Genomic DNA, 115343 nt, shown 5'->3' on the forward strand with positions numbered 1-115343 from the left:
GATTGCGCACAAGGGCGCTACACGAGTTGGAGAGGGCAGACTGAACTGATGCAACAAGCCGGTTGAAACCGCCGGAGCAGGAGAACCCGTCCGACCCCAGCACTTCGAGTGCGTGCAATTGGGAGGGACCTGACCCGCGCGAATGGCATCAGGGCCCGCGGCCATGCAAAGCCGCGCTGAAAGGCCGGACACATGGGCGCCACGACCAGCAAGCGCAGTGCAGAAATACCCTTGCCAACGGAGAGCCGTCCACACAGGGGTCGGAACCTAAAAGGCGGTTTTTTCCAGATCGCCAACATTTTCCGCCATTCAGCAACCGACGCCGTTGCTGACTGTCCGCAATCCATTAGGTTGGCGTCATGGGCTATGGTTATCGCACCACCACAACAATTGTTCTGCTCGCGACTTGCGTCGGCTGCAGGTCGCCAAGTACGAGCATATGTGACATGCCCCAAAATCGACATTTTTGGCAAGGCATGGAAGTTTCGTGGTGTGGCGAGATTATCGATGTAATGGCTCCACCGCATGGAGGCGGCATCTACTTCACCGATTACAGATGCGGTGAAGCTATCGAACTCGATCCTGACGTGGTTCCATTCCTTTATTCGTCAACGGATGAGCTGTCGGTCCACACCGCTGTTGCAGAATTTCATATCAGCGGTCGCTTGTCTTACCGAGACGGTCACGTGGTGCTTCGCCCTAAAGTCGCTTGAGCAAGCATCACCTTGGGCGGTCGACGAAGCCTTCGCTGCATATATGAAGAAGCGGCAGTTTACCCTGATCGAAAAGGGCATCATCCGAACCCCATCTGAATGACTGGAAGCCACCCCGTTGCGGGCGAATTCTTCAATCTTCATGGCCGCTAAAAGCGGCCATCGGACGTTGACCGACGGCCGCATCAGGAGTCAAATTTCCGTGCGCTCGGCGAGGATGAGCGCATCCTCAACGTCAACGCCCAGGTAACGTACAGTATTCTCAATCTTGGTGTGTCCCAACAAAATCTGCACTGCGCGCAAGTTGCCAGTCGCTCTGTAGATCATGGCAGCCTTTGTCCGCCGCATCGAATGTGTGCCATAATCCTCACGGCGTAAGCCGACCGCAGTCACCCATTCGTCGACAAGCCGTGCATATTGCCGAGTGCTCATCGGTCGACCATGATCGAACCTGCTTGGAAATACATAGTCGGCCAACGTCCCGCCACGGCGCTGGAGCCATGCCGCAAGGCTACTGCGAGCGTCAGCCGTGATCTCGAATTGCACTGGCAGGCCAGTCTTTTGCTGGATCACCATCGCGCGGTTTCGGATATCCGAGCCAGCAAGAAGATCGCCTGTCTTCAACTTCACGAGATCACAGCCGCGGAGCTTGCTGTCTATTGCAAGGTCGAACACGCCCGATCTCGCAATCGCTCTTCGCGATCAAGGAAGAATCGGATCGCCCAAATTTGCTTCTGGGTCAGGGGGCGCTTGGTGCCGACCGTCTTACCGGCATTCCATGCCGCACGGTTCTGCATGGATGGGTCAAGGTGTGAATAGGTCATGATGCTTCTCCATGGCCGAGAGTGGCCACGAAGTAGAACGGGTGGGACCTGCCATGCGTCGCGCGAAACCGGACCTTGCTATCGTCCTTCCAATGACTGCTTTTGGGAATGCCGTGCAAGGCGCTGGATGACCGGGATGGGGCGCGTTGCTGACATTCCGCTTTCCACCCAGCGAGTCACGCTTCGCAACCCGCGCATATCGTCGCGGTGGGTTCGGTAGCCGCCGCTCTCCCTTTGGTTTCGGAGCGGCGTCATTGGTGAGGAAATCGCGCCAGCATGCCTCGTGGTAGAGACCCGGCACGCCGCTTGGCGAGTGCGCATTCAGCGCTGTCCTACATGGCAGTGGGATGGCAACGTCGTCAGGTGTTCTCCATTATTCAGTCCTCGGCCGCAACAAGCGTTCCGCCCCCGCCCGAGTTCACATATGCGAACAAACCATGAACTTTGAGTCTGGAACTGACCCAGAATTGACGCTGATGGCCCCGCCCCGGATTTCCCTAGACCGTGTAAACCTCGTAAACCCCTCTTCGCATACATGAAGCAGCGCACCTCAACCAATGGGCAGTCTGCAACCTCTTGCCCCCCGCGCTGCATTCGCTAAGGACGACTCAACAAGCCGCGATGCACGCAATACAGGACAGAACGATGGCGACCTTCTCGCTCCCGAAGAACTCCACGATCACCGGCAAGGCCCGTCACCACGCGGCGGCCACCAACGGCAAGATCCGCAAGTTCAAGGTCTATCGTTACGATCCCGACAGCGGCGAGAACCCCCGCTATGACACGTTCGAGATCGATCTCGACCAGTGCGGCCCGATGGTGCTCGATGCGCTGATCAAGATGAAGGGTGAGCAGGATCCCACGCTCACCTTCCGCCGCTCCTGCCGCGAAGGCATCTGTGGCTCGTGCGCGATGAACATGAACGGCCGCAATGGCCTCGCCTGCACCACCGCGATCGAGGACCTTTCGGGCGAAATCCGCATCACTCCGCTGCCGCACATGGAAGTGATCAAGGATCTTGTCCCCGATTTCACCCACTTCTACGCGCAGTACGCCTCGATCCGTCCCTGGCTGCAAACCGTGTCGCCCACGCCCTCGGGCAAGGAGCGCCTGCAGAGCCCCGAACAGCGCGAGAAGCTCGACGGTCTATACGAATGCATCCTGTGCGCCTGCTGCAGCACCTCGTGCCCCAGCTACTGGTGGAATTCCGACAAGTTTCTTGGCCCGGCGATCCTTCTCCAGGCCTACCGCTGGCTCGCCGACAGCCGTGATGAAATGACCGGTGAGCGGCTCGACGAGCTGGAAGATCCCTTCCGCCTCTATCGCTGCCACACCATCATGAATTGCGCCAACGTGTGCCCGAAGGGTCTTTCGCCCGCGCGCGCAATCGCAGAGATCAAGAAGATGCAGGCCGAGCGCCTCGTCTGATCCGGTGACCGCGAAAGCCTTCCGTTACGAACCGGCCGAGGACCATCCCGGCTGGTTCACCTGGAACCTCACCGACGAGACCCGCTTCAACGCCCAGACCATGGGCCGCATGTTGACGCGGATTGAAGAGGGCGCAGACGGTGTCCGCCGCTGCCGCCTGCGGATGTTCCCCGAACGCCGTCATTCCAACCTGCTCGATGCGGTACACGGGGGCGTGACGCTCGCTCTGGTGGACATCGCCCTGTTCGCCGCGATGCGCACGTTGCTCGACGGTGATGCCGCCGGCTCCGTCACGCTCGACCTCTCCAGCCAGTTCATCGGTGCCGGACGGGTCGGCGAACCACTCGACGCAGTGACCGAGGTCCTGCGCGAAACCGGCCGCCTCGTCTTCCTGCGCGGTCTCGTCGTCCAGGGTGCCGACACGGTCGTTGCCTTCAACGGCACGATCCGCAAGCCGACCAGGCGATGACGTCAGTCCTCGCGCGCTACCGCGCCCTTGTCGCAGCAGGCGAACTGCGCCCCGATGCCGAACAGGCCGCCGCAGCCGCAAGGCTCGACGCACTTCAGCAGGAACTTGAAGCGCCCCCACGGTCGTCAGGCTTCTTCGGCAAGCTCTTTGGTGCAAGTCCCGCCCCAAGTCCGCGCGGGATCTACATGTGGGGTGGCGTCGGTCGCGGGAAATCGATGCTCATGGACCTGTTCCACGATAACCTTGCCATTGCCGCAAAGCGGCGCGCGCACTTTCATGAGTTCATGCTCGACGTTCACGCGCGGTTGCGCGAGGAGCGAAAGAAAGAAAGTGGCGACCCGATCCCCCCGGTGGCGGCTGCGATCGCCGAAGAGACCCGAGTGCTGTGCTTCGACGAAATGGTCGTGAACAACAGCGCCGATGCGATGATCATGAGCCGGCTATTCACGGCCCTGATCGCCGACCGCGGGGTCACTGTCGTCACCACATCGAACCGTGTGCCGAAGGACCTGTACAAGAACGGGCTAAATCGCGAGCACTTCCTCCCCTTCATCGCACTGATCGAAGCCCGGCTGGACGTGCAGACTCTGAACGGCCCTACAGACTACCGGCTCGAGCGCATGCAGGGCGTGGGCACATGGCATGTACCGGTAGGTCCGGAGTCGACGGCCAAGGTCCGGGAGGCCTTCTTCCGCCTGACCGATTACCCGCCCGAAGATAGCGAGCACGTCCCGTCCTGCGAACTTGATGTTGGCGGCGGGCGGACGATGCATGTGCCCAAGAACCTCAAGGGTGTTGGCGTGTTCAGCTTCAAGCGCCTGTGCGCGGAAGCGCGCGGAGCATCGGACTATCTTGCGATTGCCCGCAATTTCCACACGGTCATCATAGTCGCCATTCCGAGACTGGGAGCAGATCTGCGAAACGAGACATCGCGGTTCATCACGCTTATCGACGCACTCTACGAGCACAAGGTCAAGCTCATCGCGACAGCCGACGCGCAACCTGCCGACCTTTATGAGGGCAGCGGAAAGGGCGACGAAGATGGGCGGTTCATGTTCGATCGGACGGTCAGCCGCCTGATGGAAATGCAAAGCGAAGAGTACCTCGCTCTTGGCCATGGCCAAGACTGACCGAAAGCCTGGGCCCCGCACCATCATACAGGGTACGTTTTGCGTTGGGCCGCCGCTGACGAGACCTGTCAGAGCATAAAAACCGAATCGGCCCGGTCGAAACTATGCCTTCGCAGCCATAAGAAAAGGGCGATCGTGTTAACCACGAATCGCCCTTTCAAATTCTCGCTGGCGGTTTTGGAAGATCACGATGCCTTAGTCCGACATCGCTACTTCCTGCCAGAGAAAGCCCGGATTTCCTAAGATTTCCGGGCCCCGGGACTTAGCGGAAAATCCAGTCCCAAACGCTTCCGAGAAGATTCAGTGCCGATGCCATTAGTGCCTCCATTCACTTTTGGAGCCACTTGGTTAACATCGTTGTCAGTGGTTAACAACTTCTAAACGATACCAGTTTGAACATGTCCCATTTTGAGAAGTGTCTGACATAGGTCGGAAAACGGCTGGGGTCTGCCAAGGTGGTAACCTTGGCCGACGTCGCAACCCATCGAGGAAAGAAGCCGGAATGTGGCCTCATCCTCGATACCTTCGGCCACGACACTCTGGCCGAGAGCATGGGCCATCGTGATCGTGTTGCTGACAATCTTGTGGTCGCGATCATGGGAGAGGATGCGGGAAACGAACCGCCGGTCGAGCTTCAATTCGTCGCTTGGCAGGTCTGCAAGGTAGGCCAGACTGGCTTCGCCCGTGCCGAAATCATCGATCGAGAGCTTGAAGCCTCGGTCGCGCAAGCGCGAAAGATTGCTGACCGCGGCAGGCCGATTGCGAACGCTCGAGGTTTCGGTGACCTCGATGGTCATCTGGCGCGGATCGAAACCGCGACGCTGGACGATATCGAGGATGCTTGGCACGAGTTCGGCCTTGTCCACCATCTGCGCAGAGAGATTGATGCTCATCTGCAGCGGGAAACCCATCGTGTTGAGGGCAAGGCCTGCGGTGATCGCCTCGTTCAGAACCCAGTAGGTCAGTGCATCGATACGACCTGCGCGCTCGGCCTGAAGAATGAAAGCATCCGGCGCGATCGGTCCACGAGTCGGATGGCTCCAGCGAATCAGGGCTTCCACACCTGAGGGCCGGCGTGTCTTCATGTCCCACTGCGTCTGGTAGGCCAGCCAGATTTCGCCGTTGCGCAGACCTTCGTCAATGCGCGCATGCAACGACAGCTCCCACGATGCTTCGGCGAGCCGGTCGGCTTCGAAAAGTTCGACTGCGCGACCGCTAGCCATGGCATCGTTGGCGCTGGCGACGGCCGAATTGACGCGCGTCAGGGCATCGAGACCCTCGTTCCGGTCAAGCCCGAAATGAATGTTCGTATCGAACTTGTGCGAGCCGATCTCGAGCGGTGCCGAAAACAGTGCCCGCAGCCCCTCGAGATGGTCGAGCTGCATTTCGAGCGGCCGCGCTTCCTCGGTCCAGGCGAAGTGGCCGCCCTCGCCGTTGAAGACGGTCTCGATGCCTGAACCGACCGAGAGACGCCGGGCAATCTGCCTTGCGCATTCGCCGTGCAGATCCTTGGGCAGCGTCGCAAGTATCTCCTCGTAGCGGGCGATCACTGCGACGACGACATCGCAGCCAATATTGAGTTGTGACGCGCCGAGCGCCATCAGGTTCGGCAAACCCGAGGCATTTGTCAGTTGCTCACGCCTGATCCTGTGCTGCCACAGGCGCGAAAAGCCATAGATCATTGCGCAAAACAGTGCGGCGCTGGGTTGCAACGTGATTCCCACCGGTTCGGCGAGGAGCGGAAGCCCAGGGATCACAGCGAGCGAGAGGGCGTAGATTGCCGCCTTCCGGCGTTTGCGGCGCGCTCTGGAACCCGCCAGTATCAGCAGCCACGAAGCAACCAGGACCGGGATGCCGCCCAGATAGACGGCCATAGGCTTGCGCAGCGCTACGGCTCCTGCAATGTCGACCGCAATCGGCTCACGACGGCCACTGCCATAGTAGCCAATTGGCGGGACGGTCCCTTCCAGCGAAACGATTACCGTACGGCCCGTCAGGAGACCCGGGGTAAAGTTGCCCATCAGGATCGCGGAAGCCGGAACAGTCCTGATCGTGTCCGGGTCTACACGATTGTCAGGTACAAACTTGGCGAAAAGGCCATGCGGCACGCCCGCCAGGGTGCTCGCCAAGGTTGGATAGCGCTTGCCCGCCAGAGTTACCTCGTATGGCGAGGAAATCGCGTAATCGAAAAAATTGGTGTACCAGGAAGACACGACTATCGGCACGGACCCGGCGATTGCGGGAACGGGCATGTTGAAATCAGTCGATCGAAAGTCGGAGTCTTCGATGATAAAGCGCTTGTTGCGAACAACAAGCGCGGCATCACGGCCGAAATTGCCAATAGCTTCTAAAAGCTGGCGGTCTCCGTCGACATCCAGACCGAATTCTACCGGCGCATCAATAAAGACGCGGTACGGCATTTGTCGGCTGATCCCCGTCAGCACATCCGACAGCTTGCGACTTGAGACAACTGTTGTGTCGCGGGAACTGTCTGCGTGCCCGACTGAAACCACGACAATGTCGGCCGGCGCATCATACCGGTCCAACTTTGACCGCATGTTCCGAAAGCTGTGGTCCATCGGCGCAAACCAGTCGCCGACGCAGACGAGCAACGCCGGGATCAGCAGCGCTAGATACAGCGGTGAGCGCAGTTTCTTAAGCATAGACCCATTGGCGTTGTTCAACACCGAATTAGTCCGTAATGGTGAAGATCACCCTAACGCATCATCACGCCTAACGCGCAATCAACCAAGACGATCGAGCGATTTCTGCAACATGAGCAGTTGCCAGATGAGTCGGCTGTGATCGGCCCGGCCAGTCACATGTGCCTTGGCGAGCTTGTCAATGCGGGCAGCATCGAACCAGCCGGTCCGAGCCAATGTGCCGCTGGCCGAAAGAGCAAGCGTTTCGCCTGACAGCGGCCCGCGCAACCACTGGGCGATCGGAGTGACGAAACCCATCTTCGGGCGGAACAGCACGTCCTGCGGCAGATAGCGGCGCATGGTCTGCTTGATCAGCCATTTGCCCGTCGATCCCCTCACCCGCATCCGTTCCGGCAGACGCGCGCCGAATTCCACCAGGCGGTGGTCCAGCAGCGGTTCGCGCGCCTCGAGGCTGACCGCCATGCTCGCACGATCGACCTTGGTGAGGATATCGCCGGGCATGTAGAACTTCAGATCCGCGTATTGCGCACGGTCGAGCCCGGATCGCGCGGGCGCCTTGCGCATCACATCGTACAGGGGCTGTTCTGCCCGGTATTCTCCGCGCAATCGCAGAAAATCGTCGCTGTAGAGCGTTTCCCGCAGTTCCGGTGCCGTCACCGCGAGCGCCCGGGCATAACCTTCCTCTCCAGACCCCGCGAGGCTGAGCAGCGTGGTCTTCGCCCGCAGCGGACGCGGCGCCCAATCGGCTTTCGGCCAGATACGGCCAAGGCCACCCAGCAACTGGCCGCGCAGGGCAGGAGGAAGCAAGCCGCGCACCTGTTCCTCGCGATGCTGGAAGACCTGGCGGCGATAGCCGGCGAAGGCCTCGTCCGCCCCGTCACCCGACAGGGCGACAGTAACGTGTTCACGGGCCAGTTCACACACGCGATAGGTCGGCAAGGCCGACGCATCGGCAAATGGCTCGTCGAACATGCCGGCAAGCCGATCGGCCAGCGCGAAATCATCGGGCGAGACGGTGCGCTTCGAATGGTCGGTACCGAATTGCGCAGCGATGCGATCGGCATAGGCCGTCTCATCGAGTGCGGCGACATCAAAGCCGATGGAACAGGTCTTGACCGGGTTGCTGCTCGCCTCGGCCATGAGCGCCACCACGCTGGAACTATCCACACCACCCGAAAGAAACGCACCGAGCGGCACGTCTGATACCATGCGCGAGGTGACAGCCTCGCGCATGTGGTGAAGCAAGTGCGCGCCAAGGTCGTCGGCATTGCCGTTCTCGCGTTCGGCAAAGCTGATGTCCCACCATTGCACCGGCGCCGGCGCAGGCGCATCGGCCCTCAGCAACTGGTAATGACCGGCAGGCAGCTTTTCGACACCGCGCAGGATGGAGCGGTGGTCAGGGACATAGCCCCAGGCGAGATAGTCTTCCACCGCCAGCGGATCGATTTCCCGGCGCAGAGAGGGGTGGGTCAGCAGGGCCTTGAGTTCAGAGCCGAAGATCACCGCTCCATCGGCAAGACGAGCGGTGAACAGCGGCTTCACGCCAAAACGGTCCCTCGCCAGCAGCGTGGTGCGCTGGCGCAGGTCGTGCAGCGCGAAGGCGAACATGCCGTGGAGGCGCGGCAGGCAGGCGGTGCCCCAATGACGCCAGGCCTGAAGAATGACCTCGGTGTCGCCATCGGTGCGAAACTGTGCGCCCAGATCCTGAAGTTCGCGGCGCAATGCCTTGTAATTGTAGATTTCGCCATTGAAGACGATCACTGCATCGCCCTCGCCCGCCATCATCGGCTGGGGCGATCCGGCAAGGTCGATGATCGACAGGCGGCGATGGCCAAGGCCTACACCCGGCGCTGTCCAGACACCCTCGCCATCAGGCCCGCGGTGGGCGATCGCATCGCACATCCGACGGATCCGGTCGGGATCGACGGGTTTGAAACCCTCGGTATGGACGATTCCGGCTATCCCGCACATGGCCTTGCCCTAGCGGCCCGAACCCGCGCGGTCCATCCACGCATCGAGCGGCCCGGCAGCGGCAGCGAAGGCGCGCAGGGATTGTTCGGCAGAGGGCTGGCCTGCGATTTCGTCCTCGGACGAAAGGATCAGCGCAGCCGTGGTCCGCTCACGCAGCAGCAGTCGATCCAGAATATTCTGCAATTTCAGATGACTGTTGCTGCCCGTGAAGAGATTGCCCGAACGGTAGAATGTCTCCGATTGGCGATGGACCGGTCCTGCCGTCTGGATCCGATCGGCGTGACCCCCCGCAATCGGCGCTGGCGATCGCTCCCACGCCCAGCCGGAATTGACCGGCAGCGCGCCTTGCCCGAAGCCGCCGGCTTCATGGCCCTCGGATTGCGCGGAATAGAGCGCGTAGGAGACATCGACGGTATGGCCAGAGGCATCGCGAAAGCGGCCGAGCAGGACGTGCGAGGCTCCGTCATGCAACGGCCGCCACGGCGCAAGGGGGCGGTAGTCGACCTGTTGCCAGCCGCGCACTTGCGGAAAGGCAATCCGTGCCGGGACACTTGCCTCAAGCCGGTTGGCCCACGCGCCCCAGCCAAGAAACAGCGCAGCTAGCATGGCCATCGCCAGAAGCGCGGATGCGGGCCGGATCGCGCCGCGCGACAAGCGTTGCAGCCACGGGCTTGCAGCGATGGCAGCAACGTCGATCATGCGATCATCGATGGCGCGATCGAACCAGCGCCACGCCACGCCCATTACCAGCGCCATGACCACGGCAAAGAATATCCAGCCATAGAAGATGTGGTCGAAGCCCGATGCAAATTCGATGCCGTGAAACTCGGCAATGAAGATCGTGCCCCAGGCGCGCACGCCGTTGGCCAGAATGGGCGTGATGACGCTGAGCGCCATGAAAAGGGCGCGGCGCGGCCAGGACCGAAAGCACACATTGGCGACGAGCGCTCCATAGGCGATCATCGCGATCAGGAACTTTACCCCCGAGCAGGCCTCGGCCACCTCGAAATAGCCCCCCGGCGTGGTGATGAAGACACCTTCGATATGGGCGGGCACGCCTGACAGGTCGAGCAGCACCATCGTGATCTTTGCGGTGACCGTCTGCAACGACGGGATCAATTCGTCACCCGCCGGAACCAGAAACAGCATGTAGGCCAGCGGAAAGAGCAGTGCAGCGCTGGCTCGCGGCCCGAGCAGGGTCAGCGCGCTCGCCTGTGCCATGAGAACCACCCCAAGCTGCGTGGCGAGAGACAAACCCGCGAAATCGCCAAGCAGCCACAGGAAGGCCGCGCCAGCGAACAGCACCAGGCCAGGCCACCAGCCATGGGGGTCGATCTTCATCACCTCGCGCCAGCGCAGCGAGATCAGCCAGCCTAGTATGAAGGGGATGAGCAACACGTGATTGTAGGTCGAACTGTCCCACCACTGGCCGAACATCGCTTGCCAGTCCGATGCAAACAGCACGATGTTGCCGACCCAGGCTATCGCCAGCAGCGCAACTGTCCTGCGCCAGGCATCCGGCAGGGCGTGCCATGCCGCACCGAGCGGCGCCTTGAGGGCAAAATCACGCGGCGACACGAGGAGCCTCGGGTCCGTTCAGGCCAAGCAGCGCGGCAAGCGGCGCAAGTACCCCCTGCCAGCCGCAGCTGCGGACGACGAATGCGCGCGCGGAATGGCCGATCGTTGCAGCGCGAACCTTGTCGTGCAGCAGGCTCAACGCCGTCCTGGCGAGAGCCTCGGCGCCATCGGCCACCACAAGGTCCTGCCCGTCGCGCGCCGCGATGCCCGTTGCCGCCTGCGGCGTTGCGAGAACCGGGCGCGCCATCGCCATGGCTTCGAGAACCTTGTTCTGCACGCCGCGCGCGATGGTCAGGGGCGCAACGACAAGGTCCGCTCCGGCAAGCCACGGACGCACGTCGATGACAGCCCCGGTGACGCGGGTACCGTGCAGGCCTTCGAGAGCCTTGACCGCAAGGGTCGGCGCACGGCCCACGATGTTGAAGCGGGCGTGCGGAAAGGTAGCGCGGACGTGCGGCATCACCTGGCGGGCAAACATGTCGACAGCGGCGATATTGGGAGGATAGTCCATTTGCCCGGTGAAGGTCAGCTGCGGCCCCTCGCCCTCCATTTCCTGAGCCGGTGGCAGGCCTTCAGGATCGTAGAACTCCGTGTCGATACCGTTGCACAAGGCCAGAATGCGCGGGACAGGCCCACGTGACAGACGCTCGCGGAACAGCGCGGCTTCCTCGGGCGTGACGAGCAGGCTGGCAGTGGACGCCCGCGCGACGGTGCCCTCGAACTGGGAAAGCAGGCGCGCCTCGCGCACGTAGAGCCGGTTCAGCGGGAAGCGGGCTTGTGCGGCATAGGCTTCGAACTTGGCCGAATCGACATCGACGAAATCCATCACGACCCGGCCCGTGAAGTCTTGCGGCACATACTGCGCCATCTGACCCGAGAAGACGTAGATCGCGCTGACCGGTCGCTCCGCAAGCGTCCGGGCGACCCAGCCGGCAATGGCATTGTCGCGAAAGGCGGTGAGGCTGACGGGCTTGCCGCTCGCCAGAGCTTCAAGCCCTGCAACCTTCAACGACTTGTCCCGCCGCACCAGACAATGCGAGGCAGCCACGGCGGCAAGGTCCGGCTCATGGCCGAGGTCGCCCTCGTCATCGGCAAAGCAGGCAACGTGAACCGGGGCGAGCGTCGCGATGTGGCGCAGCACGTGGCACGAGCGGATCTTGTCGCCGCGATCAGGCGGGAAAGGGATGCGATGCGCGAGGAACAGGACTTCGCTCATGCCAGCCCTTGCGCGATCAAGGGGCCGATGCGGTTGGTGATCCCGAGTGGCAGCTTTTGCCAAAGCGCGATCTTGGCCTTGTAGCGCGGGCTCAGCGGATTGACGTCACGCGGGGCCTGTCCGTCCGCGGTCCAGTGCGCGTAGGACAGCGGCTCCGGTTCGAAGCCCCAGTTGCGCTTGAAGTGGTAAGCGCCGGTATCGACCTTGGACCGGCCGAAATCGAAGCGGTCACAACCGCGCTTCCGGGCATGGTTCATCAGCGCGTAGTACATCACATCGTTGGCGCGCATCGCCCGCGCCGCGAACACCCCGCCGCCCCAGTACGGCATGACAGCACCGCGATGGTAAAGGCTGAGCACCGATGCCAGCGGCCTGCCGTCGTCGCATACAGTCAGGATATCGGCATCATCGCCGAACGCTTCCAGCACGGCGTCGAACAGACCCTGCGGGAATACCGGTGTCCCGAGATTGCGCACGGACTCGGCATAGACGGCGTAGTGCATGGCACGGTCTTCGGCGGACCGGCCCGTGCACACCTTCATCCCGTGCCCCAGTCCCCGCCTCACTTCGGCGCGTTGCTTGCGCGGGATGGCGAGCAACTGTGCCTCGTCGTCGGCGGCAAGCTTGGTGACGAATCCAGCGTGGCTGTCTGTCTTCACATGCCAGCCATCACCTGCCGGCAGATGACCGCCGCGCAGCTCGACGGACGGACAGTTCAACCTTTTCGCCAGCTCCTGCGCGGCTGCAAAGAGCTGGGCATCGGCTGTCCCGACGGTGCCGCCACCCACCCCGAACCCTGTCGAGACCAGCGCACGACCGAAAAGCGGCGAATGGACTTCATGCAAAGGCAGGACTGCGCCGATATGGCCGTCGCGCTCGGACAGCAGCACATGCGCCTTGTGCCCGGTCGATGCTTCGACCGCGCCCAGCCATTCCAGCCGATGAAAGGCGGTGCTTTCGGGATGGGCATTCAGGAACTGCGCTATTGCCGGGCGGTCTCCCGGATCGGCAAGGCGCGTCACGGCCCGCGCCGGCACGAACGGGGCGTTCATGCCGCCCGCGCCGACGGCGTTCGAGCCGCCTCGATCGCTGCCACCTCGTCCATCCGGCCCCAGCGGAACTCGCGCACCAGACGTCCCAGCTTTGCCGCCATGACATCGAGATTGGTATAGTGACGCAGCCGCGACTTGAGCGGTGCGACAGGCGGGCGCGGCTGGTCGGGATCGATTTCCCATGGGTGGAAATAGAACGCGGCGGGACGGCCCTCGCGCTCGTTCACCTGGCGGATCGCCCAGCGCGAGACGGCATAGGGCAGAAGGCGGAAGAACCCGCCGCCGCCTGCCGCCATGCGCCGCCCGGCAACCTCGGCAGTGGTAACCGGTATCTCGAGCAGTTCTGCCCCCGTCACCGGACGGAAGGCAAAGCGCGGGGCCTCGCGCCAGCCGTAGTGGTCGTGCACGATCGGCGCGACCGAGGAGGAATAAGCATAACCGTGCTCGGCCAGCACTTCGTGCGCCCAAGGCGTGCGCGCATCGATGGAGAAGCTCGGCGCGCGGTAGCCGATGACGCGGGCCCCGGTCACGTCTTCCAGCACCCGGCGTGCGCGCTCGATGTCGGCTGCGAAGGCTTCTCGCCCAAGCGTGAAGACGCGGGCATGATCCCAGCCGTGGCTGGCGATTTCGTGGCCTTCAGCTGCAATGCGGCGCATCATCGCGGGATAGCGCTCTGCCACCCAGCCGAGCGTGAAGAACGTCGCCTTGACCCCGGCCTCGTCGAACAGCGCCAGGATCTCGGCGCAATTGCGCTCGACCCGGCAGGTCAGGCCGTCCCAGTCCTTGCGGTCGATCACGGTCTCGAACGCGCCGACCTGGAACCAGTCCTCCACGTCGACCGAAAGGCCGTTCAGCACCCCAGACGGCGCGGCCATGCTATCTTCCCTTCTTGCGGCGCTCAGGCAGCGGCGCGGTGAAAGTCTTCGGTCTCGATCCACTCGATCAGCATGGTCAGCGTGTGGCGGATCGCCTGCTCCTGCTCGGCCGTGCGCGATTCGAGCGCGGCTATGCGGCGCTGCGCTTCGGCAAAGGCGGCCTGCAGGGCCGATGCATCGTCGCACCCTTCGAGCGCGGCGATGCGGCTGTGGGCATCCTCGAGCTGCGACGACAGATCGACCTGCGGCACTGCGGCGCCTTCGCGCTCTTCAAGCGCTGCGATGCGCCGGCCGGCTTCTTCGAGTTGTGCGGCCAGATCGAAGTCGGGCACCGGAGCGACCGGCGCGGCGCGCATGTCGGCCAATTCGATGATCGCCTGCTGCAGTTCCGCAATCTGTTCGTCACGCGCGGCAAGCTCGGCACGCCAGGCCGAATCGTCGGCGGGCACGGGCGCTGCGACGAAGGCCTGCACCGGCGCTTCGGCCTGGGGCAGTTCCACCTGCGGCGCCTCTGCTGCCGGCACCGGCGTGACCGCAGGCGCGGCGTTCATGGCTCCATCGCCGGCAAGGTCGTTCAGCACGGCCTGCAGCATCTGCGCATCGAGATGGTCGCGCTGCTCGACCGCGCCCATCAGCATGAGGCGGTTGACGATCTGGTTCACGCGGCGCGGCACGCCGCCAGTGGCCTTGGCAAGGTCGGCATAGACCCGCGCATCGAACTGCGGACGGCCCTGACAGCCGACCAGCGCCAGGCGATGCTCGATATAGGCACCCACCTCGGCCGGCTCCATCGCCTCGAGATGATGCGAGGCAATGACCCGCTGACGCAGCTGCTCAAGCTCGCTCGACGTCTGCAGAAGGGTGCGAAACTCGGGCTGTCCCAGCAAGAGAATCTGCAGCAGCGGATGGGCTCCCAACTGGAAGTTGGAGAGCATGCGCAATTCCTCGAGCGCCTCGACCGAAAGGTTCTGCGCCTCGTCGACCACCAGCAGGCAGCGCCGCCCCTCACGCGCTTCGTGGTGAAGGAAGGCCTCGATCTGAGCGAGTGCCGTGGCCTTGTCGTGCCCGGCAACTTCGAGCCCGAAAGTGCGCGCGGCTACGTGGATCAGTTCCTCGCCATCGAGCGCGGATGTTACGATCTGCGCCGCAGTCAGCCGCTGACGATCGACCTTTGCCATGAGATGGGCAGCCAGCGTCGACTTGCCTGCGCCGACCTCGCCGGTGATGACGATGAAGCCCTCGCCCTGTGCCAGCCCGTAGCCGAGGTAGGAGAGCGCCTTGCGGTGAGTCGCGCTCTCGAAATAGAAGCGCGCATCGGGCGTCAGCTGGAACGGGCGGCCCTTGAGGCCATAGAATTCATCGTACATCGCAGCCGTCTCCGGGCATCAGAAGGAATAGCGCAGGCCAACCAGGCCAGATGCAACTATCTCATCTTCAATCACTTTACGGTTAACACTATCCAAACCGACCGCTGCGGTTGCCACGAGGCGATCAGTCAGGTTACGGAACAGCGCAGCGTTGGCGCCAATCGTTGTCACGTCGTTGAGGTCGCTCGCGCCCGACTGGAACCAGGCCGCATAGGTGGAAATGGTGAAGCTGGAACGACGATCGATCGGGCCGCTCAGCCCTGCATCGACGTAATAGCTTTCATCCACCAGTCCGTTGGCAAGGCCCAGCACCGAATCTTGGCGGGCGATGAACTTGCGGCGCATGTAGCCTGCGCCGATTCCTGCCTGCAGCCGTCCGATCTGACGAGCGTACGTGGCGTTGACGCCGCGCGCGCGGAACACCGAAGACGAAACCGATGACAGCGCATTGTTTACGCACCCGCCGCTTTGCGATCCGATGGCACAACCGCTGATCTGGCCGTTAAATGGATCGCGGGTAACTTGGAAGTCGGTCGGCAGATCGCGCAGCGCACGCGTCACCTGACCGCCGAAACCCGAGACATTGTCGAATGCGGCAATGCTCAGCGAACTGCGCGGATCGGGATTGTACGAGAAGCTGCCGTAATAGGTCGTGCTGTCATAACGGCGCCCGACGAAGGCCGACAACGCGGTGCGGCGGCTGGGGCGCCACATCACGCCTGCGTCCCAGGTCAGGCCATCGGTCTCATAGGCGAGTCGGCGCGGTTGCGACTTGTCGGTAACGAAGCGGCCATCGCTGCCGATGATCGGTACGCCATTGGCATCACGGGCCGCATCGCGCGAGGAAACCTCGACGTCCTCGTAGCCGACTGCGCCGACCAATGCGACGCTTGAACTGACCGGCAGCGTCACCTGCACCCCGCCGCGCGCATCACGCACGCGCTGGTCGAGGTTGGAGATGTCTTCCTGCAGGAACGAGCCCGAAGCGGTGATGCCGACTGGAAGCACGGTTCCCGGCGCGATGCCGGCCGAAACCTGCGCCGATTGCGCGATAGAATCGTCGAACACGTCAGCCAGGGGCCGCGTCGCCGTGACCGGGGTGCCGCCCTTCTGGTCGACGCGCGTATAGCCCAGCAGATAGGATCCGGAGAGGGCGACATCGCCGACGTGAGTAGAGACCGCCGGCCCTGCATAGACCGAGTAGACCTGGCTGACCGCATCGTCGGTGGCGATGGCATTGAGTGCCGATGCGCCCCCATTCTCGATGCGGGTGCGCGCGGCCAGCGCACCGGCTTCGACCGAGAGCGTGCGCGGTATCAGGTCATGCTTGACCCGTGCGAGGCCCGAAAGCGTATCGCCATCGGCTACGCGGTTGGATTGCGATATGCGCCGCTCGTAGCGCACGGAAACCGCGCCTTGCGTATGGCGGCCGTTGAGCGTGGCATCGACGCCGGCGGCAAGCGAGGAATACGTCAGCACGTCGTCGCCGGGGGACAGTTCCCACAGCACGTTCTGCACGGCCTCGATATAGGGCCGGACCGTCACACGCGGACCGCCACCGGCCCCGCGCGTGGACAAGCCGCGTGAGGCCGCTGGCTTTTCCGCCGGCGCGTCGGCGCCCACGTCCTCGTAGGAAAGCGATTGCGCGTGAACCGGGCCAACGGCAAGCATTGCGCTCGCCAACACCAGAGTGCGCAGAGGAAGAGCCGTTCTGGTCATTCCTTGTATCCGTAATAGGTGCCGAAGCGGCGGCCCGTGGTGGAAAAGCGGGTACCGTTGAGCAGGAGCTTGATGTCCGCGCAGGCGCCCAGAAGCCCGACGGCGTCGCGCAGCGCAGCCTCGCCGGTCATGTCGGCGCGCACGACGACAACGGTCTGGCCCACGTGGTTGGCAAGAACGATGGCCGGCGATGCTGCCAGCACCGGCGGGGAGTCGAAGATGACGATGCGGTTCGGGGCATTGGCGGTGAGCCGCGCAAGCACGTCTTCCGTTCGCGCAGACGCGAGATATTCGGTATCGGAACCGGTCGCGTTGCCCGCTGGCAGGACATAAAGCCCGGCAACATCGGTGCCGATCACGCAATCCTCGACGTTTAGCGCAGGATCGGCCAGCGCGTCCATCAGGCCCTTGCCGCCAGGCAGTCCCAGCGTCGATAGCACCGAGGGCTTGGCGAAATCGGCATCGACGAGCAGGACTTCGTTGTCCTTCTCAGCCGCGATCGACAGGGCCAGGTTCACCGCGCAAAAGGTCTTGCCCTCGCCCGGATGCGCCGAGGCTATCAGGATGCGCTTGGCCACAGCATCGGCCGATTCCGCTGCCGTGCGGAGCAACTGCCGCTTGACGATGCGGAACTCCTCAAGCGTGCCGGTGACGGCGCTCTCAGGCTCGATCAGGCATTGCTCGCGCAGATGGGCGCGGTCGATCTTGTGACGCGGTCCGGCAAAAGGCCTTGCCGCAGGCGCAGGCGATGGTTCTTCCCGCGGAGACTCGACTACCGCGGCGGCGACTGGCCTTGGCGCTGCCACCGGGGCAATCGTGGGCTGCGGCGCAGGCGGCAGGTCAGGCAAGACCGGTCGCGTCAGGGTACGAAAATCGAAGCTGCCCGAGGCGCGCTCGATCAGCGAGGGTCCGGTGGACTTCCCGAATTCGGGCGGAAGGGGGATCTTGCTCTGATCGGTCATGCCAAGTCTCCCTCAGGCCACCATGCCGCGCTTCAGCATCTCGACGCCGAGCAGGACGAACAGCACCACGAACAGACCGGCCACGCCGCCTGCGAACCACTTGAGGCGGCGCATCCGCTCTGCGCGGGCGGCGCGCGTGATGGCCTCGGATATGCCGCCCAGCACCGGCAGCCCGGTCGACCGCTCAAGCTGGCCGGTGGTCGAATAGGCGGACTTGAGCTGCGCCAGGGCGAAGGCTCCGGCCGCACCCGCGCCCATCCCGACAACGAGCACCAGCAACAGCAACAGCGGGCGATTGGGGGCAGCAGGCCCACGCGGGGTTGTCGGCGGGTCGATCACCTCGAACTTCACCGCGTCGCGTTCGGTCTCCACCTGCCCGCGCAGCCGCAGCTGTTCGCGATCGCGCAGGAGCTTGTCGTACTGTTCCTTGAGCACATCGTAATCGCGGTTGATGCGCGCAGCCTCGGCGGCCACGGTCGGCTCGCTGTATTGCTGTGCCGAAAGCTGGGCGATCTCGGCCTGGAGCGAACCCTTGCGCGATTGCAGCGCCACAAGGCTCGCCTCGCGATCGGCCTTGATCGAGATGAGCGAGCTGTAGGCCGGGTTCGGCGCGCCGCCGCCACCGCCCTCGCCCGCCGCCGACTTCTGCAGCGCAGCGATCTGCGCCTTGGCAGAGATCACGTCGGGATGGCTGTCCGTCAGGCCGCGAGCCCGCATGCCGGAAAGGTCCGACTGCGCCTGGGCAAGCGCGCCCTTGGCACCGCCGGCAACGCCCGGGATGGCGATCGTCTGCGGGGTTCCGGCAAGCTGGCCATTGATCGAGGCCAGAGCCGATTGCGCCGCCAGCAGGTTCGATTCGACATCGCGCATCTGCGTGCGTGCCGCTTCCAGCTTGGTGGTGAGCGAGCCAGCACCGGGGATGAAGCCGGCATTCTTGGCCTCGAATTCGGTGCGCTTGAGTTCGGCCGCTTCGAGCGCCTTTTTCCGGTCGCCGAGCTGCTGGTCCATGAAGGCCAGCGTATCGGTCATCTCGCCGCGTCCACCGGCAAGGTTTTCCTCGCGGAAGATGTCGATCATCTTCTGCACGATGTCCTGCGCCAGCTTGGCGTTCTCGGCATCGTTGCGACCACCGCCGCCGGCAGTGCCGGAGATCTCGAAAAGGTTGTCCTGCTGGCTGACGACCGCGACGTTCTTGCCCAGCGCAGCAACCGCGCCCTGCATGTCCTTGTCGGACGTCACCTTGTCGCCAAGGCGCGTGGCGCGAATCACCTTCTCGAGGTTGACCGCGCTGGTCAGCGTCTGGCGCACGCGTTCGATGTCACGCTTGCGATCGCCGCCGATGCCGATCTGGTCGGCCAGCACGTCATCGATCTGCACGAAGATGCGGGCCTTCGATTCGTAGCTGTTGGGCACCATCGCCACCACCAGCCACCCGGCAAGACACACCGCCCAGGCAATGCCCAGGGCAATCCAGCGCCGGTGCCACACACCGTGCAGCGCGATGCGGATTTCCTCGTAAAGGCTGGTCATGGCCGTCGTGTCCCCCGCCCGCTGCTCAGAACGTGCTCTCGGGGATGATGATCACATCACCCGGCATCAGCAGGACGTTGGCCTTGGTGTCGCCCTTGCGCAGCAGATCGCCGATGCGCACCGCATACTCCTTCTGCGCGCCCGACTGCTTGTCGAACCGGACGAGACGGGCCTTGTTGCCGGCCGCATATTCGGAAAGCCCGCCCACCGCGATCATCGCGTCAAGCAAGGTCATGTTGGCGCGGAACGGGATCGATGCCGGCTTTTCGGTCGCGCCGACGATGCGCACCTGCTGGCTGAAGGTCCCGGCAAACTTGTTGACGATGACCGAGACGATCGGCTCCTGGATGTATTGCGACAGCTGGAGCTTGATGTCCTCGGCCAGCATCGAAGGCGTCTTGCCCACGGCTGGCATGTCGGTGATCAGCGGGGTGGTGATGCGGCCGTCGGGCCGCACCTGCACGCTCGCGCCCAGTTCCGGATTGCGCCAGACGAACACGGTCAGCTCGTCGAGCGGGCCGATCACGTATTCCTCGCCCGGTCCTTCCTGCAGCGCCACGAACGAGGCGGGCGGCAGTTGCTGCCCGCCGCCGACACCGCCACATCCCGACAGTGCCAGGCTCAGTATCGCCGTGCCGGCAAGCATACGGGTAAGGCGCGATTTGAACGGCATGAACGGTCCTTCCTGTGCGGCCATGCTTCCGTCCCGCCCGAGGGCTGTGGCGCGCAAGGTCCCGCAATTCACCGCTGGCTATCGCCAAAAAGGGTGAAGATTGCGTTAGCCTTGATTGCTTGGGGGCATGACGCCAAGCGGCCATTCGCCACCGTCCCGATTCGGGACTGGCGTGGCGGCACCGGTTAACGACAAGAACTCTATCCCGTTGTCAGATCAGCATTTCCGCTGCCGGTCCCTGACCGAGAAACATCGCCGGGCTGGCAGTTGCGCCATATGCCCCGGCGCAGAAGATCGCCACGATATCGCCGACGTCGGCGCGCGGAAATCCGCCCTTGTCGGCGAGGCGATCGAGCGGCGTGCACAGGCAGCCGACCACGCTGGCCTCTTCCTCGACCGCCGCACCGAAGCGGGTGGCGATGGCGCTGGGATAGTTGCGCCGAACGACGGTGCCGAAGTTGCCCGAGGCCGCAAGCTGGTGATGCAGCCCGCCATCGGTCACAAGATAAACCTCGCCGTGGCTCTCCTTGCGATCGACCACGCGCGTCAGATAAACGCCAGCTTCGCCAACGAGATAGCGGCCAAGTTCAATGCAAAATGCGGTGTCGCGCAGGACGTCGGGCAAGGTTTCGAACCGCTCGCCCAGTGCCTCACCCACTGCATTGACATCAACCGGCTCGTCGCCCGGAAAATAGGGAATGCCAATGCCGCCACCGAGATTGCACCTGGGCAATGCGGCACCCGATTCCTCCGCAAGCCGCGCGGCAAGTTCAAGCGTCTGCCGCTGTGTCTCGATGATGGCATCTGCAGAAAGCGCCTGGCTGCCGGCGAAGATATGAAAGCCGCGCCATTGTGCCCCGGCAGCGATCAGACGTTGCGCCAGCGCCGGCACCCGCTCGGCGTCGATGCCGAAGGGCTTCGCCCCGCCGCCCATCTTCATGCCCGATCCCTTGAGGTCGAAATCGGGATTCACGCGGATTGCGAGGCGCGGGGTAATGCCGAGACGTGCGGCAATGGCCAGGGCCCTTGCCGCCTCCCCCTCTGACTCAAGGTTCAGCGTCACGCCTGCGGCGATGGCCGCTTCCAGTTCGCTGTCGCGCTTGCCGGGACCGGCGAAGCTGACCCGCGAGGGATCGATGCCCGAACCCTTCACGATGGCCAGTTCTCCGCCCGAAGCGATGTCGAACCCGTCGACCAGGCTGAGCATGTGCTTCAACAATGGCGGATAAGGGTTTGCCTTTACGGCATAATGAATAGCGAGGCGCGAAGGCATGGCCGCCCGCAACGCTTGGGCACGCGCCGTCAAGCGTGACGCTGAATAGACGAACAGGGGCGTCGAGCCCGCGTGTTCGACCAGATCAGTCACCGTTCGCCCGTCGATCGACAGTACGCCATCAATGCCGGAAAATCCGGGCGGTATTGGTCCAAGCGGCTTCATGAGGCGGCCCCTTCAGCCAGCTCGGCGGCAAGCGCAACCCGGTCCAGCTTGCCATTGGGGCTGACGGGCATGACCGCGCGCCAGTGAACATGGCGCGGCACCATGAAGTTCGGCAAGGCACGGGTCAGCGCCGGGATCAGGTCTTCCTGCGCAGCGCCTGCAAGGCTCCGCGCGACGAGGTGGATCGCCTGTCCAAGTTGGGGATCAGGCAGGCCGAGCGCCACCGCCTCGGCCACCAGCCCGGTCGCAACGGCGGCCTCCTCGATCTCCTGTGGGCTGACACGGTTGCCGCTGGTCTTGATCATGGCATCGCGCCGTCCCACGAAATGAAGCAGCCCCTGTGCATCACGCCTGACTCGGTCGCCCGACCATACTGCCATGCCGCCAAGGCGCGAAAAGGCCGGCGCCGGCTTGAACCGCTCGGCCGTCCGGACAGTGTCCTCCCAATAGCCTTGCGCAACAAGCGGGCCGGTGTGCACGAGTTCACCTTCCTCTTCTGCCTGAGCTTTGTTCCCCAAATCATTGACGACAAGGATTTCTGCAAAAGGAATTGCCTTGCCGATCGACGTCGGGTGAGCATCGACCAGAGCAGGATCGAGGAACGTGGAACGGAACGCTTCGGTCAGGCCATACATCGGGTAGAGGTCAGCCTGCGGAAACTTCGTCCGCAGCGCCCTTACCAGTGCCGGCGTCAAGGCGCCGCCGCTATTGGTCAGGCGGCGCAGCGATGCGGCCACATCCTGCGGCCAGTCGAGTTCGGCCAATTGCAGCCACAGCGGCGGCACCGCCGCTATCGTCGTGATGCCATGGCGCGCTACCGCCTTCACCACATCGCGCGGCGTAAGGTAATCGAGCGGCACCACGCTGCCCCCTGCATACCAGGTCGACAGCAACTGGTTCTGCCCATAATCAAAGGCCAGCGGCAACACTGCGAGAACACGGTCCTGCGGCAGGATCCTGAGGTAATGCGCCACGCTGACCGCGCCGAGCCAGAGATTGGCCTGGCTCAGCATCACGCCCTTGGGTCGCCCGGTCGAGCCGCTGGTATAAAGGATGGCGGCAAGACTGTCGGGCGCAGCGCTGGAGGGCGGCAGAACGTCTGCCTCCTGCTCTGCCTCACCCCACGCCTGCGCTTCCTCGATCACGGCGCAATCCGTGTCGCCTTGCTCCAGGGTATCTAGCCGCGCCTTGTTGGAAACAAGCAGCACCGCCCCGCTGTCGGCAAGGATGTGCGCCACTTGCGCGCGCTTGAGCAGCGGATTTATCGGCACATGGACTAGCCCGGCGCGAACCGCAGCCAACGGCATCAGACAGGCCAGCTCCGTCTTCGGCAGCCAGGTTGCCACGCGGGCGCCATCTCTGCCGGCTCGCGATTGCAACCACTTCGCAAGGCTTCCTACACGTGCGTTTAACGCTTCGAAGCTAAGGGTCGAGTTCTTGAGCACCAGCGCCGGCGCGTCGCGCTCGCCCCGCAAGGCCAGGTGATCGAGCGGATACACGGTGGGATCGGGACTTTCGGGCACTCGTCTCTCTTCAGGGAATGGCACAAGCGTTGGACGTCTATCACGCCAGTCTTAAGGAAGCGCAAGCAGACCCGCGTGCCATTGCAGCGCAAGGTGCCTCGCCGTTCGAGCGCCTGGACTGGCTGGCGCTGCTTGCCGAGCATTGCCTCGATCCTGACAAGGCACGTGTGAGCCTGGCTGTTTCCGAGGATTCTGCTGCACTCCTGCCTTGGCACGAAGGTCATCATTCGGCAGAGGCCTTGGCCAACTACTACAATTTTTTCGTGAAACCGCTGGGAGATATTGGCGGGCTTTCACAACTGGCAGAAAGTCTCCCGCCGGGGCGTGCAAGCTTCGCGCCCATGCCGCAGGATGAAGCCGAAGCGCTCGGTGCGGCGTTTCGCGAAAGTGGCTGGGTGGCGCTGGTCGAACCGTGCGACTGCAACCACATCCTTCCGGTAAAGGGGCGCAGCTTCGCGCAGTATTGGGCAGATCGCCCCGGCGCGCTGCGCGAAACCGTGAGGCGCAAGAGCCGCAAGGGCGAGGTCAACCTGCGCCTGATCACCGAATTTTCTTCAATGGATTGGGATGCTTACGAGACGGTCTACAAGTTGAGCTGGAAGCCGGAGGAAGGCTCCCCGACGTTTCTACGCGCATGGGCCGAGATGGACGGCAAGGCCGGACGCCTGCGCTTGGGGCTTGCCGAAATCGCTGGCCAGCCTGTGGCTGCGCAGTTCTGGACCGTCGAAGGCAGCACCGCCTACATCCACAAGCTTGCCCACGACGAACGTTTTCGTAAACAGTCTCCAGGTACTCTGCTGACCGCAGCGATGTTTGAACACGTGATCGACCGCGACGGCGTGGAACTTATCGATTTCGGCACCGGCGATGATCCGTACAAGCGCGACTGGATGGAGCAAGTGCGCACCCGCTGGCGCGTGCGCGCGTGGCGCAAGTCGGCGGTGCGGCACTGGCCTTCACTGTTCCGCGCGCTTGCCCGACACAAGCTGCAACCCCTTGTTTCCAAGAACCGCGATGGTTAAGGGCGCGATGAACCATACAACGGCAGCCGGAACACCATGAGCGATACCGACAGCACCCTGCGCGCGATCCTGAAGGACGTTCTTGGCCTTTCGGCCGATCGCGTGGCCGCATTCGATGCTGCCACGGGCCTGTTCGGCGATCTGCCCGAACTCGATTCGATGGCAGTCGCAGGGCTGCTCACCGAGATCGAAGACCGGCTCGACATCGTCATCGAGGACGACGAGGTGGATGGCGAACTCCTCGAGACTTACGGCAATCTGCTTGCCTTCCTGGAAGACAAAGTCGCCGCGTGAGCGCACCGCAACCCGTCTTCTGGCATTGCCCCGGCCCCGACGGGCAAAGCCCTGAATATGCGATTGCGCATGATCGCGGACGCAAGCACCGCCTGCTGATCGTCCCTGCCCTTTTCGATGAAGCCAACCGCATGCGGCGCATGCTGGTTGACGCCATGGACCGGCTGGATCAGGCAGGGATCGACAGTTTCCTGCCAGACCTGCCCGGCTGCAACGAAAGCCTCCAGAACTTCACCGCCCAGAGCCTGCATGGCTGGCGCAGCGCCATGCAGATCGCCGCGAGGCACTTCGGCGCGACCGATGTGCTCGCCGTGCGCGGTGGAGCACTGGTCTTTCCCGCCAGCTTGCCCGGCTGGGCCCTGGAACCAACCAAGGGCGCAACGATCCTGCGCCAGCTTGTCCGCGCACGTACAATCGCCGCGCGCGAAGCAGGGCAGCACGAGGACAGCGCCGCCTTGCTGGAGCAGGGAAGAACCGAAGGACTGGAACTGGCAGGCTGGCGTTGCGGCGCTTCGCTGATCGCAGGCCTTGAACATGCCCTGCCGCAGATCGAGGGGCAAAGCCTGATCGCGCAAGGCCAGCTTGGTGGCGGCGGCCTGTGGCTGCGCGCCGAGCCGGCGGCGGCGCCGGAACAATCCGCCGCGCTTGCTGCAATCATCGCCGCCGAGGTCAAGGCATGACCCGGCAGCATGTTACCTTTCCGTGCGAGGGCGAGACGCTGGTCGGCACGATCGACCGCGAGACCGCAACCCACGCCACCGGACTGCTGATCGTCTCGGGCGGCAACGAATTGCGCTCAGGTGCGTGGAGCGGGCAGGCACAGCTGGCCGCGCGGCTCGCTGCCGAGGGCAATCCGGTGTTCCGCTATGACCGGCGCGGCGTGGGCGACAGTGGCGGCAAGAACCAGACCTTCCGCCGTTCCGGGCCAGACATTGCCGCAGCTCTTGCCGCTTTCCGCAATGCTGCTCCGCAGCTTTCGCGCATCGTCGCGTTCGGCAATTGCGACGCGGCTGCATCACTCATGCTCAATGCCCCTGGCCTTGCAGTCGACGCGCTGGTCCTCGCCAATCCGTGGACCATCGATGGCGAGGAAGCGCCGCAGGCCATGCCGGCCTCAGCTATCCGCAATCGCTATATCGAGAAGCTCAAGAACCCCCGCGAGGTCTGGCGCCTGCTGAGCGGCGGGGTAAATCTTGCCAAGCTGGCCAAGGGCTTGCGTTCGGCCACCACGGCTTCACCATCGCCTGCGGGGCTGGTCGAGGAGATGAAGACCGGGCTTGCCGGCTTCGCCGGCAACGCCACGATCCTGCTGGCCACGCGCGATCGCACCGCGCAGATGTTCGCCGAGCAATGGGATGCTGCCGACCCGCGCATCAAGCGGATCGACAGCGGATCGCACAGCTTTTCCGATGACGCTGCGCGTGCGTGGCTTCACGCGCGGCTGATCGAGGTGCTCAGGCCGTAACGGCCTGAGCGGCCTTGAAATCCAGTTCGGCGAGGAAGCGTTCGGAATCGAGCGCAGCCATGCAGCCGGTTCCCGCAGCGGTCACGGCCTGGCGGTAGGTGTGGTCCATCACGTCACCGCAGGCAAAAACGCCCGGGATTGCCGTCTTCGGGGTGCCCGGCTCGACCACGATGTAGCCGCTTTCGTCGAGTTCAAGCTTCCCCTTGAACAGTTCGGTCGCCGGAGCGTGGCCGATGGCGACGAACGCGCCGTCGGTATCGAGAACGCTTTGCGCACCAGTAACGGTATCGACCAGCTTGACACCGGTAAGGCCCTTGCCCGCCTCGCCCACGAAGCTGTCGACCTTCTGGTTCCACAGTACCTTGACGTTGGGGTGCGCGAACAGACGATCCTGCAGGATGCGCTCTGCACGCAGGGAATTGCGACGATGGATCAGCGTCACGTCGGGCGAATGGTTGGTAAGGTACAGCGCTTCCTCGACAGCGGTATTGCCGCCGCCGATCACCACCACCTTCTTGCCGCGGTAGAAGAAGCCGTCACACGTGGCGCACGCCGAAACGCCCTTGCCCGAAAACTCCTGCTCGCCCGGAACGCCCAGCCACTTGGCCTGCGCGCCCGTCGCGATGACCAGCACGTCGCCTTCGTAGATGTCGCCGCTGTCACCTATGGCGCGGAACGGGCTGCCGTCCATGCTGACTTCAAGGATCGTGTCCCACATCATGCGTGTGCCGACATGCTCGGCCTGGGCCTGCATTTCCTGCATCAGCCACGGCCCTTGGATCACGTCGCGGAAGCCGGGATAGTTCTCGACGTCGGTCGTGATCGTAAGCTGGCCGCCGGGCTGCAACCCTTGCACCACGATCGGCTCCATGCCCGCCCGCGCGCCATAGATCGCGGCGGAAAGGCCGGCCGGGCCGGAACCGATGATGAGCATGCGGGTCTTGTGCGTCGTCGCCATGGAATACTCCTCCAGTCGGATGGCGAGATAAGCAGCGCAGAGGCCAAAAGCGAGTCCGCGCGCCCCGCTTTATCCGCAGCAATCGGACAGAAAATCTTTAGTCGACGTGATTGCGCTCGATAGCGGCCAGCACCTGCGGAGTGACACCGAGAACTTCGCGCGCGTAGGCCGCCACGGTGCCGTGCTGCTCGCCGATCGCGGCAAAGGCGGCGTCGAGGAATGACGCTTCGACGCCCATCAGCACGCGTACCGCCTCATCGCTCATCGCCATGCCGAAGCCTTCGCGCACGTGGCGCGCACCTGCCTCGATCCGTGCCTCGGCATTGCCGGCGGTATTGGTCAGCAGGTAGTCCGCCATCATGTCATCGCGATGGACGCCGAGCAGGTCGTGCACCAGCGCGGCGGCAACGCCGGTACGGTCCTTGCCGGCCAGGCAATGGAGCAGACTCGGCGCGGGCTTGCGCGCAAGCGCGTCCATATAGAGCCGCATCGTCCCGACGAGCACCGGTCGAAAGGGCAATGTCCGGTACAGGGCCAGCATGGCCTTGCGGGCATCGTCTGCCGTTCGCACGTCGCGCGCGGCTTCCTCGTGGGCCGCGCGACCTGCAGCGCTGGCAGTCTCGCCCGGATGGAACAGGACTTCTGCACCGAAATCGGGATGACGCAGGCAGGCGTTGGCCGCCCGTTCGCTGTCGCCGCGCAGATCGATGACCGTGGCGATGCCAAGGGAATGGACCACGTCGAGATCGTCGCATGCTGCATCGCTATGCTGGCCGGATCTCCAGAGCAGCCCGGTGCGCAGTCTTCCCGCGCGAGCCGCATAGCCGCCATAATCGCGAAAGTTGTGGATCCCGACAAGGTCGAGAACGCGCGGGTCTGGAGCTGAAACCATGCGGCAATACGTCCAATGCTGCGGCCAATGGCATGGTCGATGGACGTGCTGGCGCCTTGGCGCAAGCTATCAAATGCAGGCCAGCCGGAATGGCGGGCGGTCAGGCCTGTCGTTCGGCCAGCGGTTCGAGCGCCCGGGCCACGACAACCGATGCCGGGGTAGGTTTGGGCACAAGAGTGCCGCCAAGGTTGCGCACTGCCTCGTCCATCCGATCAAGATCGCCGGTGTGGAGCACGTAAGGCACGCCCATCGCCGCGAGCGTGCGCGCGACCTGCTCGCAAGTCTGCCCTTGGCCGAGCGAGACATCGAGGATGGCCGCGGAAATGGCGTTGTTCTGGACGATCTGCAGTGCCTCGACGAGATCGAGCGCGGTCAGCGGCTTGCACCCTGCATCCTCGACGGCGAATTCCAGATCCAGCAGGATCAGCGGTTCGTCATCGAGAACCAGCACCCGGCGCGGCTCGGATGCAGGATTGACCATACCGCTCATTCGACGTTCTCCCGCAGCGGAATGTTCAGTTTTGCCCGCAAGCCTTCCTGGGTCCACTCTCGCACAATTCCTCCGCGTGCCATGTCGAGCATGCGGTCCACAATCCCATCGCCCGGTCCGGGCTTGGTACGCAAACTCGATTGCAGCCCATCGAGTCCCCGGCCATGTTCGATCCAGTCGATGCGGATCGCCGGCTCGGACGCCGAACCGTTCTTCTTCCACGAAACAGTGATCGTGCCATCTTCCTGGCTGAGCGCGCCATGCTTGATCGCGCTCACGGCAAGTTCGTGGAGGGAAAGGCCGAGAACCGACACGGACGCGAAGTCCGAGCGCAAGCCATTGCCCTCGAACAGTATCCGCGTGCCATCCGGATCATAGGGCGCAAGGACCGCGCGAATGGCCTGCCCCACTTCCACCGTGCCACGATGGGAATCGTCGAGCGTGGTCTCATAGGCCCGGCCCAGGGCCTGGATGCGGTCGTTTATTTCGCGCGCCTCGACTTCGATCCCGCGCACCCTACCGGTAAAGTTCACGATCCCGCCGATGACCGCAAACATGTTCTTCATGCGGTGCGACAGTTCGCGCGCCAGTTCGCGGGCATGCCGTTCATCGGCACGCGCGGCGCGAACGTCGGAGACGTCCCACTGGCTGCCAAAGAAATACACGAGTTTGCCGTCGGCATCGTATACCGGGCCAAGGTGCAACGCATTCCAGAACGCCGTGCCATCCTTGCGATAGTTCAGCAGTTCGACAACCGTCACGTCCTCGTTGCTAAGCGCTGTGCGAATGCGCGTGAGGGCTTCGTGGTTGCTTTCCGGGCCTTGCAGGAAACGGCAGTTCCGACCGACGATTTCGCTCTCGTCATAGCCGGTGAGATGACGGAAGGCGCGGTTCGCGAACACGATCGGCATGTCCTTGACATGCGGATCGCACAGGCAGATCGCCATTCTGGTTTGCGCCATTGCCTGTTCGAACAGGACGCCCGATGCGCCCTCGAATGTATCCTCGGGATGCTGGGCGCGGAAGCGCGCTACCGACGAATCGAACGCGGTATGGGCCTGGTCGCTGGAATTGCGGGGGTAAGAGTCAGAAGAATTGTTGTCATGCATATCAGTGGCACCTGCCACGGGAAATGCAGTCGCTAGGGTATGGTTCCGCAGAAAATGATTAAATTCAGCGCGTTCATTTTTGTTCCACGGAAATGACCGCGGTTGTCAAACGCGATATACAGACAAGCTTGTCCAGATCGTCAACGATCCTGATCGACCAGACCTGGGTGGTCCGACCGAGCGCCTCGGGCCTGGCGGTCGCGCGCACCCAGCCATCGCGAACGGGGCGAAGGTGGTTGGCATTGATCTCCATGCCGACACAGGCGAACCTGTCTGGATCAAGCACAAGTGCGCCGGCGATCGACCCGACCGTTTCCGCCAAGGCTACCGACGCGCCACCATGAAGACGTCCGAATGGCTGATGGGTGCGGTGATCCACCGGCATTCGCGCGCAGAGCCAGTCCGGGCCGCAATCCACGAACTCGATGCCAAGGTGCGCGGGCATGGCCGAGGAGCCCATGCGGGTCAGGCGTTCGAGCGCCGGCATTTCGTTGTTCCACCAGATCACGCTGCAAAACCTTCCAAAAGAAAGCGTTCGGCGCACCCGGCAAGAACCGCAGTGCCTAGCGGGAGAACGCTCTCGTCGACAACCATGCGGGTCGAATGGATCGAGCAGCACGACCGCCAATCGGCCCCTTCGTGCGCAACACCGAGAAAGAACATCGCCCCCGGCACCTTCTCCAGCACGTAGGAAAAGTCTTCTGCCCCCATGATCGGGTTATCCAGGCGATGGAACGCTTGCGGCCCGACCATGTCTCCAACCACCCTCTCGCCAAGGTCGACCGCGCGTCGATCGCAGACGGTCACCGGGAAGCCCGGCGTGATCGTCACCTTCGCCGTCATTCCATGCGCCGCGGCGATGTTCACGGCAGCCTGTTCGACAACCTCGCGCAGCCGCGTGCGATTGCCGTGCGACAGCGTGCGCAACGTGCCGCGCATCGCCACGCGATCGGCGATGACGTTGTGCGCCGTGCGCGCCTCGATTTTCGCGACAGTTGCCACCACCGGATCGCTGACCGGGAACTTGCGGGTGACGATCGACTGCAGCGCGGTGACGATCTCGCAGGCGACGGGCACCGGATCGAGCGCATCGTGCGGCATGGAGGCGTGGCCGCCGCGCCCTTCGACGATGATGTCGAACTGGTCCGCCGATGCCAGCAGGGCGCCTGCCCTTCCCGCAACCAGCCCGTGCGGGCTGTTGGGCATGATGTGCAGGGCAAAGGCGGCATCGGGCAGCGGATCGATCAGCCCGTCATCAAGCATGAAGCGCGCACCATGGAAGCCTTCTTCGCCCGGCTGGAACATGAACTGCACTTCGCCGGCGATGGTTTCGGCGCGGGCGCAGAGCAACTCGGCGGCGCCGGCCAGCATGGCGGTGTGCGTGTCGTGCCCGCAAGCATGCATGGCACCGGCAATGGTCGACGAGAATGCGAGTCCGGTTTCCTCGGTCATCGGCAGGGCATCCATGTCCCCCCGCAACAGGACCCGGCGACCGGATCCGGCGCCACCCTTGAGCGTGGCAACCAGCCCGGTCGTCGATGGCCCTTCGCGCCATTCGAGAGGCAAGTGGGCGAGCGCCGCACGGACCTTGTCGCGCGTCTTGGGGGTATGGAGGCCAAGCTCGGGCTCGGCATGGATCGCCCGGCGCAGAGCAACGATCGCATCGGAATATCCGCGCGCCTGTTCGAGCAGTTGGTGGTGCAGCATCCTGGCCTCGTGCGATTGGGAATTGCCCAAGGCTGGCATTTTGCAATGGCGCTGTCGACCCTTTGGGATTGCGCTTGCACCAGCAGGCAGGACTTGTTAATCGTTCGATTAAACAGACCCTGACGGAGAGAGACCCGATGCCTGAAGCCTATATCATCGATGCCGTCCGCACCCCGCGCGGGGTCGGCAAGCCCGGCAAGGGCGCCCTGTCGCACCTCCACCCGCAGCATCTTGCCGCCACCGTGCTCAAGGCGCTCATGGACCGCAACAACCTTGATACCGCAACGGTCGACGATATCATCTGGTCGACCTCGTCACAATTCGGCAAGCAGGCTGGTGACCTTGGTCGCATGTCGGCGCTTGCTGCGGGCTACGACATCACCGCTTCGGGTACTACGCTCGACCGCTTCTGCGGTGGCGGGATCACCTCGGTCAACCTTGCCTGCGCGTCGGTCATGTCGGGCATGGAAGACTGCGTGATTGCCGGCGGCACCGAGATGATGAGCTACACTGCGGCCTATGGCGCCGAACAGGCCAATGCCGGGATCAAGCCGATGGGCATGGGTTCGGGCAACATGGTGCTCGACGCATTGCACCCGCAGTCGCACCAGGGCGTGTGTGGCGATGCCATCGCCAGCATCGAAGGCATCAGCCGGGAAGCGCTTGATGCCCTCGCCCTTGTCAGCCAGCAGCGCGCCGACAAGGCGATCAAGGAAGGCCGCTTCAACAAGTCGGTCGTTCCGGTCCTGAACGAGGACGGTTCGGTCGCGCTTGATCGCGAGGAATTCCCCCGCCCCGAAACCACTGCCGAAGGTCTCGCCGCGCTCAAGCCCAGCTTTGCCGGGCTTGCGGACTTCGATCTTGGCGGCACCAGCTTCCGCAAGCAGATCAACCGCCGCTATCCGGACGTGGAAATCCAGCATTTCCATCACGCCGGCAATTCGTCGGGCGTGGTCGATGGCGCCGCTGCAGTTCTGGTCGTCTCGCCGGCCTATGCCGAAAAGCACGGACTCAAGCCGCGCGCCCGCATCGTTTCCTATGCCAACCAGGGCGATGACCCGACGCTGATGCTGAACGCACCGGTCCCGGCCGCAAAGAAGGTGCTGGCCAAGGCCGGACTGACCAAGGACGATATCGACGTCTGGGAAATCAACGAGGCTTTCGCCGTCGTTGCCGAAAAGTTCATCCGCGATCTCGAACTCGATCGCGAGAAGGTGAACATCAACGGCGGCGCCATGGCGCTTGGCCATCCGATCGGCGCGACCGGTTCGATCCTGATCGGCACGGCGCTTGACGAACTGGAACGTTCGGGCGGACGCTACGGTCTCGTCACGATGTGTGCAGCAGGCGGCATGGCGCCAGCGATCATTATCGAAAGAATTTAACTAAAGTAATAATGGCTTATCCATGGCCCGCCACGCAGTTGGCGGGCCTTTTTTGTGCTTGGAGATTGCAAAAAGCTGTGCTCGCTGGCAGGCAACTAAAACGATGACAAAGCTGCCGCGCACTCTATTCCAACCTGTACGCGGGCGCGTCGCCGGTTACTCCCTTGCAGTTGCATTAGTTGCGCTGGCAACTGTCATCCGCTCTTTTGCCGATCATTTGCTGCCACCCGGCTTTCCATTTCTGACCTTCTTTCCAGCAGTGATTCTCACAGCCTTTCTCGCCGGGCGCGGGCCGGGCTGGCTCTGCGCCGTCCTCAGCTTTCTGGCTTCGTGGTACTTCTTCATTCCGCCGCTCCACAGCTTCGGCGTTTCCGCTCCCGTGGCAACAGCGCTGGCTTTCTTCACCGGCGTGGTGGTGGTCGATATCCTGCTGATCGATGGCCTGCAGCAAAGGCAGCAACGCCTGGTTGAAAGCCAGCAGCAGCTGGCCGCCATGGCCGAGCAGCAATCCCTGCTGTTCCAGGAACTGCAGCACCGCGTGGCGAATAACCTGGCTTCGGTTTCCTCGATGCTGCGCATTCAACGACGTCAGATCGAGCGGGCGCCCGAGCTGGCGATAAAGGTCATGGAAAGCGCGGATCAGCGTATCGAATTGATGGGCCGGGTTCACCGCCAGCTCTATCACCCGGCTGCCCGCGAAACGCCTTTGCCCGAGCAGATCCGTAGCGTTGTGGCGCAGGCGCAGGAAGTGGCCGGCGCATCGCACGTCACTGTCAGCGTCGATGCCATCGATGCACCGCTGGCAGTGGACCGGATGCTGACGCTGATGCTGCTGATCACCGAGGTGGTCAACAATTCGATCAAGCACGCCTTCGCCGAGGGAACACCCGGCGAAGTACGGCTGACGCTGGACCGCATCGGGGACAAGCAGCTGCGGCTGGTCATCTCCGACAACGGGCGCGGCCTCGTGACCCAGCCCGATGCATCGCAGCGTCACCGCGGCCTGGGCACGGCGATCACCAAAGGCTTTGCCACCCAGCTGGGCGGCACGATCGAGGTCGACGGCAGCAACGGCGTCACCACCGTCGTGGTCTTTCCGCAAGGCTGACACCGATCCGCGACCGTGCCTCAAGGTCCGGGGTAGGTTCGGGGTAGGTCAGCAACAGGTCGGGGGCAGGTTCATGTGACTGCCGCCAAGGCGAGGCCCGCCAGACGGCAGGCCTCGTGCAGCCATTCAAGGCTTTGCAGCAATGGCGCCCGGTTCGTTGGCGACGATCTTGAGGACCTCGGTCCAGGCCGTGACATTCTGTGCCAGTTCGGCAGGATCGACCTTGTCGAGCGTATCGTCCGGCGTGTGGTGCAAGTCGAAGTAGTGCGTGCCGTCCTGATTGAGATCGACCACCGCCAGCTTCTGCTTTTCGATCACAGGCTCGACATCGGTCCCCCCATCGGCAAGCCCGGCCCCGCGCACGATGCCCATCGGCGAGAGCGCGGCGGCGATGCGATCAGTGAGCGCCTTGTCGGCCATGTTGAACTGCACCCGCCAGACGCGGGCGGCGCCGAAATCGCTTTCCATGGCCAGAGCGTGGCGTTCGTTGTGCTTTTCGGCATAGGCCTTGCCGCCGAAGCCGCCGAGCTCTTCCGAACCTGCCCAGAGCACGCGAATGGTGCGGAGCGGCGCGCCGCCTTCCTGCGCCTTCAATGCAGCGGCGGTGATGATGGCGCAGCCCGCCGCATCGTCGATCGCGCCGGTGCCGAGGTCCCAGCTATCGAGGTGGCAGCCGAGCAGAATCGGCGGGAGCGAGGGATCGCGGCCCGGAAGTTCGCCGATGACGTTGCCCGAAGGCAGGTTGTCGGTGGTCTTGCCGGTGAGCGTGAGGCTGAGGCGGATCGGCTTGCCGCTGCGGGCGATGTGGGCGATCAGGTCGGCATCGGGATTGGAAACCGCGCCTGCCGGGATCGGCTTGACGCCATCGGCGAAGGTGGTGCCCCCGGTGTGCGGGTTGCGGTGGCTGTCGGTGCCGATCGAGCGGATCACGACGCCGATGGCCCCCTTGCCCGAAGCGATGGCGGGTCCGACGCGGCGGACCTGGCCATAAGGCCCATATCCGCTGCCGTCCTGGGCGCGCTTCATCGCATGGTCGATGAAGGCGATCTTGCCGTTGAGAGAGCCAGCCGGCGCCGCCTTCAAGGCGTCAAGCGTCGGGAAATAGGCGACTTCGCCCTCTATGCCCTGTTCTGGCGTGGTGCCGCTGTAGCCCAGCGCGGTGACGGCAAGCCTGAACGGGATCGGCGCAAGAATGCTGGCTTCGTCACGCCCACGGACGTAACCGCGGATCCTGAAGGGTTCGACGGCGACCTTGCTGAAGCCCAGTGCCTTGAGGCGCGCTTCGGCCCAGACGCGGGCGCGCGCCTCTGCTTCGGAGCCGGGCAGGCGCGGGCCGACTTCGCTGGTGAGGCCGGCCAGGACGTCCCAGGCGACATCGCCTTTCGGATCCTGCGCATAAGCGGTTGAAGCGGAAAGGGTGGCGAGGAGCGCAAGGGCGCGGGCATGGTTTCTCATGCAACCTTGCTATCGCCGCGCTCCGGCGCTGCCAAGCCCCGGCCTGCGCCCTTGTGACACAAGCCCCGCTTGCCCGACCCTTCGCGCTCGGATAGAGGGCGCGCAACAGTTTTTGCCTTCTACCCAAGGACCCGAGATGGCTGCCCAATACGCCTACGTCATGAAGGACATGACGAAGACCTTCCCCGGCGCGCAGAAGCCGGTGCTGAGCAATATCAACCTGCAGTTCTATCAGGGCGCCAAGATCGGCATCGTCGGCCCGAACGGCGCCGGTAAATCGACCCTGATCAAGATCATGGCGGGGATCGACAAGGACTTCACCGGCGAAGCCTGGCCGGGCGAGAACATCACGGTGGGCTACCTCGAGCAGGAGCCGCAGCTCGACGAGAGCAAGACCGTGCTCGAAAACGTCAAGGACGGTGCGCGCGCGACGGCGGACATGGTCGAGCGTTTCAACCAGATCGGCATGGAGATGGCCGAGGAAGACGCCGACTTCGACGCGCTGGGCGCCGAAATGGCCGAACTGCAGGACAAGATCGACGCGGTCGATGGCTGGACGCTCGACAACCAGCTTGAAATCGCGATGGAAGCGCTGCGCTGCCCGCCGGGCGACTGGTCGGTGGCGAGCCTTTCGGGCGGTGAAAAGCGCCGCATCGCGCTGACCCGCCTGCTGATCCAGAAGCCGTCGATCCTGCTGCTCGACGAACCCACCAACCACCTCGACGCCGAATCCGTCGAATGGCTGGAAAACCACCTCAAGGACTATGCCGGCGCGGTGCTGATGATCACCCACGACCGCTACTTCCTTGACAACGTGGTGGGCTGGATCCTCGAACTCGACCGCGGAAAGTACTTCCCCTACGAGGGCAACTACTCGACCTACCTGGAAACCAAGGCCAAGCGCATGGCCCAGGAAGAGCGCGAGGAAAGCGGCAAGCAGAAGGCGCTGCAGCGCGAACTCGAGTGGATCCGCCAGACCCCGGCCGCGCGCCAGACCAAGTCCAAGGCGCGTATCCGCAAGTTCGAGGAACTGCAGAACGCGCAGGACAACCGTCCGGTCGGCAAGGCGCAGATCGTCATCCAGGTGCCCGAGCGCCTTGGCGGCAAGGTTATCGAGGTGAAGAACATCTCGAAGGCCTATGGGGACAAGCTGTTGTTCGAGGATCTGTCGTTCATGCTGCCGCCCGGTGGCATCGTCGGCGTGATCGGGCCGAACGGCGCGGGCAAGTCCACGCTGTTCAAGATCCTGACCGGCAAGGAAGTGCCCGATACCGGCTCGGTGGAAATCGGCTCGACCGTGCACCTGGGCTATGTCGACCAGAGCCGCGACGACCTGAACCCTGCCAACAACGTGTGGCAGGAAATCTCGGACGGCCTCGATTACATGAAGGTCAACGGGCAGGACATGTCGACGCGCGCCTATGTCGGCGCGTTCAACTTCAAGGGACCGGACCAGCAGAAGAACGTCGGCAAGCTTTCGGGCGGTGAGCGCAACCGCGTGCACATGGCCAAGATGCTGAAGGCCGGCGGCAACGTGCTGCTGCTCGACGAACCCACCAACGACCTCGACGTCGAAACGCTGGCCGCGCTGGAAGACGCGATCGAGAACTTTGCAGGGTGCGCCGTGGTCATCAGCCACGACCGCTTCTTCCTTGACCGTCTGGCAACGCACATCCTGGCATTCGAAGGCAACAGCCACGTTGAATGGTTTGAAGGCAACTTTGCCGCCTATGAAGAAGACAAGCGCCGCCGTCTGGGCGATGCTGCAGATCGACCGACCGCGCTGGCATATAAGAAGCTGACGCGCTGATAGCAGCGACAGGCTTACCGGACGCCCTGCCATCCTTCGTGGACGGCAGGGCGTTCTGGTTTGTGCTCAGCCCTTGCGGCGGAAGCGGAAGACAAGGGTTTCGGTCTTGCCGCCCTCGTTCACCTTGACCGAGGCGGTCATCGTGTTCTTGCCCGTGCGTTCGTAGACGAGACCGGAAAAGTCGAAACTGTCGCCCTTGCGCGCGGTCAGCGGGAAGGAGACGACCTTTTCCTTCTCTTCCCAGCCGGTGAGATCGGCATTGAAGTGCTTGAGGCGATAGCTGAGCGAGCCGCTCTCTTCGACGATGGTGATGAGTTCGTAGAACATCACCGTACCGTCCTTGTTCAACTGGCGGAAGTGGCCGACCATCTGACCACCAGCCGGGGGCGCATAGGCTTCGAGCGCGGGCGCGCCTTCGATGCCGTCACCTTCCCATGAGCCTTGCAGCCAGGCAATATCTGAAAGGCGCGCGGCGGGTGCAGCCGATACCATTGCGGGGACCGACAGGACTGCGATGAACACGAGAAAGAGCCGTATCATGTGCTTGACCTCCCTGTTTGCCTTTTATCCTGCCTCATGGTGCCAGCCATGTCCCCTGCCAGGGGGCTGAAGCATCATCGCGGGTGTAGCGCGCCCGCGCGCCGCCCTCGTGAGTCAGTTGCAGCCAATCGAGACTGCGGACCTCGATAAGCAGCACCGCGAAATGGGCGCGGCCCGCCACCGTTTCGGCGATGGTGGGAGAGCGATGCAGCAAGGCGGCAGGGATGGCAGATCCCGCCGCTGGCAGCGCGCCGCCCGGGCCGGTCTCGGCAAGGTAGCAGCGACGGCTGGACGCGGTGGCACGCTCCCACGCAGCGTTTGCGACCGGGCCCTCGCTTTCGATCCGCCCTTCCCCGCGCATCCGCAACTGGATGCGGGTTTCCGGATCATAGGCAAGGATGCTGACCGGCGCGCCGCTGCCAATGAGAACACACTTGGGGCTGCGCAAGTCGGTGTGGAAGCGCAAGGTGGCAAGATCGCCCGCAACTTCGCGCAGCACCATGATGCGCAAATCTCCGTCTGCCGTGCCGACGACCGGGGTGTGCATCGCGCTGCGGCGATTTCTGGCTGCTGCGGACAAGCGAACTACGGCATCCTCAAGCAATGACTCAAGCGTCAAACCCATTCAGTTTTCTCCAGCCGAAGATGAACGGGAGGCAGACAAGCCGGTTCAGGCATCGGACAGCGCGAATCGAATATTACGAATACATTAAGGCCGCGAAGGGTTTTCGAGGCCCATCTTCGGGAAAGGGTCGGCGACGATGTCCGGCAAGTCAATGTTGAGAAATAGTGCGCTGGCGGCCCTGGCCGTTGCGATGACCGCAGCGGCGATCCCATCGTCCGCGATGGCGCAGGAGCAGCAGCGCGAGGAGCGCGGCCGTGGCTGGCAGCGCAACGGCGGCGAGGCTCGTGGCCAGCAGCAGCGGCAGCAGGGTGAGCGCCAGGCCTGGCGCGGCCAGGCGGAAGCGCAGCGGCCGGCGATGCCGCCGCAGCAGCCACAAGTTCAGGCACAGCGTCCGGCCTGGAGCGGCAGCAGCCAGCAGGCTCAGGGTCGTCCTGATCGCCCGGCCTGGCAGGGCCGCAGCGAAGGTGCCCAGCGTGACTGGGGCCGCGCGCAGGGTCGTGACTGGCAGTCGGGCACTGTGAACCGCCCCGCACCGGAACAGCGCGCCGGAACGCCGGCTGTGCCACAGCGCGGCTGGGACGGCACGCGCTGGAACGGCACCAACCCGGGCAACCGCACGGTCGATCGCAATGACGGCCGCACGTGGAACCGCGATGGGCGGGACGGCAATCGTGACGGGCGTGATTGGAACCGTGACGGGCGCGACTGGAACCGCGATCGCAACGGCAGCTATGCCGACCGTGACCGCAACCGCGATTACCGCGACAACACCTGGCGCCGGGACAACACCTGGCGAGGCGACAGCAACTGGCGCGGCAACGATGTGCGCAATGGCTACCGTGGGGATTACCGGCGGTGGAGCAACGACTGGCGCCGCGACAATCGCTACAACTGGACCCAGTATCGCAGCGTGAATCGCGGGATCTATCGTTTGCCGCGCTACTACTCGCCGTACCGGAACTACAACTACAGCCGCCTGTCGATCGGGATCTTCCTGAACTCGGGGTTCTATGGCCAGAACTACTGGATCAACGATCCGTGGTCCTACCGCCTGCCGCCCGCCTATGGACCCTATCGCTGGGTACGCTACTGGGACGACGTCATGCTGGTGGACGTTTACTCGGGCGAAGTCGTGGACGTCATCTATGACTTCTTCTGGTAATCACAGCGACTGAAACAAAGGCCTCCGTTGCTCGGCGAGTGACGGAGGCCTTTTTGCATTTCGGGATGGTCAACATGGCAGCCGATGCTGCCCGCTCACGCGTCTCAGACCACGCCGGACGGGGCCGATCGCGACAGTTCGCCGAGGATGCGGCGCATCATTTCGTGGCCTTCCTGTGTAAGGCGAACGTAACGGCGGCGCGCGTCGGCGTTGTCGGCGATCCGGTAGATCAGCCCTTCCTTTTCGAGCCGCGCGATCCACCGCAGGATGGTGGTGGAAGGAACGCCGGCATCGAGACAGACGCTCGACACCTGTATTTCCATGCGACGACACTGTGCGATGTAAAGATCAAGCAGGATATCCCAGCCCGGTTCACCGAAAAGGGCCTTCATCTCCGATGCTTCGTCCCGCTTCCTGCGCAGGTTGTATAAAGCGACGGCCAGTCTTAGGCATTCCTGTTCGGTATCAGTATAGGCGTCCAAGGATCACTCCCTTCGGATCGCAGATAGTCGGCTTCATGGAAGAATGCCGGTCTTTAACCGATCGCCTGACGCCATGGACGTACGACTTTCGAGCATGGCTGACCTTCTGCGACCGCGTCTAAATTCACGCTGCTGCGTAGTTAATGGAATATTTCGTGGATTGCTTGATAAAATCGGCAGTTAGCCACCAATCCGGACCAAACGACCTGCCTTGCACGAAGTTCCGACTTGGAGCATCTGTTGATTTGATCATGACAATCTTCCGGAAAAAAACCGCATCTAATGCTGAGACCGTCGCCTTGCGGAAGGTCGGCGAAATAGTACGCACGCGCCTTTCGAATGATCCGGGCGTCTACAAGATTCCGGTCGAAGGGCTGGAAATATTTGGTGTGGCGCAGTTCTTCACTTCGGCTGAGTGCACGCGACTGATCGAGATCGTGGATGCCGTGGCGCGGCCTTCGCCGACCTACAAGGGCACAGACGCGACGGGGCGGACCAGCTACACCGGCGATGTCGATCCTGACGACCCGTTCGTGCTGATGCTGCAGAGGCGGATCGACGATCTGATGGGCATCGACCCGGCCTTTGGCGAGACGATCCAGGGCCAGCGTTATGCGCCGGGCCAAGAGTTTCGCGGACATTACGATCACTTCCTTCCGAGCCAGCATTTCTGGGAGGCGGAACAAAGACGTGGTGGCCAGCGTAGCTGGACTGCTATGGCCTATCTCAATGAAGTGGAAGAAGGCGGGACGACCGACTTCACCCGCGTCGATCTCTCCATTCCGCCCCAGCCGGGCGCGCTGCTGATCTGGAACAACATGAAGCCCGACGGGACCCCCAATCCAAATGCCATGCATGCCGGCATGCCGGTGGTGCGAGGCACGAAGTATGTCCTGACAAAGTGGTACCGGGCGCGGCCATGGAGCTGACGCGCCGGATAGAGCGGGACGCGCCGGTCCGTCTCGTCGCGGGGCGCGGGCTGTTCACGCTGGCCGCGATGCTGGCCTTGCCCCTGGCCGGTTTTGCCGAGGTCGCCCCTGCCCGCAGCGCATCGGATTCAAGCACCGCGGCACCCATGGCCCGGATAGATCAGCCGGCTGGCAGCGTAACGGCTCCCCCTGCGCGCCTGCCAGCAAATGCCGCGCTCGACCGCTTGTTTGCCGACGATACCAGACTGGCGCTGGCGCTCGATCCGCTGGCAGCGCTGCAACAGGGGCAACGGGTCAGCGCCGCGCAATTCTCCCGGTTGTTCACGCCCGAACTTGCCATGGCCCGGCGCGAGGCCAACATGCGCGTCCTGCAGCAGTTGCGCGCCATCGACCCGGCGAGGCTGGACGATGGGCATCGCATATCGCGCGCCGTGCTCGAGGACGCCAAGCTTGCGGAACAGGCCCTTCTTGCGCCCGGCAACCAGGCGCTCACCGAAGTGCAGCCGTTCAATCACTTCGGCGGATTTCACGTTTCCTATCCGGAACTGTCCTCACCCGGCAGCGGCATAGCGCTCGAGAATGTGGCTGATTACGAGGCGCTGATTGCCCGCCATCGCGCCCTGCCCCGCGTGTTTGCCCAAGCCGTCGACCGGTTCCGCGAGGGCGCGGCCAGCGGCGCGACCGAGCCTCGTCTCACTGTCGACAACATGATCGTCCAGATCGATGCGCTGTTGGCACAGCCGCTCGAGAAATCGCCGTTCATGGCCGCGGCACGGTCCTTTCCGGCTGCGGTGCCCGAGCGCGAGCGGGTGCGGCTTCGCCGCGAACTGGCCGACGCGACGCGGCAGGACGTCTATCCCGCCTACCGCAACCTGCGGCGCTTCCTGGCCAGCGAATACCGGCCCGCCGCTCGCGAGACCCTGGGTCTTTCATCCCTTCCGGGGGGCGAGGCGCTGTATCGCGATCTGGTGCGGTACAACACGACCCTCGATCTCGACCCCGCCAACGTGCACGAACTTGGCCTTGGCGAAGTGGCGCGGATCAAGGGGGAGATGGAGCAGGTCAAGGGCGAACTCGGCTTCGACGGCCCCTTGCGCAACTTCTTCGACTACATTCGCAAGGAACCCCGCTTTCACCCGCGCAGCGAGGAAGAGTTGGCACAAGGTTTCCGGTCGGTCGGAAACAAGGTAGAAGCGCTGGCGCCGCGCTATTTCCTGCATCTGCCGAAGACGCCACTGCAGATCCAGCCGTACCCGGCCTATCGCGCAAAGTTCGAAGCCGGCGGGAGCTACGCGCAAGGTTCGCCCGATGCGCGCCAGCCGGGCACATTCTTCTTCAACACCTATGACCTGAAGAGCCGTTTCCTGACCGGCATCGCCACGCTCTATTTGCACGAAGGCGCGCCGGGGCATCATTTCCAGATCAGCCTCGCCCAGGAGAATGCGGCGCTTCCCGATTTCCAGCGGTTCGGGGGCAACACGGCCTATATCGAAGGCTGGGCGCTCTATGCCGAGACACTGGGCTATGACATGGGGTTCTACAAGGACCCGATGCAGCACTGGGGAACGCTGGACGACGAGATGCTGCGCGCCATGCGGCTGGTGGTCGATACTGGCCTCCACACCAAGCTCTGGAGCCGCGAACAGGCGATGGACTACATGCTGGCGAATTCCGGCATGGGCCGCAGCGATGCCGAGGCCGAGGTCGACCGTTATGTCGCCAATCCCGGGCAGGCACTTTCCTACAAGATTGGCGCGCTTACGATCCAGCGCCTGCGCAAGGAAGCGGAAGAAAGGCTCGGGCGAAAGTTCGACATCCGCGCCTTTCATGATCAGGTGCTGGGCAGCGGGGCCTTGCCGATGAAGGTGCTGGAAGGCAAGGTGCGCGGATGGATCGCCGCTGTCCGCTAGGGGTGCGCGTCCACCGGGGGACTTGATGATCAGCTATTTCGTGGCGGCACTGCCGCACTTTCTGGCCTATTTCGGCGGCGCAGTCGCGCTGGCAGTGGCCTTTCTGTTCCTCTACGCCAAAGCGACGCCGCACCGTGAATTTGCCCTGATACGCGAGGGCAACGCGGCGGCGGCAACGCAACTGTGCGGGACATTTCTCGGCTTTGCCATTCCGGTGGCAGTGGTGACGGCCAACGCGGCAAGCCTTGCCGACATGCTGCTGTGGAGCGCGCTTGCAGGCCTCGTCCAGTTGCTGGTTTTCGTGGTGATTGCCCGCTTCCTGTTTCGCGCCATATCCGACCGCATCACCGAAGGGTGCGTGGCATCGGGCCAGTTCGTCGGGGGCATGAGCCTCGGCGTCGGCATCCTGCAAGCCGCCTGCATGGTGCCCTGAGCGATGAAGAAGCAGCTTGTGCTCACCACCGCGATGGCCGCAACGCTGGCCGGTTGTTCTGGCGGCAATGACTGGGACGACGGCGTTGTGGCGGACCGCGATACCGCAGTCTGCGTCGATCAGGACGGTCGTCGCATCCGTGACGAAAATTGCCGCAATGACACGCGCATCGGCCGCCCTGGCAGTTCGTTCTTCTGGTACTACGTCGGCCGCGGCAGCCGGGTGCCCTATTATGGCGATCCTGTCCGCGATCCCAGCTACGGCTTCAGGGGAAGCTACTTTCCGACCAAGGACGCGACTTATGCGCAAGCTCCGGCAAGCGCCAACATGGTGCGCAGCAAGCCGGTTGCGCGCGGCGGCTTCGGTTCGAAAGGCAGGTTCTTTGGCGGCAGCTGGTCCTGAACCTTGCGCCGGCTGACGCTTGATCCGCGCCCGCAGTGGCAGGCGAAAGTCGCAGAACTGGGCTTGCTCTGGCACAGTGATGCCGACGGCCCGTATTGGGACGAAAGCGCCGCGTACGCCTTCAGCATGGCGCAGATCGACGTGATCGAGGACGCAACCGAAGCTGTGCATCGCCTCTATGTGGAGGCCGCAGAAACGATTGTGCGCGACGACTTGCTGATGGCATCGTGCGGCATTCCCTCAGCATGGCTTAGGCCGGTGCGCGAAGCGTGGAAGCGACGCTCGCTGGCGCTGGATTTCGGGCGGTTCGACTTTGCATGGGACGGAACGGGCGCGCCGAAGTTGCTCGAGTACAACTGCGACACGCCGACCTCGCTGCTGGAAACATCGATCATCCAGTGGTTCTGGAAGGAAGACGTCTTCCCGCAAGCCGACCAGCTCAACAGCTTGCACGAGAAACTGCTGGCCCGTTGGGAAGCGATTGGCGCATCGCTGCCGGGACGGCGCGTGTGGTTCAGCCATGTTGCCGACGAGGCCCATGAAGACACGATGACCACGACCTATCTGCGCGATCTGGCGGGGCAGACGGGACTGGAAACTTTCGGCCTGCTGATCGACCAGATCGGGATCGATGCGGAAGGGCGCATTCTCGATCAGGACGATTACGTCATTTCCGCCCTGTTCAAGCTCTATCCCTGGGAGTGGCTTGTCGCCGAGGAATTCGGTGCAGCCATCCTGCCGCGGCTGCACGAGACCGTGTGGCTGGAGCCGGCATGGAAGATGCTATGGAGCAACAAGGCGGTGCTGGCGGTCTTGTGGGACCTGTTTCCCGGACACCCCAATCTGCTGCCGGCCTCGTTCGACCCGACCGCCGTCGGGCCGGACTATGTGGCCAAGCCGGTGCTTGCGCGCGAAGGCGCGAATATCGAGGTCGTCAGCCATGGCGAAGTGCTGGCGCGATCGGAAGGGAACTACGACGCAAGCCGCATGATGTTTCAGGAGCGCTATCCGCTCAAGGATTTCGGGCGCGGGTATCCGGTGCTGGGAAGCTGGATAGTTGCGGGCGAGGCTGCCGGGCTTGGCATCCGCGAGGATGGCCTGATTACCGGCAACCGCGCCCGCTTTGTTCCTCACATCATCGAGGGCTGAGGCGAAATCAGCCGAGCGCCTCGGCAATCAGCTTGCGCGAGTTGGCAACGCCGTAGAGCGCGATGAAGCTGCCCATGCGCGGGCCGGCACTGGAGCCGAGCAGGGTTTCATAAAGCGCCTTGAACCAGTCCCGCAGATTCTCGAAGCCGAAGTCGGGGTTCTTCCCGATCTCGTATACGATGTTCTGCAGGTCTTCGGCGGTGGCGTCTTCCGCCACACCGGCAAGCGCCTGATCGAGGGCTGCGAGCGCCTTTGCCTCGTTCGCTTCGGGCTTGCGGCGCTGCAGCGTGGGAGCGATGAAATCGCGGTTGTAGGCAAGCGCGCGGGTGACCAGACCGTCGAGCGCGGGATGTGCGGCTGGGTCGGCATTCTCGACATAGTTGCCGAGGTAGGACCAGACCTGATCGCGCGTGGCCTGCGCGCCGAGCACGCCGACGAGGTTGAGCAGGAGGCCGTAGGTGACCGGAAGCTTGTCGCCCTCGCCCTGCGCCGGACCGTTGGTGCGAAGCAGGTGCCAGACCGGGTTGCCGAGTTGCTGTTCGACGGGCTGCGTCGGAATCTTCTCGCGGAACTGCCAGTATTCGTCGACCGCGCGGGGGATGATCCCGACGTGTAGCGACTTGGCGCTCTTGGGTTCACGGAACAGGTAGAAACCGAGGCTTTCCTCGCTGCCGTATTCCAGCCACTGCTCGATCGTCAGGCCATTGCCCTTGGACTTCGAGATCTTCTCGCCCTTCTCGTCGAGGAAAAGCTCGTAGATCAGGCCTTCAGGACGCTGCCCGCCGAGCACGCGGGCGATCTTGCCCGACTGCGTGACGCTGTCGGTAAGGTCCTTGCCGCACATCTCGTAATCGACGCCCAATGCGACCCAGCGCATCGCCCAGTCGACCTTCCATTGCAGCTTTGACCAGCCGCCGAGGATGGTGTGCTCGACCGTCTCGCCGTTGCTGTCGATGAAGCGGACGATACCGGCTTCGGCATCGACGACTTCAACCGGCACCTGCAGCACTTCGCCGGTGGGGGGCGAGACCGGCAGGACCGGCGAGTAGGTCTTGCGGCGTTCCTCGCGCAGCGTGGGGAGCATGATGTCCATGATCGCCTGCCAGTTGCGCAGCACGCCCTTGAGCGCATCGTCGAACGCGCCGGAATTGTAGCGATCGGAAGCCGAGACAAACTCGTAATCGAAGCCGAAGCGATCAAGGAAATCGCGCAGCATCGCATTGTTGTGGTGAGCGAAGCTTTCGAACTTTTCGAACGGATCGGGAATGCGGCTCAGCGGATGGCCAAGGTGCGCTTCGAGAACGGCCTTGTTGGGCACGTTGTCGGGCACCTTCCGCAGGCCGTCCATGTCGTCGGAAAAGGCGACGAGGCGCGTGGGGTGGCCACCTGTCAGCACTTCATAGGCGCGACGCACGAAAGTGGTGCGCAGGACTTCCTGGAACGTGCCGATGTGCGGCAGGCCCGATGGGCCGTAGCCGGTTTCGAACAGCACCGGCACAAGCTGCCCGGAAGCATCGCGTTTGCCGCCAGGAAACCGCTTGATGAGCTTGCGGGCTTCCTCGAATGGCCAAGCCTTGGAGGTCTGGGCGGCGGTGCTGATTGCGTCTGTCATGGTGCCCGCCCTTTTGCGCGCGAGGATCGCTTGCGCAAGTGAAAAGGGGGCAATGGACCGCAAACCGAAAGGGCGGACGCCACGCTCACGCGACGTCCGCCCTTCCGTGGAGGCTTCTGAGGGAGGCTTACTTCAGAAGCGAGAGCACGTTCTGCTGGGCCTGGTTGGCCTGTGCGATCATCGCGGTCGATGCCTGCGAAAGGATCTGGGCCTTGGCCATGGCGGTGGTTTCCGCCGAATAGTCGGTATCGAGAATGCGCGACCGCGCATCCGAAAGATTGGTGATGTTGTCGTTGAGGTTGTTGATCACCGATTCAAGACGGTTCTGACCGGCACCGAGCAGCGAACGGGCGCCCGAGATCGAGTCCAGTTCGGTGTCCAGCGTGCCGAGCAAGGTGTTGGCGTTGGTCGCAGTCGAGACATCGTAAGAGCCGGCAGCACCGCCCGAAGCTTGCAGCGTGGTGAGGTCGGCGATCTCAAGGACGACCTGGTCCGAAGAGTCCGAGCCGGCCTGGATCGTGATCGAGGTGACGCTGCCATCGAACAGCTGAACGCCGTTGAAATTGGTGTTGGTGATGATCTGATCGACCTGGGCGGTGAGCTGGTCAACTTCGCTCTGCATGTAGACGCGGTCAGTACCATCCTGGTAGGTTCCCGAAGCTGACTGCACCGCGAGTTCGCGGATGCGCTGCAGCATCGCGGTCACCTCGTTGAGCGCACCGTCTGCGGTCTGGGCAAGGCTGATGCCGTCGTTCGAGTTGCGGACGCCCTGACCCATGCCCTTGATCTGCGAGGTCATGGTAGTGCTGATGGCGAGGCCTGCGGCGTCGTCCTTGGCGCCATTGATGCGCTTGCCGGTCGAGAGTCGCTCCATCGCCGTGCCCAGCATCTTGTTGGCCGTATTCGAAGCATTCGTAGCGCGTACCGCGCTGATATTCGTGTTGATGACTGCCATTTCCCATTCTCCACTATGGGCCGAAGCAAGGGTGCGGATGCTTCGGTATCGGTTCCCGGCAAGAAGGACGGCGGACAGCGACCAGCTTTAAGGGGTCTGGTGAATCCCGGTTAAAGGTGTGCCTTTCGGCGTGATGCAGGGTTGCCCGGTGTTCCATTCCTGTTCTAACGCTGACGGGTGACGGAGCGCCCCGCCCTTAGCCTTCCAGCGATTCATGCAAGCCATGGCGGATGCTGGCTGCGCGATGGCTTTGCCACGCGTGGCCTCGGCAAGGGCGAGGCGATCGTGGCGGCGGCCGATACGCCGCTGTTGATGCTCAATGCGCCGCTCGTGGCAAGCCGTCTGGGCTATCCCGACCTGTCAGGGCTGGATCTGCTGGAGCTATTCGCGTTCGTCCACCCTGCTCGCTTCATGGTGCCGACGCCCAAGGGCCTTGCCCACGCGCTCGGCCTGGACGAGCCTGCCGGCGACGACAAGGTGCCGCAGCTTTTGCAGGAGGCGGCCGAAGCGCTGCTCGGCACCTGCGAACGTGCCGACTGGTCCGAGCGCGAGGGGGCATGGACAGCGCTGCAATCGCTGGTGCGGATGCGCTGGCCCTGGGCGACGCTGCTCACCCCGCGCATCAGGAAGCCGGAGCGGGCAGAGCGCTGGCTGTTTGCGAAACTTCCGGAGTGGGAAGAGACAGCCGAGCGCCCGCAACCGGCGCAAGTGGTGCTGGGCGAAACGGCCGTTGTCTCGCGCCTGGCCGAACTGACCGGCGCCGGGGCGGAGGCGCGACCGACGCAGCAGGACTATGCGCGCGAGGCTTCGCGGATGTTTGCGCCGCGACAAGGACAGGGCCAGCCACATGTCGTGCTGGCGCAGGCAGGCACGGGCACGGGCAAGACCTTCGGCTATCTCGCGCCGTCCTCGCTTTGGGCAGAGCAATCGGGCGGGACGGTGTGGGTCTCGACGTATACCAAGGCGCTGCAGCGGCAATTGCGGCGCGAGAGCCGGCGCGCATTCCCCGCCTCGCGCAATGGCAAGCCACCGGTGGTGGTGCGCAAGGGACGTGAGAACTACCTGTGCCTGCTCAATCTGGAAGACGCGCTGCAGGGCGGATTTGCCGGGCGCGCGGCAATTCTGGCGCAACTGGTGGCGCGGTGGGCGGCCTACTCGCAGGACGGCGACATGATCGGCGGTGACCTGCCGGGCTGGCTGGGCACGCTGTTCCGCAAGCGCGGGATCGCGGCGCTGACCGACCAGCGCGGCGAGTGCGTCTATGCCGGGTGCCCGCATTACCGGAAGTGCTTCATCGAACGCGCATCGCGGGCCTCGGCCGATGCGGAACTGGTGATCGCCAATCATGCGCTGGTCATGGTCAATGCCGCGCGCGGGCGGGACGCTGCGCAGCGGCCAACGCGCATTGTGTTCGACGAAGGCCACCATGTGTTCGAGGCGGCGGATTCGACATTCTCGGCAGCGTTGACGGGTGCGGATACGATCGAACTCAGGCGCTGGGTGATCGGGCCTGAGGGCAAGTCACGCGGACGGCGCCGCGGGCTTTCGGCGCGGCTGGCGGATGTTGCGAGCTACGACGAGGAAGGCGAGCGCGCGATTACGCAAGCACGCGAGGCGGCAGAGTCCCTCCCCTCGGAAGGCTGGCTGGCGCGGGTGGTGGAAGGCACGCCTTCAGGTCCGCTGGAGGAACTGCTGAGCGCGGCACGGGCGCTGGCCTATGCGCGCGACGAGAGCGGCGGGCAGGAAGCGGGCTACGGGCTCGAGACCGAGATCGCGCAGCTGGAAGGTGGGTTCATCGAGGTGGCGGGCCAGGCGCAGGAGGCCTTGGAGGCGCTGCGCAAGCCACTGGTGCGGCTGGGTTTGCGGCTCGAGGCGATTGTCGAGGATGGGCCGGACTGGCTCGATGGCCCGGCACGGGCGCGGATCGAAGGCGCGCGCAGTGCGATCGGCTGGCGCAGCGATCTCATTGCAGGATGGATCGCGCTGCTGGCGCGGCTGGGTGGTCCCGGCGATCCCGATTTCGTCGACTGGATCGCGGTGGAGCGTTCGGACGGGCGCGAGTGGGACGTAGGCCTGCACCGCCATTACCTCGATCCGATGAAGCCCTTTGCCAACGCGGTGCTGGCGCCTTCGCACGGGGTCATGATGACGTCTGCCACGCTGCGGGATGGCGATGACTGGCAGAGCGCGGTGGAGCGCAGCGGGGCGCCGCATCTGGACATTGCCCCGCGGCTTTTCAGTGCGGAAAGTCCGTTCGACTATGCCTCGCAAGCCGAAGTTCTGATCGTGACCGACGTGCCCAAGGGCGATATTCCGGCGCTGGCTGCTGCCTATGGGAGGCTGATCGAGGCGGCGGGCGGCGGGGCGCTGGGGCTGTTTACCGCGATCCGCCGGCTGCGCGCGGTGTATGGCCGGATTGCCGACCGGCTGGCGCGTGGCGGACTGCCGCTGTTCGCGCAGCATGTCGATCCGATCGACACAGGTACGCTGGTCGACATCTTCCGCGACGATCCGCGCGCCTCGCTGCTGGGCACCGATGCCTTGCGCGACGGGGTGGACGTTCCGGGAGATTCGCTGCGGCTCGTGGTGATGGAGCAGGTGCCCTGGCCCAAGCCTTCGATCCTGCACCGCGCGCGCAGATTGGCAGGCGGCGGATCGGCTTACGACGACAGGATCATCCGGGCGCGGCTGGCACAGGCCTTCGGGCGACTGATCCGCTCAGGCACGGACAAGGGGCACTTCGTGGTGCTGTCTTCGGCCTTCCCTTCCCGGCTGCTCTCGGCCTTTCCGGCGGGCACGCCGATCCGGCGCGTGACGCTCGATGTGGCTTTACAAAGTGTCAGCAGCAGTGTTTCTGGGCGAGAGGATGCGCCTGCCACGCCGCGCGAGGAAGGGATTTCGTGAAGACACTCGCCCTGTTCCGTCATGCAAAATCGGACTGGAGCGATGCGCGCGCGCGGGATTTTGACCGCCCCTTGAACGAGCGTGGCAAGCGCGGCGCGCGGGCTATGGGCGAATACATTCGCGATACCGGACGCACGTTTGACCGCATGATCGCGAGCCCCGCCGTGCGCGCGGCCGAGACGGTCGAGGAAAGCAGCAAGGCGTGGAAGTGCACGTTCAAGATCGAATGGGACCGGCGGATCTACCTCGCCAGTTCGGCCACGCTCATCGACCTTCTCAAGGAATTGTCCGGCGATCCCAAGAGCGTGCTGATGATCGGGCACAATCCGGGGCTGGAAGACCTGATCTTCGACCTGGTGCCCGATGACGGGTCCAGCCCCTTGCGCGAAGTGGTGGAAGAGAAATTCCCGACCGCGACCTTTGCGGTGATGGAACTTGATGTGGACGACTGGGCCGACGTGACCGAGGGTTGCGCGCGGCTGGTGGAGATCAAGCGGCCGCGGGATCTGGACCCGACGTTGGGGCCGGTGTTGGTGGATTGAGCGGCGTGATGCCTTCAAGTCATGTCGGCGCACCTGCGGCGATACTTCAGTTCCCTAATGCCTGGGTAGATCAGTGGACGAGCACGACGACACAGACTTCGGAGACGAAGTGGAGTGGGATCAAGAGTTTGCCAGCGAACTAATAGGCCAGACCCTGTTGGTGGGCATAACCTTCGTCGACCCCGAGGGCCAGCTTGTGCGCAGACAACAAGTTTTCGGAACCGTGACTGCCGTTGAGGAAGGTTCCGGAATTACCATCGTGCAGGAGCACGGCGGCGAGCCTTTTGTGATCGCGCCGATCCTGAGTGCAACCGAATATGCAGTGCCTGGAGCATACCAGCTTTCTGACGCTGATATCGCAGTAGAGGATCCCCATTTCACGGCATTGTTTACGGTGACGTCACCCCACAGGCATTGGCGTCCATCATCAGCAGAGGTGCTGTTCCTGATCAAGCTGCACTATCCAACTGGCGACACTGCCAATCTTGCAGAAAAGCCCGGTTCGGTTTCGAACTCGGGGCGGCCACGAAAAGTCGACGATGGCAGTCGACGCCTATTCTTCCAACGCCGCAGCCAGCCGGTTGCGGATGGATTGGAGGTACGCCAGCAGCGGCGCGGCGGCTTGATTTTCCGGCGCGATTGGCGCGGGTTCAGGCATTGGCACCGCAGTTGCCGCGCGCCCCTTCTTCCCCCGCAGCGCCTGCCTTGCGCCCTTGATCGTGAAGCCTTCCTTGTGAAGGAGGCGGTGGATCTCGGTGATGAGGGCGACGTCTTCAGGACGATAATAGCGGCGGCCGCCCGCTCGGGTGAGCGGGCGGAGCGTGGGAAATTGCTCTTCCCAATAGCGCAGGACGTGCTGGCGGATGCCGAGCGCCTTGGCCACTTCGCCGATAGTGCGGAAAGCGCCCGGGTCCTTGCCATCGGCTGGGACGTCCGCAGGGCGGTCGTCCGGAGCCGATCCGGCATCTGGAAGTTCGGGTTCGCTCATCCGTTAACGATCAGCCCTGGCCGATGCGGTCCTTCAGCATCTGGCTGGCGCGGAAGGTCAGGACGCGGCGCGGCGTGATCGGCACTTCGACCCCGGTCTTCGGATTGCGGCCGATCCTTTCGGCCTTGTCACGCAGCAGGAAGGTGCCGAAACCGGAAATCTTCACGTTCTCGCCATCGGAGAGCGCGTTGCACATGTGCTGAAGAATGGATTCGACCATCTCCAGCGAATCTGCGCGAGACAGGCCAACGCGCCGGTTGATGCTTTCAGCCAGATCCGCGCGGGTCAGTGTACCTACGGAACGCATCCTTAAATTCCCCCCAGAAGTCAGAAAACGCCAAGAGGCAGGACAATAACGCTGATTCTGCGGAACGCAATGCAATGCGTTGCCTGCAAAGGATAAGATCGGACCGAAGCGGGACGGAACGTTTTACGGGGCCGCCGGACGGCTCCAGGCGAGGCAAGCTTCAGATGCGTGCGAGGCTGGCGCCCCAGGTGAAGCCGCCGCCCATGGCCTCGAACATCACGAGGTCACCCTTCTTGATGCGCCCATCGCGCACGGCAACGTCGAATGCCAGAGGCACTGACGCGGCGCTTGTGTTGGCGTGCCGATCAACCGTGACGACGACCTTTTCAGCCGGCAGGTCGAGCTTGCGTGCCGTGGCGTCGAGAATGCGGAAGTTGGCCTGGTGCGGGACGACCCAATCGATCTCGGCAGCGTCATGCCCCGAAGTTTCAAGCACTTCACGCAGAACATTGGCGAGATTGGTCACGGCGTGACGGAAGACTTCGCGGCCCTTCATGCGGACCTTGCCAATCGTGCCGGTGGTGGAAACGCCGCCATCGACATAGAGCAGTTCGTTATGCGCTCCGTCGGCATGGAGGCGCGAGGCAATTACGCCGGGTGCTTTCGGATCGTTCTCGTCAACGTCTTGCGCTTCAAGCACGATCGCGCCGGCACCATCTCCGAAAAGCACGCACGTCGTGCGGTCATCCCAGTCGAGAATCTTGCTGAAGGTTTCCGCGCCGATCACCAGCGCGCACTTGGCCATGCCGGTGCGGATCATCGAATCCGCCGTGGCCAAGGCATAGAGGAAGCCGGAGCAGACCGCCGCGACGTCGAACGCGATGCCGCCATTGCAACCGAGATTGTGCTGAACGATCGTCGCGGTAGCCGGAAACGTCTGGTCGGGCGTGGCGGTAGCCAATACTATGAGATCGACCTTGGATGCCTCGATGCCGGCGGCTGCGAGGGCGCGACGAGCAGCCTCGGTGGCAAGCGTCGAGGTGGTTTCCCCTTCCCCGGCAATGTAGCGTTGGCGGATGCCGGTCCTCTCGATGATCCATTCGTCGGTCGTATCGACCATCTGCGCCATTTCGGCATTGGTGACGCAGCGCTGCGGCAGGGCCGATCCGCTGCCGCGAATGATCGCGCGTGTCGTCATGCCGCGTCCTCACCGGTTTCGGCCTGGGCCTTGGCCCGCGAACTGCGGCCGGAAGTCCGAATGGTCTCGGCGCCGAGACGCGCGAGATCGGCTTCAATACGCTCGGTCAGGTTTTCCTCCAGCAGGCGGGCGGTGACCGCAACGGCATTGGCCACGCCGAGCGCCGAGGCGCTGCCATGGCTCTTCACGACGACGCCGTTGAGGCCGAGGAAGACCGCGCCGTTGTGGTTGTTGGGATCGAGGTGGTGCTTGAGCAGCTCGGTTGCCGGGCGCGAGATCAGGAAGCCGAACTTCGATCGAAGCGACGAGGAAAAGCTGCGGCGCAGCAGGTCTGCCACGAAACGGGCTGCCCCTTCCATCGATTTCAGTGCGATGTTGCCGGAAAAGCCATCGGTAACCACGACATCGCAATCGCCACGCGAGAGCTTGTCCGCTTCGGTGAAACCATCGAAGCTGAGTGCCAGATCGCCTGCCAAAGCCTTGAGCTGGTTGGCGGCGTCGCGCAGGGAATCGGTACCCTTGGTCTCTTCGGTGCCGATGTTGAGCAGCCGGACGCGCGGGGATTCGAGTCCATTGACGATGCGGGCATAGGCGGCGCCCATGATCGCGAACTGGACCAGATTGCGCGCATCGCAATCGGTGTTGGCGCCGAGATCGAGCATGATCAGGTCATGCTCGCCCAGAGTCGGCAGCAAGGCCGAGAGCGCGGGACGATCGATGCCGGGCATCGTGCGCAGCGCAAGCTTGGCCATGGCCATGAGCGCGCCGGTATTGCCCGCGCTGACGGCAGCCCCGGCATGGCCCTGTTTCACCGCATTGATTGCCAACCCCATCGATGTGGTCTTGGCGCGGCGAAGGGCCTGCGTCGGCTTCTCGTCGCCCGAAACGACATCGGGCGCGTGGAGAATTTCCGAAGCTTCGCGAAGATTGGGGTGGCTTTCGAGGGCCTGCTTGATGTGGCCCTCGTCACCAACGAGGAGGAACTTGAATCGGTCATGGCGACGACGGGCAAGCGCCGCGCCTTCAACCATCACGCGCACACCCTCATCGCCGCCCATCGCATCGACGGCGATACGCGGCAGACTCATGTCCTCAGTCCCCCGTTTTGAGGCTTAGAGCCCGACGGCGATGACTTCGCGACCGTTGTAGTGACCGCAAGCGTTGCACAGGTTGTGCGGGCGCTTGAGTTCACCGCAGTTGGAGCATTCGTGGAACGCTTCGACGCTGAGCGCGTCATGGCTGCGGCGCATGCCCCGGCGTGAGGGCGAAGTCTTTCTTTTAGGGACGGCCATCTCGGCACCTGTTCTTAGAATTGCGTAGTTTTGTTGCGGGCGCGATAGGGAAAACCGACCCTTCGCACAAGCCCTGTTTGCGGCAGGACCGGTACGCGGCGAGAACGCCAGACGGACACGGGATTCGCCAATCGCTGGGCGAAGGCGCGCCTATACGGATTTTCTGGTGCTTTGCAAGCGCGCCCGCGCTAGCCTTTGCCGCGGGCGCCGGGATCGGGGTCCGCAAGAGAGGGGATAATCAAAGGCATGACGATACTGCCAATAACGCTGTGTGCGGCTGCGGCTGCAGCGGCAATCAACATCTGGCTATCCATTCGCTGCGGCATGGTCCGCACTGCCAAGAAGATCAGCATCGGTGACGGCGGCGACATGGAACTGATCGCGCGGATGCGGGCGCAGGCCAATTTCGTCGAGAACACGCCGGTGGTGCTGGTGCTTCTTGCAGCGGTGGAACTGGCGCGGACCGGCAATCCCTGGCTGATGGGCGTGGCGGCTGTCTACATGCTGGGCCGCGTGGCGCACGGCATCGGCATGGACGGCGGCCCGCTCGGCTTCCTGCGCACAGCAGGCACCCTGACGACGATGCTCACGCAGCTTGCGCTGGGGGTGTGGGCCGTATCGATCGCACTGGATATGTAAGGACAACAGCCCCTCCCGCTACGGGAGGGGCTGTCGCTCAGCTCAACGCATAATCGCTGACATAGGCGTTGGTCTGCCGCTCCCGCCCGAATGTGCTGTTGGGGCCGTGGCCGGGCACGAAGGTGACGTCGTTGCCAAGCGGCCAGAGCTTCTGCGTGATCGAATCGATCAGATCCTGATGATTGCCCATGGGAAAGTCGGTCCGACCGATCGAACCCTGGAACAGCACGTCGCCGACGATCGCCACCTGCGTTGGCGCGTGGTGGAACACGACATGGCCCGGGGTGTGACCGGGGCAATGAATCACGTCGAGTTCGACCTCGCCCACGGTGACCTTGTCGCCATCGTTGAGCCAGCGGGTGGGCTCGAAAACCTCGGCGGGAATGCCCCAACGCTGCGAATCTTCATCGAGTTGCGCAATCCAGAACCGGTCGGCTTCCTGAGGGCCTTCGATCGGCACGCCAAGTTCACGCGCGAAAATCCCGACGCTGCCGCAGTGGTCGAGATGACCGTGCGTGACGAGCAGCTTTTCGATGGTGACGCCTGTCACCTCGATCGCCTTGCGCAGCTTGTCGAGATCGCCGCCGGCATCGATGAAAGCACCGCGCATGGTCTTGGTGCACCAGACCAGCGTACAGTTCTGCTGAAGCGGCGTGACGGGGATGATCGCGACCTTGAAGGGCGGTTCGGCAGTAGGCTGGGTCATGCCGCTGAGATGGCGTGTGGGCGGCAAATTGGCAAGCACCGCATAGGTCAGAGCCGACCACCCTTCCAGACGACGCGGCCAACGAGTTCGACCTCGTTCAGCAGGCGCTCCAGCCGGGGATAGGCCGAATTGTCCGAGATAATCCGCACCGAGCCGCCGGGGCCGGGTTCGAGGCGCTTGACCAGCAGCACGTCATCGAGGCGGATCACGTGGATGCCGGCGCGCAACGGGCGCGGCGTGCGGTCGACGAGAATCTCGTCGCCATCGCGCAAGGTCGGCTCCATCGAATCGCCCTCGACTTCGATCACCGAAAGCATCGCGGGTTCGAGCCCCTGCCCCTTGAGCCACCGATGATTGAAGCGCAGGCGGCCAGATGGAATTTCCTCTGCCGGGAGCGTGCCGGGACCAGCCGATGCGCCCAGTGGCAGGCGGGGAATGTCGGCCCATTCGGCCGTAATTGCGCGGGGCGGCATGCTGCCACGGGGAGCCCCCTGCCCCACACCCTTGAATGCATTGCGCTCCTCGCCCGCCACGATCACGCCGCCACGGGGCGAGGCACCGAGATCGCTTTCCGGCACGCCGAAGAATTCGGCCAGGGTGCGCCGGTCATTCTCTTCCAGCTTGCGTGGACTGCCCTTGCGGACGAATTGCTGGAGATAGGTCGTGTTGCGGCCGATCAGGGCCGAGAGCGCAGAGAGGCTGACGCCCCGCTGCATGGCGAGGCCGACAAGACGCGCGCGCACGCCATCATCCGATTCGCTCTCTGCCATGACCATCTTGCTCACTCCGATTTCGAAGGACTTTTCCTAGCATTGTAGGATTTCAAGATCAACATAGGAAAAATCCTATTTCGAGTCGTCTTTCGCGGCTTAGCAACCGGAGGGTCTTCAACGCATGTTGCTCCCCAAGATCGAGAGCTTCCTTCGCCAGACGGGGATGCCCGTCACCAAGTTCGGCCGCCTTGCCGCGCACGATCCACGCTTCGTGGGCGACTTGCGCAATGGCCGGGAGCCACGCTCCGCGCTGTCATCACGCGTGGAACATTTCATGAACACTTTTGGAGAGAATGTCCATGCTGCTTGATCCTCATGCGTTCGAGACCAAGTCCGTGATCGGCACGGTGCTGCCGCCACGCCGTCTTGCTGGCTCCGAACGGCTGCTGCGGGCTGTGCGCGAAGTGGCAGGGCCCCATGCCGAAGTTGTCAGCCATGACGAGACGCCGTGGGCGAGCATCACCTTCACCGGCGCGCGGCACAAGCTAGTGCTGCGCTTTGCCGGGAGCGAGGCCGTGAGCGATGGGGAAAGCTTCGTCGTCCGCCTGCCAGAGCACGAGTTCCAGTTGCGTGGGCGGCTTGTTGCCGATGCCGCGGTGACGCGCGTCGATCACGAACTGCTGCGCGCTCCCCTCATGGAAGTCGAGTGCGAGATCCTGGTGCTGGACGAGGCCTGAGAGATTGGCGGGTGCCCCGCGAGGCACCCGCTCTCCTCTCCAACTGCAGAACGCTAGTTATCGATCCTGGCCAGCATGGGGGCGGCCTTGGCACCGACCCACAAGCTCATGTCCACGGCGTTCGAGACGCGGAAGACCTCGCCCTTGCCGTTGAGGAACAGCTCTTCCATCTCGGGCCGGGTGAACGGACGCGAGCCGAGGCGGCCGAAGACTGCCATCTGCCCGCCAGTCTCATCAACGCCGCGATCACGATCCAGTCCCTTGGACAGGGCCAGTGCCGGCGTGGGTGTGCGGGCCCATGCGATCAGTTCCGGCTTGGGTTCTGGCGAGAAGCCGTAGAAGTTGGGCTGGCTGGCCGGCGACGTCAGTTGCAGCACCTTCATCCCGTTTCGCCCATCAGCGACATAGGCGAAGAGCGAGGCGTTGGTTGATCCGACGATCACATCCTCGGCATCGTTAAGCTGCCCGTCGGCGGTGTAGCTGGTGTAGATCGTCGGGCGCGTTGGCGCGGTGATGTCGACAATGACCAGCCCCTGAGACTTGGCCGCAACATAGGCATATGTGCGCGCAAGGTAGACGCGGCGGGCATCGGCCAGCGGCAAGGTGGCCGAGGGCACGGCCTTAGGCTGCGCCAGGTTGGTGATGTCCATCAGCTCAAGGCCGTTGGCCGTAGTTACCCAGAGATAGCGGAACTGCGCCGCGGTGGCGCGCGGATCGCGCAAGGGCACGACCGAGGTGATGCGCGGATCGAGGCAGGTTTCGCCGCCCTTCTTCTCAGCTACCTCACACGGCTTCTGCGCCGACCATGGCTTGGGCAGGTGGACGGTGACCAGCGCCTTGTCGGTGACGATGTAGGCATAGTCCCCTGCCAGCGTGATGTGCCGCGCACCGGTGAGCACGCCATCGGGATTGAAGGTCAGCGCGCGGTCAAAGAAGTTGTTGCGGAATTCGCCGTCAGCCAGCGTGTCGACATTGACCGCGATCAGCCCTTCGACGGCATCGGTCACGAAGGCATAGCTGTAAATCGGCGAAAACGGCTGCTCCTGGTTGAGGCCGCGCAATTCAGGCGTGTTGCGCGTGGGCGCGATCGACTGGTTGGTCGGCAGCGCCATGCAGGTGGCGTTCGTTGTGGCAACGTGCGTGTCATGGCCCAAGGGCGAGAACGGCGCAGTGGTGATCCGCTCAGAGAAGCCCTTGTTGCCGATTGCCGCGATGTCATAGGCGCGGAAGCCGCCCTTGCCTTCGGCGACAAACATGTACTCGCCACGCATCTGCAAGCAGCGCACGGCGTCCTTGGTGCCTTCCACCACGTTGGCGAATTGCTCCTGCCCCGTGGTTTCGCCCGACAGCTTGCCATCGACGATCCTGCCGCGCGTCCAGTTCTTCAACTCGCGACCGTTCTTTTCGACATGCTGCTTCCAGTAGTCGGGATAGGCGTAGCGGTGGAGATAGGAGCCGATCACGGCCTGCGGTTCGTCCCACTCGGTAACCCGGACCGCTTCGAAGCCGCCGTCGAGACCGAACCAGGCGTTCATGCCGACGAAGTTCACGTAGTTTGTTCCCAGCAGCAACAGCTGCGCCATGGTGGCGTTGTTGTCGTCATCTTCGCTGACGTGGCAGTCTGTGCACTGCTTGGTCTCGTTCTTGCGGACAGTATGCGGGAAGTGCGGCGCGAAGGCCTGTGACGAGTAGCCGATCGAGGAGATCGGCGGCTGCTGCACGTAGATGCGTTCGCGGTTGATGTTGGTGGACGACAGGATCAGTGCCGAGGTCGAACGGATCGGCGCGGTGATCGCCTTGCCGCTGACCGGGTTTCCGGCTGCATCGAACTGTACAGGATCGCTTCCCGAAGACTTGTTGCGCTGATGCTTGCCAAGCTGGAACATGTCGTCGCGCGCGACCTGCGGGTTATAGGTCGCATAGTTGCGGGTGTAGTCTTCCTCGTACTTGTGCGTGGCCGACTTCCAGTTTGCCTCGATCGGCAGATGGCAGCCGGCACACGAGGTCGTCCACGAAAGGTGACAGGTGAAGCAGGCCATGTCGTCATCGCGGTGGGCGCGCGCCTCCTTGGGCACGCCGGTGCCGAATTTGTAGACGCCGTCATCGGAGGCGGACTTGGCCATCAGCTTGGCGCGCGCCGCCTTGGGGTTGAAGATCGGCTTGCCCGATGCATCCATCTTGCCGGCAAAGCGGGCATCGACCGAATCCTTCACCAGACTGACACGCCACGACAGGTTGGGATCGATGATCGAGCGCTGGAGAAGGACACGCCGCCCGTCAGCCTCGTTGAACCATTCGAAGCGGCGCTGGCCATCGGCATTTCGCAGCAGGGCAAGGTTGTTGCCCTTCTCGGGCGCCGCCATGTTCGAGGTAAGCAGCGTCGGATAATTGTCGGGCGTGCCGTGGCAGTCCTTGCAACCGATCTCGACTGCATTGGCGACTTCGCCATAGATCATGCCGTTGCCGTGGCTGTCCTGCGCGAAGTGGCAATCGGCGCACTGCATGCCAAGCTGGGCGTGGATGTCCATCATGTGCACGGCCTTGCCGGGATTGCTTGCCCCTGGTTCGACGAACTTGCCCTCGCCAGCCTTGCGGAACTTTTCCGGATCGTTCGGATCGATGATGTGCGCCTTGTCGGTGCCGTAAGACGACATGTCGCCTTCATCGTCGAGCAGATTGCCACGACGGTCACGCTTGAGGATGGCGCGGAAGTTCCAGCCGTGGCCATGGTAGTCGGCGAACTGCGTGTCCTTTAGCGTATCGTTCACGTCATAGACGTTGCGAAGGAATTCGACGTCGCGCCACAATCCGCGCGTCGATGCGCCTTCCGGGTTGCGATCGAGCACTTCGCGCTGCTCGTCGATGTTCGGATAGAACTGCTTCTTGAACGTCTTCGCGTATTGCTCGTCAGACATGCCATCGGGCTTGGGGGCACGGTTCTCGGGCCCGGGCCACATCGTCGGCGCATCGGATTCATAGTCCCACATCGTGTAGCCGAGGTAGGAATTGAGGAAGATATTAGGCTGGTGCATGTGGCAGTTCATGCACTGCGCGGTGGGAATGGCGCGGGTGAAGGCATGGACGAGCGGGTGGCCGCGTTCACGGTCCTGCATGGCGACAGGGCCCATCGGCTCGGCACCGTGGTCCGCTTCGGCCTTCGCGTGGCCCTTGGCATCGAGACCAGCCATGGCGTGGGCCGAGGCCTGGTCCATCTTGTCATGGTCCATCGAACCATGCGGCGCGACGCCCTTGCCCGGCGAATAGACAAGTTGTTCGGCAGACGAGATTGCCCGGGCGCAGTCGCCGTCCATATCGCTCGACCGTTCGGGATAGGTCTTGTCGCCGCCAACGTAGGCACCCTTGCCGCCCATAACCGTCGCCCGGACCTTGTCGTGATGCTCTTCCCTTTCAGCGTCGTATGAACCGTAAGCACCCTTGCGGTGCTGGCCCTCGCGCAGGGAATTGATCGTCGGGTCTGCAGTGATGGTCTGACCATCACGCCCGCATTTGCCGTAGTTCAGCGAGTGGCGCGGCTCGCGGTCATTCGCATAGATGACATGGCACGAGGCACAGCCCGATGAGCGGTAGTCACCCGGCTGGTCGTTGGTGCCCATCTGGAACAGGAACGGGTCGTTCAGACGGGTCTTGTGGATGTTGAGCACGGGAATGGCGACGCGCAGGCCGGTCGCCGGGCCGCGGTTGGACTGCTTCAGGTCGGGGCGGCCCGGTTCGTCAAGACGCTGGATAAGGCCAGTCGAGTTGGGCAGCCCGATTTCGGGGAACTGCGGGTTGATGGTCCGGCCACCGTCCTCGAACACGCGGAACACGTCGCCTGGTGGAATCGTGTGCCAGCGTGGCAGAGGATACATGATCGGCAGTGCGCCACGGGCCTTCTCACGCGGCGTGACCGTACCCCACATCGGCTTGCCGTCCGCGCCGATTTCCTTGGACGCAGACTTGAGCAGCGCCGGCTCGCCATTGCGGGTGAAGCTTTCGCCGAACAGGTAGTTCTTGAACGGCACGATACCGTTATTGTAGGCAGCGCCACCCCACAGCATCGCACCCGTCGACATCAGCGAGCGTTCCGATGCCTCGATGATCTGCATGTGGCACGCCCCGCAGGAATCGCGCGCGACGCGATAGTCCGACGGGTTCACAAAACGGATGAACTCCGGGCTTTCCTTGGCAAGCAGGCCATAGGAGCGCTTGGGGTTTGCCGAAGATGGCCATCCCCAGGCGGCGGGATACTTGGGCAGGACGTGCGCGTCCTTCATTGCGCCGACATATTCCATGGAATTGCGGTTCCACGACCGGTCCGCCACGACCTTGGTGTTGCCACCATGGCAATCGGCGCATGATAGCACCACGGCCGGGCTGGCGTGCATGGTGCGGTGGTCGCTCTGGGTATGGCAACTGACGCAGCCGGCGTTCTGCTTGTCGACGAAGGCCCACTGTTCCTCGGCCGTATCACCCGGCTGGCCACGAGGTGCGGCAGGCGCGCGCGTGTAGGTGACCTTCTGCGCCGTCTCCTCGCCCGAGGCATAGAGCGCGCTCGGCACGACAAGCGCGGTTAGCGCTGCAATGAGCCAGGCCAGCGGAAGGGAGCGGAAGCGGCGCGTGTGGATCATGAGCTTGGTCATCAGAAGGCCAGGGTCGCGTTGGCGAGGACGGAATAGAAGCGCTTGGCCTTGCCCTGTTGTGCGAACAGGTCATCAAAGCCGCCGCCCGGTTCGAGCACGGCGCCCGAGAGGCGGAAGACGATGTTCTGCGAGGCGTTTGGCCGCCAGATTGCCGAGACCGAGGCATCGAAGCCGATGTCCCGCGGGATCGAGCCCTCGTTGCGCAGGATCTGGATAATCCTGGTGTTCTCGAACCACAGGTGGTTGACGTTGGTCGATACGCGCAAGGTGGGCGTCAGGTCGAAATCGGTGCCAAGGCCGAGCAGCATCGTGCCGGGATTGGTGAAATTGGACTGCCCCTGCTCCTTGGACGTGCGCAGAGAATTGAGGATGCCATTGCGTCCATTGACCGAGATTGCACGCCCCCCACCGGCAAACGGGATGGTCTGGCGAATCCAGTAGCTGGTATCGGCCCCTGCGAACTGCGGATTTTCGAAGATCGCGTCGAAGCCGCCTTCGGTCTTGTCGTAAGGATCGCTGTCACCACTGGCCCACAGGCCTGAGAGGCGGATCCGCGTCCAGTCGATGTCGTAGCTGAGTTCGGCGGCGGCCATGAAGGCCTTGATCTCTGCCGCGCGGCTGGTGATGAAGTTGTTGCGATCCTCGCCCAGCGCGAGATAGGCCTGCGCGGTGAGGTTCAGCCGGCCGATGCGGCCATCGGCGGCATAGCCGAGGTACACGACATCGTATTCCCGGCCGCGCAGATCGCCCAACAATGCCGGACGGACCGGGAAACCATTGGTATCGACCGTGATGTCGTTCCGTTCGCGGTTCATGTTGTAGGTGACCGAGACCTGGCTGGTCAGGCCGACGATCGGGAAATCCTGCCGATAGAGATTGCCCATGAACACCCAGTCGTTGCGCGGGGCACGGCTGACGTCGTTCAGGCCGGAATTTGTTTCCTTCTCGAGCCGCCAGAACGCGGCAAGATTGAACTGGAAGCGGTTGTTGTCCCGATTGCCGAACAGGCGGATGCCAAGCTGGTTGTCGTTGAACAGGAAACCGCGAAAATCGGACTGGATCGGCTGGATGCCGGTGCGGATCGAGACGAAATCGTACCGCTTCGAATCGAACCGGCCGATATGATAATCCATGAAGGCTTCCTGCAGGCCAACAAAGGCGTCGGTGCGCCTGGTGCCCTTCGATGGTTCGACAAACAGGACTCGCCGCTCGGGCACCTGAACGTGGTTGATGTTACCGGCGATAGCGATGCGATACTCGATGACCGGCGGCTTGTAGGCCGTCATACCCTTCAACAGCGAAAGGCTGGCGATGAACGTCTGCGACAGCACAAGACTGTTGCTGTGACCGAACACGTCGATGGCGTTGGGGTTGGTCGTCGTCTGGTTGCCAACGGGAATCGGGAAACTGCGCGGTTCTACGACGGTGTCCGAGATGGCGCCGGCCAGGAGATACCAGTCATCGCCCTTGAGAAAGCCGGGGCGCTTGCCACGCGCGAGTGGCCTGTCGCCCTTCAGCAGGTTGTGGTGGAATGGATCGAGCTGCGAATGGCAGGCATATTCGAGCTTGGGAAAGAGCGTGTATATCGCCCGATCCTTCTGCCCGGTCTGATTGTCCTTCTGCGGGCAGAGCGATGACATGATACGCCAGCGATCTGGCAGCGCGACATCGAGACCGAGGTCTCCCACTGCGCCTTCGCCGTCGTACTTGTCGTAAAACGCTTCGGGTGGCGGCGCATTTACGGCGCCCGGATTGTCCTGCTCGACCTTCTCGGGGAGCTGCTTGTTGAAGCCAGGCCGGCGGCGACCGTCGATCAGTGCGCCATCAGCGTCGGTCTCGCCACCCGGAAGCGGTGCTGCCTCGCTTTGTGCGCTCGTCGCCGCTTGCGGCTCACCAGAGCCTGCCTGTGCGGCTTCTACTGCGGCAAGCACGTGAAACGGCAGTGTGGCCGGCAGTGTGGCGGGCTGGGCGTGCGGCTGGGCGATACCGAGGACTGGCGCGACGAGGAGAGCCACCTGCTGCATCACTTGCCCTCGCAGACGTTCTGGTCGGTCGTATCAAGGAATGGCGCGAACGGGCAGTTCACATAGCGCAGGCGCACCCCCTGCCCGACCGGCACCACGATGGTATCGGCGCGAATTTCCTTGGGCGCATTGCCGATCGTGCCGGCCTTGGCGCCGCCATTGTGCGTCCCGAGGAAGGCGATCATGTCGTCCTGGTCGATACCGTCGCCGGAAATGCCGATTGCGCCGACGAGCTTGCCGTTACGATAGATCGGCACCGAGCCGGGGAAGATCTGGATACCGTTGGCCAGCCGCTTCTTGCCGGTAGGGGTGTCGGGCACGGCGGTGCAGCGCTGCACCACATCGCGCGCGTTGAGCGAGCCTTCGACGAAGACCGCGTGCTGCAGGAGGTTTGCCTTGACCAGCGCGATCTGCAGGCCCGTGGCAAGCGGGCTGAAATCGGTGATCGGCCGCGAGAACGGACCGTTCGGGCGGCCGACTTCGCCATCCGGGAAGAACGGGCGCGAGAGATTGCCGCCAGAGCGATCGGCAAAGGCGATTTTGCCAGTGAGTGCGGTCTGATCGCCCAGAAAATCGCGCGCACGCTGGACGAAAGCCGGGATTTCGGCATCGGTGTTGGCGAGCAATTGTTCGGCGGCAACGCGGTTCGAGAAGAACGCTGCGGTGCGGGCCTTCTGCAGCGACACGTCGATACCGAAGATCGGCGCATCCGGACCACGAACAAGGCCGAGCACCTCGCCATAGGTGTCGACGACCGAAATCGAGACTTGGGCACGGCTATCGAGCGGGCGACGGATCTGCGCGCGCGCGCGCGTCATGATGGTAAAGGCCTCTTCGAGCACCGCGCGCACTTCGGCCGCCGTCAGCGGCGTTCCGACCTCGGCCGCGTCGGTCCCTCCCTTGATCGGGTAGCGATCGTTGCCGGCGCCGTCGCTGAGCACGTAAGCGTCGGCGAGAGAGAACTCGCTCGTCTTGGCGCGACGAATGCCGCTGGCCTCGGTGCCGTAGGGCGTCCCCGGGAGCACGTCGCGCCCGTCGTAGTAGCCGCGGACCGGGATCAGCGTGCCCACGACGTTGTTGATCGCGGCAAAGCTGGTCTGCAACGGGTGCAGGCCTTCGATGCGGGCGTCCGCGAAGCGGAGGGTCGATCCGTCGACCGGGATGCGATCAGCCCGGATGTCCAATGCGGGCGCAAAGCCCTGTATGCCGGCGAGCGCCATGAATTCCTCAGGGTCGCCGTCGACATTGGTCACATCGGGATCGTAGGCATAATCTCCGTCCGCCATGACGCCGATGCCGCCGACAACCACTCCGTTCTTGTAAAGCGGCAAACCGCCTGGGTCAGCCGCAAGGCCGAGCGGCGCGCGCTTGGGTCCGATGAAGGCAGCAGTGCCCGGATTTCCCGTTACAAAGCGAGACGAAAGATCCGAACAGGGGAGCTGACTGAACTGGACGCCGAACAGCGGGCCGGATTCCAGACCCGGCGTGTTCGGCGCCGGCGGGAAATGTTCCTGCACGATCATGCTGGCCGTGCGAGTGGAAAAAGCATTGCCGCTGGAAGAGAGATAGGCCGCTGTCACAGCCTTCGAGATCGCGCCCATGGTCGCCTCGACCTCAAGGCCCTGCGCGTCGATCTCGCGCGGGGAAATCTCGCCGGTGGCGGTGCGCTGGCTGATGAGCATCCGCGTGGCCGCGCCGTTCATGCGGAAAACGCCAAGCACGTTGCCGACACGATCGACGACCGCGATGATCGCAGGATAATTGAGCGCCCTCGCCTCACCCACGGCCTGCGCGATGATCTGCTGGACTTCGGCGGCCGTCAGCGCTTCCTGCGCCGGATCGCTGAAGAAGCGCGCCGCTGCGGTGGGCGTTGGCGTTGGCGTGAAGGTCCCGCCGGAGCTGGAATCACCGCCGCCACACCCAGCAAGCGTCAGGGACAGGGCAAGCGCGACCGCGGTGGTCTGACGAAGAGCCAGCGGCAGGGGCATCAGCGAAGGCTCCGGATCGAACGGACCGCGCTGCCGAGCGCGCGGCGGAAGGCGAGCGGCTGGAACCCGTTGGGATCGCGCACCGCGGCATAGGCCTGGTTGATCTGCACACGCAGGCCATTGGCCGCGCCGGACGAAACCATGCCCTGGTTCACCATGCCGCCAAGCAGGGTATCGACCGCCATGACCGACTGCACCGCACCTTCATAATCGGTGTAGCGTTCACCGATGGCATCGCTGGCGATCGATTCCATGATCGCGAAGGTCTGCTCGCGAGTGAAGCTGGTCGACGCAAAGCGGTCGGACAGGGCATCTGCCGACTGGCGCAATGCTTGCGCTGCTGCGACCGTTTCGGCCCGGTTAGCCAGCATTGCCTTGTGGAAGGCCTTGGCCCGCGCATCGAACTGGGCCGCAGCGTCTGGCGCGACCACGCGCGCGGCGGCGAGCAACATGATCATGTTCTCGTCATTGTAGGGCGGCGTGCCGAGATCGACCGGACGGCCCGGGTTGCGCACGGCCGTGACGTTGCCGTCCTCGCTGTCGTAGATCCGGCGATGGCAGGAATGGCAATCGTAGAATGTGAACTCGGGGAAGATCCCATCCATCGCCCGCGCCGGCTGGCTGTAGAGTTCGAGGCTGCGCTTTACCGCTTCGGCCTGGCCCACCGCCCACATGCGCATGGCGCTGGTCTTGCCGCCCTTTCGCTGGACATAATCGGCGTCCTCATCGTGGTGCTGCTGCAGCGTGGAGAACAGGTCCAGTTCGAACGAGATGCGCGGATGACCGGCGGCCATGATACGGTGGGCAATGAACTGCCCCCTGGCATCGCCCGAGAAGTGGCAATCGAGGCATACCTGCGCCTTGACCTGCGGCCGCACGAGGTCGGTCATCCCTTGCGCGACGTTGCGAGTGTGGCTGGCGCCGACGGTGTAGTGAGTCGAGAGCCAGCCGCCCGATGCGCCGTGGCAAGCTTCGCAATCGACGCCATCGGATGGACGCGAGGATCCGGGCGATGCGTGGCAGCCGGCGCATTCGCGCTGAACGCCGGCAGCATCAAGACCCATGCGGCGGACGATCGCCTGGCCGCGCGGCTCCTGAATCACGCGCCAGGCGCGGCTGTGCGCGCCGGTAGGCGAGGAATCTTCCTGCCAGCGCAGCACTTCATCCTGGCGCACGACGGCGCCATCGGCAACGCTGCGGCCGTGACAGGTGGAGCCGGCACACGACGCTACGCCAAGATGGCCGCGCATTCCCATCGGCGCGCCCTGAGCCTGCACTGCAGCGGGAGAAACAAGCGACGATGCGCCAAGCGCAACGCCGGCCATGGCGACGCAAGCCGCGAAGGCCATAACGCCCGAACGCGGAACAGCCCGGCATAATGCCGCAAGCCGCCGGATTGCCATGTAGTATCTCTGCATTGCCCCTCGTCCCCACCGGCGGACCGCAACGCTGGCTTTGCCTAGCGTTGCGATGATTGCCGGAAGTGCTGCAATGCGACCCCGTTACCCTTAGACTAGGACACTCTTGCCATATCGTTCAAGTGCCGAATGGCACTTTCAAACATGAAACAGCAACAGTTTGACCATCGCCCCGATGCCTACTTGCGCCGGATGACCATGTTGCGGATTTCGGACATGTCTTCCATCGCAAAGCGAATGCCTTCGCGCCCGAGGCCCGAATCCTTGACGCCGCCATAGGGCATGTTGTCGACGCGGTAGGACGATACGTCGTTCACGACAATGCCGCCCACGTCCAGCTTGTCCCAAGCGTCCATGACCTTGTGGAGATCGGAGGTGAAAAGACCGGCCTGCAGACCGAACTTGCTGTCGTTCACTTCCTCGAGTGCCGCATCCCACTCGGTGAACTTCGAGAGGATGACAACCGGGCCGAAGGCTTCCTCGGTGTAGACATCCATTTCGCGGCTGCAGCCTTCGAGAAGGGTCGCCTCGAGCATGTTGCCTTCGCAGTTGCCGCCGGCGAGGAGCCTGGCTCCGCCCGATACTGCAGCATCGATCCACGACTTGAGGCGCTGGGCTTCCTTGGCCGAGATCATCGGGCCGATGAAGGTATCGCGGTTCTTGGGATCGCCCGACTTCAGGGTCTTGACCTTGGCCGTCAGCATGTCGCGGAACTGGTCGTAGATGTCGGCGTGGATGATCACGCGCTGAACGTGGATGCAGGACTGGCCCGACTGGTAGTACCCGCCGAAGATGATCCGGGCGAGTGCGTGTTCAAGGTCGGCGTCCTTGTCGACCACCACTGCCGCGTTGCCGCCAAGTTCAAGCACGACCTTCTTCTTCCCGGCCTTGGCCTTGAGCTCCCAGCCGACCCCGGGAGATCCGGTGAAGGAGAGCAGCTTGAGGCGATCGTCGGTCGTGAACAGGTCGGCGCCGTCGCGGCTGGCCGGAAGGATAGAGAATGCGCCTTCGGGCAGGACATCGCACTCGGCCAGCACCTCGCCCATGATGATCGCGCCAAGGGGGGTGAGCGATGCAGGTTTCATCACGAACGGGCAGCCCATCGCGATCGCCGGGGCGATCTTGTGGGCGGCGAGGTTGAGCGGGAAGTTGAACGGCGAGATGAAGCTGCACGGCCCGATCGGCACGCGCTTCCACATGCCCATGTAGCCCTTGGCGCGCGGGCTGATGTCGAGCGGCTGGACCTCGCCATAGTTGCGGGTGGCTTCCTCGGCGGCAATGCGGAAGGTATCGATCAGGCGCCCCACCTCACCTTCCGAATCCGCGATCGGTTTGCCGGCCTCGATGCACAGCGCAAAGGCCAGTTCGTCCTTGCGCTGTTCGAAACGGCGGACGCAGTGATCGAGCACGTCGCGTTTCTCGTAGGAGGCAAGCCTGGCCATCGGCTCGGCCGCGCGGACGGCGCCGGCAATCGCCTCGTCGATCACATCGGGGGTGGCCAGCGCCGTTCGGAACGCTACCTCGCCTGTGAATTTGTCGGTCACCTTCAGGTCGGTGTTGGGCTGCACCGCGTTATTGTTGAGGTAGAGCGGGTAGACGTCCTTGAGTGGGGTCACTGTTCTGATTCTCCAACGTCTCCCCGGATCAGGCGGGGGATCGTATTTCCATGAAGCGCCGTCTGCTGCCAAACGTCACCCGGGACTGGCCCGGGGCGACGGCATCGAGTTGGCTGAACCCTAGAGTGCCTTAGACAGTTCCTTGATATCCTTGTTGAGAATCTGGTCGTTCTCCGAATAGTCGACCGGGCAATCGATCAGGTGGACGCCTGGCGTATCGCGACAATGCGCCAGCAATTCCTTTAGATGATCGGCGCTGGTCACGCGGTAGCCGTTGGCGCCGTAAGCCTCGGCATACTTCACGAAATCCGGGTTGTTGTAGGTCAGCCCGAAGTCTTCAAAGCCCATGTTCGCCTGCTTCCAGCGGATCATGCCGTAGGCGCTGTCGTTGAGGATCAGCACGGTAAGGTTGAGGCCGAGGCGGACCGCGGTTTCCATCTCCTGGCTGTTCATCATGAAGCCGCCATCGCCGCAGATCGCCATGACCTTGCGTTCGGGATAGAGCATCGCGCTCATCATTGCCGAGGGCAGGCCCGCACCCATCGTCGCCAGCGCGTTGTCGAGCAGTACGGTGTTCGGGTGATAGGCTGTGAAGCCGCGCGCAAACCAGATCTTGTAGACGCCGTTGTCGAGGCAGATGATCGCGTCCTCGGGCAGAGCATCGCGGATCTGCTGGACGAGATGCGGCGGGAAGATCGGGAAGCGGGTGTCGGCGGCAAGCGGTGCGGTATGCGCGACTTCGGCCGCGCGATAGGCCAGCATGTGATCGAAGCTCCATGCCGGATTGGGCGTGATCGCTTCCTTCATCTGCCAGATGGCATTGGCGATATCGCCGATGACTTCGATGGCGGGGAAATAGACCGGGTCAACCTCGGCCGTCTTGGTCGAGACATGGATGACCGGCGTGCCGCCTTCGCGCATGAAGAACGGGGGCTTTTCGATGACGTCGTGGCCGACATTGATGATGAGGTCGGCGTCCTCGACAGCACGATGCACGAAGTCACCGGCAGACAGCGCGGCACAGCCGAGAAACTTGGGATGCCGCTCATCGATCACACCCTTGCCGAGTTGGGTGGTAAGGAACGGGATGCCGGTCTTCTCGACGAATTCGCGCAGCATCTTGCCGGTCATCTTGCGGTTCGCACCCGCACCGATCACAAGCACCGGCGCCTTGGCGCTCTGAAGTGCCTCGACAGCCTGCGCGACAGACTTGGCATCGGCGTTGGGTCGGCGGACAAGGCTGCGCTCGAGCGGAACCGAATCTGTGTGCTCGTCGGCGATGTCTTCGGGCAGTTCGATGTGCGTCGCGCCAGGCTTTTCCTCCTCGGCCAGACGGTAGGCCTCGCGCACGCGGCTCGGGATGTTGTCCGAGCTCGCCATCTGATGCGTGAACTTCGTGATCGGCCCCATCATCGAGACGACATCGAGGATCTGGAAGCGGCCCTGCTTGGATTTCTTGATCGGCTTCTGGCCGGTGATCATCAGCATCGGCATGCCGCCAAGCGTGGCATAGGCAGCAGCGGTGACGAAGTTGGTCGCGCCCGGCCCAAGCGTGGCGATGCAAACGCCGGTCTTGCCGGTATGGCGACCGTAGGTGGCTGCCATGAACCCTGCGCCCTGTTCGTGCCGCGTGAGGATCAGCTTGATCTTCTTCGAGCGGGAGAGCGAATCGAGGAAATCGAGGTTTTCTTCGCCCGGAACGCCGAAGATGTATTCGCAGCCTTCTTCCTCAAGGCACTCGATGAACAGGTCTGACGCCTTCTTGCCTTCGGCCATTTTTGGTCGCTCCATCAATGGGAACGCGCGGCCAGGCTGCGTTACCCTCCCCTATTCGGATGCGACCGCCAGAGGCATTAAACCGGCGCGTGTCGTTATGGCCCCCGCGCCTGCCCTTGCTGTCCTCATGGCTATCAAAGGCGTGCACCGGAGTCACCCCTTCGCAATCAGTATCCGAGCGAAAGATCCACCTGCGGCTGAAGAGGTTCACCCCGTTGGAAGCGCTGCAAATTCTCCAGAAAGCGCGTGACAGAGCGTTCGAACATGCGCGTCTGCGCGCGCCCGGAAAGGTGGCTGGTCACGTGCGCATTGGGCACGGCCCAGAGCGGATGATCGGCAGGCAATGGCTCGGGCGTGACGACGTCGAGGAAGGCATGGCCGGGACGGCCCGCCCTGAGGCCTGCAATCAGGGCTTCCTGATCGACCACGCTGCCACGCGCGACGTTGATCAGCGTCGATCCGGGCTTCATTGCCGCGAGTTCGGCCGCGCCGATCATGCCATCCGTTTCAGGCGTAGCCGGCACGGCAAGGATAACCCAATCGAACGCACCAAGCTGCGCGCGCCATTCGTCTGGCCCCAGCGTTCCTTCGCCGGACGAGCGCCGGACCTTGACGACCTCGACATCGAAGCCCTGCAGCATCCGTTCGACCTTCTGGCCGATCGCGCCGTAACCGAGGATCAGGGCACGGCTTCCTGCCAGTTCCACCTTGCCGGGGCTGTCGAGCAGCCATTCATGCCGATCCTGCGCACGCACGACCTCGCGATAGCCCTTGGCGATCGTGAGCATGCCCATGACCACATATTCGGCAATGGTGATCGCATTTATGCCGCTCCCGTTCGTCAGGACGACGCCCCGTTCACGCAGCACGTCGAGCGGGAAGAAATCAACGCCTGCGTAGACCGAGTTCAGCCACTTGAGCTTGGTTGCCAAGCGGATAGCCTTGTCCATCCCTCCGGGCTGATAGAGATCAAACCAGCCGATTTCGGCTTGCGGCGCAAGTTCGAACAGTTCGTCGGCGCTTTGAAAGAAGCGCGGCTCCACCCAATCGGGCAGATGCGGCTCGATCAGCGGCGCGGCCATGGCATTCATGACAAGGACGGTCATTGTCAGTCTCTCCCGAAGATTGTTACGGAGAGACTTAACCCATCGATTGCAGATTGAAACCCGCTCAGGCGAGCTTCCACTCCCAGCCGAGCGGATCTCCGTCCATCACCTCGACGCCCTTGGCAGCAAGCTCCTCGCGCAGGGCATCAGATCGGGCGAAGTCCTTTTCGGCGCGGGCGGCCTTGCGGGCTTCCAGCGATGCTTCGATCTCAGCTTCGTCGATTTCCACGCCCTTGGGCCGAAGGCGAAGGGACTTGCGGTCAAGCGCGAGCAGACCGAGACCAAGCACGGCATCCATTGCCGAGAGGGCAGCCAGCTTCTCTGACGCGTCTACCTTCTTGAGCGCGAGGACCTCCTCGAAGACGGTCAGGGCCACCGGCGTGTTGAGGTCGTCAGACACGGCGGCATCGAAACGTTCGAGGAACGGCATGAAACGCGGGCCCGGTTGGACCTCGCCCACACCCGCCCGCTCCTGCAGCTGACCAACTGCGATCAGCATCCGCTTCAATCGCGTTAGTGCTGCGGCAAGGCCATCCCACGAAAATTCCAGTTCGCTGCGGTAGTGCGCCTGCAAGCACATCAGACGGTAGGCAAGAGGCGCATAGCCCTTGTCGATCAGCAACTGCAGCCGCAGGAATTCGCCGCTCGACTTGCTCATCTTGCCCGAGCGTTCGACGAGGAAGTTGTTGTGCATCCACACCCGCGCGCCGGAATTGGCGGGCAGGTCGAGGCCATTGGTGCAGCAGAACGCCTGGTTCTGCGCAATCTCGTTGGGGTGATGAATCTCGCGGTGATCGATGCCGCCGGTGTGGATATCAAACGGAAAGCCGAGCACTTCTCCCGACATGACCGAGCATTCGAGATGCCAGCCGGGAGCGCCCTTGCCCCACGGCGAGTCCCATTCCATCTGGCGCTTCTCGCCCGGCGGTGTCTTGCGCCAGATAGCGAAGTCGGCGGCATTGCGCTTCCCTTCGACGGCTTCGATGCGCCCCTCACCCTCTTCCGTCTGAGCGCGAGCCAGACGGCCGTAGTCCTCCACGGTGGACACATCGAAATAGAGGCCGCTATCGAGTTCGTAGCAGTGCCTTGGCGCGATCTGCTGCGCGAACGCGATCATCTGGGGGACGAATTCGGTGGCAATCGTCCAGCGCGCAGGCTGGCGGATGTTGAGCGCCTTGATATCTTCCCAGTAGGCCTGCGTATAATGCCGGGCGATGTCCCAGATGGATTGGGCCTGTGCCTTTGCCATCTTCTCCATCTTGTCCTCGCCATCATCGGCATCGTCGGTCAGGTGACCGACATCGGTGATGTTGATGACATGGGTAAGCTTCAGCCCCTTGAACGACAGGGTGCGGCCGAGAATGTCGGCAAAGACATAGGCCCGCATGTTGCCGATGTGGGGGTAATTGTAGACCGTGGGTCCGCAGGAGTAGACGCGCGCCTCGCCGGGGTGGACAGGCTCGAACGCTTCCAGTTGCCGGGTCAGGCTGTTGAACAGCTTCAAGGGTGCGGAGGGCGCGAACTGGGCGGGACCATGGGCTGACATGGATCAGCCCTTGCCCCGCCCGCGCACGTCAGGTCAAGTCACTCGCCATCAGGCTTGCCTTCGCCGAGCAGGTCATCGTTACCGGTGCCGGTGACGGGTTCGTCGATCAGCGGTTCAAAGCCTGCGGGTGCGATCTGGTTCATCCGGATCAGGGTCGTACCCGTGAAGCTGTCAACAACCTGCAGGGCCGTATCGGCAGGATCAAGTTCGAGCACTTCCTCGATCAGGTCACGTACTTCCACATTGGCCGTCGTCGTCGGCATCTGCGGACGAGCCGTACAACTGCCGACATTGCGAATGACGCAGCCATTTATAGAGGAGAGATCGGTAAACGTGCCCGTTATGCCAACCAGGCCCACCGCATCGACGCCTGTTGCGCCGTTGACCGTGCCGTTGATCACGATGTCGAGCGTTCCGGTGCCCCGTACGCCGATCTGCAAGGCGTCGGCGACAATCCCGCGCCGGTCGACCAATGCCGTGCTTGCAGCCGTGTTCTGGACATAGACCGAACGATCCGATTGCAACTGGATGGTACCAGCCTCCACGAGCGTCCTGTCTGCCGTCACGCCATCGTTCTGGCCAAGACGTGCCGTAATCGCAGCCGTGCCGGAGAGGTTGGCTATGTCGGCAAGCGCCGTGCGGGTGACCATGGCGATCCCGTTTCCTGAAATCACCAACGTCCCGGCACGCGAACCGCCTTCTCCCAGCCTTACCGATCCCGTCGCTGCGTCGAGATAAACACCTGCGTCACTCGATATCGCAAGGGTATTGCCCGAAGCGTTGGCCAGCGCGGCCGAGCCCAGCAACGAGACCAAGCCTGATGAGCGCAGCGAGAGGGTTCCGGTCTCGCCGATCTGTCCTCCAGCCGAGCCGGATTGCGCGGCCACCGAAAGATCGCCCACAAGCATCGGGCTTGTACCGCGGATTGTCAGATCGCCGCGTGAGCGAATGTGACCGAACTCTGCCTGCGAAAGCGCATAGCCAGCCGTCTGCGCAGGAAGGTTGTCCCCGAGCAATGTCGTGCCCTGACCGTTGTTGACGATGATGATGGCGTCAGTCCGCGAAGACTCTCCGAGTTGCCCGGTCGCGCCGATGCCGATCTGCGCGGACGCCACGTCAATCACCGCGCCAGTCACCAGGCCGTTCAGCCTGATCTCATTGACTGCGGTCATGGCAATGGACTTTGCCGCATCCACGGTGCCCTCGACGACGATGTCGCGAACAGCATCGAGGATGATGTCGCCGCGTCCGACCACGCCTGCGGTGACGGTTCCGGCGCCGGTTACGGCCGTCTGCCCTTGCGCGGAATACCCTGCAGACAATTGCGACACGACCACATCCCCGCCACTGGCGGCAAGCGTGATGTTGCCGGTTGCCGCAATACGGCTGGCAGTGACGGTTCCCGTGGCAATTGCCGAAACATCGCCGTTTGTCGCCGTTACGTCGCGCAACGACAGACCGCCAACAGCCTTGATGCCGACAGCCGTGGCGTTGGCAGAGAGTGTTCCGCTCAACTGCAGGCCACTGACATTGATCACACCCTGCGAGACAAGGCTGGCATTGCGCGCGACAATATCGGTCGTGGTGAGGTCGAGATCACTGCGCAGCGTGAGATCCTGCCCGGCCCTGATCGGCGCATCGAAAATCGCTCTAGCCCGCGCCTCGACATTGGCGGCAGCCTGAAGCCCCCCAAAGCGCAGGTCGCGAGCAGAAAGGACGATAGAGCCCGCGCTGGACACCTGACCAACTGCAATATCGCCGGTTGCCGCCAGATCGACTTCTGCAGTGCGCGAACGGACATTTCCGCCGCTGACGGACGTGCCCCTTGCTACCACCCGCGCGCCGTCCAGCGCGCCAAAGCCCAGAGCATCGCCGGCCTGAAGCCGAAGATCCCCGCCTGCGGACAAGTTGCCGAGCGTGGCGGCACCTGTTGTCGTGACCGACAGCGCTCCGGCTGCACTGACATCCCCGGCCTCGATCACGGCGGCAGACAAAGTGGCCGCATCCCCTGACGACACAGCCCCCAGGACCACCTTGCGGGTGACGGCAATGTTCACGTTGCCGCCGGCCTTTAGCGTCGCCACAGCAAGCTCTGCAGCGACCACCTCTATCGATGTTCCCGCCTCGGCACTGGCAAGAGTCGCAGGACCGCTGGACTGGATGGAGATGCTCCCCCCCGTCTTCAGGGTGCCGCCCGACAGCGCCGCTGCCTTGACCGCAATGGTGCCTGTGCCGGCTACCGTCACGTCCTTGATCGCAAGCCCGGCCGAGGAGAGCGATACGCCGCCTCCGGCAATCACATTGCCGAGCACGGCGTCCTTGGTGGCCACGAGAGAGACGTTGCCACCGGATGTAATCGTGCCACCAGTGATCGTTTCTCCGGTAAGGTCGACTGCACCTGCGGCATTGATGCTGTCGAACGTGAGCAAGAGGGGATCTATGTTCACGAAGCCGCCCGCGTTCAAACTTCCGAGCCGTGCCGAATCCGTGACTTGCAAGGTGATGTCACCGCCCGCATCGAGAACCGGCACGGCAAGGGAGACGGCCGAGATATCGAGTGAGGTCCCTGCTCCCGCCCGAGCCAGTGAAACAGCTCCGCTCGAAATCAGCGAGAGGCTTCCAGATGTGGTGACGCTTCCGCCCGAGATGCCAGTTGCCCGGATCGAGACCGGTCCGCCGCTCTCGAGCGAGGTGAACGCCAGGTCGGCGGCAGCAATCGACAGGCCGCCTTCACCTGACGCCGAGCCGAGCCGGGCTGCACCCGCAGTATTTATGGCAATCGTCTTGCCAGCCTGCAGTGTGGTCGCAGCGACTGTCTGTGCCTCGATTGCCAGGTTTCCAGCAAGGTTCAGATTTCCAAGCGACACATCGGTGACTGCACCGATGGTCAGGTCTTCGATACCCGAAAGTTCGCCGAGCATGAGCGACGATCCGGCAGTCAGCTTGGCCGAAGCGCCAGGCAAGGCAAGCATGCCGATCGCTATCGACTTGCCTGTCGTGATGTCTGCCGCCGTGCCCTGCCGCAGAAGATCGACCTGAAGCGCCCCCGGAATTGAGAAAGCACCCTCAGGATCCCCGCCAGCACGCTGGAACGACGTCAATTCCCGAGCCGCGACCAGCGATGCCGCAGTGATGTCGCCCCCGACGGTCAGTCCGATGTCGTCGGCAGTTGCCTCGATGCGGCCGTTGCCGGTGAGCGATCCCGCAGCGGCCGACAGACGGACCTGCGCCGACTTGAGACCGGCACTATCGGTCAAGGCAATATTGCCCTGCCGCGAGAAAATGCTGATGAGCGACGAGGCGCCGACGTCCACGGCCGCGCCCGACTTGCCTACCGTCACATTGCCGAGCGCGCCTATGCGCACGGTAGTGCCGGAAATTGGGCCAGTTGCCCGAACGTCGACCGGCAGAACTTCGCTGGCTCCGATCGAGACCGTACCGGTTGCCGATATCTGGCCGACACAGATCGCGCCCTCGAGACAGTCCGGCTCGAGCTTGCCGCCATCCGACCCGCGCGGCGCGCCGAAGGCCAAAGCTTGATTGATATCTGCCCGAAAATTGCCTGCCGTGAACGAAGCCAGTCGTGCATCTATGGCTGCGCCGAACAGGTTGATCGTCCCAAGGCCAGCATCGACGCTTGCACCGTCCATGAAGCGCAGCGTCGGAATGTCCGAAGGTTCCAGATCGTACGCTATGCCAAGGCCACCGGCAGAGAACGTTACGGCTGCCGTGCCCGAGGAGCCGCTGTTCGCGACGAACCGGCTGCCGGACCCGACAACGATGTCGTTGCCGCTCCGCAGATTTATGGAGTCGAGCGAGGTGAAGCTGTTGCCGCCAAGGTCAGAAATGTCGCCACCGCTCAGGAGGCGCAGGCTTGCGCCCTGGAAATCACCGCCGCCTTCGCTTTCGCCCAAAGTCAGCAGGCCGTTGCGGTAGATCGTGCTGCCATCAACCACGGCGCCGGCCGCCAGTTCGACGCTGCCACCGCTCACATTGCGAATGGTGGCATCTCCGGCAGCGCGGACGGTCAGGTCTCCGGCCGACTTGTAGCCGCTGCCGGCGTCGCCGGTGATGTTTCCGAATGTGTATACGTCAAGCGCACCAACGCCCTCGACGACCGAGGAACCAAGAAGCTGAATGTCGCTGCTGGCATCGAAACGCAGGCTCGACAGGCCCGTGACGACGGTGCAGGCAGCCTCGGGGCAATCGCTGTTGCTGACAGTTATCCCCGCAAATGAGGTGACAACAACTTCGTTCGCAATCAGACGGCCGGTGCCTTCGCCGACAATGGACAAGCCGCCAGCGGCGGTGATGCTGGCAAGGTTGCCGACAGTGATGCCGGCACCAGTCGCCATCCCCAGGGCGATGGGCGCGCTGGCTTCAAGCACCAGATCGCCATCGATCGTCACTGGCCCTGAGATTGCCTGGATCGAAATTCCCGGATCTCCGCCGAGGCTGAAGCCGCTGCTTGCCAGCCCGGTGAACCCAGCGAAGCGCATGCCGTCGCGGGTGGCTGTGCTGTCGTTGGTTACGAGGATGCGACCGGGCTGGTCGACGATCGAGAAACTGCTGCCGTTCGAAGTGTAGCTGACCTCGGACGTGACGTCGGCGCGCGTCTGACCGGCCACGAACGTGCCACCATCCCCCGACTGGAACGTGACGGTTCCTCCCGATGGCGCCGAGTAGGACACCGAGGACGGATTCCCGGATCCTGCCGGGCCATTGCCCGGCTGGGCAAAGGTATTGTTTACGCTGCTGATGCCCCGCGCCTGGACATCAAGGTTGCCCACGATGATCTCGGCCCCCTGCGACGTAAGCGAGATTGTACCGCCCGTACCGCCGCCTCCCGCGCCAGCGCTGCCGGCATTGCCGCCTCTGGTGTGAAGAGCGGTGGTCGCTGCGCCATCGCTACCCTGCCCGCCGAGTCCCCCTGTTGCGTTGGCAGCAAGGTTCATGATCCCGGCCAGGGCAAGCATGACGTGCCCGTCGGCAAAGCTCTCGATGCCGACAACACCGCCCGACGCATTGCCGCCGGCCCCACCATTCCCGCCATTGCCGCCACTGTCGGAAAGAGCAGCAACGCCGTTCCCCCCGGCACCGCCTATGCCGCCGGCGACAAGATCGATCGAAGCGGCAGTCGCGAAATCTGAGGAGCTTCCAAACGCAGCGCCGATGCGGATTTCACCACCGAACCCTCCGCCACCATTGGCGCCACTGGCGCCGCTGCCGTTGCCGTCGTAACCGAAGCCTTCTGCGCCGTCCCCACCCTGTCCGCTGGCATTCGCCGAGATGCTGCTGGCGGTGAGGTTGCCGAGATTGTCGGCAAAGAATTCGATGGTGCCGCCACGGCCAATCCCGCCGGCCCCGCCCAGGGACTGCGACGGGATTGTGCTGGTTTCGACGATGGCGCGACCGCCACCAATGCCGCCGCTGCCGATAGCCGAAAGCGAGACTGCACCGAGATCGACCAGACTGTCTGCGCCATCGGCGGAGATCAGAATGGAACCGCCACGGCCGGATCCGCCGTCTGCGCCATTGCCGACCGCATTGTTTCCGAAGACGGCCGAGTTACCGCCATCCCCGCCACGTCCACCAGTGCCGGAAGCGGAAATGACTGCAAGCGATGCCGTGGTGGAAAGCCGCAGCCCGCCGCCCGATCCGGCTGTCAGATAAACTGTGCCGCCTTCACCATCGCCGCCGCGTCCGCCATTGCCTGCCCCGGATGGTGACTCTGAACCATCGCCGCCTGATCCACCGTCGCCGCCTGTGCCACCAACCGTGAACGATGCGTCGCGCAGATCGGCAAAGGCACCACTGCCACTGGCGATGATTGCAGCCGTACCACCCGTTCCTCTGCCCCCGATCCCTCCGGTGGAAGCGTTGTCGGAGCGGCCGCCAAAGCCACCTGTACCGATGGCGGACAGCTGCACATCAGTGAGACGCGAGCGGCCACCGCTGAACAGCAGCCTGGCAGTTCCGCCAGTACCATTACCTCCGGCGCCGCCGATTGCGCCATCTTCGCCGGCCTGTCCGAAACCGTCTGCGCTGACCCTGATGGACCGGGTGTCGTCATTCGATGTCAGCTCGTCAAAATCGGTTCCGATCTCGACGCTTGCCTGGCCCCCGCGCGCACTTCCGCCGGATGCAGCGGCAGCATCGGCATATCCGAAGCGACCCGCCGAGCCGCCAAGACCCGAGGCATCGACGACCACGTTGGGCAGGTCGAGCACACCGGACAGGAAACGGACTTGCGCGGTGCCGCCGATGCCGGTCCCGCCAGTTCCCGAAAAGCCCCCGACAACCTGGTTGCTGTAGGCGTATCCGCCCTCGCCAATGGCGTTGACTGCAATCGTGGGAGTGCTGCTTACCGAAGCCCCGGCCGTCTGGAGCGCGCCGCCGTCGACAAGCACAAGCGCAGTACCGCCGTTTCCTGCCCCGCCCGATCCTGTCGTGGTTCCGGAGTTGCCGTAGTAATCGCCATATCCGCCAATGCCATAATACTGGACACCGTAGCCTGATTCGTCCGATTTGTTGCCGTTCGCTTCGACCAGCAAGTCATCGGTGCGCAGCGTTCCGCCGGTCAGCGTGACGCTGGCAGACCCGCCCGTGCCGGCTCCGCCTGTTCCGCCATCGACATTGAAGTCTGGCGAGATTTCGGCGCCTGTTCCGCCAAAGCCCGATGCCACAACGCTGAGCGACGCGATATCGGCAGTACCACCCTCGACGATGAAGGCTGCGGTACCACCGGTTGCCGCGCCGCCGGCAGAAGGCGAGCCGCCTTCGACGTTGCTGGCATTGCCACCTTCAGCGTTGGAACTGACCGAGAAGGCAGCGATTGACGGCCCGCTCAGCCGTAGCTGATTGCCATTGTCTATCGATCCGACGGACAGGCTACCGCCTGAAAGCGCCACCCTGACATTGCCTCCGGACGCTGCTGCCCCCGCGCCGGCTTGCGCCGACGTGTAGTAACGACCGCCGAAGTTAGGAGCACCTCCCACGCCAAGGCTTTTCAGCGTAACGCTGTCTGCCCGGAATACGGCCGATCCTCCCGTCAGATCGAAGGAGATATCGCCACCGCGGCCCGTTCCGGATGCGCCTTGGGCATCGCTGCGCCGTCCGGCAAAGCCGGTCGTATCGACCTGCAAGACGCCGGAGAATCGCGAGTTGGCAATCGCGATCGCAACATCGCCGCCCGTACCACTGCCGCCGTCGGAACCATTCCCGCCGAATGCAAAGGAGTTCAGTTGCACGAGATCGGACTGCAATTGCGCGCTGTTCGCAAGGGTCAGCGTCATCGCGCCGCCGATGGCGTCAATGCCGGGCCCGGATCCCTGCGACTGGCTGTCCAGGTAGACTTCCGGGGCAATCAAGCGGGCTGCGTCGAGCGTGATCGCGGTACCTGCTACGCGCTGGGTGTCGGTCGCGCCCGAACCTGTGGCCGCCAGCGCAATGTAATTGCCTTGCGTGAAAAGCACGGCTCCCGCAGCAAGCCCGAGCGCGACGGTGTTGGGCACCTCAAGGTTGCCGAAGGCGTAGGACCCGATGTCGATGGAGCCTGCATCGGGCGAGGTTGCAATCCGGGCATTGCTGCCATCGAAGCGTACATCACCCATGACCACTGCACCGCCATTGCTGGCCGAGCCGTAATTCGCAATTTCAATGCGTCCCAGATTGAACTGGCTGGCACCGTTGGCAAAACTGGCTTGTACGGATCCGGCTCGGGCATCGAGCGGCACCGGCTCGATCGCGGGATAGCTGTAAGCCTCCGAATAGGCGCGTATCAGGCTCGACGCGTAATTTCCTCCATCGACCGACAGCAGGACATTGCCTGATGTGGAACTGCCAGCCACGACCGGTGACTGCGGCCCAAACCCGCCGTTGGTCGCGCCCGACAGCAACACGACATCGCCCAGCGTGACAGTCCTGCCCGACTGTGCGCCTGCCGACTGCTTGACATCGACGGTGACCTGACCGGACGTGGCATTACCATTCGACAATTCGCCGACGCCTGATGTCGCATAAGAGCGCAACGACAGGCCGCTTGCGCTGAAGTTGCTGTCGGAAATGGTCAGCGCAACATTGCCCGAAGTGGCGTTCTCACCCCGGCTGCCGGCGAGCAGCGCATCGCCGTTGTCGGGATCGGTCTGGATCGCGCCAATGGCTTCACTCTCGAGCGATACCGCTCCCCCAACAGCTATCGTGCTGCCGCGCGAGGCCCCCAGGGTGACGGAGCCCGCTGTGGCGCCGTTGGCAGAACGCAGACCGAGCGAACCACCAACCGAAATCAGATGCTCGTTATCGACGGTCGCCGCAATGTCACCCCGCGCTGCCAGGTCGACGTTGCCAGCAAAAGTGCTGTTCGCGGCGGCCGCGTCGACCGAGATGCTGCCGCTGGCCTGGCCGGTGACCGTATTGGATGCTGCGAGGCCATTGATGGCGAGCGATGCGTTGGTCGTTCCCGCACTGTCCGCCAGGATCTGATTGCCCGAAACGTTCTGCCCGGCCGACAGGATGATCGAGCCATCCCGCTCGGATACGCTCGTGGCGGCCGTATAACCGAGCGAGCCGGCGACCACAGCGGTCATCGCCTGGTTCTTCGGCACGGCGACCACGTAGATCCGCCGGTTTGCGTCTCCGGTCACGCCTGCGGGACCGGTCGTTGCACCTGTGTGCGAGACGCCGACCGCATCGTCGCTGCCGCGATCGACCACGATATCGAACAGACCGCTGTTGATGGTCAACGTGGCGGCTTCGGCAGCGACGTAAGCGGTCGAACCGCGCACTGTTACCAAACCTGCCTGAACCACTTTCGGCGCCACGACAGCAACGTAGCTGCTGGCCGCCTGGGTGGCCGAGATCCTGGCTCCCGACGCGATGATGACCGACGATCGTGGGTCGGGTGCCTGCCCGAACCTGATCTCGTTCTGTTCGCCCAGCAGGCGTGGTCCCGGATCGGAGTCGGGATCGACGGTAATCGGCAGGGATGTCAGCACCAGGCTGCCGACATTGAACACGCCGGTCTCACCGATCACCCAGCCGCCAGGATTGTAGAACCACACCCTGCCGCCGGAGTCCGAAGACACCGTGCCCGCAATCGACAGCGCGCCGGTGGTGGCAGACGACGTCACGCGGTTCAGCACGGTGTAGGGTTGCTGGCCCGCAAACGCGAGCGTCGCCCCGTCTGGCAGGAATACGCCACCTGCATCGGTTGCCGTCCAGTCGAGCAACGCCTCACTTGCGTTGATCGTAACCGTATCGGTCCTGGTCACTGAATCGCGAACAACGCCACCGATGCCGAACTGTGCAGTAAAGTCGCCATTTACCGCCTGGGCGTTCGCTTCGGGAGCCAAGGCCATTAGCATGAGCGACGCAGCGCCCGTGGAGATACCTGTCAGCAGGCGGGAGAGGCCCCTGCTGCGGCGTGAAACGATGTCTTTGGGCATGCGGGCCATCACAGCCTCCACGGCAGGAGCTGGAACGAAAGGTTTAGCAGGAAACGGGCGTCGCCCTTCACTTGCAGCCCGATCGGGTCATGCAAGGGGATCGCCACGCCAGCATCAAGCCGGATTGCTTCCCGGATCGAGGCGCGCAAGCCAGCCCCGATCGAAACGACCTTCTGCGGATCGAGGCCGTCGAACGCGTAATCGTTGTTCCACACCCACGCCGCATCGACGAAGGCATAAGGCTGCAACGCCGTACCGCCGGCAGTACGCGGGATCAGCGAACCCACACGCACCTCAGCCCGAGCGCCGATCCCGCTGTCGCCGATCACGGCGCCCGGATCATACCCGCGCCCGATCGTGTAATTGCCGCCCGAATATTCCTCGTAGGACAGGAGCCTGTCGGGCGAGTATTGCGCGCGTGGCTGCAGGCTGAAGGTAAGGCCGCGCACCGGGCGATAATCGAAAACACCGGAAGCGCGCAGAACGAAGCCGCTGGCGGTGCCCTCTACCCGGCTGGGCGTGACCGTCCCCACGCCCGGTGCTGCGCAGGCAACTCGTGCCGATGCCCGGCAGCCGTTCGTCGCGTCGAAGACATCGAGACCCTGCCGCGCCTCGAACGACAGGCCCCAGGCCCAGTGCGGTTCGAAAGGGGTAAAGCCGTCGCGTCCGGCCAGGCTGTCGCGCGCCACGCCATTGGTCTCGACGCGCGCATAGAGCACGCGCAGGCGGTCACGGTTGAGAGGGATGTTGCCGAAGTCGAGATCCTGATTGGCAAATTGCATGCCCAGCGCACCAGTAAGGTTGTAGGCCTGCGCGCGGACGAACGGATAGCTGCCCTCAAGCGATGCCGTGAGCGTGCGGGAATGAAAGTCCGAGGTAGCCCCGGTGACCGTCGGGTTGGTCCAGCCGTAGGTGAAATCGCCTCGCAAGGCGAAGCCCTCGCCGCCGATGCGCATTTCGTGCGCCACCTGCACGACCTTCTGCTCATCAAGGTCGGGAGTTGCGAAGAAGCTCAGGACGGTGGAATCGCCGAGCCCCGTCAGGCCGTTGATCTGAACACGCGCCAGCGCGCTGTAGCGCCCCACCGCCACCGATCCATAATTCTGGACGCCGACTTCGGCATAAATTGGTACCTGCCGTACCGACACCTCGCCGACGACTTCTCCCGGAGAGCCCTCGATAGGCCGCAGGGCAAGCCGCACGTCCATGCCCGGCAAGTCCTTGGCCAGCAGCAGGTATCGCTCTGCCGTGCGCGAATTGAAGACCGGTTCCCGCCGTAGCTTGTCGAGATAGCGCAGCAACGCGCCTTCCGAGCGACCGGGATCTCCCTTGACCTGAATCCGCGTGAGGCGCACCAGAAGAACATCCAGCCGGACCGCACCACCGTCAATTTTCTGCGGAGGAACCTGCACCGCCGCCAGATACCCCGCCTGTCGCAGCGCCGTTGCCGCCCGATCGCGGATTTCGCAGATGATCGCGACCGGCTGGTCTGTGCCGACAAACTCGGCGTAGCTGCCTGAAAGGTCGAACCCGGGCAGATCCTGCATGCCGCTGAACGAGACGGATGACAGCTTCAGCCTGATGCCGCTGAATTCGGGCGCGGCAAGCGGGCAAGGCGAACGTTCGACCTCGCCTGCATCGACCGACACGCTGCCGCGCCGCTGCAATGTTCCTTCGGCTACGCCGCGCTGGATCTCTTCACGGGTCGGCGGCTGAATTGCCGCCACCGAAGAGCTTTGCGCAACTGCCGCACCGCTCCACACCCCGAACGCCAGCACAGCCACCAACGCGTAGCATCGCATGGGACGTGGCGAGCCGACTATTCTCCGCGGGCCCCTGCTGGCGCAGGTCCCGCTACGGGGCACAGGTACGGCAAAAGGCTTGACCATCATGAAAATCCCACGGTGCGACCCGGGCGTTGTGATGGCAATCGGCTCTTGTTGAGCCTTCAAGGCGGTACGTCAGGAATCACGCTGGATCACTTGGTTCCAGCATTACATCAGGGACTTGGCAGCTCGCTCTCCTGCTCGGCGAGCGTCTGCGCAAGCCAGTCGAACTGCGCACGACAGCCATTGTCGAGCAACAGCGTTCCGAGTGCTGCAGCGTCTGCAGGAACCACTTCAGGCTCGAGCATGACAATGCGGAACTCTGCGGCCTTTTCGGGCGCAGTCTCGTCGTAGATACGATAAGTCCTGCCCTCCTGGGGGGCAAGCATTGTCTTGGGCCAGGCGATGCCGACCGTGCGCGGCGGCCACTGCATGCGCACCATCTCTCCACCCGCGCTCTCGGTCAGCCAGGTGAAGCTGCGAGCCTTGCCATCCGCCCGCCACAGGTACAGATCGCTGCCACGCGGAACGCAGACATTTCCGCCCTGCGCGGTGTCGGCCAGCCAGATGCTGACGGGCAGGACCTGATCGCCCGAAGCATCCGCAGGGCCGCGCACGGCGCCGGCCCGAACCGAAGCCGGGTTGCTGAGAGAACGCGCCAGCAATGCGGCGGCGTTACGATCGCGGTTAACGGCATTGTCCAGTCGGAAACTTCCGGCGCCCTTGAGCACCCGCGTACCCGCCTTGTCCAGCACGGTCACGACGTCACCGCCCTTTAGAACCACGGTGGCATTCGCAGGCAAGCGACGGCCCTTGGGATATTCCACTGCGGACGGACCGGTGGAGCGCACGACGATTGCCTGGGCAAACGCCTGGGCCGAAGCACCCAGGCCCACGACGATGGACGCCGCCAGCGCAATGTCTGCCAATAGCTTGCTTGGTCTGGCCGTCACCCCGTCAGCCTCCGTTCTGAGCAGAAGAGGAAAGGCTGGCCAAGAGATCGAGTTGCGCATTGCATCCCTTCGTCGCCATCGCCGCAGCGACGTCGACAGGATCTGCCGGCACTTCCTGCATCAGCAGGGTCCGGATCTTGACGGGCGCACCCACCGCGTTGCTGAAGGTGTACGTCTGGCCATCGACCAGCGGTACGCTGGCGCCTGGCCAGATCTTGAGCGCGCTTCCTGCCCGCCACGTAACCTCGGCAGTGCTCCCATCCTGCGACAGGAGCTTGCCGGTGCCTTCGGCAGTCTTTTCAGGGCGCCACAAGACCAGCGTGGCCGGGTCCGCCACACAGTAGGTGCCGCCCTTGCTGGCATCGATGTACCAGACATTCTCGGGACCGGAGGGTGCTGCCGGCATTGGCTCGGTCGGCGCTCCACGCACCGCCCCGGTGCGAGTGCGGGCACCACCCCCGCGCGCCATCATGGTCGCCAGAGCCATTCCCCCCCCATTGTCACGATTGACCTCGCCGTTCAGTGCAAAGGTGCCGGGACCGCTCAGGACTCGCGTTCCGGCCTTGTCCAGCACGGTCAGTCGATCTCCGGGCTTCAGGACAACGCTCGCGCCTGCCGGCAGCTTCTTGCCTTGCGGATAAGCTGCCGAAGACGGGCCGGTCGAACGCACGACAACCGATTGCGCGCAGGCGGTTCCGGCCAGGGCTACCCCGGCCACGGCGGCAAGACCGGCCATTGCGGACCGCATCTGCTTGCCTTTAACCCAGAACATAGCTTTCTCCCTTGTGCGTCTGCTGCAGCCTCTGAACGAGGTTCATCATCGCCTCGTCGTCATGCGCTGATTCGAGTATCTTGTCTGTGAGAGCTTTCACACGTGCGCCATCGCCGTGCGCATGGGCTTCGACCGCCTGTATCGCCAGGCCCCGCTCTTCCGGCGCCAGGTCCGGAACTGGCTCGAACACATCGACAGGGGTACGCCGCCCGCGCAGCGATATCGTCCCCATCGGCCTGAACCAGTCCAGACCAGAACGCTCTGCCGCTTCGCGGCTGACCAGCACCCGGGTATCGAGCGGCTTGTTCGCCCCTTCGAGCCGGGCGGCCGTATTCATGGCATCGCCCAAGGCTGTGTATTGTATGCGTCCCTCGCCGCCAAAGTTGCCCACCACGGCTTCGCCATAATGGACACCGACACGGGTGCGGCCGATCCTCGGAACGCCTTCAGGCACCGACTTGCGAAACTCTTCGCCCGCTTCGTACATCGCCCATGCTGCCCGCACCGCGCGCTCACCATCATCGGGATAGGCAATTGGCGCGCCCCAGAAGGCAACGACGGCGTCACCGACGAACTTGTCCAGAGTGCCACCATACTGCAGCACCACCGCGCTCAACCTGTCGAGATAGTCGTTCAGCAGCCGGGCAATCATTTCTGGCTCGACGGCGTGCGTAAGCTTGGTGAAACCCTCAAGGTCGCTAAACAGGCAGAAGATCTCGCGCTTTTCGCCGTGAAGCGACAAACGGTCGGGGTTGCGCATGATCTCGGCGGCGACCGATCGCGGCAGGTATTTGCCGAGCGCCCCTTGCGCAAATTCGCGTTGCGCTGCGTTGATTGCGCGCAAGCTCGCGCTTACCGCAGTGTAGGCAATGACCCATCCGATCAGCCAGCCCGTCGCGGGCATGTCCAGCGTGTCGTAGCCACGCCGCTCTGCCAGGAACGGAGCGGCCAGCACCACCGCGAACTGGGCGATGACCGCAAGGCCGAGCACCCAGGGCCGCGTACGGGGCATCGCAGTAAGCGCACCCAAGGCGACGGCGAGAACCGCTGCCAGGATCTTCAGCCACTCGGCAGGCCGTGCCTTCCAGGCATGGTCGAGCAATTGCGCCAGCATCGAGGCATGGACCTCGACACCGATCATGCGCGTCTCACCGGTGACCGGATTGCCGGTGCGCGTAAATGGCGTATCGAACTGGTCGAAGTCCGAAAAATCTCCGCCGATCAGCACGTAACGCCCCTTGATCGCATCAGCGACGATCGGCGCGGTCTCCGGGTCTGCGACAAGATCGATGGGAATCTTGTCAAACACCGGCCTGTCGCTTGCCGACGGGACCCGGTAGCGGATTGGCCCGGTGTAGCGGGCAAAGCGCGCGTCAGCATCTTTGCTGCCTTGCGTCAGCGCGACCGAAAGGAGCGGCGGCAACCCCTTGTACTGCCGCGGCCAGCGACGGGCGACGCCATCACCGTCGGTTTCGAGCAGAATGGACGCAGACTTGACCTTTGCTCCTGCTGCACCGGCATGGAAAGCCCGCAGATCCTGTTCCTGCTCGTACGTGATGGCTTCGGGATTGGTGCGGTTGTCGGCATAGGCGAGATAGACGGGCGTCTTCATCGCCTTGAGCGCGGCTCTCAGCAGATCGTCATCGTCTTGCGGACTGTCGAACAGCACGTCGATGCCAATGTCCTTGGCTCCAAGCTGGTCGATCTGTGCAAGTGCCTTGGCAAGGATCGTGCGATCTACTGGTGAAATCTGCCCGGTCGCCCGGTTCGTGTCCGCCGTGTAGACGACCAGCGTCACGCGCTTGTCAGTGTCGGTCGGCGGGGCGAAGTTCGCTGCGCGCAGGTCATAAAGTCCTGCCTCGGCATCTCGCAAGAGCGGCAGGTTCCAGCTTCTCAAAGCTACGAAGAGCGCAAGGGCGAGAAGCCCCAACGCTATCATCGAACGCTGCCAGCCCAGTTGCGAAACACTGCGCAGGACCGTCTGTCGTCTTTCACGAAACCCCTGGTCGGTCTCGCGTGGCTGTACGGCCATTCGTTATCTTCCCCCGCCTGTGGCTTGTGCCATGCGAGCCCCCTGCGCCACCAATGGCCGCGCCCCATCGCCGATAACCGCAAAGCCTGCCCAATAATAGGGATGCGAGGTATCGACATCGGCCATCAGCCGCTGCTGCGCCTTGAGCAGCGCATCGCCGGATGCTTCGCCGGCCGGAGCTTCGAACAGGCCGTTGATCAGGCGCTCTGTGGCATTGAAATCGTCCGGTGCCGGCCAATGGCTGGCAAGGACCGACCGACTTCCTGCGCCGATGAATGCGCGCACCAGTCCTTCGAGCGCCGATCCGCCACCGGTGGTGACGCCCGCGGCCCTCGTCTCGGCAACGTCTGCCTGTCCGGCCGTGTCGCACGCCGAAAGGATGACCATGTCGGCATCGAGCTTCAGATCGAAGATCTCGGAAAAGCTCAGCAAGCCGTCGGAGCCATTTTCGCCGAAGGACGTGACAAGGGCAGGCCGGGCCGGGCAGTTCGCACGCGGCGGCGTGACGAGGCCGTGCGTGGCGAAGTGCAGGATACGGAAATTGTCGAGATCGCTTCGGGTCTTGATGGCCGAATCCGAAAAGGCCGGGCCCACCATGAGATCGGTCCCGAAGCTCGCCAGAAGCTTGCGCGCCTGAAGGAGTTCGGCCTCGGATACGGGGCGGTTCCAGGTCGCCAGCGGCCAGTTGCAATCGGTGCCATCGCCACTGCCGCTCCGTACGCCCGAAGAGCCTGCCGCCACGGTCGCCGAAGCGGCGGTATTGCGCCCCAGCCCGAGGTAGGCCTCTCGCGCCTTCGAACCGGGCTGCGCGCGCGCATCCATGAAGGCACGTGCGGACACAGCCGTCGACACGGCCTTGTCACGCGCAAGCCAGGCCATCCCCCGCATGTCGAAAGGATCACCAGTAAGGCTTGCAGCCTGCGCGAGATAGGACTTCGCTGACGCAGGATCGGTCACCAGTACGTTGACAGGCAAGGTCAGCATGGCGCCGTCGGGCTCGATGATCAGGTGATGGGCCGACACCAGTTCCGAGGCGACTGGCGCGAAAAGCGCCTGATACAGCGCGGCCGCCTCCTCGGCGGCGAAAGTGCCGGTGACATAGTTGCGACCGTCATAGCGCGATATCGATTGCCGCACCTTGTCGACCATTGCCGCCATCTGACCGGCAGTCACATCGGCCCGATAGCCGACCGCCCGATCCTTGCTCGCGAAGAACACGAAGACATTGTCGCCCAGGACCGCCATCTTGGCATAGACCTCTCCCGCGCCAAGCCCCCGCTGCAGGTCAGCCAGCGGCAAGGCTCTTTGCGAGACAACGCGATAGCGTGAGTAGCTGGCAAGCTGGACGATCGTCGCCTGCTCCTGCGCCTCAAGCTCATCGACGCGCCTCTTCGCATCGGCAATCTCCTGCGTTCGCGCGGCAGCGTCGTCGAGGCGCTGCAAGGCGGCGTAAGTCATGCGGGCGCGCTCGACGGCGCGCGATACGCTGTTGGACTGGCGAAACAGCCTGGCGGCTTCATCGTTTCCTGCTGACAGTTCGCGAGAAAGCACGGCCTGCGTTTCAGCAACGCCCGGCCGCACCAGGACTTGCGAAGCGAGGAAGAAATTGCCTGCCGCCGCAGGATCGGCCGACATCTTCGCAGCCAAAGCATCGAAATAAGGGGCCATCTGCCGCGAAAGGCCGGAAATGCCATTTTCCCGCTCGACGGAGTTCGCCACGACCTGCCGATAGATCGGCTCGGCCTCCGCCACCCGACCATGGCGTGAAAGATAGGCGGCAAGCCGGGCTTGCGCGGCGGTCAGGCTGCGCGTGTCGGGATATTGCACCCCGACGATATCAACCGCCGTGCGCAGCAAGCCCTCTGCATCGCCCTGCCTGCCCTCCTCTTCGGCAAGTGTGGCAAGTTCCGTAAGGATCTGGGCACGCATCCGCACGATCGACACGACCCTGCCGTTGCGCACTGCCATGGCGCGGGCCTGAGCCTGCTCAAGAGCAGTGCGCGCTTCGGCCCGCCGTCCGAGCAGGCGAAGGGCGGTACCTTGCAATTGCAGGTTCTGAGCATCGAGAATGGTCGCGCGCTCATCGTCAGTCAGGCGAAGGTCATCGACCAGCCCCATCGCGTTTGCGGTAATGTCGGTCGCATTGATCCGCCGCGTGACCGAAGGGGTCAGCTCCATCGTCTGGCGCAGCGTGTCCGAGCCCAGCGCGCTCGTCTGCCGCAATGGCAGGCCAAGCCTGCTGAGCGCAGCGGCGGGCTGTTCGCGATTCAGCAGATGGATTGCCTCGTAATTTCGCCGCAGCCGTTCGACCACGCCGCTTCCAGCGGGCATGGCAGCAGCCTGGGCAAAGAGCCTGGCAGCATCGACGAACTGGCCGAGGTTCGAGCGCTGCAGACCGGCATTGACGAGAAATTCGACACGGTCGATCGGAACGTCGCCGGTTGACGCCTGGCGTTGTTCGAGCGTCTCGAAATAGGCTGCGGCCTCGGCGTAGTCTCCCGAATTGTTGCGGCGGTATCCTTCGGCAAGCGCCGTCGTCGGATCGAGCGTGAGAGCCTGGATGCGCGCATAGGCTTCTGTGTCGCCAACTGATGTCAGGGCAACCTCGATCGGCTCGTCGATCATGCGCCCCGCGTAGATCGAGCGCAGGGCGAGGTCGAGCGCGCCGTGATAGGCCGAGAACCCTTCGACCACATAGATCGTCCGGCCCCGCGCGATGCTTACCACTTCGTAGGAAAGATCGGGATCCTTCCAACGACAATCCTGCCGGGCGCGGCCGGCAGTCGAGGCGACAGCCTTGCTGTCGCAGGTGACCGTGGCCTTGCGGCGTTCGGCAAGGCGCGCCAGCAGATCGTCGCTTCCCTGCCGCAACGCAAAGACATGGCCGACTGGCAGCGCGGAATCGCGGCAAACAATAGCCCAGGTTCGATCCATCGGGTTCTTGCTGGCCGGGTCGACGGCGCGAGACTGCACCTGACATAGGGCCTTGCTGCCGCCCGATCCCAGCGGAAAGCTGTCTCGCAGAAGGATCGGGTCCGTCAGGCCCTTTGCCTGCGCGCGCACCGGGGCCGCAGCCAGGCCGGACAGCAGAGAGACGAGGGCAACACCGGCGGCAAATGCCACGGGTCCAGAAATGCCAAGGCTCCGTCGTTGGTTCCGCATCGCATACTCCTCGGAGCAGGCTCATTGGCCCGCCCATTGGCGTGATAGTCTGCGAACCCCGAATGTGTTTATGCTTTGGCGCACAGCATAGGCGTGATCAACCGCAAGTGCCAAGGCGGTAGCACCACTTTTCGTTTCCCGATTGTATCTATTCGACCACGGCCAGCCCTGCGGGCACGATTCAGGAAGATGGCGCGGCGGGTGCAAAACCTTCGAAAGAAACCACCTCGGCAAGCCGGGCTCTCGGCACGTCGAAAGTATTGACAGGAGCCTGCGGATCGCGACGCCCGATTGCCAGACCGCAGAAGAACACGTGATCGTCGGGAATGGCCACGCATGACCGCACCTGCTTCTGATACACGGCCCAGGCCTCCTGCGCGCAGGAATCCAGTCCTTCTTCACGCAGCAGCAGCATGACCGTCTGCAGCCACATGCCGATGTCGCTCCACTGCGGAGGCCCCATGTACCGGGGCGTATGGACCAGCATCAGCACCGGAGCGCCGAAGCCGCGGAAGTTGTTCATGAATTGCGCAAGACGGCCGCGCTTGTCGTCGCGCCCGATGCCCAGCGCTGCGTACATCGCCTCCCCTACGCCGAACCGGCGCGCCTCGTACGCTCCCTCCAGCGCCTCGGGGTAGATGGCGTATTCCGGTGCGTGGGCGGCACGGCCTTGCGGAATGACATCGGCAACCGTGGCCACCAGCCTCGCCAGCGGCTCACCTGTCAGGATGTGTGCGTGCCATGGCTGCACATTGCCACCCGACGGCGATTGCTGGGCTTTGGTCAGTACTCTTTCAAGAACGTTCTGCTCAATCGGATCGGGAAGGAAGGCCCGGATCGAACGCCGTGACCGGACCGCTTCGCTGACGTGCATGGCATCAGAAACCGAGGAAGCGCACGTTCCCGTCAACCGGTTCGCGTTCGCGAGCAAAGCCGTTTACCGGATTTTCGTCAGCCCGATATCCGATGGCGATCCCGCAGAAGAAGATGTGGGTTTCGTCAGACACGCCGATGAAGTCCTTTATGAGGCGCGCATACATCGAAAGGAATTCCTGAGGACAGGAATCCAGCCCCTCCTCGCGCAGCAGCAGCATGACAGTCTGCAACCACATCCCGACGTCCGACCACTGCGGCGAACCCATCCGCCGGTCGAAATAGCAGAGCAGCACGGCGGGTGCTCCGAACGAGGTCGCGTTGTTCTTCACGAAGTCTGCCCGGGCATCGCTGTCTGCGCGGCCCACACCCATCGCCTGATACATCGCCGCTCCCACCGCATGCAGTCTCGCCTTGCATTCGGGGATGACTTCAGGATCGGACCACGAATATTCGATCGGATCCTGCATCGGCGAGGCAAGCATTTTTGCCTGCAGTTCTGCAAGCGGCGCGCCGGTGACGATCGTCGCTTCCCACGGCTGGAAATTGCAGCCCGACGGCGCCCAGCGCGCCTTGTCCATCACCCGGCGCAACACCTCAAGCGGCACGGGATCGGGCTTGAACGCCCGGATCGAGCGGCGGGACAGGACGGCTTCGCTGACGGTCATGGTGCTCATGCGGCATTAACTGCCCGCTTAAAATGACCTCGTCAAGCAGGTCGCTACTCGTCCTCGAACAAGTCGGCCAGCTGCTCGATGATCGTGCCGCCAAGCTGCTCTGCATCCATGATCGTCACGGCTCGGCGGTAATAGCGCGTCACATCGTGGCCGATGCCGATGGCAACCAGCTGGACGGGCGACTGCTTCTCGATCCAGTCGATCACCTTGCGCAGATGCTGTTCCAGGTAGCCCGCATTGTTGACCGAAAGCGTCGAATCGTCGACCGGCGCACCATCGGAAATGACCATCAGGATACGGCGATCCTCGGGCCGCGCCAGCAGGCGCGTGTGCGCCCAGAGCAAAGCCTCGCCGTCGATGTTTTCCTTGAGCAGCCCCTCGCGCATCATCAGGCCGAGATTCTTGCGGGCACGACGCCAGGGCTCGTCCGCCTTCTTGTAGACGATGTGGCGCAAGTCGTTAAGGCGCCCGGGCTGTGCCGGCTTGCCACCCGAAAGCCACGCCTCGCGGCTCTGCCCGCCCTTCCAGGCGCGCGTGGTGAAGCCGAGCACTTCGGTCTTTACCCCGCACCGCTCCAGCGTGCGCGCGAGGATATCTGCACTGATCGCGGCAATCGAGATCGGCCGGCCACGCATCGAGCCGGAATTGTCGATCAGCAGCGTGACGATCGTGTCCTTGAACTCGACATCGCGCTCGATCTTGTAGGAAAGCGAATGGCCGGGCGAGATCACCACGCGCGCCAGCCGCGCGGCATCGAGCAGGCCCTCTTCCTGGTCGAAATCCCACGAACGGTTCTGCTGCGCCATCAGGCGACGCTGCAACCGGTTGGCAAGGCGCGTGACCACGCCCTGCAAGCCCTTCAACTGCGTATCAAGGTAGGCGCGCAGCCGCGTCAGCTCTTCCTCGTCGCACAGGTCGGTGGCCGAAACGACCTCGTCGAACTGGGTAGTATAGCTCTTGTAGTCGAAGTTTTCAGGCAGGTCGGTCCACGGACGGTTCGGACGCGTGGGCAACATGCCCTCCTCGCCCTCATCGGCCATGTCTGAATCTGCGGCATCGTCGTCCTGCTCGATTTCCTGCTCGGACTCCGAATCCTCGTCGCCCTCGCTGGTATCGCCTGCAACTTCGGAAGGCTGCTGCTCCTGATCGTCTGAGTTCGAAGGCTCTTCCTCGCCCTCGTCTTCCTGATCCTCGCCCTCGTCCTCCTGCGTATCGTCATCCTGTTCGGATGCGGACTGCGTCAGGTCGAGATGCTGCAGCATATCGAGCGCAAGCTGCTGAAACGCGCGCTGATTGTCGAGCGACAGCGCCAGCCCTTCGATGTCCTCGCCAACCTTGCTTTCCATCCAGCTGCGAACCATCGCCATTCCGGCGTCAGTCGAGGCGGGAGATACCTGCCCGGTCAGCTTCTCGCGCAGCAACAGCGCCAGCGCGGTGGGCAGCGGCACGTCCTCGGGCTTGGCTGCGCGGCTGATCGGATCGGACGCCATGTGCATCGAGAGCGCCGCGCCAAGATTGTCGCGCATTCCGGCATAGGCATTGGCGCCCAGCGATTCGTAGCGAACCTGTTCGACCGCGTCGTAGCACGCCCGCGCCAGGGCCTCGGTCGGTGCATTGCGGCCGTGCAGGGCAGCATTATGATGCCGCAGCCGCAGTGCCATCGAATCCGCATGACCACGGGCTTCGGCCACCTGCTCTGCCGGGAGCGAGCGTCCCGGCATCGGCACGCGCATTGATTGACCGGACTGCACCGGCGCATCGGCAGTCCACGCCACCTCGACTTCGGGATCGAGCGAGATCGCCCGCGCGGTGCCGGTGAGCACCGAACGGAAACGGTCGAGGGGAGTTTCGTCAGCCAATGCGCAAGTGCCTGTGTTTCGGAACGATCAGCCGATCTTCTGGCCGGTCTTGGCCCAGTCCGCAAGGAAGCCTTCGATGCCCTTGTCCGTAAGGACATGTTTGAACAGGCCCTTGATCACGGCGGGCGGTGCGGTGATGACATCGGCCCCGATGCGCGCGCTTTCGAGCACGTGCACGCCGTGGCGGATCGAGGCGACGAGGATTTCGGTCTCGAAGGCGTAGTTGTCGTAGATCAGGCGAATGTCGCGGATCAGGTCCATGCCGTCGAAGCCGTTGTCGTCATGACGGCCGACGAAGGGCGAGATGAAGGTGGCCCCGGCCTTTGCCGCCAGCAGCGCCTGGTTGGCCGAGAAGCACAGCGTGACGTTGACCTTGGTGCCATCGTTGGTCAGCGCCTTGCAGGTCTTGAGGCCGTCGATCGTCAGCGGCACCTTGATGCACACGTTGTCGGCGATCTTGCGCAGGATTTCGGCCTCGCGCATCATGCCTTCGTGGTCGAGCGCCACGACTTCGGCCGAAACCGGCCCGTCGACCAGCCCGCAGATCTCGCGCGTCACTTCGATGAAGTCCTTGCCAGCCTTGGCAATAAGCGTGGGGTTGGTGGTTACGCCATCGAGCAGGCCGGTTGCGGCAAGATCGGCGATTTCGACAGTGTCGGCAGTGTCGACGAAGAACTTCATGGGACGAGGCCTTCCAGCAGGGGAGTGATTCCCCAGTGCCTATAGGCAAAGCCTCGCCCGATGTCAGGCCCGTGGCCTGCGATATGTCAGACTACTTGAGTCCAAAGGCGGTCATCAGCACCGGGTCGTTGGTCGAGCGCGGGTCAGCGCGGATCGCGGCCTCTTCACGGCCGATGGCGCGAAATATCGCATTGTCAGCTTCCATTGCCAACGAGCGGGCAACTCCGCCGACATCGACCCCGGTCAACGCACCGAGCACTTCGCCGAGCAGCGGGTCGCGGCTGACGCGAATCGCGTTGCCGAATTCGGGCAGCATGATCTCGACCAGACTGGTGCCCATTTCCTGATGCAGGAACGCCGTTGCTGCCATCGGATCGCTGCCGCGCAGCAAGGCAAGGGCATTGCGGATGCCGATGGTTCGCACAGCGTCGGTGACAGCGGGTGCCGCGCGGTCCGCCGCGTCATAGGCCATGTCGTTGAAAGCGCGCTGCAGGCGATCCTTGACGATCGGCCCAGTCAGGATGCGGGCAAGAACACCTCCGCGATTGCCGATGGTCTCGGGCAACGCAAGACGCGTAACCTGATCGTCCCAGAAGCCGCCAGGCGACAGCAGCCGCGCGAAAGCCCGGTCGGTCGAAAGAAACAGCAGGCGCCGCACTGCCTCTTCCAGCGAAAACTGCGGGTAGGTCGCGCAGCCGGCAACGGCCAGCACGGCAACGGATGTGACGCCTCCCAGCAAGGCGCGGCGGTTCAGGGTGGTTGCAGCCTGCGACACGTTTTTCTCCTCAATTCCTTTTCGCCCGGGCTTTGCCCACGGCCTTGCGCCCCCATATAGACCGGCGAACATGAACCGCGTCCGATGCCTCGTCTTCAATTCCGCGCTCGGCCCGCTCGATTACCGCGTGCCCGCCGGGATGAAGGTCGAGCCAGGCAGCGTTGTGATAGCACCGCTTGGTCCACGCCAGATCATCGGCGTTGTCTGGGAGGCGGAACGGCTGCCGGGAACCGAAGTTCCGGAAGCCAAGCTTCGCCCGCTCATGCAGGTCCTGCCGGTTCCACCCCTGCCCGCGCCGTTGCGACGCCTGATCGAGTGGACCGCCGATTACTATGTCGCCTCGCTTGCATCGGTCGCGCGCATGGCGTTGTCGAGCACGGCTGCGCTGCAAGGTGGCGGCACGATCACGGAGTATCGGCTGACCGGCAGAGAGCCCGGTCGCCTCACGGCCCAGCGCGCGATCGCGCTCGATCTCCTGCACGATCAGCAAGGCACCATACGCGAGCTTTCCGAAATCGCCGGTGTTTCAGACGGCGTTCTGCGCGGCATGGTCAACGCGGGGCTCCTCGAACCGGTCGTGGTGGATTCCGACCGGCCCTATCCATGCGCAGACCCGCATCACGCCGCACCCGATCTGTCAGACGAGCAGGCCGAAGTCGCCGCGAAGTTCATCGCAGCTGTCAGATCGTGCGAATTCCATCCCTTCCTGCTTGATGGCGTGACCGGTTCCGGCAAGACCGAGACCTATTTCGAGGCCGTGGCCGCAGCACTCGAGCAGGGCCGGCAAGTCCTTGTCCTGCTCCCCGAAATCGCGCTGACCGAAACCTTCCTCAAGCGGTTCGAAGCGCGGTTTGGCGTACCACCTGTCACGTGGCATTCCTCGCTCAAGGCCTCTGAACGGCGGAGGGCCTGGCGTGCAGTCGCTGCCGGAACGGCACAAGTCGTGGTAGGCGCGCGCAGCGCCCTGTTCCTGCCCTTCGCTGCCCTTGGCCTGATCGTTGTCGACGAAGCGCACGAAATCTCGTTCAAGCAGGACGATGGCGTTCGCTATAATGCGCGCGACGTCGCCGTAATGCGGGCGCACTTCGAAAAGGTCCCGGTGATCCTTGCCAGCGCCACGCCCGCGCTCGAAAGCCTGCAAATGGCCGAAGCCGGGCGGTACGAACGCGTCGTCCTGCCCGCGCGCTTCGGCGGGGCGACGATGCCCGACATACAGATCGTCGACCTGCGGGAAAAGCAGCCCGAACGCGGCCACTGGATCGCACCGCCGCTGGTCGAGGCGCTGAAGGACCGGCTCGACAAGGGCGAGCAGTCGCTGCTGTTCCTCAACCGGCGCGGCTATGCCCCCCTCACCTTGTGCCGCACCTGTGGCTACCGGTTCCAGTGCCCCAACTGCTCGGCCTGGCTGGTAGAGCATCGCCTTTCGCGCCGCCTCGCTTGCCATCACTGCGGGCACGAGATTCCCACTCCCGAGGCCTGCCCCGAATGCGGCGAGCCCGATTGCCTGGTTGCCTGCGGCCCGGGGGTGGAACGCATCGCCGACGAGGTCGCCGCGATCCTGCCCGAGGCCCGCGTCGCGCTGGTTACTTCGGACACGCTGACCAGCCCCGCAAAAGCCGCCGAATTCGTCGAGCTTGCCAGCAACAAGGCAATCGACGTCATCGTCGGCACGCAGCTCGTGACCAAGGGCTACCATTTCCCTGAACTCACGCTGGTCGGCGTGATCGATGCCGACATGGGCCTTGAAGGCGGAGACCTGCGCGCTGCCGAACGCACCTACCAGCAGGTAGCGCAAGTTGCGGGACGTGCCGGCCGCGGCGAAAAGCCTGGTGAGGTCCTGATCCAGACGCGCCATCCCGAAGCCGCCGTGATCGAAGCCTTGGCCAGCGGTGACCGCGACACCTTCTATGCAGCCGAAGCCGAGGCGCGCCGCGATGCGGGGGCACCCCCCTTCGGACGGTGGGCCGCAATCATCGTCTCAAGCGAGGATGAGGCCGAAGCGCGTGACGCAGCGCGCGGCATAGGCGGCTCTGCCCCGCGCCTCGATGATGTCCTGATCCTTGGCCCCGCCCCGGCCCCGCTGTCGCTGCTGCGAGGCCGCTATCGCTATCGCCTGCTGATCAATGCCCGGCGCTCCACCGAACTGCAGCGGGTAATCCGGCAGTGGCTCGACCCGTTGCGCTTCCCGCCTGGCGTGCGCGTGGCCATCGATATCGATCCCTACAGCTTTGTCTGACCCTTAGGGGCAGGTTGAACCAATCGCCTGCTCGGCCATTCCGCAAGGATGACCGGCCCTGTCCTCGTTCCGATCCTTGGCGATCAGCTCTCGCCCGACATCTCCAGCCTGGCTGATCGCCAGCCTGACGACACCGTGATCCTGATGATGGAGGTGGCCGAGGAGACCACCTACGTCCGCCACCACAAGGCCAAGATCGCGCTGATCCTCTCCGCGATGCGCCATTTCGCCGAGGAACTGCGCGATGCTGGATGGACCGTCGACTATGTCCGTTTGGACGATCCCGCCAACACCGGCAGCTTCACCGGCGAAGTCATCCGCGCGCTCGAGCGCCACAAGGCTCGCGGGCTGCAGGTGACCGAGCCGGGCGAATGGCGCGTGCGGCAGGCGATGGAACAATGGCGCACCGAACTGCCTGTCCGCGTCCGCATTCTGCCAGACACGCGCTTTGTCTGCCCCTTGCCCGATTTCTACGAGTGGGCCGCCGGGCGGCGCGAATTGCGCATGGAGTGGTTCTATCGCGACATGCGCCGCAAGACCGGGCTGCTGATGGATGGCGACAAGCCGGTCGGCGGTCGCTGGAACTTCGATGCCGAAAACCGCGGCGGCCCTGGATCGGATCTGACACCACCCGCCCTTCCCGGCTTCACCCCGGACAAGACATCCAGGGAAGTCATCGAGCTGGTCTCCAGCCGATTTCAAAGGCACTTCGGATCACTCGAAAGTTTCGCCTGGCCAGTCACCCGCGCACAGGCAGAACAGGCGCGCGATGCCTTTCTCAAGGACCGACTGCCCCAGTTCGGCAAGTATCAGGACGCAATGGTCGCCGGACAGGACTTCATGTTCCACGCCGCGCTTTCGCCTGCCATCAACGTCGGCCTGCTCGATCCGCTTGACCTGTGCCGCCGTGCGGAAGCCGAATGGCGCGAAGGGCGGGCGCCGCTCGAGGCGGTCGAAGGCTTCATTCGCCAGATCATCGGCTGGCGCGAATATATCCGCGGCATGTACTGGCTCGAAATGCCGGGGCTTGCCGATGCCAACGGCCTCGACGCCACCCGCCCCCTGCCTGCGTTCTACTGGACCGGCGAGACGAAGATGCGCTGCCTTGCCGATTGCGTTCGCGCAACTCGCGATCATGCCTATGCCCACCATATCCAGCGGCTGATGGTGCTGGGCAATTTCGCCCTCCTGGCGGGACTCAAGCCGCAGGACGTGGCCGACTGGTACCTGGTGGTTTACGCCGACGCCTATGAATGGGTGGAACTTCCCAACGTTGCCGGAATGGTTCTTCACGCCGACAAGGGCCGTCTCGCCTCGAAGCCCTATGCCGCCAGCGGCGCCTACATTGATCGCATGAGCGATTACTGCGGCCAGTGCAGTTACGACGTGAAGAAGAAGACCGGCCCAAATGCCTGCCCGTTCAACGCGCTATACTGGCACTTCCTTGCCCGGAACGAGAAGAAGCTGGCTGGCTACCATCGCCTCGCCCAGCCCCACGCCACCTGGCGTCGCATGAGCGAGGAAAAGCGCGCCGAATACCTCGAAAGCGCCGAAGCCTTCTTGGGCACGCTCGAGCCCGCAGAACCCGGTTGGGCACGCTAGCGCCTGACCCACATCGGCGGCCGAATTCCGCCTTGGCGGGTCACGTTGACCAGAAGATACAGGCCCGCGCCGGTCGCCACGAGCATCGCGATCACGCTGGCCTCAAGCCCGAAGGCGCCGCCGGTCAACCATTCCGGTCCCTTGCGCGTGGTGACGAACAGCCCCGGTTCGAGTGCGCTGCCCGAAACCGGTATGCTGAACACGAAGCCTTGCGTGAAATTCCAGGCGGCGTGAATCCCGATCGGCAGCCACAAGCGCCGCTTCCACAGATATGCCGCGCCCAGCAGAATGCCGGCTTCCATCGCAATGGCAAAGGCAGCGAAGAGCGAGGCACCCGGATTGGCGAGGTGCGCGGCCCCAAAAAGCAGGGACGTGATCGCAAGCGCCGCCCACGTGCCCAGCATTGCCTCGATATGGCGCAGCAGGATTGCCCGGAACAGCAATTCCTCGACCACGCCCGATGATATCGCCATGGCCAGCATGATCCAGATCGCGCCCGCACCGTTCACACGTTCGATCGCAAACCCGCCAAGCAGGGCGACGATAGCAGTCATCACCGTGAACAGCATGGCGCCGAGCACCAGTCCCTGGGAAAGCTCTCGCGGCATCAGCGAGAGCGGCATTTCGTCGTTGCCTGACCGCTCAAGCCATCGCCGTCCCAACAGATAGGCCCCGGCTGCAATGCACACCGTTACCAGCGCGCCAAGCGTGTAAGCCGGTCCGCCGCGGGGTATCACCGATTGAATCGCCCGCCCAGCCAGCCCGGCAATCAGGCTGACCGCAAGAAACTCGAGGATCATCGCTGTAAGGGGAAAGGCCAGGATTCTTCGCGCGAGTCCCCCCTTTGCAGGTTCTACCTCATCCATCTTGCGCCCCCAGTTTCTTGTCCTCTGCGCGCTCCTTTTCCAGCAAGCGCTGTTTGATCTCAAGGCCATAGGCATAACCGCCGAGAGATCCGTCCGACCTGATCACGCGGTGGCAGGGGATCAGCACGGCGACGTTATTCGCACCATTGGCCGATCCTGCCGCCCGGACCGCGCCAGGCTTGCCGACTTCCGCCGCAATCTGGGCATAGGAACGCGTCTCACCCGGCGGAATGCGCCGCAGCGCCTGCCAAACCGCTTCCTGAAACGCGGTGCCCTTCACGTCGAGCGGGATGTGCCCGTGATTGCCCGGACTCTCCACCGCTGCCACGACTTGCGCCAGCAACGCGGCAAACGCCTCGTCCCCTGGCTCAAGCAAGGCTTGCGGAAAGCGCGCACGCAAGGCCTCCTCATTCTCGCCGAACGACAGGCGGCACACGCCCTTTGCGGTCGCAGCAACAAGCATGTGGCCGAGCGTTGTCGGCACGATAGCCCAGCGAATCGTCACGCCACTGCCGCCGTTGGCCCAAGCCGAGGCACTCATGCCCAATCGCTTCCCTGCCGCCGCATAGAAGCGCGACGGCCCTGAAAAACCTGCGTCGTAGATCGCATCGCTCACCCTGTCCGCATCGCTCAATGCCTGCGTCATGCGCTCGTTCTGCAAGGCCTTCGCATAGGCGGCAGGCGAAAGACCAGTGGCACGCGCGAAAACACGCTGGAAATGCGTGGGCGAGTAGCCGCATTGTGCAGCAAGCGCGCGCAAAGCCAGCGGTTGGCCTGCCGCCTTGATCGCCTCTATGGCAACGAGGACCGCGCGTTCATCGCGCGACACGCTATCGGGCAGGCAGCGCAGGCATGGTCGCAGCCCCTGTGCCTGTGCTGCCCGGCCATCGGCAAAGAACTGCACGTTTTCCCGTCGCGGATGGCGCGCGGGGCAGGACGGTCGGCAGTAGATTCCCGTGGTCAGAACCCCGGTCACGAAACGTCCGTCCCAGGCGCGATCGCGGGCCTGCACGGCTCGCCATGCCTCGTCGTCTGAAATCGTCGGAACATTGTCCATGTGCTGTCGATAACCTTGCCTGATGGCAGGGCAAGCCTGTGTCGCTTGGGTCAACGCTTCATCTCCTTGCTGTGGAGAGAAGATGCCCGCAACGTCCGGCAAGGGCGTCCCGCACCTTGCGGTCAAAGCAATTCGGCGCAAGAAGCGCAGGCATGCGTGTCGCCAAACAGATAATCGCACTCCTCACAGCCCTTTGCGCCCTGGCCTTGTCGCCCGCGGCGTTTGCTGATCCTGCTGACATTGCTGCTGCCGGCCGCTCGGTCGTGCGCGTGGTCATAATCGAGAGCGATGGCGATCGTGCCAACCTGATCACGCACGGCACCGGCTTTGCAGTGACACCAAACCTCATCGTCACGAACGCGCATGTGGTCGAGCAACTGCGCAGCGACGATTCCCTGATCGCAGGTGTCGTCCCGGCCGAGGGCCGCAACGGCTATCCGGCCAAGCTGGTTGCCTACTCTCCCGGCAACGATCTTGCCCTGCTCCGCATCGAGGGCGGGGGCACGCTTGCCCCGATCACGTTGTTCCCCGGCGCACCGGCCGACGGCGCGGAGGTCTATGCCGTGGGTTATCCCGGCAATGTCGATCTGGCGCAGGGTCTGTCGATGGCGGATCTGGTCACCCCGCAGGAAGCGGTGAAGACTCGCGGCTATCTCTCGGGGGGACGTTCGTCGCGATCGTTTGACACGCTCCTGCACACCGCACCGCTTGGCTCCGGCAATTCGGGCGGACCGCTGCTCGATTCCTGTGGCCGCGTGCTCGGCGTCAATTCGTTCGGCACGGTCAGCGACAACAGCACCGATTCGTCGTTCTACTTCGCCATATCGATGCGCGAATTGTCCGCCTTCCTGCTGAAGGCGAAGGTTGATGCCCATACCAGCGGATTGCCATGTCGCTCCATTGCCGATCTCGATCGTGCCGAAGCGCAGCGCAATGCCGGTGAGCAGGCCCGGCTTGCAGCCGAGAACGAAGCACGCAGCCAGGCAAAGCAGCAGGCCATGGAAAACGCTCGTCGCGAAGCCGAGATCGCTGTCCTTTCGGAGCGCGACAACGGCATGGCGCTTGCCGCATTGCTGCTCGTGGGCGCATTGGGTGCTGGCGGCTGGGGCATGGTCCAGGCCTCGAAGCGCCGCGGGAAGTTCGCCCGCAAGCATGTATTTGCTGCAGCAGCTCTGCTCGTGTCGGCGGTTGCCGTCTGGTTTCTGCGCCCACCGCTCACCTCGATCGACAGCCGCGCGAGGGAACAGCTTGAAAATCCGCAGACCTCACCCAGCGCATCGTCCGTAGCAATCACCACGCCAGGCGCTGGCCGCATGATCTGCGTGCTTGATCCCGATCGCAGCCGCGTGACTGTTTCTGACATCACCGACGTTCCGATCGAATGGCGCGAAGGCGGCTGCATGAACGGCAAGACGCAATATGGCCTCGCCAGCGATGGCTGGAGCCGGATTCTCGTCCCGAACCAGGAAGAGGCCGTCTCCGTAAATTCGTATAACCCGGACACGCAAACCTACACGGTCGAGCGTTTCCTTGTCGGGCTCGAGGCTATGACGCAGGCCCGTGCTGCGCGCGCCAAACTCAGCGCTCCGGCCTGCGGCGCGGGCGAGGATGCGGCTCGCCAGTTCGGCCAGAACCAGCAGGCCATCAAGGCACTGCTTCCGCCGGAGCCCAACGAACGGCTGCGCTACAACTGCCAGCCCGTGCCGTAATCCACTGCCGACGCCAATTTCACGATCATACCTATGCACAAGAAGCCAAGTCGCATCTTGTCATAAGCGCCCGACGTTGCTAGGCGCGCCCCGTCTGCAGGCCACCCGGTGTTCATCTCCGGGCAATGGTCTGCTTCGGCTTATCCTTGGATGAAGGAACTTCGGCGCGTGGAGATTTCCAGCGGCATTACGGCCAGCCTGTCAGGGCGTTACGCCTCGGCACTGTTTGATCTGGCGAATGAGCAGGGCTTTGTGAACGCCGTCGAAGGCGATCTCGAGAAGCTCGATGCTGCACTGCGCGAATCGGCTGATCTCAAGGGCCTGATTAACAACCCGCAGCTTGGCCGCGATGCGGCAGGCCGCGCGATGGACTCGGTTGCCGGTCTGCTTGGTCTTGGTGATCTGACGAAGAAGTTCCTCGGCGTACTTGCTTCCAACCGTCGCCTTTCGGCCCTGCCCGACGTAATCCGCGCCTTCGGCCAGATCGCCGCTGCGCATCGCGGTGAAGTCAGCGCAGAAGTCACCAGCGCCCATGCGCTCGACGATGCCCAGATCGCTGCCCTCACCGAAAAGCTGAAGGCCCGCGCTGGCAAGTCGATCAAGCTCAAGACGAGTGTCGATCCTGACATCCTTGGTGGCCTCGTCGTCAAGATCGGCAGCCAGATGATCGACAGCTCGATCCGCACCCGTCTCAATTCTCTCGCCCAGGCGATGAAGGCCTAACGGCCCACAAGTTTCAGGAAGGACTGAACATGGAAATCCGCGCCGCTGAAATCTCGAAGGTCATCAAGGACCAGATCGCCAGCTTCGGCACCGACGCCCAGGTCTCGGAAGTCGGGTCGGTTCTCTCGGTGGGTGACGGTATCGCCCGCATCCACGGTCTCGACAAGGTCCAGGCCGGCGAGATGGTCGAATTCGCCAACGGCGTGAAGGGCATGGCCCTGAACCTCGAAGCCGACAACGTCGGCGTCGTGATCTTCGGCTCCGACGCCGAGATCAAGGAAGGCGATGTCGTCAAGCGCACCGGCACCATCGTCGACGTTCCGGTTGGCAAGGGCCTGCTCGGCCGCGTGGTCGACGCGCTTGGCAACCCGATCGACGGCAAGGGCCCGATCGTCGACGCCACCCGCACCCGCGTCGAAGTCAAGGCTCCGGGCATCATCCCGCGCAAGTCGGTGCACGAGCCCGTGCAGACCGGCCTCAAGGCCATTGACGCCCTGGTTCCGGTTGGCCGTGGCCAGCGCGAGCTGATCATCGGTGACCGCCAGACCGGCAAGACCGCCGTCGCGATCGACACCTTCATCAACCAGAAGGCCGTCAACGCAGGCACCGACGAAGGCAAGAAGCTCTACTGCATCTATGTCGCCGTCGGCCAGAAGCGCTCGACCGTCGCGCAGATCGTTCGCCAGCTCGAAGAGAACGGCGCGATGGAATATTCCATCGTCATCGCCGCAACCGCTTCGGAACCGGCACCGCTTCAGTACCTCGCACCCTACACCGGCGCGACGATGGGCGAATTCTTCCGCGACAACGGCATGCACGCCGTGATCGTGTACGACGACCTTTCCAAGCAGGCCGTCGCCTACCGCCAGATGTCGCTGCTGCTGCGCCGCCCGCCGGGCCGCGAAGCCTACCCCGGCGACGTGTTCTATCTCCACAGCCGCCTGCTTGAGCGCGCTGCGAAGATGAACGACGAGAACGGCGCTGGCTCGCTCACCGCCCTGCCGATCATCGAAACCCAGGCGGGCGACGTGTCGGCCTACATTCCGACCAACGTGATCTCGATCACCGACGGCCAGATCTTCCTTGAAACCGGCCTGTTCTACCAGGGCATCCGTCCGGCCATCAACGTCGGTCTGTCGGTGTCGCGCGTCGGCTCCTCGGCCCAGACCAAGGCGATGAAGAAGGTTGCTGGCTCGATCAAGCTCGAGCTCGCCCAGTACCGCGAAATGGCGGCCTTCGCCCAGTTCGGTTCGGACCTCGACGCATCGACCCAGAAGCTGCTCAACCGCGGTGCGCGCCTGACCGAGCTGCTCAAGCAGCCGCAGTTCTCGCCGCTTGGCTTCGAAGAGCAGACCGCTGTGATCTTCGCCGGCACACAGGGCTACCTCGATGCCGTGCCGACCAGCCGCGTCACCGAATACGAAGCCGAACTGCTCAGCTTCCTGCGCACGCAGCACGCTGATCTGCTCGGCCTGATCCGCGACACCAAGGACCTTGGCGACGAAGCCAAGGGCAAGCTGGTCGCCGCGCTCGACGCTTTCGCCAAGCAGTTCGCCTAAGTCTTTGAAGTCAACGCCACCCCGTCCAGCGCGGCGGGGTGTCGGATAAGGGAGCCGTCATGGCCTCGCTGAAGGAACTCAAGGGTCGGATCAACTCGGTCAAGTCGACCCAGAAGATCACCAAGGCCAAGCAGATGGTCGCAGCGGCCAAGCTGCGCAAGGCGCAGGCGGCTGCCGAAGCCGCACGCCCCTATGCCAGCCGCCTCGCGGAAGTCATGGGCAGCCTCGCCGCCAAGGTTGCGGGTCAGGATAATGGCCCGCTGCTGATGCGCGGTACCGGCTCCGACCAGCGTCACCTCCTTGTCGTGGTCAACACCGACAAGGGCCTGTGCGGCGGTCTGAACTCGAACATCGTCAAGGAAGCCAAGCTGCAGGCGCGTGCGCTCGAAGCTGCTGGCAAGACCGTGATGTTCTATCTCGTCGGCAAGAAGGGTCGCGCGCCGATCCGTCGTGACTATCCGAACGGCATCGCCGCAGGATACGACACCGGCAACGTGCGCACGCCCGGCTTCGACGAAGCCAGCGCGATTGCGCGCGAGCTTCTCGAGATGTTCGAAGCCGGCAAGTTCGACGTCGCACACCTCGTCGCGCCGGAGTTCAAGAACGCGCTGACCCAGTTGCCGGTCACCACGCAGATTATCCCGGTCCCCGCCCCGACCAACACCGTGGCGATTGATGCCGTAGTGGAATACGAGCCGGGCGAGGAGGAAATCCTCGAGGAACTGCTGCCGCGCTACGTCACCACGCAGCTCTTCGGTGCCCTGCTCGAGCGTGAAGCCTCGGAACAGGGTGCGTCGATGACCGCGATGGACAACGCGACGCGCAATGCGGGCGAGCTGATCAACAAGCTCACCATCCAGTACAACCGCAGCCGCCAGGCCGCGATCACCACCGAACTCATCGAAATCATCGCTGGCGCTGAAGCGCTCTGACGACGACATAGAAGGCAAGGAAACCAAAATGGCCACCGCAGCAGCTACCGGCAAGATCAGCCAGGTCATCGGCGCCGTCGTCGACGTCGCTTTCGACGGCGAACTCCCCGCCATTCTCTCGGCGCTCGAAACCGACAACAATGGCAACCGCCTTGTTCTCGAAGTTGCGCAGCACCTCGGCGAGAACACCGTCCGCACCATCGCGATGGACTCGACCGACGGCCTGACCCGCGGCCAGCCAGTGTCGAACACCGGCGCGCAGATCTCGGTGCCCGTCGGCCCCAAGACCCTTGGCCGCATCATGAACGTCGTCGGTGATCCGATCGACGAGCGTGGCCCGGTTGGCGCAGAGCAGACCGCTCCGATCCACGCCAAGGCTCCGGAATTCATCGAGCAGTCGACCGAAGCCGCGATCCTCGTGACCGGCATCAAGGTCATCGACCTTCTCGCCCCTTATGCTAAGGGCGGCAAGATCGGCCTGTTCGGCGGCGCGGGCGTCGGCAAGACCGTGCTCATCCAGGAACTGATCAACAACATCGCCAAGGGCCACGGCGGCGTGTCGGTCTTCGCAGGCGTCGGTGAACGCACCCGCGAAGGCAACGACCTCTACCACGAATTCCTCGACGCCGGCGTTATCGCCAAGGACGCCGACGGCAACCCGACCCCGGACGGCTCGAAGGTTGCTCTCGTGTTTGGCCAGATGAACGAGCCCCCGGGCGCCCGCGCTCGCGTCGCTCTGTCGGGTCTGACCATGGCAGAATACTTCCGCGACCAGGAAGGCCAGGACGTTCTGTTCTTCGTCGACAACATCTTCCGCTTCACCCAGGCGGGTTCGGAAGTGTCGGCTCTGCTCGGCCGTATTCCTTCGGCTGTGGGCTACCAGCCGACGCTCGCCACCGACATGGGCCAGCTGCAGGAGCGCATCACCTCCACCACCAAGGGCTCGATCACCTCGGTGCAGGCGATCTACGTTCCCGCAGACGACCTTACCGACCCGGCGCCTGCCGCCTCGTTCGCCCACTTGGACGCAACGACCACGCTGAACCGCGCCATCTCGGAACTGGGCATCTACCCGGCGGTTGACCCGCTCGACTCGACCTCGCGCGTGCTGACGCCCGCCGTCGTCGGTGAAGAGCACTACCAGACTGCCCGCCGCGTTCAGGAAACGCTGCAGAAGTACAAGTCGCTGCAGGACATCATCGCGATCCTCGGCATGGACGAGCTTTCGGAAGAGGATAAGCTCACCGTCGCCCGCGCCCGCAAGATCCAGCGCTTCCTGTCGCAGCCGTTCCACGTCGCCGAAGTGTTCACCGGCATCTCGGGCAAGTTCGTCCAGGTCGAAGACACCGTGCGCTCGTTCAAGGCTGTCGTCGACGGCGAGTACGACCACCTTCCCGAAGCCGCGTTCTACATGGTCGGCGGCATCGACGAAGCGGTCGAGAAGGCCAAGAAGCTGGCTGCTGAAGCCTGATAGAGCTAGCTCCCCGGGCGCACCCCGGGGAGACCGAAAGGCAAGAAATGTCGCTCCACTTCGAACTCGTCACCCCGGCCCGCCTCGTCCGTTCGGAAGAGGTCCATATGGTCGTCGTCCCCGGCACCGACGGTGAATTTGGCGTGCTGGAAGGCCACGCGCCGTTCATGTCCACGGTCAAGGACGGGACGATCAAGGTCTACAAGTCGGCAGGTTCGGCTCCCGAGGAGATCACGGTCCAGGGCGGCTTCGCTGAAGTCGGCGCCAAGGGCCTGACGGTTCTCGCCGAACACGTCGAAGGCTGATCTTCCCGAACACGCATTCCGAAAGGGCCGTCCCGCAAGGGTCGGCCCTTTTCGTTTGGACGGTCATGGATATGGCCAACTTTGTATGCGGCACATACAATTTTTCAGTCAATTCAGCATTACGAACTTTTCAAGCACGCGAAAATGGTGCATGGCCTCTCCACATCCGCGAAATTGCATCGGGAGAGCATAGAACCATGGCCCAGACCCTAGAACAGGTCATCCAGAACGCCGGAAACCTCGTCGACTTTGTCCGCAACCAGCAGGTCGGCCCAAACGTCTATCCGGGCGTACCGTCGGAGTTTTCCAACTGGCGCAACGAGCAGTGGGCCTGGGGCCACACCGCCGTGCTCTACAACCAGTCGTACCACATGGTCGATCTGGCGGTTAAAGGCCCTGATGCGTTCAAGATGCTCGAGCATCTCGGCATCAACTCTTTCAAGAACTTCCAGCCCGATCGCGCCAAGCAGTTCGTGCCCGTGACGCCCGATGGCTACGTCATCGGTGACGTCATCCTGTTCTATCTCGACGAGAACCACTTCAACCTCGTCGGCCGTGCGCCGACGATCGAGTGGGTTGAATACCACGCCGCTTCCGGCAACTGGAACGTCACCGTGGAGCGTGACGAGCGCTGGGCCATGCGCACCGATGGCAAGCGCAACTCCTACCGCTTCCAGGTCCAGGGCCCCAACGCGATGAAGATCATCGAGAAGGCCACCGGCAAGACCCCGCCCGAACTCAAGTTCTTTCACATGACCCGCATGACCATCGGAGGCAAGGAAGTGCGCGCGCTGCGTCATGGCATGGCGGGGCAGCCCGGCTTCGAACTGATGGGTCCTTGGGAAGATTATGGCGCTGTCCACGCGGCGCTGGTCGAAGCCGGCAAGGAGTTCCAGATGGCGCTCGTGGGCGGCCGCGCCTATTCGTCGAACACGCTGGAATCGGGCTGGATTCCTTCGCCCTTCCCCGCGATCTACACCGGCGAATCGCTCGCACCCTACCGCGAATGGCTTTCGGCCAATTCCTACGAAGCCAAGTGCTCGGTCGGCGGCAGCTACGTGCCCGAGAGCATCGAGGGCTACTACACCACGCCGTGGGACCTTGGTTACGGCCCGTTCGTCAAGTTCGACCATGACTTCATCGGCCGCGCCGCACTCGAGAAGATGGCAGCGGCAGGCAATCACCGTACCAAGGTCACGCTCGCGCTCGACAACGAAGATGTCATGCGCGTGCAGTCATCGGCACTGAGCAAGGGCGATCGCGCCAAGTTCATGGAATACCCGAGCGCCGTGTACTCGATGCACCCGTTCGATCAGGTCCTCGCCGATGGCAAGATGGTCGGCCTCTCCACCTGGATCGGCTATACCGCCAACGAGGGCAAGTTCCTTACTCTAGCGATGATGGAGCCGGGCTACGTCGAGCCGGGTACCGAAGTCAGCTTGCTCTGGGGCGAACCTAACGGCGGCACCACCAAGCCGACCGTCGAACCCCACGTCCAGACCGAAATCAAGGCCACCGTGGCAGCTGTTCCCTATTCGGAAGTCGCGCGCGACAGCTACGCCGAAGGCTGGCGCACGAAGAAGTAAGTCTCAAGGCGCAAGCCTGACAGCGAGAGCGCCGGCCCATCCCGACGGGTCCGGCGCTCTTTGCATATCTGCAGAAAATTTGTTTGTGTTACTAACAATATCTGGCAGACTGCTCGCAACGACGAGAGAGGATTCCCATGGCCGCCAACAACACCATCACATTCTATGACCTTGCCCTTTCCACAGGCGCAACGATCAGCCCGTTCGTCTGGGCGACCAAGTATGCGCTCAAGCACAAGGGTTTCGATCTTGATGTCGTGCCGGGGGGCTTTACCGGCATTCTCGAGCGCACCGGCGGCAAGACCGAGCGCCTGCCGGCCATTGTCGATGATGGTGAAGTGGTCCTCGATAGCTGGGGCATCGTCGAGTACCTTGACGCCAAGTACCCCGACCGCCCTGCCTTGATCCCGCACGAAAGCGTCGCCGCCACATTGAAGGCGCTCGACCACTGGTTCTGGAATGCTGCCGTCGGCCCGTGGATGTTCTGCTTCTGCGCCGACTATCGCGACCTTTCGGTTCCGGCAGACCACGAATACGTGACGCACAGCCGCGAGAAGATGCTGGGCCGCAAGCTCGAAGAAGTGCAGGCCGGCCGAGAAGAGCGCCTGCCCAGGATCAGCGCCGCTCTGGAACCGCTGCGCGCCGCGCTTGGCCAGCACGAATGGCTCGGCGGATCATCCCCCAACTATGCGGACTTCCGCATCATGGGCGGCATCCTGTTCACTGCGTCGGTCTGCAAGACCCCGGTCCTTGCCAATGACGATCCGCTCCGCCCCTGGATCGAACGCTGCCTCGATCTCTATGGCGGTCTTGGGCGCCACCCCGGCCTGTTCCCCCTGTTCGGTCTCGAGCAGCGTGAAGGCGATCCCGACCTGTTCAACCGCGCCGCAGGCCAGGGCGGCATATACAAGCGCAACACCGGCCCGGATTCGACCCGCGCAGAAACCCAGCGCATCACCGAAGGCATGAAAAAGTAAGCAATTGGGGCCGGATTGATCCGGCCCCTACTTCCCGAGCTTGGCCTGCATGTCGCCGAAGGTCAGGCGGGTGTCGATCGTGACATAGACGCGGATCGGCTTTCCCTTCGGATCAGGCTTGCATGTGCCGTCTGCCTGCACAACCGGCGCAGGAACGACCACGTAGTCGCTGGATGACGGATCGGGCTCGAAAGAGGATTGCAGCACGGTCAGCGTGACCAGGGGGCTGTCACCAAGGGCATAGGCTTCGCCAACCTTGAGGCCCATCTTGCCCGCAGCCTCCGACAGTCCGGAGATGTGATCTGCCAGCCAGGCGCCCGTGCCGCCACGTTCCTTCATCGTCTCGAGCTCGGCCATCGAGAAGAGCATCCGGCGATAGGTGTTGCGCGGCACCTGCCAGATCGGGACCGCGGAGCGGTTGAAGACGACCTGCGCAGCGGCAACATCGATCGTGATGTTGTATTCCCCCGGCGCTGCCCCCGGCACCGGGAGGCCAAGACCGGGATATTCCGGCCCACCGATCCATACCAGCGTTAGTCGCTTGGCAATGCGCGGCTCGATCAGCAGGGCTGAGGCAAGATCGGTCAGCCCGGCCCCGGCACAGTAGAACAGCGGCAAAGGATCGTCCCGCATCGCCTCGGCGATAATCGCATCGGCAGCCGCAGAGCGTGCGGGAACGGACGCGGACACCATGGCCTTCTCGGAGCCGACGAAGACCGGAACCTTGCCCGTCAGCCCCATGACTTCCAGCAGTTCGCGCGCCTTGTTGGCCCCATCGGTTGCCTGATGCTCGGACTTGGCCCACTTTTCATCGGCATGCAGATGCGATCCGATGATCGCCCGCACTTCGACCGAAGGCGAGCGCAAGTGGTGCGCCAGCTGAAACAAGCCGTCCGGATCACCGGAAAAATCGTTGTCGCAGATTACGCGATAGCGACGCTGATCCGCTGCGGCCCTCGCAAGACCGGGCATGATCATGAGACTGGCGACCGCGGGCACGGCGCCCAGAAAAGACCTGCGCTTCATTACCCTACCGCTCCTGCCGAGCGCACCAGCAACTGCCGCACCCGCTCTGCCAATTGATCGTCGAAGCGAACCGCAGGAACTGCAACGCTGAACGCTCCGGCCAGTTGCTCGTCGATCCATACCGGTACGGCCATGCCGCATATCCCCGCCGTCGCCTCTTCCTTGGCGAGGCTGAAGCCGCTGGCCATGATTTGCGCGAAGTCGGCGCGAAGTTCTGCCTCGCTTGTGCGGGTCCGCGGGGTCAGCTTGGCGCGCTCGGTCTCGGCAAAATAGCGCTCCATCTCCGCAGGCGGCAGCCAGGCGGCCATGATCTTGCCTGCGGCAAGTGCGTGAAGGGGCCGCCGCGTACCTGGGTCGACAGCATAGCGCAGGGCCTGGTCGCTGGCCTCGGTGACCAGCGCTTCCACTTCCCAGCCACGGCGGACCATGAACGAGGACGTTTCGTTCAGTTCGCTTCGCAGCGCGCGCACCAAGGGGGCGACCCGGTCTTCCAGCGTCAGGGCTGTCTCGGGAGCGCGCAGCCGCTGCAACCCCGGCCCCGGCAGATAGCGTCGCCCTTCCCGCGTCAGATATCCGCGTTCGGTCAGGGTTGCCAGCAAGTAGGACAGACTGCTGACCGGGATGGCGAGCGCTCCGGCGATCTCCTGCGCCACCGCGCCTTGCCTGTGCGCCACGACGTATTCGATCACATCGAGCGTGCGCATCGCCGACTTGACCGGATTGGGGGCCGGCTGGGTGCTCACTTGAACGTCAGGCTCCCGCGCCGCTCGGCAAAGCGCCACCCCTCTGCGGTCAGTACGAAGCGATCGTGGAAAGAGCCGACCAGCGGCGCTCCCTCGCCTGTGAACAGCAGCATCGCGCTTATGCCCCGCGCAGTGGTGTCGCTTTCGACGTCGATCACGACGTTCGAGCAGACATGCCGCGTCGTGCGCGGGGGGCGCGCCTTGAACGCCGCAAGGATCGCCGCGCGTCCTTCGACACCCTGATCGGGCGCGGTGGGGCGGAACATCACCCCATCCTCGGCATAGAGGGCCGCGACGTCGTCCCACCGTGCCTCGTCGTTCAGGTTGGCATAGAGCGCGACGAGGCGGGCGCAATCATGCTCCGCGGCGCGACGATCCTCGGGTATCAAGCTAACCTGAGTCACAGGCGGCTCGCGGCGATGTCCGCGCCTTCACGCAGCGACTTGAGCTTGCGCCAGGTCACGATCGGGTCAAGCTTGCCGTAGCCGGCGAAGGTGCCGAAGCCGCAATCGGTGCTGGCGACGACGCGATCGGCGCCGACGAAGCTGGCGAAGCGCTCGATGCGCTGGGCGATCAGTTCGGGATGCTCGATGTAGTTCGAGCAGGTGTCGATCAGGCCCGGAGCGAGGATCTTGTGGTCGGGCAGCTTGGCATCGCGCCACACGGTCCATTCATGCTCGTGGCGCGGATTGGCGCCTTCGAACAGGATCGTGGCGGGGCGCGCCTTGATCACGATATCGACGACTCGTTCGAGCGGAATGTCGTGATCGTGCGGACCTTCGTAGTTGCCCCAGCAGATGTGCATGCGCATCTTCTCGGGCGGGATGTTCGCGGTTGCTGCGTTGAGCGCCTCTACGTTGGCGGCGGCAACCTTGAGGAAGTCCTCCTCCGACATGTCCTGATAGCCGGTGTGCCGGCTCATCGCGAGGTCCGGGCAATCGAGCTGGAGATAGAAGCCTGCGTCGACGATCGTCTCGTACTCCTCGCGCATCGCATCGGCGAGGTCGGCGAGGTAGGCCTCGTGGCTGGGGTAGTGGCGGTTGACCTGGAAGGCGGTGATCAAGCCGGGCGACGCCGCGTTCATGAAAGCTTCGGTATCAGGCGCGGCGTGATTGGCCAGCGCAGCCTTGAAGCGGCGGATGTCGTCGTGCAGCGGTTGCAGCGTGACCTTGCGGACCGGGCCGATGCACGAGGCGCGCACGAATTCCTGGCTGCCCATGATCGCCGAGAGCTTCTTGGCAAGGTTCGGCACCTCGGCGAGGTCTGCTGCAGGCTTGCGATCGATGTGGCCGCCAAAGCCGGACAGCCGCTCGATCATGTAGGTCGAGTAGCCGACCTTGCCGAGCTCGCCATCGGACACCACCGAAACGCCAGCATCGACCTGCATCTTCACGGCAGCATCCACGGCCGCTGAAACCTTGGCGTCGAATTCGGCCGCGTCGTAAGGTTCGCCCTTGTCCCGTGCCAGCAGCAGCGGGGTCAGCTCGTCACCGCGCGGAAGGCTGCCGACGTGGGTGGTCTTGATATTTGCCATTTCAGAAGCCCCTTCCACAATTCATATCTGTGAAAAATTCATAGAGCGCTGTGCGCATGACGCAAGGGAAATTGCTGGGATCCTGGGGCTGGCTGGACCATGAGGGGGTTACGGGGTTTACACTGTCCAGAGAGACTACCGTCAGGAGGCCCAGGCACGCGGGACCACACTTGCCCCAGCAAGACCATGCCTACCGATCGCCATGTCATCTCGATGATCCTGACGCGGGCATGCCATGGGCGGGGGAATGTAGGACAGCAAAAAAGACGGCATCTCAGCCTGCGCCAAGCTTGTCTTGCGAGGGGCGACGACCGGTGAGGCGCTGGTAAAAGCGCGAGAAGTAGCTCGGGTCATCGAAGCCAAGTTCCGAGGCAACCTGCGTTGCGGTTGCATTTGTATACCTGAGCAGACGTTGCGCTTCGAGGGCGAGACGGCGGTGGACCAGTTCCATCGGCGAGCAACCGAGCCGGGCAGACGTCAGCCGCGCCAGGGTGCGGCGGGTCAAACCCAGCGAGACCGCGTAGAATTCGAGATCCCTGTGATCGCGGTAGTGCAGTTCCACCAACTGCCGGAAGCGATCGAGGCGGCGGTCGGCGCCCTCGGCAGGGTCATTGCCCTGCCCATCGCCGGTCAGCGCGCGCACAAGGCTCTCTGCAAGGGAAAGGAACAGGCCCCCCTGCCCTTGCCACTCCTGCTGCAAACCGAGCATTTCCCGCGCAAGCCAGAAGGACCGCGTGGCGGCTGGCCTTGAAAGCGTGGCAATTCCCCCGTGCGCCAAGGCGGCGATCAAGGGATCAGACGGGCTGGCGGCACGTGTGGAAAAGTCTGTCGACAAGGTGAGGACAAAGCCGCGCGTACC

Annotated in this window: 90 protein-coding genes and 1 pseudogene (1 of these 91 running past the window's edge); 32 read left to right on the forward strand and 59 right to left on the reverse strand. The window is 63.6% G+C overall.

Features of this window, described 5'->3' with window-relative positions; genetic code table 11:
• The first annotated feature begins 525 nt into the window (after positions 1-525).
• On the forward strand, positions 526-816 hold the full coding sequence (locus B9A23_RS15430) for a hypothetical protein (protein ID WP_139797505.1): 291 nt from the start codon (positions 526-528) through the stop codon (positions 814-816).
• Positions 817-905: 89 nt separating this feature from the next.
• On the opposite strand, the pseudogene B9A23_RS15435 reads toward B9A23_RS15430, so the two are convergent.
• Positions 906-1537: pseudogene (locus B9A23_RS15435) on the reverse strand (tyrosine-type recombinase/integrase).
• A gap of 645 nt (positions 1538-2182) precedes the next feature.
• On the opposite strand from B9A23_RS15435, the gene B9A23_RS15440 reads away from it, so the two are divergent.
• From B9A23_RS15440 to zapE, 3 genes are read left to right on the forward strand one after another with little or no spacing between them, the layout of a single operon-like run.
• The gene (locus B9A23_RS15440) at positions 2183-2965 is read left to right on the forward strand and encodes a succinate dehydrogenase iron-sulfur subunit (RefSeq protein ID WP_084279995.1); all 783 of its coding nucleotides are present in this window, start codon (positions 2183-2185) and stop codon (positions 2963-2965) included.
• A 4-nt stretch (positions 2966-2969) separates the two neighbouring features.
• Complete coding sequence (locus tag B9A23_RS15445; protein ID WP_084279996.1) at positions 2970-3434, forward strand: PaaI family thioesterase; 465 nt, start codon at positions 2970-2972, stop codon at positions 3432-3434.
• Positions 3431-4564, forward strand: a complete 1134-nt coding sequence (gene zapE, locus B9A23_RS15450; protein WP_084279997.1) for a cell division protein ZapE — start codon at positions 3431-3433, stop codon at positions 4562-4564. The genes B9A23_RS15445 and zapE overlap by 4 nt, the downstream gene beginning before the upstream one ends.
• Positions 4565-4941: 377 nt before the next feature.
• Here the strand turns inward: zapE and B9A23_RS23345 are convergent, their stop codons facing one another.
• The 13 genes from B9A23_RS23345 to B9A23_RS15515 form a co-directional block, all read right to left on the reverse strand.
• Positions 4942-7227 (reverse strand): EAL domain-containing protein, encoded by a 2286-nt coding sequence (locus B9A23_RS23345; protein ID WP_254895144.1) that lies wholly within the window; start codon positions 7225-7227, stop codon positions 4942-4944.
• A gap of 81 nt (positions 7228-7308) precedes the next feature.
• Entirely contained in the window at positions 7309-9198 is a 1890-nt protein-coding gene (locus B9A23_RS15460; protein ID WP_084279998.1) for an XrtA/PEP-CTERM system amidotransferase, read from the reverse strand.
• 9 nt (positions 9199-9207) lie between these two features.
• A complete protein-coding gene (gene xrtA / locus B9A23_RS15465) occupies positions 9208-10776 on the reverse strand; it encodes an exosortase A (protein WP_084279999.1) in 1569 nt (522 codons plus the stop codon).
• Positions 10763-11992 carry a TIGR03087 family PEP-CTERM/XrtA system glycosyltransferase gene (locus tag B9A23_RS15470; protein ID WP_084280000.1) on the reverse strand — a complete coding sequence of 410 codons (1230 nt, stop codon included), beginning with the start codon at positions 11990-11992 and terminating at the stop codon, positions 10763-10765. The genes xrtA and B9A23_RS15470 overlap by 14 nt, the downstream gene beginning before the upstream one ends.
• On the reverse strand, positions 11989-13044 hold the full coding sequence (locus B9A23_RS15475; RefSeq protein ID WP_084280001.1) for a FemAB family XrtA/PEP-CTERM system-associated protein: 1056 nt from the start codon (positions 13042-13044) through the stop codon (positions 11989-11991). Before B9A23_RS15475 ends, B9A23_RS15470 begins: the two co-directional genes overlap by 4 nt.
• A complete protein-coding gene (locus tag B9A23_RS15480; protein ID WP_084280002.1) occupies positions 13041-13919 on the reverse strand; it encodes an XrtA system polysaccharide deacetylase in 879 nt (292 codons plus the stop codon). The genes B9A23_RS15475 and B9A23_RS15480 overlap by 4 nt, the downstream gene beginning before the upstream one ends.
• 23 nt (positions 13920-13942) lie before the next feature.
• On the reverse strand, positions 13943-15286 hold the full coding sequence (locus tag B9A23_RS15485; RefSeq protein ID WP_084280003.1) for an XrtA/PEP-CTERM system-associated ATPase: 1344 nt from the start codon (positions 15284-15286) through the stop codon (positions 13943-13945).
• Between the two features lie 18 nt (positions 15287-15304).
• On the reverse strand, positions 15305-17005 hold the full coding sequence (locus tag B9A23_RS15490; RefSeq protein WP_084280004.1) for a preprotein translocase subunit YajC: 1701 nt from the start codon (positions 17003-17005) through the stop codon (positions 15305-15307).
• Positions 17002-17967 carry an AAA family ATPase gene (locus tag B9A23_RS15495; RefSeq protein WP_084280005.1) on the reverse strand — a complete coding sequence of 322 codons (966 nt, stop codon included), beginning with the start codon at positions 17965-17967 and terminating at the stop codon, positions 17002-17004. Before B9A23_RS15495 ends, B9A23_RS15490 begins: the two co-directional genes overlap by 4 nt.
• Positions 17968-17979: 12 nt before the next feature.
• Positions 17980-19497 carry an XrtA system polysaccharide chain length determinant gene (locus B9A23_RS15500; protein ID WP_084280006.1) on the reverse strand — a complete coding sequence of 506 codons (1518 nt, stop codon included), beginning with the start codon at positions 19495-19497 and terminating at the stop codon, positions 17980-17982.
• A 25-nt stretch (positions 19498-19522) separates the two neighbouring features.
• A complete protein-coding gene (locus tag B9A23_RS15505; RefSeq protein ID WP_084280071.1) occupies positions 19523-20170 on the reverse strand; it encodes an XrtA/PEP-CTERM system exopolysaccharide export protein in 648 nt (215 codons plus the stop codon).
• A gap of 211 nt (positions 20171-20381) precedes the next feature.
• The gene (locus B9A23_RS15510; protein WP_084280007.1) at positions 20382-21608 is read right to left on the reverse strand and encodes a pyridoxal-dependent decarboxylase, exosortase A system-associated; all 1227 of its coding nucleotides are present in this window, start codon (positions 21606-21608) and stop codon (positions 20382-20384) included.
• Positions 21605-23131 (reverse strand): acyl-CoA ligase (AMP-forming), exosortase A system-associated, encoded by a 1527-nt coding sequence (locus B9A23_RS15515; protein ID WP_084280008.1) that lies wholly within the window; start codon positions 23129-23131, stop codon positions 21605-21607. The genes B9A23_RS15510 and B9A23_RS15515 overlap by 4 nt, the downstream gene beginning before the upstream one ends.
• Positions 23132-23148: 17 nt before the next feature.
• On the opposite strand from B9A23_RS15515, the gene B9A23_RS15520 reads away from it, so the two are divergent.
• The 4 genes from B9A23_RS15520 to B9A23_RS15535 are packed head-to-tail and all read left to right on the forward strand — an operon-like array spanning position 23149 to position 25912.
• A complete protein-coding gene (locus B9A23_RS15520) occupies positions 23149-24153 on the forward strand; it encodes a GNAT family N-acetyltransferase (RefSeq protein WP_254895145.1) in 1005 nt (334 codons plus the stop codon).
• A 36-nt stretch (positions 24154-24189) separates the two neighbouring features.
• Positions 24190-24447 carry an acyl carrier protein gene (locus B9A23_RS15525; RefSeq protein ID WP_084280009.1) on the forward strand — a complete coding sequence of 86 codons (258 nt, stop codon included), beginning with the start codon at positions 24190-24192 and terminating at the stop codon, positions 24445-24447.
• Positions 24444-25127 (forward strand): alpha/beta hydrolase family protein, encoded by a 684-nt coding sequence (locus B9A23_RS15530; protein ID WP_084280010.1) that lies wholly within the window; start codon positions 24444-24446, stop codon positions 25125-25127. Before B9A23_RS15525 ends, B9A23_RS15530 begins: the two co-directional genes overlap by 4 nt.
• On the forward strand, positions 25124-25912 hold the full coding sequence (locus tag B9A23_RS15535; RefSeq protein ID WP_084280011.1) for a hydrolase 1, exosortase A system-associated: 789 nt from the start codon (positions 25124-25126) through the stop codon (positions 25910-25912). The genes B9A23_RS15530 and B9A23_RS15535 overlap by 4 nt, the downstream gene beginning before the upstream one ends.
• Here B9A23_RS15535 and trxB read toward each other — a convergent pair.
• The 6 genes from trxB to B9A23_RS15565 all read right to left on the reverse strand — a co-directional run bounded on the left by trxB (position 25902) and on the right by B9A23_RS15565 (position 31068).
• Positions 25902-26870, reverse strand: coding sequence for a thioredoxin-disulfide reductase (trxB, locus tag B9A23_RS15540; protein WP_084280012.1), 969 nt, complete (start codon positions 26868-26870; stop codon positions 25902-25904). The two genes, B9A23_RS15535 and trxB, sit on opposite strands and share 11 nt — an antisense overlap.
• 97 nt (positions 26871-26967) lie before the next feature.
• A complete protein-coding gene (locus B9A23_RS15545) occupies positions 26968-27762 on the reverse strand; it encodes a tyrosine-protein phosphatase (protein WP_084280013.1) in 795 nt (264 codons plus the stop codon).
• 100 nt (positions 27763-27862) lie between these two features.
• Positions 27863-28252, reverse strand: coding sequence for a response regulator (locus B9A23_RS15550; RefSeq protein ID WP_254895146.1), 390 nt, complete (start codon positions 28250-28252; stop codon positions 27863-27865).
• Positions 28249-29361, reverse strand: coding sequence for a PAS domain-containing protein (locus tag B9A23_RS15555; RefSeq protein ID WP_084280015.1), 1113 nt, complete (start codon positions 29359-29361; stop codon positions 28249-28251). The genes B9A23_RS15550 and B9A23_RS15555 overlap by 4 nt, the downstream gene beginning before the upstream one ends.
• A gap of 73 nt (positions 29362-29434) precedes the next feature.
• Positions 29435-29869, reverse strand: a complete 435-nt coding sequence (locus B9A23_RS15560) for a hotdog fold thioesterase (protein ID WP_084280016.1) — start codon at positions 29867-29869, stop codon at positions 29435-29437.
• Positions 29866-31068 carry a M20 metallopeptidase family protein gene (locus B9A23_RS15565; protein WP_084280073.1) on the reverse strand — a complete coding sequence of 401 codons (1203 nt, stop codon included), beginning with the start codon at positions 31066-31068 and terminating at the stop codon, positions 29866-29868. Before B9A23_RS15565 ends, B9A23_RS15560 begins: the two co-directional genes overlap by 4 nt.
• A 137-nt stretch (positions 31069-31205) precedes the next feature.
• Here B9A23_RS15565 and B9A23_RS15570 point away from each other — a divergent pair, with 137 nt between their 5' ends.
• Positions 31206-32453: an acetyl-CoA C-acetyltransferase gene (locus B9A23_RS15570; protein WP_084280017.1), complete on the forward strand. Its 1248-nt coding sequence runs from the start codon at positions 31206-31208 to the stop codon at positions 32451-32453.
• Between the two features lie 22 nt (positions 32454-32475).
• On the forward strand, positions 32476-33561 hold the full coding sequence (locus B9A23_RS15575) for a sensor histidine kinase (protein WP_084280018.1): 1086 nt from the start codon (positions 32476-32478) through the stop codon (positions 33559-33561).
• A gap of 126 nt (positions 33562-33687) precedes the next feature.
• Here B9A23_RS15575 and B9A23_RS15580 read toward each other — a convergent pair whose 3' ends face one another.
• Positions 33688-35016 (reverse strand): M28 family peptidase, encoded by a 1329-nt coding sequence (locus tag B9A23_RS15580; RefSeq protein WP_084280019.1) that lies wholly within the window; start codon positions 35014-35016, stop codon positions 33688-33690.
• A gap of 136 nt (positions 35017-35152) precedes the next feature.
• Here B9A23_RS15580 and ettA point away from each other — a divergent pair, with 136 nt between their 5' ends.
• A complete protein-coding gene (ettA, locus tag B9A23_RS15585; RefSeq protein ID WP_084280020.1) occupies positions 35153-36826 on the forward strand; it encodes an energy-dependent translational throttle protein EttA in 1674 nt (557 codons plus the stop codon).
• Between the two features lie 66 nt (positions 36827-36892).
• Here the strand turns inward: ettA and B9A23_RS15590 are convergent, their stop codons facing one another.
• Both B9A23_RS15590 and B9A23_RS15595 read right to left on the reverse strand, forming a co-directional pair.
• The gene (locus tag B9A23_RS15590) at positions 36893-37366 is read right to left on the reverse strand and encodes a DUF6265 family protein (RefSeq protein ID WP_139797506.1); all 474 of its coding nucleotides are present in this window, start codon (positions 37364-37366) and stop codon (positions 36893-36895) included.
• A gap of 34 nt (positions 37367-37400) precedes the next feature.
• On the reverse strand, positions 37401-37991 hold the full coding sequence (locus B9A23_RS15595) for a hypothetical protein (protein WP_084280022.1): 591 nt from the start codon (positions 37989-37991) through the stop codon (positions 37401-37403).
• A 136-nt stretch (positions 37992-38127) separates the two neighbouring features.
• On the opposite strand from B9A23_RS15595, the gene B9A23_RS15600 reads away from it, so the two are divergent.
• Positions 38128-39153 carry an RcnB family protein gene (locus B9A23_RS15600; RefSeq protein WP_254895147.1) on the forward strand — a complete coding sequence of 342 codons (1026 nt, stop codon included), beginning with the start codon at positions 38128-38130 and terminating at the stop codon, positions 39151-39153.
• A gap of 104 nt (positions 39154-39257) precedes the next feature.
• On the opposite strand, the gene B9A23_RS15605 is transcribed toward B9A23_RS15600, so the two are convergent.
• Entirely contained in the window at positions 39258-39635 is a 378-nt protein-coding gene (locus tag B9A23_RS15605; protein ID WP_084280023.1) for a MarR family transcriptional regulator, read from the reverse strand.
• Positions 39636-39934: 299 nt separating this feature from the next.
• On the opposite strand from B9A23_RS15605, the gene B9A23_RS15610 reads away from it, so the two are divergent.
• The 5 genes from B9A23_RS15610 to B9A23_RS15630 are packed head-to-tail and all read left to right on the forward strand — an operon-like array spanning position 39935 to position 44458.
• Positions 39935-40564: a prolyl hydroxylase family protein gene (locus tag B9A23_RS15610; RefSeq protein WP_254895148.1), complete on the forward strand. Its 630-nt coding sequence runs from the start codon at positions 39935-39937 to the stop codon at positions 40562-40564.
• The gene (locus B9A23_RS15615; RefSeq protein WP_084280076.1) at positions 40555-42474 is read left to right on the forward strand and encodes a DUF885 domain-containing protein; all 1920 of its coding nucleotides are present in this window, start codon (positions 40555-40557) and stop codon (positions 42472-42474) included. Before B9A23_RS15610 ends, B9A23_RS15615 begins: the two co-directional genes overlap by 10 nt.
• Before the next feature lie 25 nt (positions 42475-42499).
• Positions 42500-42907 carry a DUF350 domain-containing protein gene (locus tag B9A23_RS15620; protein ID WP_084280024.1) on the forward strand — a complete coding sequence of 136 codons (408 nt, stop codon included), beginning with the start codon at positions 42500-42502 and terminating at the stop codon, positions 42905-42907.
• Between the two features lie 3 nt (positions 42908-42910).
• Positions 42911-43309 (forward strand): hypothetical protein, encoded by a 399-nt coding sequence (locus B9A23_RS15625; protein WP_084280025.1) that lies wholly within the window; start codon positions 42911-42913, stop codon positions 43307-43309.
• A gap of 3 nt (positions 43310-43312) precedes the next feature.
• Entirely contained in the window at positions 43313-44458 is a 1146-nt protein-coding gene (locus B9A23_RS15630; RefSeq protein WP_084280026.1) for a glutathionylspermidine synthase family protein, read from the forward strand.
• A gap of 7 nt (positions 44459-44465) precedes the next feature.
• Here the strand turns inward: B9A23_RS15630 and B9A23_RS15635 are convergent, their stop codons facing one another.
• Complete coding sequence (locus B9A23_RS15635; protein WP_084280027.1) at positions 44466-46070, reverse strand: lysine--tRNA ligase; 1605 nt, start codon at positions 46068-46070, stop codon at positions 44466-44468.
• A 127-nt stretch (positions 46071-46197) separates the two neighbouring features.
• The gene (locus B9A23_RS15640; protein ID WP_084280028.1) at positions 46198-47025 is read right to left on the reverse strand and encodes a flagellin N-terminal helical domain-containing protein; all 828 of its coding nucleotides are present in this window, start codon (positions 47023-47025) and stop codon (positions 46198-46200) included.
• A gap of 177 nt (positions 47026-47202) precedes the next feature.
• On the opposite strand from B9A23_RS15640, the gene B9A23_RS15645 reads away from it, so the two are divergent.
• Together B9A23_RS15645 and B9A23_RS15650 are read left to right on the forward strand one after the other, a co-directional pair.
• On the forward strand, positions 47203-49929 hold the full coding sequence (locus B9A23_RS15645; RefSeq protein ID WP_084280029.1) for an ATP-dependent DNA helicase: 2727 nt from the start codon (positions 47203-47205) through the stop codon (positions 49927-49929).
• Positions 49926-50471 carry a SixA phosphatase family protein gene (locus tag B9A23_RS15650; RefSeq protein ID WP_039331447.1) on the forward strand — a complete coding sequence of 182 codons (546 nt, stop codon included), beginning with the start codon at positions 49926-49928 and terminating at the stop codon, positions 50469-50471. Before B9A23_RS15645 ends, B9A23_RS15650 begins: the two co-directional genes overlap by 4 nt.
• Positions 50472-51024: 553 nt before the next feature.
• Here the strand turns inward: B9A23_RS15650 and B9A23_RS15660 are convergent.
• The 5 genes from B9A23_RS15660 to rpmF all read right to left on the reverse strand — a co-directional run bounded on the left by B9A23_RS15660 (position 51025) and on the right by rpmF (position 54196).
• The gene (locus B9A23_RS15660; RefSeq protein WP_084280031.1) at positions 51025-51459 is read right to left on the reverse strand and encodes a MerR family transcriptional regulator; all 435 of its coding nucleotides are present in this window, start codon (positions 51457-51459) and stop codon (positions 51025-51027) included.
• Positions 51460-51469: 10 nt separating this feature from the next.
• Positions 51470-51766, reverse strand: a complete 297-nt coding sequence (locus B9A23_RS15665) for an integration host factor subunit alpha (RefSeq protein ID WP_084280032.1) — start codon at positions 51764-51766, stop codon at positions 51470-51472.
• 160 nt (positions 51767-51926) lie between these two features.
• Positions 51927-52904, reverse strand: coding sequence for a beta-ketoacyl-ACP synthase III (locus B9A23_RS15670; protein WP_084280033.1), 978 nt, complete (start codon positions 52902-52904; stop codon positions 51927-51929).
• Positions 52901-53992, reverse strand: coding sequence for a phosphate acyltransferase PlsX (plsX, locus tag B9A23_RS15675; protein WP_084280034.1), 1092 nt, complete (start codon positions 53990-53992; stop codon positions 52901-52903). The genes B9A23_RS15670 and plsX overlap by 4 nt, the downstream gene beginning before the upstream one ends.
• A gap of 24 nt (positions 53993-54016) precedes the next feature.
• Entirely contained in the window at positions 54017-54196 is a 180-nt protein-coding gene (gene rpmF / locus B9A23_RS15680; protein WP_039331452.1) for a 50S ribosomal protein L32, read from the reverse strand.
• Between the two features lie 246 nt (positions 54197-54442).
• On the opposite strand from rpmF, the gene B9A23_RS15685 reads away from it, so the two are divergent.
• Entirely contained in the window at positions 54443-54835 is a 393-nt protein-coding gene (locus B9A23_RS15685) for an MAPEG family protein (RefSeq protein ID WP_084280035.1), read from the forward strand.
• 37 nt (positions 54836-54872) lie between these two features.
• Here the strand turns inward: B9A23_RS15685 and B9A23_RS15690 are convergent, their stop codons facing one another.
• Both B9A23_RS15690 and B9A23_RS15695 read right to left on the reverse strand, forming a co-directional pair.
• Positions 54873-55541, reverse strand: coding sequence for an MBL fold metallo-hydrolase (locus B9A23_RS15690; RefSeq protein WP_084280036.1), 669 nt, complete (start codon positions 55539-55541; stop codon positions 54873-54875).
• A gap of 47 nt (positions 55542-55588) precedes the next feature.
• Positions 55589-56317, reverse strand: a complete 729-nt coding sequence (locus B9A23_RS15695; RefSeq protein ID WP_084280037.1) for a S24 family peptidase — start codon at positions 56315-56317, stop codon at positions 55589-55591.
• A 118-nt stretch (positions 56318-56435) separates the two neighbouring features.
• Between B9A23_RS15695 and B9A23_RS15700 the strand changes: the two genes are divergently transcribed.
• Complete coding sequence (locus B9A23_RS15700) at positions 56436-56624, forward strand: hypothetical protein (protein WP_084280038.1); 189 nt, start codon at positions 56436-56438, stop codon at positions 56622-56624.
• The gene (locus tag B9A23_RS15705) at positions 56614-56991 is read left to right on the forward strand and encodes a hypothetical protein (RefSeq protein WP_084280039.1); all 378 of its coding nucleotides are present in this window, start codon (positions 56614-56616) and stop codon (positions 56989-56991) included. The genes B9A23_RS15700 and B9A23_RS15705 overlap by 11 nt, the downstream gene beginning before the upstream one ends.
• Positions 56992-57044: 53 nt before the next feature.
• On the opposite strand, the gene B9A23_RS15710 is transcribed toward B9A23_RS15705, so the two are convergent.
• From B9A23_RS15710 to B9A23_RS15800, 19 genes are all read right to left on the reverse strand, one after another.
• Positions 57045-61631 (reverse strand): hypothetical protein, encoded by a 4587-nt coding sequence (locus tag B9A23_RS15710; protein WP_084280040.1) that lies wholly within the window; start codon positions 61629-61631, stop codon positions 57045-57047.
• Entirely contained in the window at positions 61631-63655 is a 2025-nt protein-coding gene (locus B9A23_RS15715; RefSeq protein WP_139797507.1) for a hypothetical protein, read from the reverse strand. The genes B9A23_RS15710 and B9A23_RS15715 overlap by 1 nt, the downstream gene beginning before the upstream one ends.
• A complete protein-coding gene (locus tag B9A23_RS15720; RefSeq protein ID WP_084280041.1) occupies positions 63655-65643 on the reverse strand; it encodes a heme-binding protein in 1989 nt (662 codons plus the stop codon). The genes B9A23_RS15715 and B9A23_RS15720 overlap by 1 nt, the downstream gene beginning before the upstream one ends.
• Entirely contained in the window at positions 65643-66992 is a 1350-nt protein-coding gene (locus B9A23_RS15725) for a cytochrome c family protein (protein WP_254895149.1), read from the reverse strand. The genes B9A23_RS15720 and B9A23_RS15725 overlap by 1 nt, the downstream gene beginning before the upstream one ends.
• Before the next feature lie 248 nt (positions 66993-67240).
• Positions 67241-68677: an aldehyde dehydrogenase family protein gene (locus B9A23_RS15730; protein ID WP_084280043.1), complete on the reverse strand. Its 1437-nt coding sequence runs from the start codon at positions 68675-68677 to the stop codon at positions 67241-67243.
• A 120-nt stretch (positions 68678-68797) separates the two neighbouring features.
• Complete coding sequence (locus B9A23_RS15735) at positions 68798-70453, reverse strand: acetolactate synthase large subunit (RefSeq protein WP_084280044.1); 1656 nt, start codon at positions 70451-70453, stop codon at positions 68798-68800.
• A 167-nt stretch (positions 70454-70620) separates the two neighbouring features.
• Complete coding sequence (locus B9A23_RS15740; protein ID WP_084280045.1) at positions 70621-71559, reverse strand: D-2-hydroxyacid dehydrogenase; 939 nt, start codon at positions 71557-71559, stop codon at positions 70621-70623.
• 64 nt (positions 71560-71623) lie between these two features.
• Positions 71624-73105, reverse strand: coding sequence for a cysteine--tRNA ligase (gene cysS / locus B9A23_RS15745; RefSeq protein WP_084280046.1), 1482 nt, complete (start codon positions 73103-73105; stop codon positions 71624-71626).
• A 38-nt stretch (positions 73106-73143) separates the two neighbouring features.
• Positions 73144-82557 (reverse strand): beta strand repeat-containing protein, encoded by a 9414-nt coding sequence (locus B9A23_RS15750; RefSeq protein WP_084280047.1) that lies wholly within the window; start codon positions 82555-82557, stop codon positions 73144-73146.
• The gene (locus B9A23_RS15755; protein WP_217806614.1) at positions 82557-84332 is read right to left on the reverse strand and encodes a ShlB/FhaC/HecB family hemolysin secretion/activation protein; all 1776 of its coding nucleotides are present in this window, start codon (positions 84330-84332) and stop codon (positions 82557-82559) included. Before B9A23_RS15755 ends, B9A23_RS15750 begins: the two co-directional genes overlap by 1 nt.
• A gap of 215 nt (positions 84333-84547) precedes the next feature.
• On the reverse strand, positions 84548-85327 hold the full coding sequence (locus B9A23_RS15760; RefSeq protein WP_084280049.1) for a hypothetical protein: 780 nt from the start codon (positions 85325-85327) through the stop codon (positions 84548-84550).
• Positions 85328-85331: 4 nt separating this feature from the next.
• Positions 85332-86099 (reverse strand): hypothetical protein, encoded by a 768-nt coding sequence (locus tag B9A23_RS15765; RefSeq protein ID WP_139797509.1) that lies wholly within the window; start codon positions 86097-86099, stop codon positions 85332-85334.
• Positions 86086-88131 carry an adenylate/guanylate cyclase domain-containing protein gene (locus B9A23_RS15770; protein WP_084280051.1) on the reverse strand — a complete coding sequence of 682 codons (2046 nt, stop codon included), beginning with the start codon at positions 88129-88131 and terminating at the stop codon, positions 86086-86088. Before B9A23_RS15770 ends, B9A23_RS15765 begins: the two co-directional genes overlap by 14 nt.
• Positions 88132-88134: 3 nt before the next feature.
• On the reverse strand, positions 88135-91254 hold the full coding sequence (locus B9A23_RS15775) for a CHAT domain-containing protein (RefSeq protein ID WP_254895150.1): 3120 nt from the start codon (positions 91252-91254) through the stop codon (positions 88135-88137).
• A gap of 220 nt (positions 91255-91474) precedes the next feature.
• Positions 91475-92167 carry a nitroreductase gene (locus tag B9A23_RS15780; RefSeq protein ID WP_084280053.1) on the reverse strand — a complete coding sequence of 231 codons (693 nt, stop codon included), beginning with the start codon at positions 92165-92167 and terminating at the stop codon, positions 91475-91477.
• 4 nt (positions 92168-92171) lie between these two features.
• Positions 92172-92843, reverse strand: coding sequence for a nitroreductase (locus B9A23_RS15785; RefSeq protein ID WP_368655943.1), 672 nt, complete (start codon positions 92841-92843; stop codon positions 92172-92174).
• 44 nt (positions 92844-92887) lie between these two features.
• Positions 92888-94702 carry a cobaltochelatase subunit CobT gene (gene cobT, locus B9A23_RS15790; RefSeq protein WP_084280054.1) on the reverse strand — a complete coding sequence of 605 codons (1815 nt, stop codon included), beginning with the start codon at positions 94700-94702 and terminating at the stop codon, positions 92888-92890.
• 27 nt (positions 94703-94729) lie between these two features.
• Positions 94730-95383 (reverse strand): fructose-6-phosphate aldolase, encoded by a 654-nt coding sequence (gene fsa / locus B9A23_RS15795; protein ID WP_084280055.1) that lies wholly within the window; start codon positions 95381-95383, stop codon positions 94730-94732.
• 91 nt (positions 95384-95474) lie between these two features.
• Entirely contained in the window at positions 95475-96158 is a 684-nt protein-coding gene (locus B9A23_RS15800) for a DUF4197 domain-containing protein (RefSeq protein ID WP_084280056.1), read from the reverse strand.
• A 70-nt stretch (positions 96159-96228) separates the two neighbouring features.
• Here B9A23_RS15800 and B9A23_RS15805 point away from each other — a divergent pair, with 70 nt between their 5' ends.
• The gene (locus B9A23_RS15805; protein ID WP_084280057.1) at positions 96229-98394 is read left to right on the forward strand and encodes a primosomal protein N'; all 2166 of its coding nucleotides are present in this window, start codon (positions 96229-96231) and stop codon (positions 98392-98394) included.
• 48 nt (positions 98395-98442) lie between these two features.
• The gene (locus tag B9A23_RS15810; RefSeq protein WP_084280058.1) at positions 98443-99996 is read left to right on the forward strand and encodes a cryptochrome/photolyase family protein; all 1554 of its coding nucleotides are present in this window, start codon (positions 98443-98445) and stop codon (positions 99994-99996) included.
• Here the strand turns inward: B9A23_RS15810 and B9A23_RS15815 are convergent.
• Both B9A23_RS15815 and ada read right to left on the reverse strand, forming a co-directional pair.
• Positions 99993-100796, reverse strand: a complete 804-nt coding sequence (locus B9A23_RS15815) for a CPBP family intramembrane glutamic endopeptidase (RefSeq protein WP_254895151.1) — start codon at positions 100794-100796, stop codon at positions 99993-99995. The two genes, B9A23_RS15810 and B9A23_RS15815, sit on opposite strands and share 4 nt — an antisense overlap.
• Before the next feature lie 58 nt (positions 100797-100854).
• Entirely contained in the window at positions 100855-101919 is a 1065-nt protein-coding gene (gene ada / locus B9A23_RS15820) for a bifunctional DNA-binding transcriptional regulator/O6-methylguanine-DNA methyltransferase Ada (RefSeq protein ID WP_084280060.1), read from the reverse strand.
• Between the two features lie 152 nt (positions 101920-102071).
• Here ada and B9A23_RS15825 point away from each other — a divergent pair, with 152 nt between their 5' ends.
• The 8 genes from B9A23_RS15825 to B9A23_RS15860 all read left to right on the forward strand — a co-directional run bounded on the left by B9A23_RS15825 (position 102072) and on the right by B9A23_RS15860 (position 111181).
• Positions 102072-103628: a S1 family peptidase gene (locus tag B9A23_RS15825; protein ID WP_254895152.1), complete on the forward strand. Its 1557-nt coding sequence runs from the start codon at positions 102072-102074 to the stop codon at positions 103626-103628.
• Positions 103629-103796: 168 nt separating this feature from the next.
• Positions 103797-104351 (forward strand): F0F1 ATP synthase subunit delta, encoded by a 555-nt coding sequence (locus tag B9A23_RS15830; RefSeq protein ID WP_084280079.1) that lies wholly within the window; start codon positions 103797-103799, stop codon positions 104349-104351.
• Between the two features lie 29 nt (positions 104352-104380).
• Entirely contained in the window at positions 104381-105910 is a 1530-nt protein-coding gene (atpA, locus tag B9A23_RS15835) for a F0F1 ATP synthase subunit alpha (protein WP_084280062.1), read from the forward strand.
• 59 nt (positions 105911-105969) lie between these two features.
• Entirely contained in the window at positions 105970-106842 is an 873-nt protein-coding gene (locus B9A23_RS15840) for a F0F1 ATP synthase subunit gamma (RefSeq protein WP_084280080.1), read from the forward strand.
• 28 nt (positions 106843-106870) lie between these two features.
• On the forward strand, positions 106871-108313 hold the full coding sequence (atpD, locus tag B9A23_RS15845) for a F0F1 ATP synthase subunit beta (RefSeq protein WP_084280063.1): 1443 nt from the start codon (positions 106871-106873) through the stop codon (positions 108311-108313).
• A gap of 47 nt (positions 108314-108360) precedes the next feature.
• Positions 108361-108618, forward strand: a complete 258-nt coding sequence (locus tag B9A23_RS15850) for an ATP synthase F1 subunit epsilon (protein ID WP_039335066.1) — start codon at positions 108361-108363, stop codon at positions 108616-108618.
• 197 nt (positions 108619-108815) lie between these two features.
• Complete coding sequence (locus B9A23_RS15855) at positions 108816-110204, forward strand: syringate O-demethylase (protein WP_084280064.1); 1389 nt, start codon at positions 108816-108818, stop codon at positions 110202-110204.
• 137 nt (positions 110205-110341) lie between these two features.
• Complete coding sequence (locus B9A23_RS15860; protein WP_084280065.1) at positions 110342-111181, forward strand: beta-etherase; 840 nt, start codon at positions 110342-110344, stop codon at positions 111179-111181.
• 27 nt (positions 111182-111208) lie between these two features.
• Here B9A23_RS15860 and B9A23_RS15865 read toward each other — a convergent pair whose 3' ends face one another.
• The 5 genes from B9A23_RS15865 to B9A23_RS15885 all read right to left on the reverse strand — a co-directional run.
• The gene (locus B9A23_RS15865; protein WP_084280066.1) at positions 111209-112207 is read right to left on the reverse strand and encodes a nucleoside hydrolase; all 999 of its coding nucleotides are present in this window, start codon (positions 112205-112207) and stop codon (positions 111209-111211) included.
• Positions 112207-112950: an IclR family transcriptional regulator gene (locus B9A23_RS15870; RefSeq protein ID WP_084280067.1), complete on the reverse strand. Its 744-nt coding sequence runs from the start codon at positions 112948-112950 to the stop codon at positions 112207-112209. The genes B9A23_RS15865 and B9A23_RS15870 overlap by 1 nt, the downstream gene beginning before the upstream one ends.
• On the reverse strand, positions 112947-113354 hold the full coding sequence (locus B9A23_RS15875; RefSeq protein ID WP_254895153.1) for a nuclear transport factor 2 family protein: 408 nt from the start codon (positions 113352-113354) through the stop codon (positions 112947-112949). Before B9A23_RS15875 ends, B9A23_RS15870 begins: the two co-directional genes overlap by 4 nt.
• The gene (locus B9A23_RS15880; protein WP_084280068.1) at positions 113351-114484 is read right to left on the reverse strand and encodes a cobalamin-independent methionine synthase II family protein; all 1134 of its coding nucleotides are present in this window, start codon (positions 114482-114484) and stop codon (positions 113351-113353) included. Before B9A23_RS15880 ends, B9A23_RS15875 begins: the two co-directional genes overlap by 4 nt.
• A 274-nt stretch (positions 114485-114758) precedes the next feature.
• Positions 114759-115343 carry the 3' portion of a helix-turn-helix domain-containing protein gene (locus B9A23_RS15885; RefSeq protein WP_084280069.1) on the reverse strand. The gene runs 267 nt beyond the window's last position, so the window shows 585 of its 852 coding nt (coding positions 268-852); the start codon falls outside the window, past its right edge — the gene reads right to left on this strand; its stop codon occupies positions 114759-114761.

Source organism: Novosphingobium sp. B1, from assembly GCF_900176395.1.
Taxonomy (GTDB): domain Bacteria; phylum Pseudomonadota; class Alphaproteobacteria; order Sphingomonadales; family Sphingomonadaceae; genus Novosphingobium.

What these genes read in the sequence shown, in the direction of transcription:
- B9A23_RS15580 (WP_084280019.1), bottom strand. Translation starts at nt 35,016, where the DNA reads ATGAGAAACCATGCCCGCGCCCTTGCGCTCCTCGCCACCCTTTCCGCT.
- B9A23_RS15825 (WP_254895152.1), top strand. Translation starts at nt 102,072, where the DNA reads ATGCGTGTCGCCAAACAGATAATCGCACTCCTCACAGCCCTTTGCGCC.
- B9A23_RS15505 (WP_084280071.1), bottom strand. Translation starts at nt 20,170, where the DNA reads ATGCCGTTCAAATCGCGCCTTACCCGTATGCTTGCCGGCACGGCGATA.
- B9A23_RS15725 (WP_254895149.1), bottom strand. Translation starts at nt 66,992, where the DNA reads ATGGCCTTCGCGGCTTGCGTCGCCATGGCCGGCGTTGCGCTTGGCGCA.
- plsX (WP_084280034.1), bottom strand. Translation starts at nt 53,992, where the DNA reads ATGAGTCTGCCGCGTATCGCCGTCGATGCGATGGGCGGCGATGAGGGT.
- B9A23_RS15475 (WP_084280001.1), bottom strand. Translation starts at nt 13,044, where the DNA reads ATGAACGCCCCGTTCGTGCCGGCGCGGGCCGTGACGCGCCTTGCCGAT.
- B9A23_RS15865 (WP_084280066.1), bottom strand. Translation starts at nt 112,207, where the DNA reads ATGAAGCGCAGGTCTTTTCTGGGCGCCGTGCCCGCGGTCGCCAGTCTC.
- B9A23_RS15485 (WP_084280003.1), bottom strand. Translation starts at nt 15,286, where the DNA reads ATGTACGATGAATTCTATGGCCTCAAGGGCCGCCCGTTCCAGCTGACG.
- B9A23_RS15555 (WP_084280015.1), bottom strand. Translation starts at nt 29,361, where the DNA reads ATGCATGACAACAATTCTTCTGACTCTTACCCCCGCAATTCCAGCGAC.
- B9A23_RS15620 (WP_084280024.1), top strand. Translation starts at nt 42,500, where the DNA reads ATGATCAGCTATTTCGTGGCGGCACTGCCGCACTTTCTGGCCTATTTC.
- fsa (WP_084280055.1), bottom strand. Translation starts at nt 95,383, where the DNA reads ATGAAGTTCTTCGTCGACACTGCCGACACTGTCGAAATCGCCGATCTT.
- B9A23_RS15490 (WP_084280004.1), bottom strand. Translation starts at nt 17,005, where the DNA reads ATGACCAGAACGGCTCTTCCTCTGCGCACTCTGGTGTTGGCGAGCGCA.
- B9A23_RS15700 (WP_084280038.1), top strand. Translation starts at nt 56,436, where the DNA reads ATGTTGCTCCCCAAGATCGAGAGCTTCCTTCGCCAGACGGGGATGCCC.
- B9A23_RS15685 (WP_084280035.1), top strand. Translation starts at nt 54,443, where the DNA reads ATGACGATACTGCCAATAACGCTGTGTGCGGCTGCGGCTGCAGCGGCA.
- B9A23_RS15880 (WP_084280068.1), bottom strand. Translation starts at nt 114,484, where the DNA reads ATGGCAAATATCAAGACCACCCACGTCGGCAGCCTTCCGCGCGGTGAC.
- B9A23_RS15510 (WP_084280007.1), bottom strand. Translation starts at nt 21,608, where the DNA reads ATGAAGCCGCTTGGACCAATACCGCCCGGATTTTCCGGCATTGATGGC.
- B9A23_RS15695 (WP_084280037.1), bottom strand. Translation starts at nt 56,317, where the DNA reads ATGGTCATGGCAGAGAGCGAATCGGATGATGGCGTGCGCGCGCGTCTT.
- B9A23_RS15595 (WP_084280022.1), bottom strand. Translation starts at nt 37,991, where the DNA reads ATGGGTTTGACGCTTGAGTCATTGCTTGAGGATGCCGTAGTTCGCTTG.
- B9A23_RS15480 (WP_084280002.1), bottom strand. Translation starts at nt 13,919, where the DNA reads ATGGCCGCGCCGTCTGGGGTGCTGAACGGCCTTTCGGTCGACGTGGAG.
- B9A23_RS15460 (WP_084279998.1), bottom strand. Translation starts at nt 9,198, where the DNA reads ATGTGCGGGATAGCCGGAATCGTCCATACCGAGGGTTTCAAACCCGTC.
- B9A23_RS15640 (WP_084280028.1), bottom strand. Translation starts at nt 47,025, where the DNA reads ATGGCAGTCATCAACACGAATATCAGCGCGGTACGCGCTACGAATGCT.
- B9A23_RS15535 (WP_084280011.1), top strand. Translation starts at nt 25,124, where the DNA reads ATGACCCGGCAGCATGTTACCTTTCCGTGCGAGGGCGAGACGCTGGTC.
- B9A23_RS15690 (WP_084280036.1), bottom strand. Translation starts at nt 55,541, where the DNA reads ATGACCCAGCCTACTGCCGAACCGCCCTTCAAGGTCGCGATCATCCCC.
- atpA (WP_084280062.1), top strand. Translation starts at nt 104,381, where the DNA reads ATGGAAATCCGCGCCGCTGAAATCTCGAAGGTCATCAAGGACCAGATC.
- B9A23_RS15600 (WP_254895147.1), top strand. Translation starts at nt 38,128, where the DNA reads ATGTCCGGCAAGTCAATGTTGAGAAATAGTGCGCTGGCGGCCCTGGCC.
- B9A23_RS15855 (WP_084280064.1), top strand. Translation starts at nt 108,816, where the DNA reads ATGGCCCAGACCCTAGAACAGGTCATCCAGAACGCCGGAAACCTCGTC.
- B9A23_RS15545 (WP_084280013.1), bottom strand. Translation starts at nt 27,762, where the DNA reads ATGGTTTCAGCTCCAGACCCGCGCGTTCTCGACCTTGTCGGGATCCAC.
- B9A23_RS15780 (WP_084280053.1), bottom strand. Translation starts at nt 92,167, where the DNA reads ATGCACGTCAGCGAAGCGGTCCGGTCACGGCGTTCGATCCGGGCCTTC.
- B9A23_RS15710 (WP_084280040.1), bottom strand. Translation starts at nt 61,631, where the DNA reads ATGACCAAGCTCATGATCCACACGCGCCGCTTCCGCTCCCTTCCGCTG.
- B9A23_RS15740 (WP_084280045.1), bottom strand. Translation starts at nt 71,559, where the DNA reads ATGACCGTCCTTGTCATGAATGCCATGGCCGCGCCGCTGATCGAGCCG.
- rpmF (WP_039331452.1), bottom strand. Translation starts at nt 54,196, where the DNA reads ATGGCCGTCCCTAAAAGAAAGACTTCGCCCTCACGCCGGGGCATGCGC.
- B9A23_RS15670 (WP_084280033.1), bottom strand. Translation starts at nt 52,904, where the DNA reads ATGACGACACGCGCGATCATTCGCGGCAGCGGATCGGCCCTGCCGCAG.
- cysS (WP_084280046.1), bottom strand. Translation starts at nt 73,105, where the DNA reads ATGTCAGCCCATGGTCCCGCCCAGTTCGCGCCCTCCGCACCCTTGAAG.
- B9A23_RS15570 (WP_084280017.1), top strand. Translation starts at nt 31,206, where the DNA reads ATGCCTGAAGCCTATATCATCGATGCCGTCCGCACCCCGCGCGGGGTC.
- zapE (WP_084279997.1), top strand. Translation starts at nt 3,431, where the DNA reads ATGACGTCAGTCCTCGCGCGCTACCGCGCCCTTGTCGCAGCAGGCGAA.
- B9A23_RS15550 (WP_254895146.1), bottom strand. Translation starts at nt 28,252, where the DNA reads ATGAGCGGTATGGTCAATCCTGCATCCGAGCCGCGCCGGGTGCTGGTT.
- B9A23_RS15805 (WP_084280057.1), top strand. Translation starts at nt 96,229, where the DNA reads ATGAACCGCGTCCGATGCCTCGTCTTCAATTCCGCGCTCGGCCCGCTC.
- B9A23_RS15750 (WP_084280047.1), bottom strand. Translation starts at nt 82,557, where the DNA reads ATGGCCCGCATGCCCAAAGACATCGTTTCACGCCGCAGCAGGGGCCTC.
- B9A23_RS15765 (WP_139797509.1), bottom strand. Translation starts at nt 86,099, where the DNA reads ATGTTCTGGGTTAAAGGCAAGCAGATGCGGTCCGCAATGGCCGGTCTT.
- B9A23_RS15470 (WP_084280000.1), bottom strand. Translation starts at nt 11,992, where the DNA reads ATGAGCGAAGTCCTGTTCCTCGCGCATCGCATCCCTTTCCCGCCTGAT.
- B9A23_RS15705 (WP_084280039.1), top strand. Translation starts at nt 56,614, where the DNA reads ATGCTGCTTGATCCTCATGCGTTCGAGACCAAGTCCGTGATCGGCACG.
- B9A23_RS23345 (WP_254895144.1), bottom strand. Translation starts at nt 7,227, where the DNA reads ATGCTTAAGAAACTGCGCTCACCGCTGTATCTAGCGCTGCTGATCCCG.
- B9A23_RS15720 (WP_084280041.1), bottom strand. Translation starts at nt 65,643, where the DNA reads ATGCCCCTGCCGCTGGCTCTTCGTCAGACCACCGCGGTCGCGCTTGCC.
- B9A23_RS15815 (WP_254895151.1), bottom strand. Translation starts at nt 100,796, where the DNA reads ATGATCCTCGAGTTTCTTGCGGTCAGCCTGATTGCCGGGCTGGCTGGG.
- atpD (WP_084280063.1), top strand. Translation starts at nt 106,871, where the DNA reads ATGGCCACCGCAGCAGCTACCGGCAAGATCAGCCAGGTCATCGGCGCC.
- B9A23_RS15665 (WP_084280032.1), bottom strand. Translation starts at nt 51,766, where the DNA reads ATGCGTTCCGTAGGTACACTGACCCGCGCGGATCTGGCTGAAAGCATC.
- B9A23_RS15770 (WP_084280051.1), bottom strand. Translation starts at nt 88,131, where the DNA reads ATGGCCGTACAGCCACGCGAGACCGACCAGGGGTTTCGTGAAAGACGA.
- B9A23_RS15625 (WP_084280025.1), top strand. Translation starts at nt 42,911, where the DNA reads ATGAAGAAGCAGCTTGTGCTCACCACCGCGATGGCCGCAACGCTGGCC.
- B9A23_RS15615 (WP_084280076.1), top strand. Translation starts at nt 40,555, where the DNA reads ATGGAGCTGACGCGCCGGATAGAGCGGGACGCGCCGGTCCGTCTCGTC.
- B9A23_RS15735 (WP_084280044.1), bottom strand. Translation starts at nt 70,453, where the DNA reads ATGGCCGAAGGCAAGAAGGCGTCAGACCTGTTCATCGAGTGCCTTGAG.
- B9A23_RS15520 (WP_254895145.1), top strand. Translation starts at nt 23,149, where the DNA reads ATGGCACAAGCGTTGGACGTCTATCACGCCAGTCTTAAGGAAGCGCAA.
- ada (WP_084280060.1), bottom strand. Translation starts at nt 101,919, where the DNA reads ATGGACAATGTTCCGACGATTTCAGACGACGAGGCATGGCGAGCCGTG.
- B9A23_RS15440 (WP_084279995.1), top strand. Translation starts at nt 2,183, where the DNA reads ATGGCGACCTTCTCGCTCCCGAAGAACTCCACGATCACCGGCAAGGCC.
- B9A23_RS15860 (WP_084280065.1), top strand. Translation starts at nt 110,342, where the DNA reads ATGGCCGCCAACAACACCATCACATTCTATGACCTTGCCCTTTCCACA.
- B9A23_RS15495 (WP_084280005.1), bottom strand. Translation starts at nt 17,967, where the DNA reads ATGACCGATCAGAGCAAGATCCCCCTTCCGCCCGAATTCGGGAAGTCC.
- B9A23_RS15660 (WP_084280031.1), bottom strand. Translation starts at nt 51,459, where the DNA reads ATGAGCGAACCCGAACTTCCAGATGCCGGATCGGCTCCGGACGACCGC.
- B9A23_RS15850 (WP_039335066.1), top strand. Translation starts at nt 108,361, where the DNA reads ATGTCGCTCCACTTCGAACTCGTCACCCCGGCCCGCCTCGTCCGTTCG.
- B9A23_RS15715 (WP_139797507.1), bottom strand. Translation starts at nt 63,655, where the DNA reads ATGCAGCAGGTGGCTCTCCTCGTCGCGCCAGTCCTCGGTATCGCCCAG.
- B9A23_RS15430 (WP_139797505.1), top strand. Translation starts at nt 526, where the DNA reads ATGGAGGCGGCATCTACTTCACCGATTACAGATGCGGTGAAGCTATCG.
- ettA (WP_084280020.1), top strand. Translation starts at nt 35,153, where the DNA reads ATGGCTGCCCAATACGCCTACGTCATGAAGGACATGACGAAGACCTTC.
- B9A23_RS15590 (WP_139797506.1), bottom strand. Translation starts at nt 37,366, where the DNA reads ATGATACGGCTCTTTCTCGTGTTCATCGCAGTCCTGTCGGTCCCCGCA.
- B9A23_RS15635 (WP_084280027.1), bottom strand. Translation starts at nt 46,070, where the DNA reads ATGACAGACGCAATCAGCACCGCCGCCCAGACCTCCAAGGCTTGGCCA.
- B9A23_RS15565 (WP_084280073.1), bottom strand. Translation starts at nt 31,068, where the DNA reads ATGCTGCACCACCAACTGCTCGAACAGGCGCGCGGATATTCCGATGCG.
- B9A23_RS15500 (WP_084280006.1), bottom strand. Translation starts at nt 19,497, where the DNA reads ATGACCAGCCTTTACGAGGAAATCCGCATCGCGCTGCACGGTGTGTGG.
- B9A23_RS15810 (WP_084280058.1), top strand. Translation starts at nt 98,443, where the DNA reads ATGACCGGCCCTGTCCTCGTTCCGATCCTTGGCGATCAGCTCTCGCCC.
- B9A23_RS15785 (WP_368655943.1), bottom strand. Translation starts at nt 92,843, where the DNA reads ATGAGCACCATGACCGTCAGCGAAGCCGTCCTGTCCCGCCGCTCGATC.
- B9A23_RS15840 (WP_084280080.1), top strand. Translation starts at nt 105,970, where the DNA reads ATGGCCTCGCTGAAGGAACTCAAGGGTCGGATCAACTCGGTCAAGTCG.
- trxB (WP_084280012.1), bottom strand. Translation starts at nt 26,870, where the DNA reads ATGGCGACGACGCACAAGACCCGCATGCTCATCATCGGTTCCGGCCCG.
- B9A23_RS15525 (WP_084280009.1), top strand. Translation starts at nt 24,190, where the DNA reads ATGAGCGATACCGACAGCACCCTGCGCGCGATCCTGAAGGACGTTCTT.
- B9A23_RS15575 (WP_084280018.1), top strand. Translation starts at nt 32,476, where the DNA reads ATGGCCCGCCACGCAGTTGGCGGGCCTTTTTTGTGCTTGGAGATTGCA.